The organism is Streptomyces sp. GESEQ-4 (assembly GCF_017948455.1).
Taxonomy (GTDB): domain Bacteria; phylum Actinomycetota; class Actinomycetes; order Streptomycetales; family Streptomycetaceae; genus Streptomyces.
On the sequence record NZ_JAFFSU010000014.1, the window covers coordinates 1 to 113639 of the forward strand.

At 69.7% G+C, this 113639-nt stretch carries 105 protein-coding genes and 1 pseudogene (1 of these 106 running past the window's edge); 64 read left to right on the plus strand and 42 right to left on the minus strand.

The features are described from left to right. The 3 genes from KCH48_RS25250 to hutH all read left to right on the plus strand — a co-directional run. A partial coding sequence (locus KCH48_RS25250; RefSeq protein ID WP_246885857.1) for an enoyl-CoA hydratase-related protein occupies window positions 1-404 on the plus strand: 404 nt, incomplete at its 5' end. A 490-nt stretch (window positions 405-894) separates the two neighbouring features. Further along, window positions 895-2037, plus strand: coding sequence for a GGDEF domain-containing protein (locus KCH48_RS25255; RefSeq protein WP_210577019.1), 1143 nt, complete (start codon window positions 895-897; stop codon window positions 2035-2037). A gap of 103 nt (window positions 2038-2140) precedes the next feature. Next, on the plus strand, window positions 2141-3679 hold the full coding sequence (gene hutH, locus KCH48_RS25260) for a histidine ammonia-lyase (protein WP_210577236.1): 1539 nt from the start codon (window positions 2141-2143) through the stop codon (window positions 3677-3679). 45 nt (window positions 3680-3724) lie between these two features. Here the strand turns inward: hutH and KCH48_RS25265 are convergent, their stop codons facing one another. Beyond that, a complete protein-coding gene (locus KCH48_RS25265) occupies window positions 3725-4513 on the minus strand; it encodes a hypothetical protein (RefSeq protein WP_210577020.1) in 789 nt (262 codons plus the stop codon). Between the two features lie 41 nt (window positions 4514-4554). Continuing rightward, complete coding sequence (locus KCH48_RS25270) at window positions 4555-4860, minus strand: LPXTG cell wall anchor domain-containing protein (RefSeq protein ID WP_307840942.1); 306 nt, start codon at window positions 4858-4860, stop codon at window positions 4555-4557. Between the two features lie 109 nt (window positions 4861-4969). Between KCH48_RS25270 and KCH48_RS25275 the strand changes: the two genes are divergently transcribed. Both KCH48_RS25275 and KCH48_RS25280 read left to right on the plus strand, forming a co-directional pair. Beyond that, window positions 4970-5335: a hypothetical protein gene (locus KCH48_RS25275; protein WP_210577021.1), complete on the plus strand. Its 366-nt coding sequence runs from the start codon at window positions 4970-4972 to the stop codon at window positions 5333-5335. Window positions 5336-5552: 217 nt separating this feature from the next. Continuing rightward, a complete protein-coding gene (locus KCH48_RS25280) occupies window positions 5553-6815 on the plus strand; it encodes an Ig-like domain-containing protein (protein WP_210577022.1) in 1263 nt (420 codons plus the stop codon). A gap of 585 nt (window positions 6816-7400) precedes the next feature. Here the strand turns inward: KCH48_RS25280 and KCH48_RS25285 are convergent. Further along, complete coding sequence (locus tag KCH48_RS25285; RefSeq protein ID WP_210577023.1) at window positions 7401-10694, minus strand: S8 family serine peptidase; 3294 nt, start codon at window positions 10692-10694, stop codon at window positions 7401-7403. Between the two features lie 225 nt (window positions 10695-10919). Between KCH48_RS25285 and KCH48_RS25290 the strand changes: the two genes are divergently transcribed. Then, complete coding sequence (locus KCH48_RS25290) at window positions 10920-11669, plus strand: SDR family NAD(P)-dependent oxidoreductase (protein WP_210577024.1); 750 nt, start codon at window positions 10920-10922, stop codon at window positions 11667-11669. A gap of 95 nt (window positions 11670-11764) precedes the next feature. Here the strand turns inward: KCH48_RS25290 and KCH48_RS25295 are convergent, their stop codons facing one another. Then, window positions 11765-12445: an ABC transporter ATP-binding protein gene (locus KCH48_RS25295; RefSeq protein WP_210577025.1), complete on the minus strand. Its 681-nt coding sequence runs from the start codon at window positions 12443-12445 to the stop codon at window positions 11765-11767. Window positions 12446-12784: 339 nt separating this feature from the next. Then, window positions 12785-14224, minus strand: coding sequence for an ABC transporter permease (locus KCH48_RS25300; RefSeq protein ID WP_210577026.1), 1440 nt, complete (start codon window positions 14222-14224; stop codon window positions 12785-12787). 161 nt (window positions 14225-14385) lie between these two features. Here KCH48_RS25300 and KCH48_RS25305 point away from each other — a divergent pair, with 161 nt between their 5' ends. Further along, window positions 14386-15156 carry a group II truncated hemoglobin gene (locus KCH48_RS25305; protein WP_210577027.1) on the plus strand — a complete coding sequence of 257 codons (771 nt, stop codon included), beginning with the start codon at window positions 14386-14388 and terminating at the stop codon, window positions 15154-15156. Between the two features lie 51 nt (window positions 15157-15207). Here the strand turns inward: KCH48_RS25305 and KCH48_RS25310 are convergent, their stop codons facing one another. After that, on the minus strand, window positions 15208-16125 hold the full coding sequence (locus KCH48_RS25310) for a helix-turn-helix domain-containing protein (protein ID WP_210577028.1): 918 nt from the start codon (window positions 16123-16125) through the stop codon (window positions 15208-15210). Window positions 16126-16295: 170 nt separating this feature from the next. Here KCH48_RS25310 and KCH48_RS25315 point away from each other — a divergent pair, with 170 nt between their 5' ends. Then, window positions 16296-17336 carry an NAD(P)-dependent alcohol dehydrogenase gene (locus KCH48_RS25315; protein ID WP_210577029.1) on the plus strand — a complete coding sequence of 347 codons (1041 nt, stop codon included), beginning with the start codon at window positions 16296-16298 and terminating at the stop codon, window positions 17334-17336. Between the two features lie 153 nt (window positions 17337-17489). Next, window positions 17490-17873, plus strand: a complete 384-nt coding sequence (locus tag KCH48_RS25320) for a VOC family protein (RefSeq protein WP_210577030.1) — start codon at window positions 17490-17492, stop codon at window positions 17871-17873. Between the two features lie 29 nt (window positions 17874-17902). Here KCH48_RS25320 and KCH48_RS25325 read toward each other — a convergent pair whose 3' ends face one another. Then, window positions 17903-18817: a DUF5829 family protein gene (locus KCH48_RS25325; protein WP_210577238.1), complete on the minus strand. Its 915-nt coding sequence runs from the start codon at window positions 18815-18817 to the stop codon at window positions 17903-17905. A gap of 93 nt (window positions 18818-18910) precedes the next feature. After that, on the minus strand, window positions 18911-19504 hold the full coding sequence (locus KCH48_RS25330; protein ID WP_210577031.1) for a DUF4291 domain-containing protein: 594 nt from the start codon (window positions 19502-19504) through the stop codon (window positions 18911-18913). Between the two features lie 187 nt (window positions 19505-19691). On the opposite strand from KCH48_RS25330, the gene msrA reads away from it, so the two are divergent. Continuing rightward, the gene (msrA, locus tag KCH48_RS25335; RefSeq protein ID WP_210577032.1) at window positions 19692-20204 is read left to right on the plus strand and encodes a peptide-methionine (S)-S-oxide reductase MsrA; all 513 of its coding nucleotides are present in this window, start codon (window positions 19692-19694) and stop codon (window positions 20202-20204) included. A gap of 40 nt (window positions 20205-20244) precedes the next feature. Here the strand turns inward: msrA and KCH48_RS25340 are convergent, their stop codons facing one another. Next, window positions 20245-21363: a hypothetical protein gene (locus tag KCH48_RS25340; protein WP_210577033.1), complete on the minus strand. Its 1119-nt coding sequence runs from the start codon at window positions 21361-21363 to the stop codon at window positions 20245-20247. 134 nt (window positions 21364-21497) lie between these two features. On the opposite strand from KCH48_RS25340, the gene KCH48_RS25345 reads away from it, so the two are divergent. Further along, window positions 21498-22655, plus strand: a complete 1158-nt coding sequence (locus KCH48_RS25345) for a cystathionine gamma-synthase (RefSeq protein WP_210577034.1) — start codon at window positions 21498-21500, stop codon at window positions 22653-22655. A 90-nt stretch (window positions 22656-22745) separates the two neighbouring features. On the opposite strand, the gene KCH48_RS42375 is transcribed toward KCH48_RS25345, so the two are convergent. The 3 genes from KCH48_RS42375 to KCH48_RS25355 all read right to left on the minus strand — a co-directional run bounded on the left by KCH48_RS42375 (window position 22746) and on the right by KCH48_RS25355 (window position 24116). After that, window positions 22746-22994, minus strand: a complete 249-nt coding sequence (locus KCH48_RS42375; RefSeq protein ID WP_246885859.1) for a hypothetical protein — start codon at window positions 22992-22994, stop codon at window positions 22746-22748. Beyond that, entirely contained in the window at window positions 22991-23494 is a 504-nt protein-coding gene (locus KCH48_RS42380) for a sigma factor-like helix-turn-helix DNA-binding protein (protein WP_307840943.1), read from the minus strand. Before KCH48_RS42380 ends, KCH48_RS42375 begins: the two co-directional genes overlap by 4 nt. A gap of 115 nt (window positions 23495-23609) precedes the next feature. After that, on the minus strand, window positions 23610-24116 hold the full coding sequence (locus tag KCH48_RS25355) for a MarR family winged helix-turn-helix transcriptional regulator (protein WP_210577035.1): 507 nt from the start codon (window positions 24114-24116) through the stop codon (window positions 23610-23612). Between the two features lie 163 nt (window positions 24117-24279). Here KCH48_RS25355 and ilvA point away from each other — a divergent pair, with 163 nt between their 5' ends. From ilvA to KCH48_RS25370, 3 genes are all read left to right on the plus strand, one after another. After that, a complete protein-coding gene (ilvA, locus tag KCH48_RS25360; protein ID WP_210577036.1) occupies window positions 24280-25509 on the plus strand; it encodes a threonine ammonia-lyase in 1230 nt (409 codons plus the stop codon). A 151-nt stretch (window positions 25510-25660) separates the two neighbouring features. Continuing rightward, on the plus strand, window positions 25661-26671 hold the full coding sequence (locus tag KCH48_RS25365; RefSeq protein WP_210577037.1) for an ATP-binding cassette domain-containing protein: 1011 nt from the start codon (window positions 25661-25663) through the stop codon (window positions 26669-26671). Then, window positions 26668-27513, plus strand: a complete 846-nt coding sequence (locus KCH48_RS25370; protein WP_210577038.1) for an ABC transporter permease — start codon at window positions 26668-26670, stop codon at window positions 27511-27513. Before KCH48_RS25365 ends, KCH48_RS25370 begins: the two co-directional genes overlap by 4 nt. Window positions 27514-27607: 94 nt before the next feature. Here KCH48_RS25370 and greA read toward each other — a convergent pair whose 3' ends face one another. Together greA and KCH48_RS25380 are read right to left on the minus strand one after the other, a co-directional pair. Beyond that, window positions 27608-28108 carry a transcription elongation factor GreA gene (gene greA / locus KCH48_RS25375; RefSeq protein ID WP_210577039.1) on the minus strand — a complete coding sequence of 167 codons (501 nt, stop codon included), beginning with the start codon at window positions 28106-28108 and terminating at the stop codon, window positions 27608-27610. 168 nt (window positions 28109-28276) lie between these two features. Continuing rightward, window positions 28277-28675, minus strand: a complete 399-nt coding sequence (locus KCH48_RS25380; protein ID WP_210577040.1) for a DUF4307 domain-containing protein — start codon at window positions 28673-28675, stop codon at window positions 28277-28279. A 197-nt stretch (window positions 28676-28872) separates the two neighbouring features. Between KCH48_RS25380 and mca the strand changes: the two genes are divergently transcribed. Together mca and KCH48_RS25390 are read left to right on the plus strand one after the other, a co-directional pair. Continuing rightward, window positions 28873-29733, plus strand: a complete 861-nt coding sequence (mca, locus tag KCH48_RS25385; RefSeq protein ID WP_210577240.1) for a mycothiol conjugate amidase Mca — start codon at window positions 28873-28875, stop codon at window positions 29731-29733. Beyond that, a complete protein-coding gene (locus KCH48_RS25390; protein WP_210577041.1) occupies window positions 29726-29965 on the plus strand; it encodes a hypothetical protein in 240 nt (79 codons plus the stop codon). The genes mca and KCH48_RS25390 overlap by 8 nt, the downstream gene beginning before the upstream one ends. Window positions 29966-29979: 14 nt before the next feature. Here KCH48_RS25390 and KCH48_RS25395 read toward each other — a convergent pair whose 3' ends face one another. Then, on the minus strand, window positions 29980-33180 hold the full coding sequence (locus tag KCH48_RS25395) for a tetratricopeptide repeat protein (protein ID WP_210577042.1): 3201 nt from the start codon (window positions 33178-33180) through the stop codon (window positions 29980-29982). Between the two features lie 202 nt (window positions 33181-33382). On the opposite strand from KCH48_RS25395, the gene KCH48_RS25400 reads away from it, so the two are divergent. The 6 genes from KCH48_RS25400 (at window position 33383) to KCH48_RS25425 (ending at window position 43445) form a co-directional block, all read left to right on the plus strand. Next, a complete protein-coding gene (locus KCH48_RS25400) occupies window positions 33383-34657 on the plus strand; it encodes a recombinase family protein (RefSeq protein ID WP_210577043.1) in 1275 nt (424 codons plus the stop codon). 50 nt (window positions 34658-34707) lie between these two features. Then, window positions 34708-36738, plus strand: a complete 2031-nt coding sequence (locus KCH48_RS25405) for a thioredoxin domain-containing protein (RefSeq protein ID WP_210577044.1) — start codon at window positions 34708-34710, stop codon at window positions 36736-36738. 200 nt (window positions 36739-36938) lie between these two features. Then, window positions 36939-38201 (plus strand): glycosyltransferase, encoded by a 1263-nt coding sequence (locus KCH48_RS25410; protein ID WP_210577045.1) that lies wholly within the window; start codon window positions 36939-36941, stop codon window positions 38199-38201. Then, entirely contained in the window at window positions 38198-39844 is a 1647-nt protein-coding gene (locus KCH48_RS25415) for a glycosyltransferase family 39 protein (RefSeq protein WP_210577046.1), read from the plus strand. Before KCH48_RS25410 ends, KCH48_RS25415 begins: the two co-directional genes overlap by 4 nt. Next, window positions 39841-41016 (plus strand): glycosyltransferase family 2 protein, encoded by a 1176-nt coding sequence (locus KCH48_RS25420; protein WP_210577047.1) that lies wholly within the window; start codon window positions 39841-39843, stop codon window positions 41014-41016. Before KCH48_RS25415 ends, KCH48_RS25420 begins: the two co-directional genes overlap by 4 nt. A 26-nt stretch (window positions 41017-41042) precedes the next feature. Then, window positions 41043-43445: a galactose oxidase-like domain-containing protein gene (locus KCH48_RS25425; RefSeq protein WP_210577048.1), complete on the plus strand. Its 2403-nt coding sequence runs from the start codon at window positions 41043-41045 to the stop codon at window positions 43443-43445. Here the strand turns inward: KCH48_RS25425 and KCH48_RS25430 are convergent. The 3 genes from KCH48_RS25430 to KCH48_RS25440 are packed head-to-tail and all read right to left on the minus strand — an operon-like array spanning window position 43432 to window position 45556. Beyond that, entirely contained in the window at window positions 43432-44163 is a 732-nt protein-coding gene (locus tag KCH48_RS25430) for a Mut7-C ubiquitin/RNAse domain-containing protein (protein ID WP_210577049.1), read from the minus strand. The two genes, KCH48_RS25425 and KCH48_RS25430, sit on opposite strands and share 14 nt — an antisense overlap. A 33-nt stretch (window positions 44164-44196) precedes the next feature. After that, window positions 44197-44826 (minus strand): TetR/AcrR family transcriptional regulator, encoded by a 630-nt coding sequence (locus tag KCH48_RS25435; RefSeq protein WP_210577050.1) that lies wholly within the window; start codon window positions 44824-44826, stop codon window positions 44197-44199. Between the two features lie 16 nt (window positions 44827-44842). Next, window positions 44843-45556, minus strand: a complete 714-nt coding sequence (locus KCH48_RS25440) for a hemolysin III family protein (protein WP_210577051.1) — start codon at window positions 45554-45556, stop codon at window positions 44843-44845. A 337-nt stretch (window positions 45557-45893) separates the two neighbouring features. Between KCH48_RS25440 and KCH48_RS25445 the strand changes: the two genes are divergently transcribed. Beyond that, a complete protein-coding gene (locus tag KCH48_RS25445; RefSeq protein WP_210577052.1) occupies window positions 45894-47717 on the plus strand; it encodes a phosphoenolpyruvate carboxykinase (GTP) in 1824 nt (607 codons plus the stop codon). A gap of 64 nt (window positions 47718-47781) precedes the next feature. Here KCH48_RS25445 and KCH48_RS25450 read toward each other — a convergent pair whose 3' ends face one another. The 6 genes from KCH48_RS25450 to KCH48_RS25475 all read right to left on the minus strand — a co-directional run bounded on the left by KCH48_RS25450 (window position 47782) and on the right by KCH48_RS25475 (window position 54207). Next, on the minus strand, window positions 47782-48393 hold the full coding sequence (locus tag KCH48_RS25450; RefSeq protein WP_210577053.1) for a hypothetical protein: 612 nt from the start codon (window positions 48391-48393) through the stop codon (window positions 47782-47784). Continuing rightward, entirely contained in the window at window positions 48380-49939 is a 1560-nt protein-coding gene (locus KCH48_RS25455) for a VWA domain-containing protein (RefSeq protein ID WP_210577054.1), read from the minus strand. The genes KCH48_RS25450 and KCH48_RS25455 overlap by 14 nt, the downstream gene beginning before the upstream one ends. Then, window positions 49936-51111 carry a toxic anion resistance protein gene (locus KCH48_RS25460; protein WP_210577055.1) on the minus strand — a complete coding sequence of 392 codons (1176 nt, stop codon included), beginning with the start codon at window positions 51109-51111 and terminating at the stop codon, window positions 49936-49938. Before KCH48_RS25460 ends, KCH48_RS25455 begins: the two co-directional genes overlap by 4 nt. 15 nt (window positions 51112-51126) lie before the next feature. Beyond that, complete coding sequence (locus KCH48_RS25465) at window positions 51127-52191, minus strand: substrate-binding domain-containing protein (RefSeq protein ID WP_210577056.1); 1065 nt, start codon at window positions 52189-52191, stop codon at window positions 51127-51129. Window positions 52192-52473: 282 nt separating this feature from the next. Beyond that, window positions 52474-52893, minus strand: a complete 420-nt coding sequence (locus KCH48_RS25470) for a hypothetical protein (protein WP_210577057.1) — start codon at window positions 52891-52893, stop codon at window positions 52474-52476. A gap of 102 nt (window positions 52894-52995) precedes the next feature. Then, a complete protein-coding gene (locus tag KCH48_RS25475; protein ID WP_210577058.1) occupies window positions 52996-54207 on the minus strand; it encodes a pyridoxal phosphate-dependent aminotransferase in 1212 nt (403 codons plus the stop codon). A gap of 125 nt (window positions 54208-54332) precedes the next feature. Here KCH48_RS25475 and KCH48_RS25480 point away from each other — a divergent pair, with 125 nt between their 5' ends. The 3 genes and pseudogenes from KCH48_RS25480 (at window position 54333) to KCH48_RS25490 (ending at window position 57373) form a co-directional block, all read left to right on the plus strand. Beyond that, window positions 54333-54977, plus strand: a complete 645-nt coding sequence (locus KCH48_RS25480) for a hypothetical protein (protein WP_210577059.1) — start codon at window positions 54333-54335, stop codon at window positions 54975-54977. A 182-nt stretch (window positions 54978-55159) separates the two neighbouring features. After that, window positions 55160-56224 (plus strand): annotated as a pseudogene (locus tag KCH48_RS25485) (exo-alpha-sialidase); the annotation flags it as partial. A 222-nt stretch (window positions 56225-56446) separates the two neighbouring features. Next, complete coding sequence (locus tag KCH48_RS25490) at window positions 56447-57373, plus strand: serine protease (RefSeq protein ID WP_210577061.1); 927 nt, start codon at window positions 56447-56449, stop codon at window positions 57371-57373. Between the two features lie 24 nt (window positions 57374-57397). On the opposite strand, the gene KCH48_RS25495 is transcribed toward KCH48_RS25490, so the two are convergent. Further along, a complete protein-coding gene (locus KCH48_RS25495; RefSeq protein ID WP_210577062.1) occupies window positions 57398-59017 on the minus strand; it encodes an amidohydrolase family protein in 1620 nt (539 codons plus the stop codon). Window positions 59018-59029: 12 nt separating this feature from the next. Next, on the minus strand, window positions 59030-60295 hold the full coding sequence (locus tag KCH48_RS25500; RefSeq protein WP_210577063.1) for an amino acid deaminase: 1266 nt from the start codon (window positions 60293-60295) through the stop codon (window positions 59030-59032). A 137-nt stretch (window positions 60296-60432) separates the two neighbouring features. Here KCH48_RS25500 and KCH48_RS25505 point away from each other — a divergent pair, with 137 nt between their 5' ends. The 6 genes from KCH48_RS25505 (at window position 60433) to KCH48_RS25530 (ending at window position 65231) form a co-directional block, all read left to right on the plus strand. Continuing rightward, window positions 60433-61629 (plus strand): PfkB family carbohydrate kinase, encoded by a 1197-nt coding sequence (locus KCH48_RS25505; RefSeq protein WP_307840944.1) that lies wholly within the window; start codon window positions 60433-60435, stop codon window positions 61627-61629. Further along, a complete protein-coding gene (locus KCH48_RS25510; RefSeq protein WP_210577065.1) occupies window positions 61626-62387 on the plus strand; it encodes an IclR family transcriptional regulator in 762 nt (253 codons plus the stop codon). Before KCH48_RS25505 ends, KCH48_RS25510 begins: the two co-directional genes overlap by 4 nt. After that, window positions 62384-62797, plus strand: coding sequence for a RidA family protein (locus KCH48_RS25515; RefSeq protein ID WP_210577066.1), 414 nt, complete (start codon window positions 62384-62386; stop codon window positions 62795-62797). The genes KCH48_RS25510 and KCH48_RS25515 overlap by 4 nt, the downstream gene beginning before the upstream one ends. Before the next feature lie 148 nt (window positions 62798-62945). Then, a complete protein-coding gene (locus tag KCH48_RS25520; protein WP_210577067.1) occupies window positions 62946-64424 on the plus strand; it encodes a GntP family permease in 1479 nt (492 codons plus the stop codon). A gap of 7 nt (window positions 64425-64431) precedes the next feature. Beyond that, complete coding sequence (locus tag KCH48_RS25525) at window positions 64432-64650, plus strand: hypothetical protein (protein WP_374104710.1); 219 nt, start codon at window positions 64432-64434, stop codon at window positions 64648-64650. Between the two features lie 65 nt (window positions 64651-64715). Next, entirely contained in the window at window positions 64716-65231 is a 516-nt protein-coding gene (locus KCH48_RS25530; RefSeq protein WP_210577068.1) for a hypothetical protein, read from the plus strand. Here the strand turns inward: KCH48_RS25530 and KCH48_RS25535 are convergent. Continuing rightward, the gene (locus KCH48_RS25535) at window positions 65228-66583 is read right to left on the minus strand and encodes a M14 family metallopeptidase (RefSeq protein ID WP_210577069.1); all 1356 of its coding nucleotides are present in this window, start codon (window positions 66581-66583) and stop codon (window positions 65228-65230) included. The two genes, KCH48_RS25530 and KCH48_RS25535, sit on opposite strands and share 4 nt — an antisense overlap. A 322-nt stretch (window positions 66584-66905) precedes the next feature. On the opposite strand from KCH48_RS25535, the gene KCH48_RS25540 reads away from it, so the two are divergent. The 5 genes from KCH48_RS25540 to KCH48_RS25560 all read left to right on the plus strand — a co-directional run bounded on the left by KCH48_RS25540 (window position 66906) and on the right by KCH48_RS25560 (window position 72572). Next, on the plus strand, window positions 66906-69224 hold the full coding sequence (locus KCH48_RS25540) for a LuxR C-terminal-related transcriptional regulator (protein WP_210577070.1): 2319 nt from the start codon (window positions 66906-66908) through the stop codon (window positions 69222-69224). A 40-nt stretch (window positions 69225-69264) separates the two neighbouring features. Beyond that, complete coding sequence (locus KCH48_RS25545; protein ID WP_307840945.1) at window positions 69265-70173, plus strand: MEDS domain-containing protein; 909 nt, start codon at window positions 69265-69267, stop codon at window positions 70171-70173. 160 nt (window positions 70174-70333) lie between these two features. Then, a complete protein-coding gene (locus tag KCH48_RS25550) occupies window positions 70334-70726 on the plus strand; it encodes an ATP-binding protein (protein WP_307840946.1) in 393 nt (130 codons plus the stop codon). A 73-nt stretch (window positions 70727-70799) separates the two neighbouring features. Then, window positions 70800-72110 (plus strand): Nramp family divalent metal transporter, encoded by a 1311-nt coding sequence (locus KCH48_RS25555; RefSeq protein ID WP_210577073.1) that lies wholly within the window; start codon window positions 70800-70802, stop codon window positions 72108-72110. A gap of 27 nt (window positions 72111-72137) precedes the next feature. Then, window positions 72138-72572 carry a hypothetical protein gene (locus KCH48_RS25560; protein ID WP_210577074.1) on the plus strand — a complete coding sequence of 145 codons (435 nt, stop codon included), beginning with the start codon at window positions 72138-72140 and terminating at the stop codon, window positions 72570-72572. Here KCH48_RS25560 and KCH48_RS25565 read toward each other — a convergent pair. From KCH48_RS25565 to KCH48_RS25575, 3 genes are all read right to left on the minus strand, one after another. After that, window positions 72554-73813 carry a hypothetical protein gene (locus KCH48_RS25565; RefSeq protein ID WP_210577075.1) on the minus strand — a complete coding sequence of 420 codons (1260 nt, stop codon included), beginning with the start codon at window positions 73811-73813 and terminating at the stop codon, window positions 72554-72556. The genes KCH48_RS25560 and KCH48_RS25565 overlap by 19 nt on opposite strands. Before the next feature lie 80 nt (window positions 73814-73893). Then, window positions 73894-74412 carry a SigE family RNA polymerase sigma factor gene (locus KCH48_RS25570; RefSeq protein ID WP_210577076.1) on the minus strand — a complete coding sequence of 173 codons (519 nt, stop codon included), beginning with the start codon at window positions 74410-74412 and terminating at the stop codon, window positions 73894-73896. 129 nt (window positions 74413-74541) lie between these two features. Beyond that, a complete protein-coding gene (locus KCH48_RS25575) occupies window positions 74542-76227 on the minus strand; it encodes a chitinase (RefSeq protein WP_210577077.1) in 1686 nt (561 codons plus the stop codon). 233 nt (window positions 76228-76460) lie between these two features. Between KCH48_RS25575 and KCH48_RS25580 the strand changes: the two genes are divergently transcribed. From KCH48_RS25580 to KCH48_RS25665, 18 genes are all read left to right on the plus strand, one after another. After that, window positions 76461-77363 (plus strand): hypothetical protein, encoded by a 903-nt coding sequence (locus KCH48_RS25580; protein ID WP_307840947.1) that lies wholly within the window; start codon window positions 76461-76463, stop codon window positions 77361-77363. 55 nt (window positions 77364-77418) lie between these two features. Further along, window positions 77419-78126: a Flp pilus assembly protein CpaB gene (gene cpaB, locus KCH48_RS25585; protein WP_210577078.1), complete on the plus strand. Its 708-nt coding sequence runs from the start codon at window positions 77419-77421 to the stop codon at window positions 78124-78126. 9 nt (window positions 78127-78135) lie between these two features. Next, the gene (locus KCH48_RS25590) at window positions 78136-79377 is read left to right on the plus strand and encodes an AAA family ATPase (protein ID WP_210577079.1); all 1242 of its coding nucleotides are present in this window, start codon (window positions 78136-78138) and stop codon (window positions 79375-79377) included. Beyond that, a complete protein-coding gene (locus KCH48_RS25595) occupies window positions 79374-79742 on the plus strand; it encodes a TadE/TadG family type IV pilus assembly protein (RefSeq protein ID WP_210577080.1) in 369 nt (122 codons plus the stop codon). The genes KCH48_RS25590 and KCH48_RS25595 overlap by 4 nt, the downstream gene beginning before the upstream one ends. A 1-nt stretch (window position 79743) precedes the next feature. Further along, the gene (locus tag KCH48_RS25600) at window positions 79744-80106 is read left to right on the plus strand and encodes a TadE/TadG family type IV pilus assembly protein (RefSeq protein WP_210577081.1); all 363 of its coding nucleotides are present in this window, start codon (window positions 79744-79746) and stop codon (window positions 80104-80106) included. A gap of 12 nt (window positions 80107-80118) precedes the next feature. After that, window positions 80119-81456, plus strand: a complete 1338-nt coding sequence (locus tag KCH48_RS25605) for a CpaF family protein (RefSeq protein WP_210577082.1) — start codon at window positions 80119-80121, stop codon at window positions 81454-81456. Between the two features lie 10 nt (window positions 81457-81466). Further along, window positions 81467-82408 carry a type II secretion system F family protein gene (locus tag KCH48_RS25610; protein WP_210577083.1) on the plus strand — a complete coding sequence of 314 codons (942 nt, stop codon included), beginning with the start codon at window positions 81467-81469 and terminating at the stop codon, window positions 82406-82408. Between the two features lie 16 nt (window positions 82409-82424). After that, complete coding sequence (locus KCH48_RS25615) at window positions 82425-83312, plus strand: DUF5936 domain-containing protein (protein WP_210577084.1); 888 nt, start codon at window positions 82425-82427, stop codon at window positions 83310-83312. A 16-nt stretch (window positions 83313-83328) separates the two neighbouring features. Beyond that, complete coding sequence (locus tag KCH48_RS25620) at window positions 83329-84711, plus strand: sensor histidine kinase (RefSeq protein WP_374104711.1); 1383 nt, start codon at window positions 83329-83331, stop codon at window positions 84709-84711. After that, complete coding sequence (locus tag KCH48_RS25625) at window positions 84711-85490, plus strand: response regulator transcription factor (protein ID WP_210577085.1); 780 nt, start codon at window positions 84711-84713, stop codon at window positions 85488-85490. Before KCH48_RS25620 ends, KCH48_RS25625 begins: the two co-directional genes overlap by 1 nt. A gap of 112 nt (window positions 85491-85602) precedes the next feature. Next, window positions 85603-85791, plus strand: coding sequence for a Flp family type IVb pilin (locus KCH48_RS25630; RefSeq protein ID WP_210577255.1), 189 nt, complete (start codon window positions 85603-85605; stop codon window positions 85789-85791). Continuing rightward, on the plus strand, window positions 85788-86411 hold the full coding sequence (locus KCH48_RS25635; protein WP_210577243.1) for a pilus assembly protein TadG-related protein: 624 nt from the start codon (window positions 85788-85790) through the stop codon (window positions 86409-86411). Before KCH48_RS25630 ends, KCH48_RS25635 begins: the two co-directional genes overlap by 4 nt. Before the next feature lie 16 nt (window positions 86412-86427). Further along, window positions 86428-87009: a hypothetical protein gene (locus KCH48_RS25640; RefSeq protein WP_210577086.1), complete on the plus strand. Its 582-nt coding sequence runs from the start codon at window positions 86428-86430 to the stop codon at window positions 87007-87009. Window positions 87010-87017: 8 nt separating this feature from the next. Next, complete coding sequence (locus KCH48_RS25645) at window positions 87018-87665, plus strand: OmpA family protein (RefSeq protein WP_210577087.1); 648 nt, start codon at window positions 87018-87020, stop codon at window positions 87663-87665. 100 nt (window positions 87666-87765) lie between these two features. Then, window positions 87766-88245 carry a hypothetical protein gene (locus tag KCH48_RS25650; RefSeq protein WP_210577088.1) on the plus strand — a complete coding sequence of 160 codons (480 nt, stop codon included), beginning with the start codon at window positions 87766-87768 and terminating at the stop codon, window positions 88243-88245. After that, a complete protein-coding gene (locus tag KCH48_RS25655) occupies window positions 88242-88601 on the plus strand; it encodes a hypothetical protein (RefSeq protein WP_210577089.1) in 360 nt (119 codons plus the stop codon). The genes KCH48_RS25650 and KCH48_RS25655 overlap by 4 nt, the downstream gene beginning before the upstream one ends. A 113-nt stretch (window positions 88602-88714) precedes the next feature. Continuing rightward, on the plus strand, window positions 88715-88996 hold the full coding sequence (locus tag KCH48_RS25660; protein ID WP_210577090.1) for an Arc family DNA-binding protein: 282 nt from the start codon (window positions 88715-88717) through the stop codon (window positions 88994-88996). Then, a complete protein-coding gene (locus tag KCH48_RS25665) occupies window positions 88993-89385 on the plus strand; it encodes a hypothetical protein (RefSeq protein ID WP_210577091.1) in 393 nt (130 codons plus the stop codon). Before KCH48_RS25660 ends, KCH48_RS25665 begins: the two co-directional genes overlap by 4 nt. Window positions 89386-89472: 87 nt before the next feature. Here the strand turns inward: KCH48_RS25665 and KCH48_RS25670 are convergent, their stop codons facing one another. Next, complete coding sequence (locus tag KCH48_RS25670; protein ID WP_210577092.1) at window positions 89473-89895, minus strand: helix-turn-helix domain-containing protein; 423 nt, start codon at window positions 89893-89895, stop codon at window positions 89473-89475. A gap of 88 nt (window positions 89896-89983) precedes the next feature. Between KCH48_RS25670 and KCH48_RS25675 the strand changes: the two genes are divergently transcribed. Further along, on the plus strand, window positions 89984-90802 hold the full coding sequence (locus KCH48_RS25675) for an NAD(P)H-binding protein (RefSeq protein ID WP_210577093.1): 819 nt from the start codon (window positions 89984-89986) through the stop codon (window positions 90800-90802). A gap of 91 nt (window positions 90803-90893) precedes the next feature. Next, complete coding sequence (locus KCH48_RS25680) at window positions 90894-91907, plus strand: alpha/beta fold hydrolase (protein WP_210577094.1); 1014 nt, start codon at window positions 90894-90896, stop codon at window positions 91905-91907. 26 nt (window positions 91908-91933) lie between these two features. Here KCH48_RS25680 and KCH48_RS25685 read toward each other — a convergent pair whose 3' ends face one another. Next, window positions 91934-92311, minus strand: a complete 378-nt coding sequence (locus KCH48_RS25685; protein WP_210577095.1) for a DUF192 domain-containing protein — start codon at window positions 92309-92311, stop codon at window positions 91934-91936. 79 nt (window positions 92312-92390) lie between these two features. On the opposite strand from KCH48_RS25685, the gene KCH48_RS25690 reads away from it, so the two are divergent. Next, the gene (locus KCH48_RS25690; RefSeq protein ID WP_210577096.1) at window positions 92391-93269 is read left to right on the plus strand and encodes an LLM class flavin-dependent oxidoreductase; all 879 of its coding nucleotides are present in this window, start codon (window positions 92391-92393) and stop codon (window positions 93267-93269) included. A 233-nt stretch (window positions 93270-93502) separates the two neighbouring features. Further along, window positions 93503-94246: a class I SAM-dependent methyltransferase gene (locus KCH48_RS25695; RefSeq protein ID WP_210577244.1), complete on the plus strand. Its 744-nt coding sequence runs from the start codon at window positions 93503-93505 to the stop codon at window positions 94244-94246. A 4-nt stretch (window positions 94247-94250) separates the two neighbouring features. Here the strand turns inward: KCH48_RS25695 and KCH48_RS25700 are convergent, their stop codons facing one another. Next, a complete protein-coding gene (locus KCH48_RS25700; RefSeq protein WP_210577097.1) occupies window positions 94251-95408 on the minus strand; it encodes a winged helix DNA-binding domain-containing protein in 1158 nt (385 codons plus the stop codon). Between the two features lie 687 nt (window positions 95409-96095). On the opposite strand from KCH48_RS25700, the gene KCH48_RS25705 reads away from it, so the two are divergent. From KCH48_RS25705 to KCH48_RS25720, 4 genes are all read left to right on the plus strand, one after another. Next, window positions 96096-96869 carry an isoprenyl transferase gene (locus KCH48_RS25705; RefSeq protein WP_210577098.1) on the plus strand — a complete coding sequence of 258 codons (774 nt, stop codon included), beginning with the start codon at window positions 96096-96098 and terminating at the stop codon, window positions 96867-96869. A gap of 324 nt (window positions 96870-97193) precedes the next feature. Then, window positions 97194-98519: a PhoH family protein gene (locus tag KCH48_RS25710; protein ID WP_210577099.1), complete on the plus strand. Its 1326-nt coding sequence runs from the start codon at window positions 97194-97196 to the stop codon at window positions 98517-98519. A gap of 428 nt (window positions 98520-98947) precedes the next feature. Beyond that, window positions 98948-99643 carry a transglycosylase SLT domain-containing protein gene (locus KCH48_RS25715; RefSeq protein ID WP_307840948.1) on the plus strand — a complete coding sequence of 232 codons (696 nt, stop codon included), beginning with the start codon at window positions 98948-98950 and terminating at the stop codon, window positions 99641-99643. Between the two features lie 141 nt (window positions 99644-99784). Continuing rightward, window positions 99785-101149 carry an AI-2E family transporter gene (locus tag KCH48_RS25720; protein ID WP_210577101.1) on the plus strand — a complete coding sequence of 455 codons (1365 nt, stop codon included), beginning with the start codon at window positions 99785-99787 and terminating at the stop codon, window positions 101147-101149. Between the two features lie 54 nt (window positions 101150-101203). Here KCH48_RS25720 and KCH48_RS25725 read toward each other — a convergent pair whose 3' ends face one another. The 6 genes from KCH48_RS25725 to KCH48_RS25750 form a co-directional block, all read right to left on the minus strand. Next, window positions 101204-101737, minus strand: coding sequence for an alkyl hydroperoxide reductase (locus tag KCH48_RS25725; protein ID WP_210577102.1), 534 nt, complete (start codon window positions 101735-101737; stop codon window positions 101204-101206). Between the two features lie 86 nt (window positions 101738-101823). Then, window positions 101824-104178, minus strand: a complete 2355-nt coding sequence (locus tag KCH48_RS25730) for an ABC transporter permease (protein ID WP_210577103.1) — start codon at window positions 104176-104178, stop codon at window positions 101824-101826. Next, window positions 104175-104861, minus strand: a complete 687-nt coding sequence (locus tag KCH48_RS25735) for an ABC transporter ATP-binding protein (protein WP_210577104.1) — start codon at window positions 104859-104861, stop codon at window positions 104175-104177. Before KCH48_RS25735 ends, KCH48_RS25730 begins: the two co-directional genes overlap by 4 nt. Then, window positions 104858-105382, minus strand: coding sequence for a PadR family transcriptional regulator (locus KCH48_RS25740; RefSeq protein ID WP_210577105.1), 525 nt, complete (start codon window positions 105380-105382; stop codon window positions 104858-104860). Before KCH48_RS25740 ends, KCH48_RS25735 begins: the two co-directional genes overlap by 4 nt. A 106-nt stretch (window positions 105383-105488) precedes the next feature. Continuing rightward, complete coding sequence (locus KCH48_RS25745; RefSeq protein ID WP_210577106.1) at window positions 105489-105743, minus strand: hypothetical protein; 255 nt, start codon at window positions 105741-105743, stop codon at window positions 105489-105491. Then, window positions 105740-106669, minus strand: coding sequence for an SPFH domain-containing protein (locus KCH48_RS25750; RefSeq protein ID WP_210577107.1), 930 nt, complete (start codon window positions 106667-106669; stop codon window positions 105740-105742). Before KCH48_RS25750 ends, KCH48_RS25745 begins: the two co-directional genes overlap by 4 nt. 264 nt (window positions 106670-106933) lie before the next feature. Between KCH48_RS25750 and KCH48_RS25755 the strand changes: the two genes are divergently transcribed. Further along, entirely contained in the window at window positions 106934-109261 is a 2328-nt protein-coding gene (locus KCH48_RS25755; protein WP_210577108.1) for a transglycosylase domain-containing protein, read from the plus strand. 120 nt (window positions 109262-109381) lie between these two features. Here the strand turns inward: KCH48_RS25755 and KCH48_RS25760 are convergent, their stop codons facing one another. The 3 genes from KCH48_RS25760 to KCH48_RS25770 form a co-directional block, all read right to left on the minus strand. Beyond that, window positions 109382-110845 carry a catalase gene (locus KCH48_RS25760; RefSeq protein ID WP_307840949.1) on the minus strand — a complete coding sequence of 488 codons (1464 nt, stop codon included), beginning with the start codon at window positions 110843-110845 and terminating at the stop codon, window positions 109382-109384. A 99-nt stretch (window positions 110846-110944) separates the two neighbouring features. Continuing rightward, entirely contained in the window at window positions 110945-112963 is a 2019-nt protein-coding gene (locus KCH48_RS25765) for an ATP-binding SpoIIE family protein phosphatase (RefSeq protein ID WP_210577110.1), read from the minus strand. Between the two features lie 302 nt (window positions 112964-113265). Next, a protein-coding gene (locus tag KCH48_RS25770; RefSeq protein ID WP_210577111.1) for a DUF402 domain-containing protein crosses the window boundary here: on the minus strand, window positions 113266-113639 show its 3' portion. Its footprint extends 319 nt past the window's final position; the window shows 374 of its 693 coding nt (coding positions 320-693); its start codon lies beyond the right edge, outside the window; its stop codon occupies window positions 113266-113268.

Here is a 113639-nt window from a genome sequence, read left to right on the forward strand (position 1 = left end):
GGGGGGGGGGGTGGGGGGAGGGGGGGGGGGGGGGGGGGCGGGGGGGGGGCGGGGGGACCCAGTTGCTGCCGCGGCGGGTGGGGGCGGCGCGGGCGGCCGAGCTGATCTTCTCCGCGCGACGGGTCGAGGCGGTCGAGGCGCGGGAGCTGGGGCTCGTGGATCAGCTGGTGGAGGCGGGGCGGGACCGGGGGGAAGCGCTGGCATTGGCGTCCCGGATCGCGGCGAACTCCCCCGTGGGGCTCCGGGCGGCCAAACGGGCGTTGCGAGTGGGGTTCGGACTGGACCTCCGGGCCGGCCTGGAGGTCGAGGACTCGGCGTGGCGGGCTGTGGCGTTCTCGGGGGACCGGGCGGAGGGGGTAGCAGCGTTCAACGAGAAGCGCCGCCCTGAGTGGCCGGGCGAGTAACTCGCCCCCGCCGCCCCTACCCATCCCATCCCCAGGGGCTCCGCCCCTTCGACCCCGCCAGGGGGCTCCGCCCCCTGAACCCCCCGCGGGGCTCCGCCCCTGCACCCCGCGGGGCTCCGCCCCTGCACCCCACCGGGGCTCCGCCCCTGCACCCCACCGGGGCTGCGCCCCGGACCCGTGCGGGCCTTCGCCCGCGCACCCCACCGGGGCTGCGCCCGCGCACCCCACCGGGGCTGCGCCCCTGCACCCCACCGGGCCTTCGCCCCTGGACCCGTGCGGGCCTTCGCCCGCGCACCCCACCGGGGCTGCGCCCCCGGACCCCACCGGGGCTCCGCCCCCGGACCCGGGAGGGCTGTGTCTCGGCGCCCCGGCAGGGCTGCGCCGTCGCACGCCGGCGGGCTGTGGCCGCCCCGCCCCCGCAGGGACCCCGTGCCCACCTGTTCGCCGCATCAATGTCCCGGTTCGCCCAGTTCCTCCCTAGCCTGGAGTGATGGGTGAGGACATCCGGCTCGCGGCGGTCGTGGCGTTGGCGCAGGGTATGGCGGCTGCGCATGGGTCGCGGGATGCGTGGCGGGCGGCGGCCGGTGGGGCGTGTCGGGCCTTGGGGGGGAGTTTCGCGGCGCTGTCGGTGTGGGAGCGGGATCGGGGGCGGCTGAGGGTGCTGGTGAATGTGGGGGAGCGGGCCGCCGGGGAGGTGGAGTTCCCTGAGGATGAGGCCTATCCGGTGCATCAGTTTCCCGAGATCACCGAGTTTCTCCACGAGCGGTGGGCCGGGGGTGGTGAGCCCGACGCGTGGGTCGAGACCGCTGATGGGCCTACTACAGGGCGGCCCGGTTATGTCCATCAGCGCGTTGCCGCCCTGCGCCGCCGTGGCCGCGGCTGCTGTGTCGTCGCCCCGATCGTGCTGCACGGGCGTGCCTGGGGCGAGCTGTATGTCGCCCGGGCCGTCGGGGAGCCCGTGTTCGACCGGGCCGACGCCGACTTCGCCACTGTCCTCGCCGCCGTCGTCGCCGCCGGGATCGCCCAGGCCGAGCGGCTGGAGGAGGCGAGGAGGCTGGCGTACACCGACGCGCTCACCGGACTCGCCAACCGCCGTGCCGTCGACGTACGGCTGGAGGAGGCCGTCGAGCGGCATCGCGCTCACGGGGTCGTCGTCAGTCTGGTCGTCTGTGATCTCAATGGGCTCAAGCGGGTCAACGACACCCGCGGGCATGCCGTCGGGGACCGGCTGCTCGAGCGGTTCGGGTCGGTGTTGTCCCTGTGCGGGGCCATGCTGCCCGGCACGCTCGCCGCCCGCCTCGGCGGTGACGAGTTCTGTCTGCTCGCCGTCGGGCCGCCCGCCGACGACGTCGTCCGGGCCGCCGACGAACTCTGCCGCCGGGCCGCCGAGTTGGAGCTGGGTGAGGGGGTCGCCTGCGGGGTCGCGTCGACGGGGGATCCGATCGGGCCCGTTCGCTCCGCCCGGCGGCTGTTCCGGCTTGCGGACGCCGCCCAGTACCGCGCCAAGGCCGTACGGGCCACCAAGCCGGTTGTCGCCGGTCGCGAGGGGCCGGACGATCCCGTCGTACGGCTCGCCGACGAACCCTCCCGCGACACCGGTGCCGAGCGGCGCCGGTTCCGGGGGCGGCGCTGACGTCCGCGTGGCGGCGGGACGGTGTGACCAAATCGGTAAGGGGTGAAAGCCGTACCCACTCGTGACATCTTCGAATTCACTCACTACTCTCCTGAATATGGATATGCACACTGTGGTGGTGGGGACGTCCGGGGTGACCGCGTCCGACGTTCTCGCCGTGGCGCGCGACGGCGCCCGGGTCGAGCTCTCCGCGGAGGCCGTGGCCGCGCTTGCCGCGGCTCGCGAGATCGTGGAGGCGCTGGCCGCCAAGCCCGACCCCGTCTACGGCGTGAGCACCGGCTTCGGCGCCCTCGCGACCCGGCACATCAGCCAGGAGATGCGGGCCCAGCTGCAGCGCAACATCGTCCGCTCGCACGCCGCCGGGATGGGGGCGAGGGTGGAGCGGGAGGTCGTACGAGGCCTGATGTTCCTGCGATTGAAGACCCTGTGCTCGGGGCACACCGGTGTCCGGCCCGAGGTCGCGCAGACCATGGCCGACCTGCTCAACGCCGGCATCACCCCCGTCGTGCACGAGTACGGCTCCCTCGGCTGCTCCGGCGACCTGGCCCCCCTGTCCCACTGCGCCCTGACGCTGATGGGTGAGGGGGACGCGGAGGGCCCGGACGGGACCCTGAAGCCCGCCGGCGAGCTTCTCGCCGAGCACGGGATCCGGCCCGTCGAACTCCGTGAGAAGGAAGGCCTCGCCCTCCTCAACGGCACCGACGGCATGCTCGGCATGCTGGTGATGGCCCTCGCCGACCTCGACACCCTCTACAAGTCCGCCGACGTCACCGCCGCCCTCAGCCTCGAAGCCCTCCTCGGGACGGACAAGGTCCTCGCGCCCGAGCTGCACGCCATCCGCCCGCACCCGGGCCAGAGCGCCTCCGCCGCCAACATGCTGGCCGTGCTCAAGGGTTCGGGCCTGACCGGGCATCACCAGGACGACGCACCCCGCGTCCAGGACGCGTATTCCGTACGGTGCGCTCCGCAGGTCGCCGGCGCCGGACGCGACACCATGGCCCACGCCCGGCTGGTCGCCGAACGCGAACTCGCCTCCGCCGTCGACAATCCCGTCGTACTGCCCGACGGACGCGTCGAGTCCAACGGCAACTTCCATGGCGCGCCCGTGGGCTACGTCCTCGACTTCCTCGCCATCGCCGCCGCCGACCTCGCGTCGATCGCCGAGCGCCGTACCGACCGGCTGCTCGACAAGAACCGCAGCCACGGGCTGCCGCCGTTCCTCGCGGACGACCCGGGGGTGGACAGCGGGCTGATGATCGCTCAGTACACGCAGGCCGCGCTGGTGAGCGAGATGAAGCGGCTGGCCGTACCAGCGTCGGCGGACTCGATTCCGTCCTCCGCGATGCAGGAGGACCATGTCTCCATGGGCTGGTCGGCGGCTCGCAAGCTGCGTACGGCCGTCGACAACCTCACCCGGGTCGTCGCCATCGAGCTGTACGCCGCCACGCGCGCCGTCGAGTTGCGCGAGGGGCTGAACCCGGCGCCCGCGTCACGGGCCGTCATCGAGGCCGCACGGGCGGCGGGTGTGGCGGGTCCTGGTCCTGACCGGTTCCTGGCGCCCGACCTCGCGGCGGCGGACGCGTTCGTGCGGGACGGGCGGCTGCTGGCGGCGGTGGAGGCCGTCACCGGGCCGCTCCAGTAGGACGGTTGAGGGGGCCCTGCCGTACGACCGGCAGGGCCCCGGCGGTCACTTGAGCTTGGCCGCCTGCGCGTCGACCACGGCCGACGGGACCTCGGCCGCCTTGCCGGTGCCCAGCTGCGCGAAGTCCACCGTGTAGTACGTCGAGACGGTGCCGCCGACGCGCACCACCCGCGTGTTGAAGGTGGCCGTGCCCTCGCCGTCCATGTCGGAGTCCACGGAGAACGCGACGGACTCGTCGGCGCCCTTGGCGGAGGCCTGCAGCGAAGCGACCTTGGTGATCTTCTGGTTCTCGCCCTGGGCGCTGATGGTGAACCCGCCGGAGCAGGCCGCGATGCCGTCGGAGACGGCCTTGACCGCCTGTGCGGCGCCGTCGCCCTCGTACGAGGAGAGGCCCACGAAGGTCATGTTGAGCTTGAAGGCGTTCTCGATGTCGGCCTCGGTGACGTCCTCGGGGGACTTGGAGGTGCCGTCCGATGCCGGCTCGGCGGTGACGGTGTTGCTCGCGCTCGCGTCCGTGTCGCCCGGCGCAAGACCGGACATGGCCCAGGCCAGCGGCCCGCACTCCGCCTTGTCGGTCTTCACGACGCTCTTGGACTTCGGCAGGGTGTCGTCGCCGGAGGCGACCTTGTAGCCCTTGACCTCGCCCTCGGCGAGCAGCAGCTTCTCCAACTCGCCCGCGCTGCGCGCCTTCGCGGCCTGGGCCGGCGCGGCGGACTCGGAGCCGAGCGACTTGGAGCCGCCCGACTCCTCGGTGGAACAACCGGTGACAAGGGCGAGCGACAGCGTGCTCACGGCGACCGCGGCGGCTGTGCGCGCGCCCGATGATCTCTTCATGGGCGGACTATGCGGCCCAAGTCAAAGACACGTCAAGCGGGTTAAAAACCCAGTCGCTCACGCCGTACCGAATACACCACGAACCCGGCACCGAGGGCGAGGAAGAACGTCCCGCCGACGACGTACGGCGTCGTGTCGAAGCTTCCGGTGTCGGCGAGTTGGGTGCCCTCGGCGGAAGTCTCCGTGGTGACCCGGGCCTGCGTGGTGACCTGCGAGGTCGGGGTCGCCGAAGGCTCCGTTCTGGCCGGGCTTTCCATCGTCGCGTTGGCGGACGGGACGAACCACAGGGCACCCAGCAGGGTGCCCGCGGCGGCGGCGGTCAGCAACGGACGGCGAGCGGATGACACGGAATATCGATCCCCTTGTGGCGCTGGCGAATTGGCCGTGTGAGGCGATGTTAGTGAAGGTGGCGGGTCACGGGAAAGTCACGGGGGCTGTGGGTCGTACGCTCCGGGCATGAGCACTGCAGAGACATCACGTTTTGTCCGGCTTCGCGTGGAGCTGGTGATCGAGGTCGACGATGCCGGCGACCTCACGAAAGCGGCACTTCAGCGCATCGCGGAAGACGGTGATATGCCGCAGCAGGAACGGGTACACGCACAGAGCGCTGTGACGGAAGACACGGCGGAGGCCCTCGCGTATCTCGTGGACCCGTTCGACCTGGTCAGCGAGGTGCCGGGAATCGAGCTCCAGCAGGCCTCCTGGAGCAGTGAGCAGATCGAATACGACCCGGAGTCGCCGGAGTGGGACCTCGACGAGGATGATGGCGACGACGGCGACGGCGACGGCGACGAGGAAGACGCCGAGAAGGCGGTCGGCTGACGCTGCTTGGGAAATTGATGACCCTGGGCGGCAACCACCGCCCGGGGTTTCGTCGTCTCAGGGGGCGCACTGACCGACATGAGCACCACTCGCCCCGCGAACGTGGTGTGCCCCACACATCCGACGGATGTGGAACGGGAGGCACCGGTCTGAGCGTTGAAGTTTCTTACGGATGCTTGTCAACGGGGACATTCGGGGTTTTGGGGATTCGGCGACGATGGAGAAGCGTGTGATGACGGACAGTAAGCGGCGCAAGGGTCTGATGGCCGCGTCCGCACTGCTCGGCGGTGTCCTGGTGCTCTCGGCCTGTTCCGGCGGCGGTGACGACGCCTCCGGCGGGGGCAACGACACCTCGCAGGCGAAGGTCGACGAGGCGGCGGCCAAGAAGACCTCCGAGGCCCAGATCAAGATCACGCCGAAGGACGGCTCGGACAACGCCTCCATCAACAAGGGCACCGCCGTCACCGTGAGCAAGGGCACGCTCACCGAGGTGAAGATGACCACGGAGGCCGGCGCCGCCGTCGAGGGCGAGATATCCGCCGACAAGACCAGCTGGAAGCCCAGCGTCCAGCTGGAGCGGTCCACCACCTACAAGGTGACGGCGGAGGCCAAGGACTCCGAAGGCCGCGTCGCCCACGAGAACGCCTCGTTCTCCACGGTCTCCCCGGACAACAGCTTCCTCGGCTACTTCACGCCGGAGGACGGCTCCACGGTCGGTGTGGGCATGCCGGTGTCGATCAACTTCGACAAGGCGATCACCAACAAGGCGGACGTCCAGAAGGGCGTCACCGTCACTTCCAGCAGCGGCCAGGAAGTCGTCTGCCACTGGTTCAACGAGACCCGCATGGACTGCCGGCCGGACGAGTACTGGAAGGGCGGCTCCACCGTCACGCTGAAGCTCGCGCTCGACGGCGTCCAGGGCTCCGAGGGTGTCTACGGCGTCCAGCAGAAGACGGTCACCTTCAAGATCGGCCGCAACCAGGTCTCCTACGTCGACGCCAACTCCAAGCAGATGAAGGTCACACAGGACGGCAAGACGATCAAGACCATCCCGATCTCCGCCGGTTCGCCCGAGAACAAGACGTACGAGGGCCAGATGGTGATCTCCGAGAAGTTCAAGGAGACTCGGATGAACGGCGCGACGGTCGGCTTCACCGACGACGACGGCAAGGGCGAGTACGACATCAAGGACGTCCCCCACGCCATGCGCCTGTCCAGCTCCGGCACCTTCATCCACGGCAACTACTGGGGCGCGGACTCGGTCTTCGGCAACACCAACACCAGCCACGGCTGCGTCGGCCTGAACGACACCAAGGGCGCCAACGACAAGGGCACGGCGGGCTACTGGTTCTACAACAACTCGATCGTCGGCGACGTCGTCGTCGTCCAGAACACCGGCGACAAGACCATCGCCCCGGACAACGGCCTCAACGGCTGGAACATGGACTGGGCACAGTGGAAGGCGGGTTCGGCGCTCTGACGCCGGCCCATGCGCTGACGCGCTGACGACAGTCGACTGAGGGCGGTCACCCGATCGGGTGACCGCCCTCAAGTTTCGCTTCACGTAAGGGAGTTGCCGGTAATATCCGGCATGTGACGCGCCTCGGGTGCGCCTCCCTTGTTCCGGGCCCCTCTCCTCGGGGCCCGGCCCGAAGCGAGGCGGTTCCGGGTAATGAAAAAGGCCGCCTCCCTATGGAAAGGGAGGCGCACCCTGTGGGACGTCACGCCAAGCCGAAACCGACTCTCATGTGTCGGCTCACCCGGCTACTGCCGGAGCAGTGGGCCAAACATGTGAGGAGGTGGTTGGCTCTGGTGGCTCGCCAGATAGTGGGAGACCCCTTACTCAGCTAGGGGCCTCCCTGAATGCTCCTGTCGAGCTGAAGCCCCTGTCGCGGTATCCGGCCGTGATGGGGGCTTCGTACGTCTAGGAAAGTACACCCCGGCCCCCCGCCGCAACCCCGACTCGGCCAGTCGGCGATCAGTTCGACTTGGGTGCCGCGATGATTCGGGCCCTTCGAGATTGACTCTCGAAGGGCCCGATCATGCGTTGTCCGATCTCAGCTGATCACTTGGCGTAGTACGCGTTGTAGATCGAGATCGTCGACTTGTTGTTCTTCTTGTCGGTGATCTTGGCGTGGAAGGAGATGGCCTTCCCCTTCGCCGGGTTCTTCACGGTGATCTTGCCGCCCGAGACCGTGACCTTCTTCCAGGTCTGGCCGTAGTCGTACGACACGTACACCGTCAGGGACTTGAGGTTGCTGCCCTTGGCCGCGCCCTGGACGGTGACCGGGATCTTGACCGTCTTGTCGGCCTCGACGCGGCTGTCCGGGCCCGTGGCCGCGGCGAAGCGGACCGTGGACGCCGGGAGCTTGGCGAGGTCGGTGGACGGCTTCTTGGAGCGGAAGGTCCAGCTCGCGTCGATCCGCGTGGACGCGGCCGCGACCTTGACGCTCCGCTTGACCGACGTCGTCAGCTTGTACTCGGCGTCGCCTGACGGGACCTTGAACGCCTTGCCGCCGAACAGCGGGTCGTCAATGGTGCCGACCTTGGTGCCGTTGCGGTAGAGCGAGGTGTTCACCGAGGTGAACAGCGACGAGCCCGCGTGTCCCACACTGTCCGCGAACAGCGGCAGGTACCCGTAGATCTGGTTGCCCTCGCGGAACAGCCCGAACTGGGAGTTCAGATGCGGGCCGAAGACCGCCCGGTTGAAGGTCTTCTTGTAGGTCTTGCCACCCTCGAACTTGAGGAAGTCGCCGAGCGTGTAGGACGCCTCCAGGATCGGGAAGCCGTCCGCGTCCGTGCCGCCGTACTGCTCGACGTCGTACGTCCACTCGATCTTGTCGGACGTCGACAGGTACAGCGTCCGCGTGCCGGGCAGCTTCTGCTCGACCGGGCTGCCGATGACGACGTCCTCGGGGAAGGCGCCGACCGTGATGATGCCGCCGGTCTTTCCGGAGGTGGCGGCACCGATGTCGTTCTTCACCTTGGCGAGTTCGCCCGCCTTGAAGTGGCGGACCTTGTCGCCCTGGATCTTCTTGACCTTGGCGCTGGTGGCGACGTCGTACTCGGTGTCGTCGCCCTTGGTCCACTGGCCGTTCCAGGTCTGCGTGAGACCGTTGGTCTCCCCGCCGAGCGGCGCCATGCGCACGTTGGCGAAGGAGTCGAGGCCGACGCCGATGCCGATGCCCGCCGGGTCGTAGAAGTAGCCGATCATGCCGAACGTCTGCTTCGCCGCGGCGTCCGGCACCGTGATGTCGGCCGCCTTGGTCTTACGGGCGTCGATCGTCACCGAGGTGTTCTTGGTGACGGTCAGCCTCGGCTGGACCAGCCAGTCGAGGCCGCCCTCGAAGTTCGCGAAGTCCTCGGCGATCCAGGCGTCCAGCAGGTACGTGCCCTTGGCCACGCGCATCGTGGTCGTGCCGGACTCGGCCGCCGGGACCTCGTAGAGGCGGTTCTCGCCCAGGCCCGAGTAGCCGAGCAGCACGGTGCTGTAGTCGGACGGCTGCCCGTCCTTGCCGATGTGCTTGACCTTGAGGTCGTACGACTCGACCTCACGCTGCACCGCCGCCGCCGTACGGACGCTCTGGCCGCCGCCCGTCGCCGTCACGTACGCCGAGTACGCACCGTCGACGGTGCCGCCCAGCTTGGTGTTGACGGTCATGTCGACGCTCGCCGTGCCGCCCGCCGGGACGGTCACCGTGGTGGCGCCCAGCTTGAAGAAGCCGGCCGGAGCGGCCTGCCCCTTCGGGTTGGTCGCCGTGGAGGTCAGCTTGAGCGTGACGGCCGCCGTACCGAGGTTGCGGTACGTCAGCTTCTTGGTGACCGGCGTGTCGTCGGTGTGCGGCCACTGCTGCGTACCGAAGCTCACCGACACCGGGTCGGCGATCACGGTCTGCTTGATGGCCTTGTCGACCTGGATGCGGCCGGAACCCTGCTGGAACGGCGTGTACTTGCCGCCCTTGGTGGAACCGGTCAGCGCGCCCTTGAGCTCGGCGTAGTTCCAGTCCGGGTGCTGCTGCTTCAGGATCGCCGCCGCGCCCGCGACATGCGGGGTCGCCATCGACGTACCGGAGATGGTCAGGTAGCCGGCCGGGTTCTCGCCGACTTCCTGCTCGATGATGCTGCCCTTGGCCGAGGCGGCCGTGGTGTCCACGCCCGGTGCGGTGACGTCCGGCTTGATGGCGCCGTCCCCGATGCGCGGGCCGGTGCTGGAGAACGGGGCGAGGACGTCCTTGTCGTCGACGGCGCCGACGGTGAGGGCGGCGTCCGCGGAGCCGGGCGAACCGACCGTCTCCGGGCCGGAGTTGCCCGCCGCGATGGCGAAGAGCGTGCCCGTCTCGGCGGAGATCTTGTTGACCGCCGCCTCCAGCGGGTCGATCTCCGGGGTGTCGCCGCCGCCCAGGCTCATGTTGATGACGTCGGCGCCCTGTGCGGCCGCCCACTCCATGCCGGCGAGGATGCCGGAGTCGTCACCGAAGCCGGTGTCGTCGAGGACCTTGCCGTTGAGGATCTTGGCGCCCGGAGCGACGCCCTTGTACTTGCCGCCCGACTTGGCGCCGGTGCCCGCCGCGATGGACGCGACGTGCGTGCCGTGGCCGTAGCGGTCGTGTGCGTCGGCGGCCGTGGTGAAGTTCTTGGACTCCACGACCTGGTTCTTCAGGTCGACGTGGGTGGCGTCCACGCCGGTGTCCAGGACGGCGATCTTGACGCCCTTGCCGTCGTAGCCGGCCGCCCATGCCTTGGGGGCGCCGATCTGCGGCACGGACTTGTCGAGGCTGGCCTTGCGGACCCCGTCGAGCCAGACGTGCGTGATGCCGGAGGCCGTCTTGTCGCCGTTGGTGACGGCGTCCCACAGCTCCGGCATGTCCTTCTGCGGCGTCTGTACGGCGTCCGCGTTCAGGGAGGTCAGGGTCCTGCGGAGCGTGCCCGCGTCCCGTACGTCGGACTTGGCGGCGGTGGCGGCGCCCTTGTAGCCGACGATGACCTTCAGGCCGTTCTTCTGGGACGAACGGGTCGCGGTCTTGTTCAGCTCGGTGATGTCGAACAGCCGCTGGTCGAGCTTGCCGGCGGTGACCAGACGGGCCGCGTCGGCGGGTATGACGAGGGTGTGCCCGTCGGATTCACGGACCTGCACGGGTATGTGCTTGCGCCCCTCCGCCCGCTCCAGGCCCACCACTTGGCCCTTCGCGTCCACGGCGACCCGGTCACCCGTGATGAGGGTGATGCGGTGGGGCGCGGCGAGCTTCGCGGAGCCGGTGGCCCCGCTCTGCTCCGGTTCCGCCGACGCCGGGCTGGTCATGCCCGCGGCGAGGGCGACGGCGGCCGCTGTGGCGACAGCGGACGCGCCTGCTCTTTTCACTTGTCTGCGCAAACTTCCCCCTACCTGAGGTACCGGGCGAATTCCCCTTCACCCGGCGGGGGTTCATCTCGCACGCATGTGCGCGCTCCCCCGGATGACGAAGTATGCCGGGGAGTGATCAGGCCCTCAATAGAGATCTCAAGAGTCTCAATAGTTGTGTCGAATTCCGGCCGCCTGTCTCGACGTACCCGAGGAAAGACACACCCAGGGAAAGGGGAACGGGACATGCTGCTGGAGAACAAGGTGGCCGTCGTGTACGGGGCCGGGGGGCCGATCGGAGGCGCGGTGGCGCGCGCCTTCGCCCGCGAGGGCGCGCGGGTCCATCTCGCCGGACGCACCGCGAAGAAGCTCGACGAACTGGCCGACGAGATCCGCGCGGAGAACGGCGTGGCGGAGCCGGCCGTCGTCGACGCGCTCGACGAGCGGGCGGTGGACACGTACGTCGACGGCGTCGCCGCGCGCGAGGGGCGGATCGACATCTCGTTCAACGTCATCGGCTACGGCGACGTACAGCAGCCGCTGACCGAGATCACCGTCGGTGACTTCCTCCAGCCGATCACCAACGCGATGCGCAGCCAGTTCCTCACCACCAGGGCCGCGGCACGCCATATGACCCGGCGCGGGTCGGGCGTGATCCTCGCCTTCGGCGGCGGCGGTCCGCAGACCCTGCCCGGGCTGGGCGGCTTCAAGATCGCCCTCGACGCGCTCGAAGGGCTGCGGAGGCAGTGGGCCGTCGAACTCGGTCCGCACGGCATTCGCGTCGTCACCCTCAAGACGGGCGGCGTGCCGGAGACGCTGCCGACGGAGTTCGACGGCGCGCAGGAGATCATCGCCTCCATCGAGCGGGACACGCTGCTCGGGCGTGCGGCGACGTTGAGGGACGTCGGGGACGTGGCGGCGTTCGTGGCGTCGGACAAGGCACGGACGCTGACGTCGACGGACGTGAACATCTCCTGCGGGGCGATGGTGGATTGAGGGCGCCGACGCCGTGAGCGGACCGCCGGGTCCCGCCCTGCGGGAAACGGCGGTCACACTCGGTCGTCCGTGCGCGGTGCGCGGTGCTCGGTGCGCTAGAGCGCGTTCTCCTTGACCGTGATGCGGCCCTTCTTGATGGTGGCCAGGCGGGGGGCCTTCTTCGCGATCGCGGAGTCGTGGGTGACCATGATGAAGGTGAGCCCGAGCTCCTTCCACATGGATTCGAGTACGTCCATGATCTCGTCGCGCATCGACTCGTCGAGGTTGCCGGTGGGTTCGTCGGCGAGCAGGACCTTCGGTTGCTTCACCAGCGCCCTTGCGATCGCCACGCGTTGCTGCTGGCCGCCGGACATCTCGCCGGGCAGATGCGTGAGGCGTTCGCCGAGGCCGACGGACTTCAGCGCGTCCGCCGCGAGGTCGCGCCGCTCGTTCGCCTTCACGCCGAGGGGGACGAGGGCGGTCTCGACGTTCTCCTGTGCGGTGAGGGTGGGGATCAGGTTGAACGCCTGGAAGACGAAGCCGATGTTCTCGCTGCGGACCTTTGTGAGGCGGGTCTCGGGGAGTTTGGTCAAGTCCGTGCCGTCCAGGACGACTTCACCTGCGGTGGGCCGGTCGAGGGCGCCGAGCATCTGGAGGAGGGTGGACTTGCCGCCGCCGGTGGGGCCCTGGATGACGAGACGGTCGCCGTCGGGGATGGTGAGGTCCACGGCGTCGAGGGCGTTGATGGATTCCTTGCCTCGGGTGTAGCGCTTGGTGACGCCTCTGAGTTCGTACATGGGGTGGCTCCTGGGTGGGTGGGGTTCGGGGTGGTGCGGATGGTTGTCGGCTGCGGGTGGGTGGGGGCTGGTCGCGCAGTTCCCCGCGCCCCTTAGCGGGTTGCAGTCCCGCCTGCTCAGCTGCGGGGAGAGAGCTGGTCCCGCGGTCGTCCGCCCCAGCCCTCCCGCCAAGCTGCGGGAAGTCGTGTCGCCTGGGGCGGCGCCCACCCAGCAGGCGGCAGCACCTCCCGCCAAGCTGCGGGCATGCGTGCCGCCTGGGGCGGCACGGGTGGGCGCAGGCGGCACCCCGTCAGCGCCGGGCTGCGCGACCCGCCCCGCCTCAGCCGCAACCGGCGTCGGCTACTCGACGCGGCGCAGTGCGTCTGCCGGGCGGAGGCGGGACGCTCGCCAGCCGCCGAACGCTCCGGCGATCAGACCGCCGGTCACCGCAAGGGCAACCGCGAGGGCAACGGTCGTAAGACTGACGGGCGCGGTCAGTGCGACGTCGAGCGTCGTGGACGATGCCTGCCGCGCCGGGCCGCCGCCCATAACGCCACCGCCACCGCCACCATCGCCCCCGCCCAACTGCGCCTGCAACGTGGGGCTGATGGCCGTCACCACATACGCCCCCGCCAAGCCCAGCGCGATCCCGAGCGCCCCGCCCAGCAGCCCGTTGACCATCGCCTCGCCGACGACCTGCCGGGTCACCCGCCCCGACTTCCACCCCAGCGCCTTGAGCGTGCCGAACTCCCGCACGCGCCGGGACACGGCCGACGACGTGAGCAGCCCGGCGACCAGGAACGCCGCCACCAGCACCACGATCGACAGCCACTTGCCGACGCTGGCCGCGAGGTCCGACGCGGTGGACAGGGAGCCGGACACCGTGTCCGCGAGATCCGCGGAGGTCGTCACCGTCGTACCGGAAATGTTCTTCTGGATCTCGGACTTGACGGAGTCGATCTGCTGGGAGTCGGTGGCCTGGACGTAGATCGTGGTGACCTTGTTCTTGGAGTCGCTGAGGGTCTGGGCCTGCTTCAGCGGGATGTAGAGGTTGGCCGCCGCGTCACCGCTGTCGGCCGTGGCGATGCCGATGACCTTGAACTTGGTGCCCTTGATGGTGACCGTGGAGCCGGTCTTCAGCGACTTCTCCTTGGCGTAGGCGGAGTCGGCGATGACGACCTTCGCGTTGGTCTCCGACGACGTGAACGTACGACCGCTGGTGATCTTCGAGGAGGTCAGCGGACCGAGCGCAGGCTCGGTGACGTCCGTGCCGTAGACCGAGTAGCTGTCGACGTCGAAGTCGGCGCCACCGCCGCGCACTTCGCCGCCCGGCGGCTGGCTGCCGCCACCGTCGTCGCCGCGACCACCGCCGTCGCCCTGCTGGAACTGGCCGGGGGTGAAGTTGCCGTTCACCTTGAGGACCTGGAGGCTGAGGCCGCCGACCGCGTCGGAGACGCCCTCCTGGTCGCCCACCTTGGCGATGGTGGAGTCGGCCAGGGTCTCGAAGCCCTGCACCAGGACGCGGTCGCTGCTCTGCTCCTCCTCGCCGTTCTGCGCGTCGAACCGGAAGCGAGGACGCTGTGGTGAACCATCCGATGATGCCGGGGCCGCCTTGGTGACGGTCATGTCCGTGCCGAGCCCGTACAGCGACTCGAGGACCTTGTCCTGCGCCTTCCCCATGCCGGACGACACGGAGTTGACCACGATGACCAGCGCGATACCCAGCGCGAGGCCGGAGGCGACGACGAGGGCCGCCTTTCTGCGGCGGCGCAGCTCGCGCCTCAGGTAGGTGAAGAACATGTGCCGCAAGCTAGGTACGCACCGTGATGAAGGGATAAGCCCGGGATAAGAGATGCATGAGAAGGCTGTACGTGACCCAGGAACCGGCTTTCGCTGAGCGCTGAGCCGACGCCCCGCCGGAGGAGCGGCGTCCGCCGTACCGGCGTGCTTGTGTGGGTTCCATGAGCGCACACAGCGTCGAATACATCCGGTACCGCATCCCCGAGCAGCAGTCGGCGGAGTTCCTCGCCGCCTACACCCGAGCCGCGGCCCAGCTGGCGGCGGCCCCGCAGTGCGTCGACTACGAGCTCGCGCGCTGCGAGGAGGATTTCGAGCACTTCGTCCTGCGCATCACCTGGACCTCGACCGAGGACCATCTGGAAGGCTTCCGGAAGTCGGAGCTGTTCGCCGACTTCCTCGCCGAGATCCGCCCGTACACCGGCAGCATCGAGGAGATGCGCCACTACAAGCCGACGACGGTACGCGGCACGGGCGCGGCCGTTCCCACGCTGTACGCCTGGGCGGGCGGCACGGAGGCCTTCGCCCGGCTGACCGAGGTCTTCTACGACAAGGTCCTGGGGGACGACCTCCTCGCCCCGGTCTTCGCCGGTCTCGCGCCCGAGCACGCCGAGCACGTCGCCCTCTGGCTCGGTGAGGTCTTCGGCGGCCCGCCCGCCTACTCCGAGACCCAGGGCGGCCACGGCCACATGGTCGCCAAGCACCTCGGCCGCAACATCACCGAGCCCCAGCGCCGCCGCTGGGTGAACCTCATCCAGGACGCCGCGGACGAGGCGGGCCTGCCGACGGACGCCGAGTTCCGCTCGGCGTTCCTGGCGTATGTGGAGTGGGGGACGCGCTTGGCCGTCTATTTCTCCGGCCCGGACGCCAAGCCGCCCGCCGAACAGCCGGTGCCGAGGTGGACCTGGGGAGCGGCGCCGCCGTATCAGGGGTGAGCCGTATCAGGGGTGAGCCGTATCAGGGCTGAGTCGTATCAGGGTGAGCGGTCAGCCGGTCGCCGGCCTGCCCGTACCGGCCTTCGTCGCGTCGGCTCCCCAGCTGGCCAGCAGCCGCAGCGCCTCCGCCGACGGTGAACCCGGCTCCGCGTGGTACGTGATCAGGGTCTGCTCCGTGCCGTCGATGAGGCGGAACGACTCGAAGTTCAAGGTCAGCTCGCCGACCAGGGGGTGCCGCAGGCGCTTGACGCCGTAGCTCTTCTCCTTGACGTCATGGGTGGCCCACAGCCGCCGGAACTCCTCGCTCTTGACGGAGAGTTCGCCGACCAGCGCGGACAGCCGCGGGTCGTCCGGGTGGCAGCCCGCGTCCATGCGCAGATAGGCGACGATGTCGAACGCCTTCTGGTCCCACTCCATGAACAGATCGCGGTACTCCGGCCGCAGGAACACCAGCCGCGCCCAGTTCCGCTCCTGCACCGGCAGCTCCGCCCAGTCGCCGAAGACCGCCGCCGCCATCCGGTTCCAGGCGAGGATGTCCGAACGCCGGCCCGTGATGTACGCGGGCACCCCGTCGATCGAGTCCAGCAGCTGCGCCAGCGCGGGCCGCACCTGCTCCGTCCGCGCGGTCTGCTTCTTCTTGTTCTGCTTGGGCTTCGCCAGGTGGGTCAGATGCGCGTGCTCGGCGTCGCTCAGCCGCAGCGCCCGCGCGATCGCGTCGAGCACCTCCGCCGACACGTTCCGCCCGTTGCCCTGCTCCAGGCGCGTGTAGTACGCCACGGACACCCCGGCCAGCTGCGCCAGCTCCTCGCGGCGCAACCCCGGCACCCGGCGGTGCCGCCCGAAGTCCGGCAGCCCGACGTCCTCCGGCTTCAGCCGGGCACGCCGGGTGCGCAGAAACTCACTGAGCTCGGCGCGCTGGTCCAGGGCCCCGCCGGCGGTCCCGTGCACGGGTTCGAGCTGTTCGTCCATGCCTCAAGTATTCACGGTCGTACGCACCGGAGCCTGACCCCAGCAGTAGTAGGACCAGTGAACGTACACAAGACGGTGGCCTGGGTGAATACCGCCGCGTTCGGCACGCTGGACGTCGTGCCCGGTCAGAAGGCAGCCGGGCGCACGTATCCCGCTAGGAGAACCCCGGCATGACCACTGTTGCTGCATACGCCGCACCCGGCGCCAAGGCTCCGCTCGAGCGCACGACGATCGAGCGGCGCGCGGTCCGCGAATTCGATGTGCTGATCGACATCAAGTTCGCCGGTATCTGCCACTCGGACATCCATCAGGCCCGCGAGGGCTGGGGCGAGGCCATCTTCCCGATGGTGCCCGGCCACGAGATCGCCGGCATCGTCTCCGAGGTGGGCCCCGGTGTCACCAAGTACGCCGTCGGGGACCGCGTGGGCGTCGGCTGCCTCGTCGACTCCTGCCGTGAGTGCGACAGCTGCCAGGCCGGTCAGGAGCAGTACTGCACCGGCGGCAGCGTCGGCACGTACAACGCCATCGGCAAGGACGGCGAGCCCACCTACGGCGGCTACTCGGAGAAGGTCGTCGTCGACGAGAACTTCGTCGTCCGCATCCCCGACGGGCTGCAGCTCGACGAGGCCGCGCCGCTGCTGTGCGCCGGCATCACCACGTACTCCCCGCTCAAGCGCTGGAACGTCGGCCCCGGCAAGAAGGTCGCCGTCCTCGGCTTCGGCGGTCTCGGCCACATGGGCGTGAAGATCGCCCACGCGCTCGGTGCCGAGGTGACCGTACTGTCCCAGTCGCTGCGTAAGCAGGAGGACGGCCTGAAGCTGGGCGCCGACCACTACTACGCCACCAGTGACCCGAAGACCTTCGAGGAGCTGAAGGGCACCTTCGACGTCATCCTGTCGACGGTCTCGGCCCCGCTGAACCTGGACGCGTACCTGTCCCTCCTGAAGTCCGAAGGCGCCTTCGTGAACGTCGGCGCACCCGAGGAGCCCGTCTCCCTCAACCTCTTCTCGGTGATCGGCGGCGGCAAGACCCTCGCCGGCTCCGCCATCGGCGGCATCCAGGAGACCCAGGAGATGCTGGACTTCTGCGCCGAGCACGGCTTCGGCGCCGAGATCGAGCTGATCGACGCGGACCAGATCAACGACGCGTACGAGCGGGTGCTGGCGAGCGACGTCCGGTACCGGTTCGTGATCGACACGGCGACCATCTGACGTCCGTCCGACGTCCATCCGCCCGGCTGAGGGCCCCGGAGCCGCATGGCTCCGGGGCCTTGGACGCACTCGGCCCCACCGTAAGTGACCGCGGAGTATCTTGAGGGTGAGGTTGCGTGACGCTGTCTGAGGCTGCGTGAGGAGGCCCCCACGATGACTGTCGAGCTGAACCACACCATCGTCGCCGCACACGACAAGAAGGCCTCGGCCCGGTTCCTCGCCGACATCCTGGGACTGGACGTCGGCCCGCAGTACGGCCCGTTCATCCCCGTCGAGATCCCCAACGGCGTGACGCTCGACTACATGGACACATCCGGCGAGATCACACCCCAGCACTACGCGTTCCTGGTCTCCGAGGACGACTTCGACACGATCTTCGCCCGCATCCAGAACGCCGGCCTGACCCACTGGGCGGACCCGCACCACACCCGCCCCGGCGAGATCAACCACAACGACGGCGGCCGCGGCACCTACTTCGACGACCCCAACGGCCACAACCTGGAGATCATCACGCGGCCGTACGGGAGCGCGGGCTGAGGCGTACGGCGGTGCCGACGCCGGTGCCGCTATGTGGCGTCGCCGAAGGTCCACACGGCGCGGACGCCCGGGCCGACGACGAGCGTCGACCGCCCGATCCGCTCTTCGTGCTGGTGCCCCACAGGCCGGTTGAGCGACATCTCGACCTGCCGCAGCCCTACGTGCTCGCGCGCGACGGCGTCGAACCGGATCGTGGTCCCGCCGCCCTTCGCCAGGACACCGCCGCCCGCCACCGGCCTGACCACGAAGCCGCCGGCCCGCAGCAGCGGCACCGTGGCGGCGAGATCGCGTGCGGTGACCGCGAGCCGGACCGAGGTCACATCGCGCATCAGACGGTCGCGGTAGCCGTCGGACAGATAGCGCTCACGGCCGACGTCTCCGGGGTGCCCGGCCGGCTCGGTGTTGCTGCGCGGGTCGGCGAAGTACTCGGGCAGGTACTCCATCCCCCAGGCGCCGAAGGCGTCGTACTCGGTCGTCGTGAAGACGGCGTCGAACCACGGCACCGGTACGCCGTCCCCGAAGTCACGCGTCTGCCGGAACTCGACCGGCTCCGCGACGCCCTGCTCCCGCAACCGCTCGGTCACCGTCGCCAGATCCCCGGCCCGCTCCGTCGACACACCCATCCCGGCGGAGCCGAAGCTGCCGTCCTGGCCGGGCAGATCGCCCACCCCGAACAGTTCGAGATAGGTCTCGCGCCCCATCAGATAGCGACCGGTCCAGGTGACCCCGTCGGCACCGGTCGTCGTACGGACCTGGAAGTTGGCGAAGTCCCGCAGATAGGCCGAGTGCTCGATGGCATCGGCGGTCTCCCGGTCGAGCACCCCGTAGGCGTGGTTGTAGAACAGCAACTGCCGCTCTGCCCCTGGCCGGTCGGCCTCGGCCTGCGCCATCCCCGTACTCCCCTGGACCGCCGTCACAAGCGCCACGGCAAGCACCATCACCATCCGCACCATCCGGCGAAGCAGCATGCGAGCGATCGTAGGCCGGAGCCTCGGCGTCCGCTGCGGCGCGGACGAAATCGCCGGGGGAGGGGGCCTTCAGCGCAGGTGCGCGATGAGGTCGTCTCCCGCCGGATACGACCGCTCCTCCGGCAGCCGTCGCGCCGCGGAGTCCAGGTCGCCGTTGCTGACAAGCGCGTGGATCTCGCGGGCGAGCGGAGTCACGTCGCGGATGGAGATCGTCCACTCGTCCGCGTAACGTCGTACGGCGTCACCGGAGAGCCCGAGTTGCAGTGAGCGGTGCGGCAGGGGCTGCAACTGCAGATCACGCTCGGGGTCCCACTGGACGCGGGCCGGCGCACCCTTCAACTGGCGTTGCCAGGCGCCGCGGTCGGCGTGCAGGCCACGTGTGTAACTCGACAGGCACGCATGGCGCAGGGCCCACTCGAAGCCATCGCGCGTGATCTCGACAGCGAGAACGGTTTCCTGCGCCGCCTTCGTGGCCCAGCCGCAGCGGTACATCATCCACAGGAACGACGGTTTGATCCACGTCATGCGGTCCCGCTTCCACGCGGTGGGGAAGCGGCCCTGGCGAACCGCGGGCATGCCGATCTCGGGGGAGTACGCCTGGTAGACGGTGATCGTGGTTGCCGTGTGGAGCGCGCGGATGCTGTGCTGCGGCGGTTCTTCCATGCAGCACAGGGTGAGGCGGATGGCCCCACGTCGGCCATTGATTTTCCGGCTGCCGCGGGGCCGGTCGGACCGGTGCGGAATCGCTGGGAACTCTGCCGCGTTGAGGCGGGTGGGTAGGGGATGCCGGTGGTGTGCGCGCCGGGCTGCCGCCCGAGTGACCGAGCTGACCGATATGAGAGGGGTCGCAATGGCTTCGCAGACGCAGAGGGCCGTGCTGGCGGGCGGATGCTTCTGGGGGATGCAGGACCTGATCCGCCGGCTCCCGGGCGTGACGGCGACCCGGGTCGGATACACCGGGGGAGACGTGCCGAACGCGACGTACCGCAACCATGGCACGCACGCGGAGGCCATCGAGATCCTTTTCGACCCCGAGAAGACCGACTTCCGCGCGCTCCTGGAGTTCTTCTTCCAGATCCACGACCCGAGCACCAAGAACCGCCAGGGCAACGACATCGGCCTCAGCTACCGCTCGGCGATCTACTACGTGGACGACGAGCAGAAGCGGATCGCCGAGGACACGATCGCGGACGTGGACGCCTCCGGGCTGTGGCCGGGCAAGGTCGTCACCGAGGTGGAGCCGGTCGGCCCCTTCTGGGAGGCCGAGCCCGAGCACCAGGACTACCTGGAGCGCTACCCCGACGGCTACACCTGCCACTTCCCGCGCCCGGGATGGCGGCTCCCGGCCCGCGCGGAGGGCTGACCGCGCGAGGCGGCCAGGCGGCGGGCGGCCGGCGGCGGCTTCAGTGCGGCAGCGTCGCCGGGCTGCCGCCGTTCGCCTCGTAGCCCGCGACCGCCAGCGCGCGGTACACCGCGAACTCGGCCGCCGGGTCGGGGGACAGGGTCCAGGGCAGGGCGCCGATGTGGCCGTCGACGTGTATCAGCTGGTTCATGGCCTCCGCCCAGCGCTCGGAGCGGACCAGGAAGAAGACCAGAAGGTGGCGGACGTGGGCCAGCATCGGGTCGTCGGGGCGGGCCGCGTGGACGGCGAAGAGCGCGCCGTGGACCGCCTTCGTCACGACCTCGCTCTGGTAGAAGCCGCTGACCAGGTTCACCTCGGGCAGGTGCTCGAAGACCGCGAAGAGCGGCATCGCGGCCAGCAGTGATCCCCGCGGCGCCCGGGCCGCTGCCGCCTCCGCGAAGGACGTCGCCAGCTCGCGCGAGCCGTGCCACTTCTCGCACCAGTAGTGCAGGGCGGCGAGATGTGCCCCCATGTGGGCCGGCGCGCGGTCCAGGATCTTCAGCCAGAGCTGCTCGAACTCCGCCCGGGGATAGGCCAGTCCACGGGCCACCGACAGCTCGATGATGTACGGGATCGGGTCACCCGGAGCCAGCAGCGCGGCCTCGCCGCACGCCGCCTTCGCCTCCTCCATGATGATCCGGAACTCGTCCGTGCCGGGCGCCGACGTCCGCCACGCCTGCTGCACCAGGAACTCCGCGTGTACCGCCGCGCCGCCCGCGTCCTTGGGGGCCTCGGTCCGCCACACCCGCAGCCACTGCCCGCCCGGCGTCTCGCTGACCCCGCCCGGTCGCCGGCTGAGCTCCAGTGACGCGGCGCCCGCGAAGGCCTGCACGCGCTGCCAGCGCCGCTCGCCCTCCGCCTCCGTGCCCGCGAGGAGCTGCGCCGCCGCCCGGTAGTGCTGCGTGTGCTGCACCACGTCCAGGACGTCCAGCAGGTCCTGGTCGGGGCCGGGCAGGCGGATGTCCAGCTCCTCCTGCAGTACGAACCCGTAGTTCGCGGGGTCCGCGGCGTCCGGGTGGCCCGGCGCGACCAGCTCGATCCCGCCGCGCCTGCGCCGCAGGAAGGGCAGCAGCACGAAGCCGAGCAGCACGATCGCCATCAGGACCCAGATAATCTCCATGCCTCCAGCGTTCCAGACGCCGCCGACAATTGGCCAACGCGCCCCTTTAGGGGCGCGGGGAACTGCGCGACCAGCCACAGACGGGCCCGCAGACAACACACGGCATTCCAGCGGAGCGCTTAGGCTCGGTGCCCATGAGCGACAGGCACATCAGTCAGCACTTCGAGACCCTCGCGATCCACGCGGGCAACACCGCCGATCCCCTCACCGGCGCGGTAGTCCCGCCGATCTACCAGGTCTCGACCTACAAGCAGGACGGCGTGGGCGGCCTGCGCGGCGGCTACGAGTACAGCCGCAGCGCCAACCCGACCAGGACCGCCCTGGAAGAGAACCTCGCCGCCCTGGAGGGCGGCCGCCGAGGCCTCGCGTTCGCGTCCGGACTGGCGGCCGAGGACTGCCTGTTGCGTACGCTGCTCAGCCCCGGCGATCACGTGGTCATCCCCAACGACGCGTACGGCGGCACGTTCCGCCTCTTCGCCAAGGTGGTCTCCCGGTGGGGCGTGGAGTGGTCGGTCGCCGACACCAGCGACCCGGCGGCCGTACGAGCCGCGATCACCCCGAAGACCAAGGCCGTGTGGGTGGAGACCCCCTCCAACCCGCTCCTCGGTGTCACCGACATCGCCGCCGTCGCGCAGATCGCCCATGACGCGGGCGCCCGGCTCGTCGTGGACAACACCTTCGCCACGCCCTATCTGCAGCAGCCGCTGTCGCTCGGCGCCGACGTCGTCGTGCACTCGCTGACCAAGTACATGGGCGGCCACTCGGATGTCGTCGGCGGCGCGCTGATCGTCGGCGACACCGACCTGGGCGACGAGCTGGCGTACCACCAGAACGCGATGGGCGCGGTCGCCGGCCCCTTCGACGCGTGGCTGGTGCTGCGCGGCGCGAAGACGCTCCCGGTGCGCATGGACCGGCACAGCGAGAACGCCACCAAGGTCGCCGAGATGCTGACCCGGCACGCGCGCGTGACGCGCGTCCTCTACCCGGGCCTGGAGGACCACCCCGGTCATGAGGTCGCCGCCAAGCAGATGCGGGCGTTCGGCGGCATGGTCTCCTTCCAGGTCGACGGCGGCGAGGAGGCGGCCGTAGAGGTCTGCAACCGCGCCAAGGTGTTCACGCTCGGCGAGTCGCTGGGCGGCGTCGAGTCGCTGATCGAGCACCCGGGCCGGATGACACACGCGTCCGTCGCCGGTTCGGCCCTGGAGGTGCCCGCCGACCTCGTACGCCTCTCCGTGGGCATCGAGAACGTCGACGACCTCCTGGAGGACCTCCAGCAGGCGCTGGGCCGCTGAGCGGGCTCGGTGCTGGTCCCGTGCGGTTCGGCAGCGCCCTGAAGGGGCGCGGGGCTGTATCAATGTGCGGCCCCACCCGCGGAGCGCCCCTCACCAGCCCGTGAGCGGTGGAGTCGTCTCAGACGGCGGCTCCACCCACGGGCGGGCGGTCAGAGACCACACCAGGAAGGCCACCGACGCCGCGAACAGCAGCAGCCACAGCAGCCGGCGGGCCGCTGTCCTGCGGCGCAGCATGCGGCCACCGCGGCGCACCGCCTCCGCATACAGGTCGGGCGGCACGGGCGGCGGGGTCTGCTCCAGGAGCTGCCGTACGAGGGCTTCGCGATCGGGCCGGTTCATGACGGCGCCACCCCCGCTTCCACGATGGCCGGTGCCGGTCCCCGCGGCGGATGCAGCAGGGTCGTCGTCGCGCGGTTGCAGATCGCGCGGACCCGCTCGACGGACAGGCCGAGCAGGGCCGCCGTCTGCTCCTCGGCGACCCCCTCGTACAGCCTCAGCACCAGGATCAGCCGCTCCTGCGGCGAGAGCCGGGCCAGCGGGCTGCCGGGGTGCGGACGGGCGCGGCCGAGTCCGCCGTACTGGTGCCAGGCCGCGTGGGCGAACCGGGTCGCCAGGTACTGGCGGGTGCGGTCGTACGGGTCCTCGCCGCGCAGCCGGTCCCAGGAGGCGTAGGTGTGGGCGAGGGCCAGGGTGAGCAGGCGTCGCGCGCGCGGGTTGTCGCCCGGGGTCTCCGCCGTGAGGAGTGTGGCGGCATGCAGGAGCCGCCCTGCCGCGCCCGCCACGAACGCCTCGAACTCCCGGGCCCGGCGGGCGCCCTGCGACGCCTGCCGACTGCGCACCACGCCTCCCACCCCTGAGGAATGACGGGGTCCGGGCCGCGTACGGCGGACGAAGCCGGGTACGACGACTGGCCCCGGTCTCATATGAGGCCAGGGGTGGCCCCACGGTCAAGACTCAGGAGGCCGTCGGGGGCTCCGCGCCCGGCAGGCCCTGGGCGGCCATCCGCTCGGAGAGCGCGGTGTTGAAGCGGGTGAGGAGCGTGCAGAACGCCTCCCGCTCCTCCGGCGCCCAGTCGGCCGTCAGCTCGGCCATCAACTGACGCCGTGACGAGCGCACTTCCTCCAGCCGCGACAGCCCGCGCGGGGAGAGCTGGAGCACGACAGCCCGCCCGTCCTCCGGATGCGAGGTGCGCTTGACCAGCCCGGTGTCGACGAGCGGGGCCACCTGCCGGGTGACCGTGGACGAGTCGATCCCCATGCTCGCGGCGAGCGCCTTGACGCCCATCGGGCCTTCCTTGTCGAGGCGGTTGAGCAGCAGGTATGCGGCTCGGTCCATGGAATTGCGCACCTGCCCGACGCCGCCGAGCCGGGTCTGTTCGGCACGGCGTGCGAACACCGCCACCTCGTGCTGCAGCGCGTCCAGGAGACCGCGGTCACCGACGGTCGTCATGTCCATCGACATTTCAGGTGTTGTGGGCATGGCCGGGGGCTCACTTCATGAAGGGGGTGCTGGATTGGGGGACAGGGTACGCGGCCGGGAGGCGGGCCGTACCGGCGCTGCGCAAACCGGTCTCGGAGGTTGGGCACAGCGGTGTCCGACGGATGTGAACTGCGATGCTTGAGTCATGAGCTACAGCACGGCTGACTCCTTGCGGCCCGTCACCCTCGACGACGTACGCGGCGCCCAGAAGATGCTCACGGGTGTGGCGCGGGTGACCGCGATGGAGGGCAGCAGGCATCTGACCCAGTTGGTCGGCGCTCCGGTGCACTTCAAGTGCGAGAACCTGCAGCGCACCGGGTCGTTCAAGCTGCGCGGCGCGTACGTCCGTATCGCCGGGCTGCTCCCGGAGGAGCGGGCCGCCGGTGTCGTCGCCGCGAGCGCGGGCAACCACGCCCAGGGGGTCGCCCTGGCGTCCGCGCTGCTCGGGGTGAGATCGACGGTGTTCATGCCGAAGGGCGCCCCGCTGCCGAAGATCAGCGCCACCCGGGAGTACGGCGCCGAGGTGCGGCTGCTCGGTCAGGTGGTCGACGAGACGCTGGCCGCCGCGCAGCGGCACGCGGCCGAGACGGGCGCGGTGTTCATCCACCCCTTCGACCACCCGGACATCATCGCGGGCCAGGGCACGGTCGGGCTGGAGATCCTGGAGCAGTGCCCCGAGGTGCGCACGATCGTCGTCGGTATCGGCGGCGGCGGGCTCGCGGCCGGTATCGCGGTCGCGGTGAAGGCGCTCCGTCCCGACGTGCGGATCGTGGGCGTGCAGGCGGCGGGCGCGGCGGCGTACCCGCCGTCGCTGGCGGCGGGGCGGCCGGTGGCGGTGGAGAACCCGGTGACGATGGCCGACGGCATCAAGGTCGGGCGGCCCGGCGACGTGCCGTTCGGGATCATCGGAAATCTGGTGGACGAAGTCCGCACGGTCACCGAGGATGAGATCGCCACCGCGCTGCTGCTGTGCCTGGAGCGGGCCAAGCTGGTCGTCGAGCCGGCCGGGGCCAGTCCGGTCGCGGCGCTGCTGAGCGATCCCGGGGCCTTCGAGGGCCCGGTCGTCGCGGTGCTGTCCGGGGGGAATGTGGACCCGCTGCTGCTGCAGCGCGTGCTGCGGCACGGCATGGCGGCGCAGGGCCGCTACCTGGCCGTACGGCTGCGGTTGACGGACCGGCCGGGGGCGCTGGCAACGCTTCTGGGGGTGTTGTCAGTGGTGGACGCTAACGTCCTCGATGTGAGCCACGCACGGACCGATCCACGGCTCGGGCTCACGGAGGCGGAGGTCGAACTGCATCTGGAGACGAAGGGCACGACGCACTGCGCCGAGGTCGGCCAGGCCCTGCGCGAGGCGGGCTACACGGTCATCGACTGAGGTCGGAGCGTTCGCTCACTCGTCCGAGTCGATCCTCTTGAGAGACGCGATACATCGCGTTATGGTGTGTCTCGGGTCACCCCCGTCTCCCCCGAAGAACCTCCTGAACTGACGATTTCCTGACCTGTCCCCAACGACGTGGAGAACTCACATGCCAGGCGCCATCTATGCCGAAGGCCTGGTGAAGACCTTCGGTGACGTAAAGGCACTGGACGGCGTCGACCTCGATGTCCCCGAGGGCACGGTGCTGGGCCTGCTCGGGCCGAACGGCGCGGGCAAGACGACGACCGTCCGCTGTCTGACGACCCTGCTGCGCCCCGACAGCGGTTCGGCGGTCGTCGCGGGCATCGACGTGCTCAAGCACCCCGACGCCGTGCGCCGCTCGATCGGCCTGTCCGGCCAGTTCGCGGCGGTCGACGAATACCTGACCGGCCGCGAGAACCTCCAGATGGTCGGCCAGCTCTACCAGATGAAGGCCAAGGCCGCGAAGGTCAGGGCCGCCGAGCTGCTCGAGCAGTTCAACCTCGCGGACGCCGCCGACCGGACCGCGAAGACCTACTCCGGAGGCATGCGCCGCCGCCTCGACCTCGCGGCCGCCCTGGTCGTCTCGCCGCCCGTGATGTTCATGGACGAGCCGACGACCGGCCTCGACCCGCGCAACCGCCAGCAGCTGTGGGAGGTCATCAAACAGCTCGTCTCCGGCGGTACGACGCTGCTGCTGACCACCCAGTATCTGGAGGAGGCCGACCACCTCGCGCACGAGATCGCGGTGGTCGACCACGGCCAAGTCATCGCCCGCGGCACCGCCGACCAGCTCAAGGCCCGCACCGGCGGCGAGCGCGTCGAGGTCGTGGTGCACGAGCGCGACGACATCGCGACCGCCGTCCAGGTGCTCACCGGCTTCGGCAAGGGCGAGACCACCGTCGAGGAGCACACCCGCCGGCTCACCGTGCCCGTCACCGGCGGCGCCAAGCTCCTCGCCGAGATCATCCGCGAACTGGACGTCCGCGGTGTCGAGATCGACGACATCGGCCTGCGCCGGCCCACCCTCGACGACGTGTTCCTGTCCCTCACCGGCCATGTGGCAGAGGTCAAGGACGAAGAAGACGACACGGCGGCCAGCCCCAAGGACCGCCGGCACAAGAAGGAGACAGCCAAGTGAGCGCCGTCACCGACGCCGCGCCCGTCGCGGCGCCCACTCACCCCATCGGCCAGTCCATCCGGGACTCGCTGGTCGTCGGCAAACGCAATCTGATCCGGATGTCCCGGATCCCCGAGATGGTGATCTTCGGGCTCATCCAGCCGATCATGTTCGTGGTCATGTTCAGCTATGTGTTCGGCGGCTCCATGAACATCGGTGGCACCACGGACCCCGGTGTCTACCGCGAGTTCCTGATGGCCGGCATCTTCGCCCAGACCGTCACGTTCGCCACCGCGGGCGCGGGAGCGGGCATCGCCGACGACATGCACAAAGGGCTCATCGACCGCTTCCGCTCCCTGCCCATGGCGCGGGGCGCGGTGCTGACCGGGCGGACCTTCGCCGACCTGGTGCAGACGGCGCTCACGCTGCTCGTGCTCGCGATCGTCGCCCTGCTGGTCGGCTGGCGCACGCACACCAACATCGGCGAGGTGCTCGGGGCCTTCGGGCTGCTGCTCCTGCTCGGCTACGCGTTCACCTGGATCGGCGCCCTGATCGGCCTCTCCGTGAGCACGCCCGAGGCAGCCACCTCCGGCGGACTGATCTGGCTCTTCCCGGTCACGTTCATCTCGAACGCGTTCGTGGACTCCAGCAGACTGACGCCCTGGCTGCAGCACGTGGCCGACTGGAACCCCTTCAGCGCCACGGTCCAGGCCTGCCGGGTGCTCTTCGGCAACCCCGGGGTCTCCACCTCGGACGCCTGGCCCATGCAGCACCCGGTGTGGGCGTCGCTGATCTACTCGGTCCTGATCATCGTCCTCTTCCGGACGCTGGCGGTGCGCAAGTACCGCTCGGCCACCGCCTGACGACAAGGCCCCCGGCGCCGCAGGGCAGCCGGGGGCTCGTCGAAAACGCGGTCCTGAGAAAATCATCCGGTCCTGAGGGGGCGATCCGGCCGGGTCAGCCGCTGTACGGCTCGGCCTTGAGGATCGTCACGGAGGCCTTCTTGCCGTTCGGCAGCTCGTACTCCGCGTCCTCGCCGACCTTGTGGCCGATCACGCCGGAACCCAGCGGGGACTGCGGGGAGTACGTCTCGATGTCGGAACTGGCGTACTCGCGCGAGGCGAGCAGGAAGGTCGTCGTGTCGTCCTCGTCGCCGTCGAAGGCGATCGTGACGACCATGCCGGGCGCCACCGCACCGTCCGCCGAGGTCGGTGCCTCGCCGACCTTGGCGTTCTCCAGGAGCTGGGTCAGCTGGCGCACACGGAGCTCCTGCTTGCCCTGCTCCTCCTTGGCCGCGTGGTACCCGCCGTTCTCACGCAGGTCGCCCTCCTCGCGCGCGGCGGCGATCTTGGCGGCGATCTCCGTGCGCGCAGGACCAGACAGGTACTCCAGCTCGGCCTTCAGCTGGTTGTACGCCTCCTGGGTCAGCCAGGTGACGTTCTCGCTGGTCTGGGTCACAGGTGCTCCTCGTCGGTACTGGGAATACAAAGCATCGCCCTACCCAGAAGAATGTTCCTCCAGGGGAGGGCGAAACCACGAGCCTAACAATTCAGCGGCCCAAGGGGGAGGACATAAGCCATCAGAGTCACATCAACGCAGGTCAGCCGCTACGTATTCCGGCTGACCTCAGTCGGCGTGGCAGCCCAGCAGCTCCGCCGTGGTGCCCGGCGAGGTGGTGCGGAGCGTGACGACCTTGTCGATGCGTGTGGCGTCCCCGTCGAAGTGGAAGTCCGCCCGGCCGACCTCGGCGCCGTTCTCCGCCTGGGAGCGCACCGTGCAGTAGCCGCTGGCACCGGCGTCCTTACGGACCTCCAGATGCACCTGCACCGAGTTCTTCGACTGCTCGAACTCGATCACTTCAGCACTGATCTTGTTCTGGCCGATGTAGTAGTAGGCGAAATACCCGATCAGGGCGGTCAGCGCCACCCCGAGCACAATGGCGGCGACCTTGAGCCTGCCGTCGGCACGCTCGTCCGAGGAACGGCCGTAACGGCCCTCGGGCAACCGCGTGCTCGCCGTACTCATGATCGTCCTCTCGGCAGGACCGGAGCGCCGGAATTTTTCGCCCCCGACGTCGGTCACTATAGAAGCCTCCCTCCCGCCACCCGACCGCCGCCCCTCACGGACGTCCCTGCGGGACGGCACCTGTTGAATGCGCCCTCCCACACGGGGCCGGGCGCCGACTGACGAGGATTTGAGTCTTGACTGACCAACTGCGACTGATGGCCGTCCACGCCCACCCCGACGACGAGTCGAGCAAGGGTGCGGCCACGATGGCGAAGTACGTGTCCGAGGGGGTGGACGTGCTGGTGGTGACCTGCACGGGCGGGGAGCGCGGCTCCATCCTCAATCCGAAGCTCCAGGGGGACAAGTACATCGAGGAGCACATCCACGAGGTACGCAAGAAGGAGATGGACGAGGCCCGGGAGATCCTCGGCGTGAAGCAGGAGTGGCTCGGCTTCGTCGACTCAGGCCTGCCCGAGGGCGACCCGCTGCCGCCCCTTCCCGAGGGCTGCTTCGCCCTGGAGGACGTCGACAAGGCGGCCGGCGAGCTGGTGAAACAGATCCGCTCGTTCCGCCCGCAGGTCATCACGACGTACGACGAGAACGGCGGCTATCCGCACCCCGACCACATCATGACCCACAAGATCTCGATGGTGGCGTTCGAGGGCGCGGGGGACGCCGAGAAGTACCCGGAGCAGGAGTTCGGCCCGGCGTACCAGCCGCAGAAGCTCTACTACAACCAGGGCTTCAACCGCCCCCGCACCGAGGCGCTGCACCAGGCCATGCTCGACCGCGGCATGGAATCGCCCTACGGCGACTGGCTCAAGCGCTGGGACGAGTCCGGCATCAAGCAGCGCACCCTCACCACACACATCCCCTGCGGTGACTTCTACGAGATCCGCGACAAGGCCCTGATCGCGCACGCCACGCAGATCGACCCCGACGGCGGCTGGTTCAAGGTGCCGCTGGAGCTCCAGAGGGAGGTCTGGCCGACGGAGGAGTACGAGCTCGCGAAGTCCCTCATCGATACCTCCCTCCCCGAGGACGACCTCTTCGCGGGCATCCGCGACAATGCCTGACATGAGCGCAAGCGCAAGCCTGGCAATGACACAGCTCGCCACCCTCGCGAAGGAGGTGGACGAGGACAAGGTGACCCCCGGCGTCCTCGGCTTCATCGTCTTCGCGGTGATGGCTCTGGCCGTGTGGGGTCTGATGAAGTCGATGAGCCGCCACATGGGCAAGATCGACTTCGACGAGGCCGAGAAGGCGGGGACCTCCTCGGCCGACCCCAAGGCCGAGCACCAGGGCTGACGTTCCCCGCGCCTCTACCGGGGCGCGGGCACAGCCACGCCCATCACCTCCCGCGCATGCCTCCCCGGCACCATCCCCAGCCGCCAGGCCTGCCAGCCGGCCTCGAGGTTCACGCCGCGCTCCAGTAGCAGCGCATACGCCTCGACATAGTCGTCCAGCTTCTCGTCCCGGGCCGGGTGACCCGAGCGGGACAGCTGCGCCAGCTCCTCCTGAGCCACGGCCGTCCCGACCTCCACCCCGCCCGCGGCGGCGTACGGCAGGAGCGTGCAGCGCAGGAAGCGGGCCCAGTCCTCGCCGCGCTGGTCGCCGTACGACGTGAACAGCCCGACCGCCTCGTCGCACAACGCCAGCGCCTGCGCCGTACGCGTGTTGCCCGCGTCCACCACCGCCAGCTCCAGACAGGTCCACGCCTCCCCGTGGGCCACCCCGATGCGCTGGAAGTCGGCGCGGGCGTCCACCAGGAGCTGACGGGCGAACCCCGAGTTCCTCAGCGACCCCGTCTGCGCGGCCCGCTGATCCCGGGTGGTCCGCGCCGAGTGGTGCCGGGCGCAGGCGAGCCCGTAGACGTCGCGCATCCGGGAGAACATCGTCCGGGAGCGCTCCAGCTCACGGACCGCGAGGTCCAGGTTGCCGGTCTCCTCCAGGGCCTGGCCGAGGTAGTACACCGACCACGCCTCACCCCGGGCGTCCTCGTTGTCCCGGTGCCGGGCCGCCGCCTGGCGGAGCCGGTCCACCGCCTGTGACGGGTCGCCGGCGACGAGACGGGCGCGGGCCAGCTGGGTCAGGGCCCAGGCCTCGCCGCGGGCGTCGCGGGTACGGCCGTAGAGATCGAGGGCCGTGGTCAGTTCCGACTCCGCGCGCGGTACGTCGCCCATGCGCAGCGCCAGCTGGCCGAGCTGGAAGTGGGCCCACGCCTCGCCGTGCACCGACTCGCCGGCGCGGTGCAGGACCAGGGACTCGTTCAGCAGCTCCAGGGCCTCGGACAGATGCGCCCGGTCCCGTTCCACCGCCGCCAGCGCGTGCATCGTCCAGGCCCGGTCCGTCGCCAGCTCGGCAGACGACTGGAGCTCCAGGGCCTCCTGGAGCTTCGCCGCCGCCTCGATCAGATTGCCCTGGTGGTGGAGCGTGATGCCGAGGGAGCACAGGGCGCGGGCCGCGCCCGCGTCGTGATGCGCCTCCATGTACAGGTCGACCACCGAGGCGAGGGTGGTGCGCGCCTTGTCCAGCTCGCCCAGCTGACGGGCCGCGATACCCGTACGCCACTGCACCGAGCGGACCAGCAGACCCTGGTCGACGGCCTGCGCCAGCTCGCTGATCTCGCCCAGGCGGTAGAGGTCGCCGCGCAGCAGGCAGTAGTCGCACAGCGCGCCCAGCAGATTGAGCACCGGCGCCTGGTTGACGCCCTCCGCGTGCCGCAGCGCCGCCGTGATGAAGCTCGACTCGTCGTCCAGCCAGCGCAGCGCGTCGTCGAGGGAGGTGAAACCGTGCGGGCTGAAACGGTCCGAGCGGGTCGACATATTGCCGTCGACCAGGCGCAGCACCGAGTCGGCGAGATCGGCGTAGTTCACGATCAACCGCTCCTGCGCCGCCGTACGCTCCGCAGGTTCCTCCTCGTCCAGGAGCCGGGCCTGGGCGAAGGCGCGGACCAGGTCGTGCAGGCGGTAGCGGTTGCCGCGTACATGGTCGATGAGACCCGCGTCGGCGAGGGTGACCAGGTGCCGGGTCGCCTCCGCCTCGTCCGTGGCCAGCAGCGCCGCTGCCGCCGCCGCGCCCAGCGAGGCCCGGCCCGCCAGCGCCAGGCGGCGCAGCAGTCGGCGTGCCGGCTCGGGCTGGTCGGTGTAGCGCAGCCACAGCACGCGCTCGACCGGTTCCACCGGGCCGTACGCCCCCAGGTCCGCCGCCAGCCGACGCGGTGAGCGCGGGCCGAGCGAGGAGCCCGCGATCCGCAGCGCGAGCGGCAGCCCACCGCACAACTCCCGCACCTGATCGGCGGATTCGGCGTCGTACGGACCCGAGGCGTCCTGCGCCGTCGCGCCCAGCAATTCCTCCGCGCCCGCCGCGTCCAGCGCCTGAACCGGCAGCTGATGCACCCAGGCCGGCAGATCCGCGGGCAGATCGAGGGCCGTGCGGGCGGTGACCAGGACCAGGCTGTCGGAGCGCTCCGGGATCAGCGTGCGGACCTGCTCGGGGTCCGAGGCGTCATCGAGTACGACGGTGACGGGCAGGCCCGTCAGATGCTGGTGGTACAGCTCGGTCAGCCGCTTGAGGTGCTGGTCCGGAGAGGAGCGCTCGCGGAACAGCAGCTGCTCGCGCGGGGCACCGAGACGATTCAGCAGATGCAGCAGGGCGTCCCGCGTCGACAGCGGCGACTCCTCCGGGCTGTCGCCCCGCAGATCCACCACGCACGCCCCGCGGAACTGGTCCTTCAGGTCATGCGCCGCACGGATCGCGAGCGCGCTGCGGCCACTGCCTGGCGCGCCGTGCAGCACGACCACCGTCGGCCGGGTCTGCGTACTCGCGCGGGCCGCCTGCACCCACTGCCGGATCCGCGCCATCTCCGCCCGCCGGCCCGCGAACGGACCGTCCGGCTCCGGCAGTTGCCCGAAGGACTGCTCCAGCACACTCCGCCCACGTGCCGCCGCGCTCTTGTCCGTGCCGCGCAGCTGCGGCCCCTTCTTCTTCGGTCCCGTGGACGCGGTGATCACCCGCTGCTGATCGAGCCACGGACGGATACCGCGCACCTCAAGCGCCGTCAGCCACTGCAGCCGCAGCTGCTCGGGCCCGCCCGGCTGACCGACCTCACCCGCGCGACGATGCGCGGCAGGCAGATGCGACCCGGCGACCTTCACGACGGTCGCCGCCGCGCCGACGACCCCCACGGCCACACCGGCACCCACCGCGGTCCCCGCGTCCGTGCCGAGCGCCAGGTCGGCCACCGCGGCGGCGACCGCGGCGACCCCGGCCACCATCAACGGCGTACCGGCACCCTCCCGCGCATACCGCTTCCCGAACCCGATCTGCCCGGCCTCTGCCTCGTCCAGCGCACGCGTATAGGCCTCGTACTCCTCCGCGGCCTTCTGCGCCATGGCATCCAGTTCCGCGCGCGCCCGCGACAACAGCACCTGACCGTCGGTACGGCCACCCGAACGCCGCACCTCTTCCTCCACGGCCCGCACCAACAGCCGCTCGGCATCCGCCCGGTGGCTGTCCCGCATGTCATGTCCCCCTCCGGCGGCAACTCCTTTGTCTAAGAGTGTCCTTCGCGGACGGCGTGAGTGCGAGGGGTCGACGATCACCGAATGCGGTTCTGTGACCTTGGGGGCTGTCGCTCGTTCATATGACTGTCGGTCGGATTGTCGAACGGGGGATCTTGTGAGCGGTCGTGGCGCACACCAGGGGGCTGAGGCGATTCCGGTTGTGTCCTATGCCCGAACATCCGAGGACTTTCGGCAGCGTGATGGGCACGGCGTACGCCATCAACTGCGGATCAATGAGCGGACCGCGCACGAGCATGGCTGCCGGGTCGTCGCCGTGTACACCGACAACGGCTGCAGTGCTTCCAAGGAGGGAGCATCGAGACCCGGATTCGACCGCCTGGTTGAGGATTTGGCGCGCGGGCGCACAGCCGACGGCCAGGCGGTCGAAGGAGTCGTCTGTGTCGCGGATGATCGGCTGTATCGGCGTGCGGAGGATCTGACGCGCTTCTTCGCCGCGCTGACCAGTCGGCAGGGACGCATCTACGTTGATCCGCAAGGCGTCCGAGACCCGTACTCGCAGGAAGGGCTGCTGCAGGCGGTGCGGTCACTCGAGACGGCAGTAACCGAGACACGGGTCAGAAGCCGGAGGCTGATGAACTGGCACTGGGCACGGGCCGTCGAAGGGGTGCCGCACAGCGGACCGGGCCCCTTCGGATGGCAGGAGGACAGGATCACCCTGCATGCCGTTGAAGCGACACTGGTCGAGAAGGCCATCGTGGATCGTGTGGGCGGGAAAGCGGTCCGGGCCATCGCGCAGGAGTGGTGCGGCCTCGGAGTGACGGGAACCCGAGGCGGTCGGCCCAACCCCGCAACGGTCACGCAGATCATCACTGCGCCCAGAGTGTGCGGTTACCGAGCCAACAGGGGTGAACTGCTGCTGGTGCCGGAAACAGGGGAGCCGGTGCTGGGGCAGTGGGAATCCATCGTGACACCGGACCAGTGGCAGGCGGTGTGCGCGACGTTCTCCCCAGGCAGCCTGTACATGCACAGGGGCAGTGGGGCTCCGAGGCTCCATGGGAAGAGGGCCGCTCCCCGTTACCTTGCCAGTGGGATCCTGCGGTGCGGTGCGAGGCGCCACGACGGCACGGTGTGCCACGGCCCGTTGTGCGGCCAGAAGGTCAAAAGCAGGAGGAGCCCGTACTTCTACACCTGTCGCGACTGTGGGCGGTGCAGCATCAGCGGGCCGTTGACTGACGAAGCCTTGGAACGGCTCCTGTTTCCCGAAGCTCCGGCGCACGCCCTGCTGCCGGACGCAACGCGTCTGCGCTGGATGTCCGGAGAGATCGACCTCGCAGAGAAACGCGAGATCATCAAGTCTGTCCTGGTCTGCTGCGTCGTCCGTCCGGGCGGGAAGGGCAATCGACCCTGGGACCCCTCTCGAGTGCAACCTGTATGGCGGTGCGATCGAGTGGAGCCGACAGGGGCGAGAGGCTGAGGGACGAGCCGTCCTGGGACTTGCCGGAGGCTGTGGGGCAGGATGGAGGAATGCCGAACCGACTGGCTCACGAAACGTCCCCGTACCTGCTCCAGCACGCCGACAACCCGGTCGACTGGTGGCCCTGGTCGGAAGAGGCATTCGACGAGGCACGGCAGCGGGAGGTCCCGGTACACCTGAGCGTCGGGTATTCCAGCTGCCATTGGTGTCATGTTCTAGCTCGCGAGAGCTTTGAGGACGAAGCCGTAGCCGCCTACATGAACACCCACTTCGTCAACATCAAGGTCGACCGCGAGGAACGCCCCGATGTCGACGCCGTCTACATGGAGGCCGTCCAGGCGGCCACCGGTCAGGGTGGTTGGCCCATGACCGTGTTTCTTACGGCGGATGCCGAGCCGTTCTACTTCGGGACCTACTTCCCGCCGGCGCCGCGGCACGGGATGCCGTCGTTCCGGCAGGTGCTGGAGGGGGTGCACAGTGCGTGGGCGGACCGGCGGGAGGAAGTGGCCGAGGTCGCGGGGAAGATCGTGCGGGATCTTGCCGGGCGGGAGATCTCCTACGGTGGCCCCGAGGCGCCGGGTGAGGAAGAGCTCGCGCGGGCTCTCCTCGGCCTGACCCGTGAGTACGACGCCCAGCGCGGCGGGTTCGGTGGCGCGCCGAAGTTTCCGCCGTCCATGGTGATCGAGTTCCTGCTCCGGCATCACGCACGCACCGGGTCGGAGGGCGCGCTGCAGATGGCCGCCGACACCTGCGAGCGGATGGCGCGCGGCGGCATCTACGACCAGCTCGGCGGCGGCTTCGCCCGGTACTCCGTCGACCGCGAGTGGGTCGTGCCCCACTTTGAAAAGATGTTGTACGATAACGCCCTTTTGTGCCGCGTCTACGCCCACCTCTGGCGCGCCACCGGCTCCGCCCTCGCCCGGCGCGTCGCCCTCGAGACCGCCGACTTCATGGTGCGTGAACTGCGGACCAACGAAGGCGGGTTCGCCTCCGCGCTCGATGCCGACAGTGACGACGGAAGTGGCAAGCATGTCGAGGGGGCCTACTACGTCTGGACGCCGGAGCAGTTGCGTGACGTTCTCGGTGATGACGCCGAACTCGCCGCCGACTACTTCGGCGTGACCGAGGAGGGCACCTTCGAGGAGGGCTCCTCCGTGCTGCAACTCCCGCAGCGCGAAGGCGTGTTCGACGCCGAGAAGGTGGCGTCCGTCAAGCGGCGGCTCCTGGACGCCCGTGCCGCCCGCCCCGCCCCCGGCCGCGACGACAAGGTGGTCGCCGCCTGGAACGGGCTCGCGATCGCCGCGCTCGCCGAGACCGGCGCCTATTTCGACCGCCCCGATCTGGTCGAGGCCGCGGTCGGGGCCGCCGATCTCCTCGTACGGCTGCATCTGGACGACCATGCGCAGATCGCCCGTACCAGCAAGGACGGGCAGGTCGGGGCGAACGCGGGGGTGCTGGAGGACTATGCGGACGTGGCCGAGGGGTTCCTCGCGCTCGCGTCCGTCACGGGGGAGGGGGTCTGGCTGGAGTTCGCCGGGTTCCTGCTCGACCATGTCCTCGCCCGGTTCGTCGACGCGGAGTCCGGCACGCTCTACGACACCGCCTCCGACGCCGAGCAGTTGATCCGCCGTCCGCAGGATCCGACCGACAACGCCGCTCCCTCCGGCTGGACCGCTGCCGCCGGCGCCCTGCTCAGCTATGCCGCGCAGACCGGTGCCGAGCCCCATCGCAAGGCCGCCGAGCGGGCTTTGGGGGTCGTCAAGGCGCTGGGGCCGAGGGTGCCGCGGTTCATCGGGTGGGGGCTGGCCGTCGCCGAGGCGCTGCTCGACGGGCCGAAGGAGGTCGCGGTCGTGGGGCCCTCCCTCGACGACAAAGCGACAAAAGCCCTGCATCGTACGGCGCTTCTGGGCACCGCCCCGGGCGCGGTCGTCGCCGTGGGGACTCCGGAGAGCGATGAACTTCCGCTGCTCGCCGGTCGGCCGCTCGTCCAAGGTGAACCGGCGGCGTACGTCTGCCGTAACTTCACGTGTGACGCCCCCACGACCGACCTGGAGCGGTTGCGCACCGCGCTGAACGGCTGAAACGCAGCGGTGAGGCCGGTTTTCGCCGTGCCAAAATTGCGCATGTGTCGGGATGTGTCTGGCAAGTAGTGCCCCGTTCTGAAACAAGCTATTTAACGGGACTGCTACCGCACTTCACACTTTCCCCCTAATCTCCCCACAGTGCCGCGACGGTGATCGGTCACCGTCGTGAGGGGGTTCTGGGGATCTGGGGGGATCTGTTGCTCACGTCTGTCTTCATCGCTGCCGTTTCACTGGCCTTGTTCTGGATGGCGGCCTTCACCTTGTGGTGGCAGATGCACGCGTGGCGTACGCCCGAAGTGCTCGCTTCCACCCGTTTCAGCAGTCCGGACGGCGGCGAACACCGCTCGTTCTCGCTGCTGCTGCCGGCACGGCATGAACAGGCCGTGCTGGACCACACGATCCAGCGACTGCTGGAATCCAGCCACACCGACTTCGAGATCATCGTCATCGTCGGGCACGACGACCCGGAGACCACCGAGGTGGCCCGGAAGGCGGAGGCGCGCGATCCGCGTGTCCGCGTGGTCGTCGACACCCATGAGAAGAAGAACAAACCGAAGGCCATGAACACGGCGCTGCCGCACTGCCGCGGCGACGTCGTCGGGGTCTTCGACGCGGAGGACCAGGTCCATCCGGAGCTGCTCGCCCACGTCGATCACGCCTTCCGGACGACCGGGGCGGATGTCGTCCAGGGGGGCGTCCAGCTCATCAACTTCCACTCCAGCTGGTACAGCCTGCGCAACTGTCTGGAGTACTTCTTCTGGTTCCGCTCCCGGCTGCATCTGCATGCGCAGAAAGGTTTCATCCCGCTCGGCGGCAACACCGTCTTCGTACGGACGGAGGTCCTGCGGGAGGCCGACGGCTGGGATCCCGACTGCCTCGCCGAGGACTGCGACCTGGGTGTGCGGCTGTCCAGCGTCGGCAAGAAGGTCGTCGTCGCCTACGACTCCGACATGGTGACCAAGGAGGAGACGCCCGGCAGTCTCGTGTCGCTGCTGAAGCAGCGCACCCGCTGGAACCAGGGCTTCCTCCAGGTGTACCGGAAGAAGGACTGGAAGCAACTCCCGGGCTTCGGGCAGCGGCTGCTCGCCCGCTACACCCTGATGACGCCGTTCATGCAGGCCTTCACCGGCGTCGTCATCCCGCTGAACGTGGCCATCGCGCTCTTCCTCGATGTCCCGGTCGCCATCGCGTTCATCACCTTCCTGCCGGCCGTGACGGCGATCGTCACCTTCGTCTTCGAGGTCGTCGGACTGCACGACTTCGGCAAGCAGTACGGGCTACGCGTCCGCTTCGTCCACTACGTGAAGCTCGTCGTGGGCGGCCCCTTCTACCAGGTCCTCCTCGCCGGGGCCGCCGTCCGCGCCGTATGGCGTGAGCAGCGCGGCCGGAACGACTGGGAGCTGACGACTCACGTCGGCGCGCATCTCACCGAAGTGATCCGAGAGGACGTTCCTGCGTGACCTCCACTCTTCCCGCGGTGACCAGCACCAAGGTCCCCGCGCAGCGGCAGCCTGTGCCTGTAGCCGGTTCGACCGGCCGAACGACGCCGCCGAAGAGGCTGCGTTCCTCCCGTCCCGACCTCCTCCTGTGCGGTGTGCTCCTGGTGGCGATCCTCGTCGTCCAGGGCTGGAACATCGCCGCCTACCCGACGCTCAGCGACGACGAGGGCACCTATCTCGCCCAGGCCTGGGCGGTCCAGCAGGGCGAGGGCCTCGCCCACTACACGTACTGGTACGACCACCCGCCGCTCGGCTGGATCCAGATGGCCCTGCTCACCTGGATACCGGCCGCGCTCAGCCCGGAGTCGATGACGGTCGGTTCGATGCGCGTGATGATGCTGGTGATCAGCGGCATCAGCGCGGTCCTGTTGTACGTGCTGGGCCGCCGTCTCTCCCTGCCGCGCTGGGCCGCCGGGCTCGGCATGGTCCTCTTCGGGCTCTCACCGCTGTCCGTCGTCCTCCAGCGGGAGATCTTCCTCGACAACCTCGCGGTGATGTGGACGCTGCTGGCGTTCTGCCTCGCCGCGTCCCCGAGCCGTCACCTGTGGCACCACTTCGGCGCGGGCATGGCCGCCGCGACGGCCGTGCTCACCAAGGAGACGATGCTCGTCATCCTGCCCGCCCTGTTCATCACCATGTGGCGGCACAGCCACCGCGACACCCGTAAGTTCGCCCTCACCGGAGCCGTGACGGCCTGCGCCCTGATCGGCTTCGCGTATCCGCTCTTCGCCCTGCTCAAGGGCGAGTTGCTGTCGGGCAGCGGGCATGTCTCCCTCTGGGACGGCATCAAGTACCAGATGACCAGGCCGGGTTCGGGCTTCATCCTGGACCGGGGCACCGGCTCGTACGGCGTCCTGCAGTCCTGGCTCTACTACGACCGTGTCCTGCCCCTCGGCGGCCTCGCGGGCGCGCTGCTCCTGCTGGTCACCTGGCGCTGGTCGGTCACCGCCCGCGCCCTCGCCGGACCGGCGCTCACCGTGGCGATCCTCGCGCTGCTCGCCCTGCGCCCCAACGGCTATCTGCCCGCGATGTACGTCATCCAGGCCCTGCCCTTCCTCGCCCTGGTCCTCGCCGGAGGCACCGCGTCCGTCGCCCACGCCGTCCTGCGCCGATGGCGCCTGCCGGACGAGCAGCGGTATCTGACCAGGGGCCGGTACACACTCGCCGTCGTCCTCGCGCTCGCCGCCGGCGCCTACGTCGTACCGCGCTGGTACGACGGTGCCCGCACCGCCGTCACCGCCGACGCCAACGCGCCCTACCGGGCCGCCTCGAAGTGGCTCGGCAGTGAGGTGGCGGACCCCGGGGACACCCGGGTTCTCGTCGACGACGCGCTCTGGCTGGACCTGGTGCACTCCGGGTACGAGCCCGGGCTCGGCGTCATCTGGTTCTACAAGGCCGACCTCGACCCGGCGGTGACGAAGACGCTGCCGCGCGGCTGGCGCGACCTCGACTACGTGGTCGCCTCGCCGACGGTCCGGCGTGACGCGGTCGACCTGCCCAACGTCAAGGCGGCCATCGAGCACTCGACCCCGGTCGCCGTCTTCGGCAAGGGCGAGGACCGCATAGAGATCCGGCAGATCCAGTCCGCGGGAGGCGTCCGATGAGCCAGGAATACACCGCACCCGTGCCCGTGCCGGGCCTGGAGGCATCCGAGGTCGCTGAGCCCGGTGCCGTCACCATCGTCGTACCCACCTTCAACGAGTCGCAGAACATACGGGAGTTGCTGCACCTGATCACCGAGTCGGTGCCGTCCCGGCTGCCCTGCGAGGTCCTCTTCGTGGACGACTCCACCGACGACACCCCCGAGGTGATCAGGGAGGCCGCGCGGGACTGTCCGTTCCCGGTGGCGGTCCTGCACCGGGACGAGCCGGTCGGCGGGCTCGGCGGCGCGGTCGTCGAGGGGATGAAGGCCGCCACGTCGGACTGGATCGTCGTGATGGACGGCGACTGTCAGCATCCGCCGTCCCTGGTACCGGATCTGGTGGCCACCGGCGAACGGTCGAACGCCGGTCTCGTCGTCGCCTCCCGGTACATCAAGGGCGGCAGCAGAGCGGGACTGGCGGGCAGTTACCGCGTGGCCGTGTCGCGGGCGGCGACCTGGCTGACCAAGTCCCTCTTCCCGCGCAAGCTGCACGGCATCAGCGACCCGATGAGCGGCTTCTTCGCCATCCGCCGCAGCCACATCACCGACGGGACGCTGAAGCCGCTCGGCTACAAGATCCTGCTGGAGCTGGCGGTCCGGAGCCGTCCGCGCACGGTCACCGAGGTGCCGTTCGTCTTCCAGGAGCGCTTCGCCGGGGAGTCCAAGTCCACGGCGACGGAGGGGCGGCGCTTTCTGCGGCACCTCGCCGGGCTGCGTACGGCCGGTCCGCTGGCCCGGATGGTGGTGTTCGGGCTGATCGGACTGACGGGCTTCGTACCGAACCTGCTCGCGCTGTGGGCGCTGACCGGAGCGGGGATGCACTACCTGCCCGCGGAGATCGTCGCCAACCAGTTCGGCGTGGCCTGGAACTTCCTGCTCATCGAGAAGCTGCTGTTCCGCGACCGGCGCGGGCACCGCCACGTGGCCGACCGCACCATCCGGTTCGCGCTGCTCGCCAACGCCGACCTGGTGCTGCGCATACCCCTGATCGCCCTGCTCGTGGGGCAGTTCGGCCTGGCCGTCCTGCCCGCCACGGCGCTGGCCCTGGTCATCACCTTCGTCCTGCGCTTCGTCGGAACCGAAGCGCTGGTCTATCTGCCTCGCAGGAGCCGCACAGCAAGGAGTGCCGCATGAGATCCAGCCGCATGAGATTCAGCCGCATGCGATCGCGACGGAGACCGGCCCTGTTGGCCGTCATGGGCCTCACCGCAGGCCTGCTCCTCAGCACGCCCCAGCCCGCATCCGCCGCCAACCTCATCAAGAACCCCGGCTTCGAGACCGCCGGCACCGGCGACATGCCGTACTGCTGGTCGAAGTCGGGCTGGGGCGACAACGACTTCAGCTTCACCACGACGGCCGACGCCCACTCCGGCACCAAGGCCATGAAGGTCGAGCTGACCCGCCGGGTCTCCGGCGACCGCAAGGCCCTGGTCACCGAGTCGACGGCGTGCGCGCCGGTCGTGACGGTGGGCAAGCAGTACGACCTGGGGCTCTGGTACAAGTCGACCACCCCGGACACGTCCCTCACCCTCTTCCGGCACGACACCACGGCGGGCTGGCAGTACTGGACGGACCTCAAGACGCTGGAGCCGGCGGGCGCCTGGACCCAGGCGTCGGTCCGCACCCCCGCGGTCCCGGCCGGCACCGACCGCATCTCCTGGGGCGTCTCGGTCTACGGCACCGGCTCGGCCACCACCGACGACTACACGATGGACCAGGTCGCCGACCCGGTCCCGGACCCGGTGTGCACGGGCACGCCCGCGGAGTGCGCCAACGGCAGGTGGGACGTGCTGCCCACGAAGAACCCGGTGCGCTCCATGCACTCCGTCGTCCTCAACAACGGCAAGGTGCTGCTGATCGCGGGCTCCGGCAACAGCCAGGAGCAGTTCGACGCCGGGACCTTCACGAGCGCCGTCTACAACCCGGCCACCGGCACCTACAAGGTCATCCCCACGCCGAAGGACATGTTCTGCTCCGGGCACGTGCAGCTCCAGGACGGGCGCGTGCTGGTGATGAGCGGCAACAAGGGCTATCCGACGGCGGACGGCACGATCGGCTACCAGGGCTACAAGGACTCGTACATCTTCGACCCGGTCAGCGAGACGTACAGCAAGACCAATAACATGAACGACGGCCACTGGTACCCGTCGGCGACCGCCCTCGGCAACGGTGACGTCATCTCCTTCGGCGGACTGAAGGAGGACTCGACCGGCTCGGTGACGGCGGAGCTGTGGTCGGACGCGCAGCAGAAGTGGCTGCCGACCTGGCAGGTCAACCAGACCTGGTCGTACTGGGGTCTGTACCCGTCGATGATCCTGATGCAGGACGGCCGCCTCTTCTACTCGGGCAGCCACACCTTCGGCAACAACATCCCGGGCACCGGATCGGCGATCTACGACTACGACGCCAACACGATCACCCAGACGCCGGGCCTGCAGAACAAGGACCAGCGCGACCAGTCGGCGAGCGTGCTGCTGCCCCCGGCGCAGGACCAGAAGGTCCTCACCCTCGGCGGCGGCAACATCGACTCCAACCCGGACGCCAACCGGCTGACCGACGTCATCGACCTCAAGACCGCCAACCCGGCCTACGTGGCGGGCCCGCCGATCCCGCAGGGAACGGTCGACCTCGGCAACGGCCCGGTACCGCAGACCGGCAACCAGGGCAAGATGTACGTCTCCGCCGTCCTCCTGCCCGACGGCAAGGTCCTCGAGACGGGCGGCGCGCTGCACAACCGGGCCGACCCGGTCTACGAGACGTCGATCTACGACCCGGCGACCAACACCTTCGACCCGGTCGCCGTCGATCCCGAGGCTCGCGGCTACCACTCCTCCGCGTTCCTGCTGCCCGACGGCCGGGTGATGACCACCGGCGACAACCCGGGCAACGGCAGCTGGAACCACGACGTGTCGATCTACACCCCGCCCTATCTCCTCAAGGGCGCGCGTCCGGCGATCACTTCGGTGATCGACACCGAGTGGACCTACGGCGACACCCAGCGGATCACCGTCGACCGTCCCATCGCCAAGGCCGAGCTGATCCGTCCGGCCGCGGTGACCCACTCCTCCGACCCGAACCAGCGGTTCGTGGACCTGCCGCTGTCGGTGGACGGCAACAACGTCGACCTGAACGTGACGAGCAACCCCAACATGGCCCCGCCCGGCTGGTACATGCTCTTCGCGGTCGACGCGAACGGAGTTCCGTCGGTGGCGAAGTGGGTGCACCTCCAGGGTCCGCAGGCCCTCAGCGCCACCGACGCCTCGGCCCACGTCCACTCCTTCGCCGACGACCTCCAAGGCAAGGTCACGGAGCCCGGCAAGAAGCGGACCTCGCAGAAGGTCAGCCCCACCGTCTCCGGCTGCGACCGGCACTACGGCTCGATCAACGTGTGCGTGCCGACCGTGTTCCCGGAGAAGGTGAAGAAGACGACGGCCGCACGCTGTGCCTGGCTCAAGGCGAACGACTACGGCCGCCTCAAGGTCAACGGCAAGGACGACCCACTCAGGCTGGACCGCAACAAGGACGGAGTGGCCTGCGGAAAGGCCGACGTCAGGAAGAGCTAGGGAACTCCGCGAGGGCGCGCTCCACGATGGCTTCCAGCTGCTCGTGGTGCGCGCCCTTCCAGTACGCACGTCCGCATTCCTCGCATCGGGCGAAGACGTCGTACGTCCGGTGCGTCCCGTGCTGCAGTTGGTCCGCGACCTCGGCCTTGGTCGCCTCCTTCAGTACGCCGTTGCACGCGACGCACCGGGTCCAGGGCCGCAGCTCAGGGCGGAACCGGTCGAGGATGTCGGGGAGCTGTTCGTCGGGGCGGGTGCTGTAGACATAGCCGCCGGCCCACAGCTCGCGGCGCCGCAGCAGACCCCGGTCACGGCTGAGCATGACCCGCCGCTCCCTCGCCGAGCGCGCCGCCAGCGCCCCGTCGCCGATGTCCGTCGACTCGTACGCCGTGTCCACGCCGAGCAGCCGGAGCCGGCGGGCGAGGGTGCCGAGATGGACGTCGAGGAGGAAACGCAGGGGAGCGCCGGGAACCTGCTGGGGGCGCTCGACGGGCAGGACCCGCACCGAGTCGCCGGCCTGAGGGACGTACGACACCGGCACCTCGCGGCCGTCCACGACGAGCGCGCCGACCTCGGTCAGCGGGACACCGAGGGACTCGACGACATGGCCGAGGGTGGAGACGCCGTCGGTGGCCACCGGGGTGGCGCCGCGGCGTCGGGTCTGCGGCACGAACAGGGCCAGACCGGGGTCGAACCCGACGTGGATCTCGGGACCGTTCACCTGGCCAGGATGGCACGTGGGAGGGGGGTGGCTTCAGGCCTTTTCCGGGGGGAGGCCGTGCGCGAAGACGTCGATCGCGCGGTCGGCCAGGTCTTCGAAGTCGTCCTCGAAGTCGTTCTCCGCCCAGTACAGCGAGACCTCCATCAGACCGCCGATCAGGGACATCGCGTAGACGCGCACCTCCAGATCGTCGGCGGCGCGGCCGGTGCGCTCCGCGATCACCCGGCGCAGCAGCGAGGAGGTGACGGACATGCTCTCGATCATGCGGGCGCGCACGGCCGGCACCCGGGCCACCAGATGTGACCGGAGCCGGGTCACCTCGGGTTCCTCGGTCATCCCGAGCACGATGCTCTTCTTGAGCGCGTACCGCAGAGAGTCCAGCCAGGGCTCGTCCGCGGGCCGCCGCAGCAGCTCCTCCTCGATCAGCGGGTCGTACTCGTCCGTGAGGACGATGTCCTCCTTGGTCGGGAAGTAGCGGAAGACGGTCGACGGCGACACCTCGGCGCGGTCGGCGATCTGCTCGATCGTGGTGGCGTCGTACCCCTGCTCCTGGATCAGCTCGTACGTCGCCGTACGGATCGCCATCCGGGTCTTGATCTTCTTCCGCTCGCGCAGCCCCGGCCGGGGGCGGTCGTCGGAGGTGGGGGTACGTGCGGCCGTCATGGAGGTCATTGTCGGGCTATCCGTGCTGGTACGCCACCATCGAGATGCCCACGTAGTGCACGACGAACGCCGCCAGCGTGAAGGAGTGGAAGACCTCGTGGAAGCCGAACCACCGCGGTGACGGGTTGGGGCGCTTGATGCCGTAGATCACGCCGCCCGCGCTGTAGAGGAGGCCGCCCACGATCACCAGGACCAGCACGGCGATACCGCCGGCGCGCATGAAGTCCGGGAGGAAGAAGACCGCTGCCCAGCCCATCGCGATGTAACACGGGGTGTAGAGCCAGCGTGGGGCGCCGACCCAGAACACCCGGAAGAGGATGCCCGCGACCGCGGCTCCCCAGATGCCCCACAGCAGCACCTCGCCCTTGGCTCCGGGCAGCAGGAGCATCGTCAGCGGCGTGTAGGTGCCGGCGATGATCAGGAAGATGTTGGCGTGATCCAGCCTCCGCAGGATGCCGTCCATCCGGGGGCTCCAGTCGCCCCGGTGGTACAGCGCGCTGACTCCGAACAGCAGGCAGGCCGTCAGGGCGAAGATGCCGCAGGCGATGCGGCCTCGCGGCGAGTCGGCGAGGGCGGTGAGTGCGAGACCCGCGATGAGCACGGCCGGAAACATGCCGAGATGCAGCCAGCCCCGGAGCTTGGGCTTAATGGGATGCGGCAGTGCGAGCGCGTGAGGACGGAGGCCGTCGGCCGGCGTGTCCAGCGGCGCGTCGGAGGCGGACGCAGTCATGCGGCCATCGTACCTACGTAACCGTAAGTTACGTATCAGTCTGCCTGGAAGACCGGAGCAGAGTGGCCATCGTCTCACGGGAGTTGGCGCCTCCCGCGTGCATGGTCACGCAAAGAGACGGTCTGCTGAACCCAACGTGCACGCAAAGCGTCGGGTTCAAGCGTGGCGATGCTCACTCCGCTCACCTGTGATGCCCTCTGGACAGATGGGCACTCGCATCGGATGATCAAATGAGTGCGGTCGGCACCGGATGAGCGCCAGCCAAGCCGCTGGGATGCATCCGGGTCGCAGCCCCCACGGGGCCTCCAACCAAAAAATCCCTCATCTAGGAGCAATCGTGGCGCGCGACATCGCGGCTCCCCCCGTCGTTCCCACCCACCACAAAGAACTGGTCTCGTGGGTGAACGAGATCGCTGAACTGACGCAGCCGGACAGCGTGGTCTGGTGTGACGGATCCGAAGCCGAGTACGAGCGACTGTGCGAGGAGCTCGTGGCCAAGGGCACCTTCAAGAGGCTCGACCCGATCAAGCGCCCGAACTCGTACTACGCGGCCTCCGACCCGACCGATGTCGCCCGGGTCGAGGACCGCACCTTCATCTGCTCCGAGAAGGAAGAGGACGCGGGCCCGACCAACCACTGGAAGGCGCCCGCCGAGATGCGGGACATCTTCGCCGGCGAGAAGGGCCTGTTCCGCGGCTCCATGCGCGGCCGGACCATGTACGTCGTGCCCTTCTGCATGGGCCCGCTGGGCTCCCCGCTGTCCGCGATCGGCGTCGAGATCACCGATTCGGCGTATGTCGCCGTCTCCATGCGCACGATGACCCGGATGGGCCAGCCGGTCCTCGACGAGCTGGGCACCGAGGGCTTCTTCGTGAAGGCCGTCCACTCACTGGGCGCCCCGCTGGCCGAGGGGGAGGCGGACGTGGCCTGGCCGTGCAACCAGACCAAGTACATCTCCCACTTCCCGGAGTCCCGCGAGATCTGGTCCTACGGCTCCGGCTACGGCGGCAACGCCCTGCTCGGCAAGAAGTGCTACGCCCTGCGCATCGCCTCCGTCATGGCCCGCGACGAGGGCTGGCTCGCCGAGCACATGCTGATCCTCAAGCTCACGCCACCGCAGGGTGAGTCCAAGTACGTCGCCGCCGCCTTCCCGAGCGCCTGCGGCAAGACCAACCTCGCCATGCTGGAGCCGACGATCTCCGGCTGGACGGTCGAGACGATCGGCGACGACATCGCGTGGATGCGGTTCGGCGAGGACGGCCGGCTGTACGCCATCAACCCTGAGGCCGGCTTCTTCGGCGTCGCGCCCGGCACCGGTGAGCACACCAACGCCAACGCGATGAAGACGCTGTGGGGCAACTCCGTCTTCACCAACGTCGCGCTGACGGACGACGGTGACATCTGGTGGGAGGGGATGACCGAGGAGACCCCCGCCCACCTCACGGACTGGAAGGGCCGGGACTGGACGCCTCAGTCCTCGGAGCCCGCCGCCCACCCCAACGCCCGCTTCACCGTCCCCGCCTCGCAGTGCCCGATCATCGCGCCCGAGTGGGAGGACCCCAAGGGCGTGCCGATCTCCGCGATCCTCTTCGGCGGGCGACGCGCGACGGCCGTACCGCTGGTGACGGAGTCCTTCGACTGGAACCACGGTGTCTTCCTCGGCGCGAACGTCGCCAGCGAGAAGACCGCCGCCGCCGAGGGCAAGGTCGGCGAGCTGCGCCGCGACCCCTTCGCCATGCTGCCGTTCTGCGGCTACAACATGGGCGACTACATGGGGCACTGGGTCGAGGTCGCCAAGGACAAGGACCCGGCCAAGCTGCCGAAGATCTACTACGTCAACTGGTTCCGCAAGAACGACGAGGGCAAGTTCGTCTGGCCCGGCTTCGGCGAGAACAGCCGCGTCCTGAAGTGGATCGTGGAGCGGCTGGAGGGCAAGGCGGAGGGTGTGGAGACGCCGATCGGGATCCTTCCGGCGAAGGGTGCGCTGGACACGGAGGGGCTTGAACTGGGCGAGGAGGAACTGGACTTCCTGCTCACCGTGGACAAGGAGGTCTGGCGTGAGGAGGCGGCGCTGGTGCCCGAGCATCTGAATACGTTCGGTGAGCACACGCCGAAGGAGTTGTGGGATGAGTACCGGGCGTTGGTGGAGCGCCTGGGGTAAGGGTCCCCCTTCGCCGTTGGCGGGTGCGGGTGTGTGGGGGCTGGTCGCGCAGTTCCCCGCGCCCCTAAGGGGGTTGCTCTGAACGCCCCTCCAAGTAGCGGGTGTGGGTTTCCTGGCGCCTTGCCTCCGCCTCCCGCAGTGTTGCCGCCAAGCTCTGGGCTTCCTTCTTCAGGAGGCCCAGTTGGCGTTCCAGGTGGAGTTCGGGGGAGTCGGTGCCGGGGGACATCCGGGTCCACCAGCGGGTTCGGGCGAAGGTGTCCACGGCCTCGGGGAGGTCGCGGCGGACCATGCGGGAGAGGGCGTGGACGGCCTCCGGGTCGTGGGCGAGCAGCTCCTTGCCCCAGCCGTGGTCCAGCAGGGCGGTGAGCAGCTCGGTCAGTTCACGGAGGCGCGCCGCGGCCGTGACCGAGAGGTCGATGTCCGTGAGGTAGCCGCGGAGTGTGTCGAAGTCCTGGCGCAGTTCGTCCAGTTGGGCCGACGGGTCCGGGAAGTCCGGCAGGGGCGGGCGCTCCGGCGGGGCGATCAGCGCGCCCGCGCCGTACAGGCCGGCGACGACCACTGGCCAGTACGGGCCCGCCACTCCCGTGAAGGTCAGCACCACGCCGAGCAGCCCGCATGCGCTGCCCGCGATGTTCTTGCGGGACTCCAGGTAGCCGAGGAATCTACTGGTAGCCACGGATCTCCTCGAAGGCGCCGTCCAGTGAGCCCTGCTGGGCGTCGAAGAGGCGGCCGCCGGTGAGTTCGGCGATGTGTTCCAGTTCCGATCGGTCGGAGTCGCCGAAGAGGATGGGGAAGACGGGGATCTTCTTGCTGTCCCGGTCGAGCCCGGCGTAGAAGGCGTCGAACTCGGAGGCCTTCGCGCCGGTCGTGTTCTCGCCGTCCGTCATCAGCACGATCGACGTGAACGTGTCGCGGTCGGTGCCGAGATGGTCGTACGCCTTCTGAAGTGATGTGAAGATCGCGGTGTCGCCCTCGGCCGTGAGTGTCGCGGTGTCCTGGCGGATCGCGTTGAGCCCGGTCTCCGGGGCGGCCGGTTCGACGACATGCGTGCGCACGCTCTTCACGTCCGAGCCGAAGGGCATGAGGGTGACTTCTTCGCGGTCCCGGAAGTCGGCGGTGAGGGCGGTGAGGGCCCGCTTGAGGTCGGCGAGCCGGTCGCCCTCCATGGAGCCGGAGGTGTCGAGGACGTAGACGGTCCGGGACGGGCGGCGCAGGTCGTTCTCGTACGAGTCGAGGAGGCCGTCGGCGACGGACCGGCTGCCGGGGAAGGGCAGTTCGCGGCGGCGGTCGGTGTCGAGTCCGGCCGCGGGCCGTACGTCGGCGACGACGGGCCGGCGGTGGGTGCGCTCGGTGATCGCGCGCTGGGTCTCCGGTGTGCGCAGGGCCTCGGTGAGGCGGCGGACGTCGTCGCGGGTCTCGGCGTTCGTGGCGGCGAGGGAGGAGAGCGGGTAGTCGGCGGTGACGACGCCGTCGCGCGGGCGGATCACGGTCAGGCCCGGGATGCCCTTGAGGACGGACTCGTAGTTGAGGAGCGCGTCGATGTCCCCGCGCCGGTCGTAGGCCGCCGCGAGCCAGCCCGACGAACCCGACGTCAGCTTCTGCCCCTTGAAGAACTCCTTCAGCCGCCCGGTCGCCTTGGTGACGTCCGCGTCCGTGAGGGCGGACTGGGCGCCGGAGAGCGCGGAGGCGACGGAGACGAGCGTCGAGAAGCCGGAGTTGGAGCGGGCCGGGTCGGTCATGCCGTACGTCAGTTTCCCGTCCCGCACGGCCTCCTCGACCTGGGACCAGGTGACGTCCTCGGGCTTCCAGCCGAGTTCCTCGACGGTCGCCGCCTTGACGCCTATGGCGACCGGGCTGGACATGACGGGCGTCTCCGACACGACCTTCTTCGCCGCGTCGGGCCGTAGCCGCAGATAGTCGTTGGAGGACAGCCACAGCGCGTCGAACTGGCCGTCCGCCTGCCCCTTCGCCAGCAGATCCACGGCGTCCAGGGTGCCCATGTACGTCGGCCGGACCTTGATGCCGGTGTCCTTCTCGACCTGGGCGAGGACCTCGGTCATGTCGCTCAGCTCACTGGAGGCGAGGACACGGAGGGTGCCCGGCTTCGCGGGCCCGGGGACGCCGGGCGTCGGGAAGTCCGTCGGGTCTCCTCCCTGTCCCGTGCAGGCGGTGAGCAGGGCGGCAGCCGCGGCGAGGACACCTATAGCTGTACGACGTCTCATGTGAGCCCTCCTTCGAGCGCGCCCTGTGAGCGGCTGCGCTCCAAGTAGGCGCTGGCGTGCTGGAGTTCGGAGGTGAGGGACTCCACGGTCGACGCCATCGCCTCGGTGGCCTGCACCTTGTAGGAGTCGATGGCGTCCAGGGTGCGGTAGATCTGCTGGAACGCGGTGCGCAGCGTCTCCGCGCCGACGGCCGGGTCGGCGGCGATGCGCTGGATCTCGCCGCTCTGTGTGGCCAGCATCTCCGCGTTGCCCCGGATGAGGTCCTCGGTGGTGCCGCGCAACGCGTTGACCTGGTCGACGACCTTCTTCTGGTTGTCGAGCGCGGAGGCGAGCATCACCGAGATGCGCAGCGCCGAGACGGTGGTCGTGGCGGCCCGGTCGACGCCCTTGATCAGCTCCTCGTTGTTGCGTCGTACGACGTCCATGGCGAGGTAGCCCTGAGCGCACACCGCGAGCTGGGTGAGCAGGTCCTGGTGCTTCTGCCGGACGGGGAAGAGCACATCGGCACGGAGACTGTCGGCCGCTTGCGGATCGGTGGCTTCCACCCCGCCGATGTGCTGCTCGACGGCCGTGTCCAGGGCCTCGGTGAGGACGACGTACTCCTGGAGCTTGCCCATGGTCTCCCAGAGGCGGACGCGCTCGGTCTGCAGCGCGGCGTTGTCGCGGCGCAGTTCGTCCTGGCCGCCGCGCAGCGAGCCGACGATCTTGTTGAGGGTGTTCTGCGAGGAGGCGTACTTGGCGACGTGGTCGCGCAGCTTGTTGCCGCCGGGCAGCTTGGACAGGAACTTGCGGCCCTTGCTCGCGGGCAGGTCACGCGGGTCCAGGTCCTCCACCACCCGCCGCAGCTCGACGAGCGAGCCGGCCACCTTCGACTGGGCGTCACCGCCCTTGTCGGGGAGGCTGCGCACCGTGCGCTCCAGCATCCGGTTGGACTGGGCGGCGGCGCTGCGCATCTCGCCCGCGCCGAGGCTGGTGATCTCGCCGACCTTGCCGGCGAACTCGGGCGAGCGTGCGTCGAGGGAGGCGAGCCCCTCGATGTAGGCGGAAGCCTTGTTCGCCATGTCGTCGCGGACGCTGTCGTCGACGGGCACGAGCCCGCCGGCCTTCTCCCGCGGCACGGCGGCGACGGGCTCGGGCGGAGTGAGGACGAACGTCTCGTCGTTGCTGGTCATGTACTGCTTCCCCCCTTATCCGCGCGCCCGTCGCGCCAGCTCGTGCAGCACCTTGGAGGTGGGCACGGGCGCCTGGCGGACGCCGGTCAGTTCGTGCTTGAGGTAGGTGGTGTCCGCGGCGAACTCGGTGGCCTCGCCCTGCGGGCGGAACCCGTGCCGGACCTCCAGCTTGCGCAACCGCGGGTCCGTGGAGAGGAGTTCGGCGAGGGCCTTGCCGTCGTCGGTGAGCGGTACGACGGTGTGGTCGCTGTTGACCGTGGTGTCCGGGTAGAGGACGACCAGGTCATCGGGGGTTTGTCCCTCCGTCAGCAGGGACGCGACCTGGGACTCGTAGACCACCACGAGCGGGTTGCCGGCGCCGCTGACGAAGTCCCGGAAGACGGCGTCACTGCTGGACTGCTGGGCGCCCTGCACGCTGACGAGCTTGTGCAGCAGCGGGGCGGTGCGGTCGATCTCGGTGCCGGAGGCGACGACCTTTCCGCCGTTCTCGACGTAGGAGGCGGCGGCGAGGTAGAGGGCGCCGGAGTTGGAGCTCTCGGGGTCGGTGCTGGACAGATACAGCGTGCCCGTCAGCTCTCCGTACTTGTCGGCGCCCTTGAGCTGCTGCCAGGTGCGGTCCGCGCGGGCGGCGTCCAGGTAGGCGCTCATCTTGAGCGTGCCCCGGTGCGACTCGTCCAGCGTGGCGAGCCCGTTCGCCTTGAGCACCTCGGCGGCGTTCTTGTGCGCCACGACGACGAGGGGGGAGTAGAAGGGGCGCGGGAGGGTTCCCGACACCTTGTACTTCGCGGCCAGTTCGACGGCCGGTGCCTGGCTCGACGGCAGTGCGAGGTCGTACCCCTCGAGGTTGAGCCCTTCCATGGCCCAGGACCCGGAGGTCTCGGCCTTCACTGTGTAGCCCTTGGCGGCAAGGGCGTCCACCACCTCGGGATCGGCGAAGAACTCTGCCTTCTCCGACCCGATCACCGCGCGCACGGTCTTCGTTGCCGTGCCCTTGTCCTCGCCTTGTCGGCCTGCCACGACGGCTGCCACCACTCCGCCGATCAGCAGCACCGCGAGGAAGATCCCTGCGATACGTCTCACGTCCGGAGCGTGCTCGCGGAATCCAACGTTCCCCGTTGCCCCGGGTGAACGGAAGGTGACACGACCGTCCCGGTACACAACGGGAACCAGCGCATCTTAAAAGGCGGCACTGCAACGCCCTAAAGGGGCGCGGGGAACTGCGCGAACGACCCCCACGCACCCGCAGCCGCGCAACAACCGCAAGCCCTACGGCGAACCGCCCCGGCCCAAGCCAACGCAGTGCTATGGCTCCCGGTCCGCGCGTCGCTGCGGGTGCACGCGGACCGGGGCCGTTCGGGGGGATCAGCCGACGCCGGTCAGTTTCTGCGGCTCGGCCAGCGCGGCGGCATGCGCGTCCATGCGCTCGGCGGCCAGAATCGCCGCCGCCGTATCGGCACGGGCCGCGGCGACGACGAGCGCGCGTCCCGCGAGGGCGTGCGCGCGCCGGTGCAGGGACGTGGCCTGCGGTCGGCCGGCAGCAGGCAGTGCCCGCACCGTCGCCCCACCTCGCAGTCGGCTCACCTGCTCCACGAGCCGCTCCGCAGCCGTGTCCAGATCGCCGGACGGCGCATGCGCGCGCAGTTCGTCGGTGATCGCGAGGAGCGCGGCGAGATGGCCCGCGAGCTGGATGTCCAGCTCCTCCTCACGGGACCGGTGGGGGAAGTCCGAGGACGTGCCGGCCATCGAGCTGTGGACCGACTTGGTGCGGATCGGTTCGTACATGGGGATGGCCTCCTGTGCTCTGACAGAAGTCATCCTAGCTTAGATTTCGTCTAAAGTTGAGCGCTTCACAGAACCGGATCACGTGTCCACACTGCGTGAGCGTCAGGTCTGGCTGTAGCCGTCCAGGAAGTTCCCGATCCGCCCCACCGCGTCCCGCAGATCCCCGACCGTCGGCAGCGTCACCACCCGGAAGTGGTCCTGCTCGGGCCAGTTGAAGCCGGTGCCCTGGACGACCATGATCTTCTCGCGCCGGAGCAGGTCCAGGACCATCCGCCGGTCGTCCCTGATCTTGAAGACCTTGGGATCGAGCCGCGGGAACAGATACAGCGCCCCCTTCGGCTTCACGCACGTCACACCCGGGATCTGCGTCAGCAGCTCGTACGCCACATCCCGCTGCTCGCGCAGCCGTCCGCCCGGCAGCACCAGGTCGTTGATGGTCTGGCGTCCGCTCAGTGCGGCGACCACGCCGTGCTGCCCCGGCATGTTCGCGCACAGCCGCATGTTCGCGAGGATCGTCAGACCCTCGATATAGGAGTCGGCGTGCGCGCGCGGACCCGAGATCGACATCCAGCCGACCCGGTAGCCGGCCACCCGGTACGCCTTCGACATGCCGTTGAAGGTGAGCGTCAGCAGATCCGGGGCCACGGCCGCGGTCGGCGTGTGCGTGGCACCGTCGTAGAGGATCTTGTCGTAGATCTCGTCGGAGCAGACCAGCAGATTGTGGCGGCGGGCGATGTCGGTCAGGCCCTTGAGCACGGCCTCGTCGTAGACCGCGCCGGTCGGGTTGTTCGGGTTGATGATCACGATCGCCTTGGTGCGGTCGGTGACCTTCCGTTCGATGTCCGCGAGGTCGGGCATCCAGTCGGACTGCTCGTCGCAGCGGTAGTGCACGGCCGTACCGCCGGAGAGCGAGACGGCCGCCGTCCAGAGCGGGTAGTCAGGGGCCGGGACCAGCACCTCGTCCCCGTCGTCCAGCAGTCCCTGCATCGCCATCACGATCAGCTCGGAGACGCCGTTGCCGATGAAGACGTGCTCGACGTCCGTCTCGATGCCGAGGGTCTGGTTGTGCATGACGACGGCCCGGCGTGCGGCCAGCAGGCCCTTCGCGTCGCCGTAGCCATGGGCCGACGACACATTGCGGAGGATGTCCTCGAGGATCTCGGGCGGGCACTCGAAGCCGAACGCCGCCGGGTTGCCCGTGTTCAGCTTGAGGATCCGATGCCCGGCCGCCTCAAGCCGCATCGCCTCCTCGAGCACCGGGCCCCGGATCTCGTAACAGACGTTGGCGAGCTTGGTCGACTGGATCACCTGCATGTCTGGGAGCTTACGGCCCGGTAACGCGGTCGCGGCCGTGTTTTCCGCCACGTGAGACGCACGGGTTTGGACTGTTATCGCCGGTAGCTGTCCCAGGAGTCACCTGCGTCCCTAGAATCCCGGTCATGTCCAGGCCATCGGAACAGGGAAGCGCGCCCCCGGAGGACGGCGACCCTCACAGACCGCCGAACGTGTACCTCCCGCAGCCTCCGCAGTCCCCGGCCTACGACGCATACGCCGACCCGGCCGCCGCGCACGGCTGGCAGGACACCGCCTACGACGACACGGCCCAGCTCCCTCCGGTCGCGGCCGACGCGCCCGCGCAACGGTCGGGCCACCGCGGCCGCCACCGCCCCCTCGGCCTCCGCTCGCGCCGCGTGCTGGTCGCCGCGGGTGCGGTGGGTGCCGTGTCTCTGACCGCCGTGATCGCCGCGTTCTCCTTCTCCGGGTCGCCCTCGGGCGGGGCACGGGGCGGGCCGGAACGGACCGGCGCCACGGCCGGGGATTCCGTGTCGCCCACGGGTGCGGAGTCGTCCCCGGGGACGCTCGCCGACCGGCCGGGGTCCTCCGGTGCGGCGTCCCCGCGTAAGAGCGCTTCGCCGAGCGCCACTTCGACCGCGGACGTCACCGACAGCACGCGGGAACCCTCGACCGCCACCACGAGTACGGCCCCATCGAGTTCAGCCGCCACGAACACCTCGGCTGCCGCCCCCAGTTACTCCCGAGACCACCCGGGAAAGGGGCAGGGGAACACCAAGAAGCCTGATTGAGGGCACGGTGCGTCCGATGCCGACGTCCCTGAGGAGAGTCTTGAGCCGTCCTGTCCTGAGCCGCCGCTTATCCGTGCTCGGCGCTGTAGCGATCGTCGTCGCGCTGGTGGTCGTCGCCTGGCCCAGGGCGGATCAGGCCGACAGTGCGGATGGCGAGGGGGAGCGAAGATGCGCATCCTCGGTGCCGTATACCCGCAGTCGTCCGGACCGAGGCCGGGACCTTGCTCGCCTTTGCTGAAGGGCGGTCAGTCGGCAAGGAGGACCACGGCGACATCGACGTCGTGGTCAGGCGGTCGCGCGACGGCGGATGTACATGGGGGCAACTGCGGGTCGTCGCGGCGGGCGAGGGGGACACGCGGGGCAATCCGGCGCCGGTCGTCGATCCCCGGACCGGGAACATCGTGCTGGTCACCTCGTACCACAGCGGTGATGTCACCGAAGCGCGGATCCTGCGCGGTGAGGCCACGGAAGAGCAGGGCCGCCGGGTCTTCGTGCAGACGAGCACGGACGACGGGCGGTCCTTCTCCGAACCGCGGGAGATCACGTCGGCGGTGAAGCGGCCCGGGTGGCGCTGGTACGCCACGGGGCCGGGCCATGCCATCGCGCTGACACGGGGGGACCACGCGGGGCGCCTGGTCGTACCCGCCAACCACTCCTCCGCGCCGCCCCCGGAGTCGCCGGACACCGGCCAGGAGCCCAAGTACTACGGGGCGCACACGATCTACAGCGACGACGGAGGGCAGTCCTGGCGCCTCGGTTTCGTCGAGGACGCCTACGAAGGTGTGCATAACGCCAATGAGTCGACGGCGGCCCAACTGCCGGACGGACGGCTGTACTTCAACGCCCGGAACCAGAAGGGGACGAGCCCGGGGAACCGCCTGGACGCCTATTCCGGTGATGGGGGCGCGAGCCTCGACCGAGGCTACGCGGAGCAGAGTTCGCTGAACGACGTGCCCTTGGTGGAGGGCAGCGTGCTGCAACTGGCCGGGGAAGGGGAGGAGTTGTTGTTCTCCGGGCCCTCCGTGCCTACCGACCGTGCGGCGATGGCGCTGTGGAGCAGTGCGGACGGGGGACGGTCCTTCGGCAAGGTGCTGACCCTGTCCTCGCGGAAGGCCGCGTACTCGGACCTCGTGCAGGCCGATGCCGAGACGGTGGGGGTCCTGTACGAAACGGGCGTCGAGACGGCGTACGAAGTGATCGAGTTCCGGCGCGTCCCGTTGCGGGAGTTGCCGACGGACCGCGGGTAGCGGCAGGTGTGCCGGATGTGGTGACCTGACCGCCCTACCGTGAACGTCCTGCGCCGGCGGCCCGACACCCCCGCCCCACCGTGATAGGGAAAGCCCTACGGACTGAACTCGCCAGTAGGCAAGTCCTTGTCCGCACCCCCCTCGTGCGTGAGTATGTGCATGACAACAACGTGGGTGACCGGAGATTCTTCGGTCACCTTCTCCGTATGAGGGGACCCCCACATGAGAAAACCTCTGGTCGTCGGGCTCTTCGCCCTGGCGCTTGCCGGAGTGGGCGCCAGCCCCGCCGTCGCGGTCGAGCCAACCCCCACGGGCTCGGTCACGGGCGGGGAGCCGGACACGCTCTCGGGCGCGGTCCACGACGTGGTCACGTCCGCCACGTCGAGCGTCTCCCGGCTCACGGCGCCGAAGGCGCAGGCGGTCACCTTCGCCGGCACCGTCGCGCTGAGCAACTGCTCCGGCTCGGTCGTCCGTTTCCCGGACTCGGAGGACAACGACCCGGCGCTGGTGATGTCCAACGGCCACTGCCTGGAGTCCGGCTTCCCCGGGCCCGGCGAGGTCATCGTCGACAAGGCCTCCAGCCGCACCTTCGGCCTGCTGAACTCCGCCGGTTCCCGCGTCGGGACGCTGCGGGCCAGCAAGATCGCGTACGCGACGATGACCGACACGGACGTCTCGATGTACCAGCTCACCACCACCTACGGTGCGATCAAGAGCTCGTACGGCATAGACCCGCTGACGATCAGCGAAGCGCGCCCCGCCGCCGGCACCGCCATCACCGTCGTCTCCGGCTACTGGAAGCAGACGTACGCCTGCGACATCGACGGCTTCGCCCACCAGTTGAAGGAGGGCGACTGGACCTGGAAGGACTCGGTCCGTTACACCGACTCCTGCGACACCATCGGGGGCACCTCGGGCTCGCCGGTGGTCGACAACGCGACCGGTCAGGTCGTCGCCGTCAACAACACCCTCAACGAGGACGGCGCGCGCTGCACCGTGAACAACCCCTGCGAGGTCGCCGAGAACGGCACGGTCACCGTCCACACGGGCATCGGCTACGGCCAGCAGACCTACCAGATGGCGCCCTGCTTCGGCGTCGACAACAAGCTCGACCTGAGCGCGAGCGGCTGCACCCTGCCCAAGCCGTAGGGGAAGTAGCCCAAGCGACGTGACTCAAGCGAGGGCGGGCGGAGTTCCACGGACCGCCCGCCCCGCGAGTACGTCCGTCCGCCGCCCGTCCTCGATCACGAACCGGCCGTCGATCAGGACGTACGGAATGCCCGTCGGGAGGGCCCGGGGCCGCTCGAAGGTCGAACCCGCCGCCACCGTCGCCGGGTCGAACAGCACCAGGTCCGCCCGGTAGCCCTCGCGGACCAGGCCCCGGTCCGGCAGCCGCAGCCGCGCGGCCGGGCGCGAGGTGAGATGGGCGACGCACTCCTCCAGGGACAGCACACCCAACTCCCGTACGTACCGGCCGAGATACTGCGGGAACGTCCCGTACGCCCGCGGATGCGGCTTCGTCCCCTGGAGGATGCCGTCCGAGCCGCCCGTGTGGACCGGGTGCCGCATGATCGCGCGGACGTTCTCCTCGTGGCCCACGTGCTGAAGGATCGTCGAACCGAGCCGGTCCTCCAGCAGCAGCCGCCGGGCGGTCACCCAGGGCGCCTCGCCGCGCAGGTCCGCCGACTCCTGGACCGTACGGCCGACATAGTCGTCGAGGCCGGTCCCGCTGACGCCGGAGATCTCGATCGTGTCCCACTCGATGGGCACGCCATGGCACCCGTCCGCGCCCACGACCTCCATGTGATGGCGGATCCGTTCGGCCGTCTCCTCGTCCGCGAGCCGCTCGAGGATCGCCTCCGGGCCGCCCTCGCTCGCCCAGCTCGGCAGCATGGCGGCCAGGGTGGTGCAGCCGGGTGTGTAGGGGTACGTGTCGAGGCTGATGTCGGCTCCGGCGGCCAGCGCGTCGTCCAGCAGCGTCAGCAGCTCCGGTGCGCGGCCCTTGTTCACGCCGAAGTTCATGGTGGCGTGGGCGAGATGGAGCGCGCAGCCCGCCTCCCGGGTCAGGGCGACCATCTCCTCGTACGCCTGAAGGGCGCCCGCGCCGTACGAGCGGTGGTGCGGGCAGTAGTAGCCGCCGTACTCCGCCACCACCCGGCACAGCTCGGTGAGTTCGGCGTCCTTGGCGTACATGCCGGGCGTGTAGGTGAGCCCCGACGACATACCGACCGCGCCCTGCCGCATGCCCTCCGCGACCAACTGCCGCATCCGGTCCAGCTCTTCGGGCGTCGCCTCCCGGTCCTCCCAGCCGACGGCGAGCATCCGGACCGTGCCCTGCGGGATGAGATAGGCGGCGTTCACCGCGATCCCGCGGTCCAGCCGGTCGAGATACTCGCCCACCGACCGCCAGTCGAAGTCGATGTCGTCACCGTTGCCGTTCCAGCCGGTGATCGCACGGCGCACCTCCGCGAGCGTGCGGTCGTCGACCGGTGCGTACGACAGCCCGTCCTGGCCGATGACTTCGAGGGTGACCCCCTGTGCGGCCTTGGCGCTGTGGTCCGGGTCGCGGAGCAGGGCGAGGTCGCTGTGGGCGTGCATGTCGATGAAGCCGGGGGAGAGGACCAGCCCCTCGGCATCCAACTCCCTCATCGCCTTGGGCCGTTGGCAGCCGGCCGCCGCGGCCTCCTTGACGATCGACACGATCCTGCCGTCGTCGACGACCACATCGGCGCGGTACGCGGGCGCGCCCGAGCCGTCGACCACGTCCGCGTCACGGATGACGAGATCTGCCATGACCTGGGCCTCCTAGAAGAACGTACGGATGTAGTCGACGACCGTCCCGTCCGCCTCCGCGACCGGGATCAGCTGCCACTTGTCGAAGGACGTGCACGGGTGCGACAGGCCCATGCCCAGCCAGTCGCCCACTTCGAGGTCGGCCTCCGGGGCCGTGCGGATCCAGGCGTGCTGGTCGGAGAGGCTCGTGACCTCGATGCCCGTCGCCGGGCGCTCGGTGCCGTCCCGGCGTACGACCTGCGCGAAGGGCAGATCCAGGTCGTACGCCGCGTCCCGCTTGCCCGCGTTGGCGAAGGCCTGGTCGGGCGAGGGGCGGGAGACGATCTGCGTCCACAGGCGGAACGCGGGCTCCAGCGCGCCCTCCTCGGGGACCCGGGTGAAGGGGGTCAGCTTGCGGTAGTGGCCGTCGTCGTGCGAGACGTAGGCGCCCGAGCGCAGCAACCTCCGTACGGGGCCGCCGAGTTCCGGGATCTGGGCGAAGACGTCGGCCACCGCGTCGAACCAGGCGCTGCCGCCGGCGCTGACGAGGATCTCGTCCGTGCCCGTGAACCGCCCCGCCTTGTCGAAGTCGCCGGCCAGCGCGACGAGCCGCCTCAGCCACGCGCGCACCCGCTCCGGATCGGCCTGCGGGACCTCACCCTCGTACCCCGCGACACCGACGAGACGCAGGGTCCGCGTGGCCGCCACGGCGTCCGCGACCGCCGCGCACTCCGCCTCGGAGCGGGCTCCGGTGCGGGAGCCGTCACCGGCGGCGAGTTCGACGACGACATCCAGCGGACGCGATGCGCCCCGCAGCACGGCGTCCATCTGCTCGACGCCGCGCAGGGAGTCGACGTAGCAGATGAAGCGGAAGTCCGGGTCCGAGTCCAGCTCGGCGGCGATCCACCGCAGAGCCGCCGGATCGACCACCTCATTGGCCAGGAAGATCCGCTGAATGCCGAACGCCCGCGCCACGCGCACCTGGTGCGGCACGGCGAGGGTGATGCCCCAGGCGCCGTGCTCGATCTGGCGGTGGAAGAGCTGCGGGGCCATGGAGGTCTTGCCGTGCGGGGCGAAGGCGAGACCGTGGCGGGTCGTGTACGACTCCATGAGCGCGAGATTGTGTTCCAGCCGCTCGGCGGAGAGGGCGAGCACGGGCGTGGCGAAGCCGCCGGTGAAGAGGTTGCGGCGCTGGGCCGTCAGCTCGGCGACGGTCAGGCCGTCGGCGTCCGGCGGGAGGCCCTTGAAGCGGTGGTCGACGCGTTCCTCGGCCAGGCGGGCGAGCGCTTCAACGGCCATCGGGCCTCCCTGATCGGCGGCGTTGCATGCACTGCAACGTTCATTGCGTATATCGCTTACCGCTGTCTAACATCTCGGCCAACGCGGGGTCAACGAAGCCGCCGTCTTCCCGCATCACCCGAGGAGCTACGACCATCGTGACCGTCACCGGACCCTGCAATGCCCCCGACGTCGTGGACGTCGTCGCGCTCGGCGAGTCCATGGTCACGTTCCTGCCCACCCGCCCGGGCCGCCTCGCCGACGTCCCGTCCTTCGACCGCGGCATCGGCGGCGCGGAATCCAACGTCGCGTGCGTGCTGGCCGCCGCCGGGCATTCCGCCCGCTGGGTGAGCCGCGTCGGCACGGACGGCTTCGGCGACCACCTGACCGAGGCGATCGGGGGGTACGGCGTCGACGTGTCGGCGGTGCGGAGGGACCCGGAGCGTCCGACAGGCGTGTACTTCCGTACGGCGGGGGACCGGGCGACCGACGCGCACGAGGTGGCGTACTACCGGGCCGGCTCGGCGGCGTCGGCGATGGCCGTGGAGAACGTGGACATGGAGGCGGTGCGGGCGGGGAGGGTGCTGCACTTGTCGGGGATCACGGCGGCGCTGTCCGACGAGTGCTTCGGCCTGCTCTGGCAGCTCACGGCCCCCCGCCCTGACCGACCGCTCATCTCCTTCGACGTCAACTTCCGCCCCGGCCTCTGGCACGACGCCGACGGCCCCCGCGTCCTCCTCGACCTCGCCCGCCGCGCCGACATCGTCTTCGTCGGCACGGACGAGGCGAGGGTGGCCTGGGGCATCACCGACGGCCCGGAAAAGATCCGCGAACTGCTGCCGGAGCCGGGGGTGCTGGTGGTGAAGGAGGGCGCGCGGGGGGCGACGGCGTTCTCAGAGGCGCAAGCTGCGGGCAGCGCGCACCCAGCGCACCCAGCCGCCCAGCTGCGGGCAGTCGTGCCGCCTGGGGCGGCACGGGTGGGCGCAGGCGGCACCCCGTCAGCGCCGGGCAGCGCGACCCACCCCCGGCCGGCACCAACCCCGGGCACCGAGCAGCCGACGACCACCTTCGTCCCCGCCCTCAATGTCACCCCCGTAGCCGCGGTCGGCGCCGGTGACGCCTTCGCCGCCGGGTTCCTCTCCGGCACCCTCCGCGAACTCCCCGTCCGGGACCGCCTCCGCCACGGTCACCTCATGGCCGCCGCCACCCTTACCGCCCCCGGCGACCTCGCCCCACCTCCCGCCCGCGACACCGCCGACCGCCTCGCCGCCCTCGACGACGAAGCGTGGGGGACACTTCGACTCGGCCCCGGCTGGACTACCCAGCAGGCCGAAGAGGAGGCACGCACCCCATGAGCCAGACCGTCGACCGCGCACTGAGCATCCTGCCGCTGCTCGCCGAGGGCCCCGCCGACCTCGGCCAGGTCGCCGACCGCCTGGGCGTCCACAAGTCCACGGCACTGCGCCTCCTCCGCACGCTCCACGAACACGGCATGGTCTACCGCCAGTCCGACCAGCGCTACCGCCTCGGCGCCCGCCTCATCGCCCTCGCCCAGGAGGCGATGGAGAACCTCGACATCCGCGCGATCGCCCACCCTCACCTCGTACGCCTCAACGAGCAGTGCGGACACACCGTCCACCTCGCCGTGTACGAGGAGAACGAGGTCCTCTACATCGACAAGGTGGAGAGCCGCTACCCGGTGCGCATGTACTCCCGGATCGGGAAACCCGTGGCCATCACCGTCGCCGCCGTCGCCAAGCTGCTGCTCGCCGACCTCCCCGAGCACGAGCGCCGCGCCCTCGCGGAGAAGCTCGACTACCCCATGTACACGGCCCGTTCGACGCCGAATCCGGACGCCTTCCTCAGGGAACTGGCCAAGGTGCGCGAACAGGGCTGGGCCACCGACCTCGGCGGCCACGAGGAGTCCATCAACTGCGTCGCCGCACCGATCCGCGGCGCCGACGGCCGGGTCGCCGCCGCGATGTCGGTGTCCGCGCCCAACGTCGTCGTCACCGCCGACGAACTCCTCACCCTGCTCCCGCTGGTCCGCCGTACCGCGGACGCGATCAGCGGCGAGTACTCCGGCAGGACCCCCACGAAGGATGTCGTATGACCGACAAGATCGCCCTCACCCCCAAGACCCACACCACGCCCCCCGCGAAGTTCTCGCACGGCGTGAAGAAGGGCAATATCCTCCAGGTCGCCGGCCAGGTCGGCTTCCTGCCCGCGGTCGAGGGACAACCCCCGACACCGGCCGGCCCGACCCTGCGGGAGCAGACCCTCCAGACGCTCGCCAACGTCAAGGCGATCCTGGAGGAGGGCGGGGCCTCCTGGGACGACGTGATGATGATCCGCGTCTACCTCACCGACGTCGCCCACTTCGCAGAGATGAACGAGATCTACAACGCGTACTTCGAGGAGCAGGGCCTGACCCAGCCGCCCGCCGCGCGCACGACGGTCTACGTCGGCCTCCCCGCCGGACTCCTCGTAGAGATCGACGCATTGGCCGTACTGAACGACTAACGGCACACCCGCGCCCCCAGAGGGGCGCGGGGAACTGCGCGACAAGCCACAACGCACCCGCACCCGGCATGGCGCCCCACCCCCGCAGACGCCAAGCCGCGATACCCCACGCCCCGACACCGCATGCATTTACGAAGAGGACCCCCGAATGTCCTATCCGCTCGCCGCCAGCGCCCCCGCCGAAACCCCACCCCACACCGGAGGCCTGCTCCTCCTCATCGACGGCACCGCCGGACTCCTCACCGTCGCCGCCCTCGGCATCGCCCTGCTCCTCTTTCTGATCATCAAGGCGAGACTCCAACCCTTCGTCGCCCTCCTCGCCGTCTCCATAGCCGTCGGCCTGCTCGCAGGACTGTCCGTCACCGAACTCTTCGGCACCGTCCAGCGCAGCGACGCCGTGTCCACCATCGAGTCCGGCATGGGCGGCATCCTCGGCCATGTCGCAATCATCATCGGCCTGGGCACCATGCTCGGCGCGATCCTCGAAGTCAGCGGCGGCGCCGAGGTGCTGGCCTCCCGGCTGCTGAACCTCTTCGGCGAGAAGCGCGCGCCGCTCGCCATGGGCGTCACCGGCGTGATCTTCGGTATCCCGGTCTTCTTCGACGTGGGCATCTTCGTCCTGGCGCCGATCGTGTACGCGGCGGCGAAGCGGAGCGGCAAGTCGATCCTGCTCTACTGTCTGCCCCTGCTGGCGGGCCTGTCGATGACCCACGCGTTCCTGCCCCCGCACCCCGGCCCGGTGGCGGCGGCGGGTCTGCTCCACGTCGATCTCGGCTGGGTCATCCTCATGGGCGTCGTCTGCGGTGTCCCCGCCGTGCTGGCCGCCTGGGTGTTCTCGGACTGGATCGGCAAGCGGATCTTCGTCGCCGTACCGCAGGACATGGTGGAGGCGGCGGCCGAGGCGAAGCTGGCGGTCGTCAACGAGCAGCGCGAGGCGGGCGTCGAGCCCCCGGAGAAGCCGGTCCCGCTCGGTACGGTCCTCGCCATCATCGGTACGCCCCTGGTGCTGATCCTCGCCGCGACCTTCTCCTCCATCGCCCTGGACCCCTCCACGGCCCGCTCGGTGATCGAGTTCTTCGGCAGCCCCTTCGTCGCCCTCACCATCGCCCTGCTGCTCGCGTACTACCTGCTCGGCCTCCGGCGCGGCTGGTCCCGCAAGTCCCTGGAGCGGGTCTCCACGTCGTCCCTCAAGCCCGTCGGCAACATCCTGCTCGTCGTCGGCGCGGGCGGGATCTTCGGCGCCGTCCTCAAGGCCAGCGGCGTCGCCCAGGCCCTCTCCGACACCTTCAACGACGTCGGCCTCCCCGTGATCGTCCTCTCCTACCTGATCTCGGTCGTCCTGCGCGTCGCCCAGGGCTCGGCCACCGTGGCGATCGTCACGACGGCCGGCATCGTCGCCCCCCTCCTCTCCGAGGGCGACCACTCCCAGGCCTTCATCGCCCTCGTCATCATGGCCATCTCCGCGGGCTCCATCTTCGCCTCCCACGTCAACGACGGGGGCTTCTGGATGGTCGCCAAGTACTTCGGCATCAGCGAGCGAGACACCCTCAAGACGTGGACCGTGCTTGAGACGGTGCTGTCGGTGGTGGGATTCGTGGTGGCGTCGGTGTTGAGTTTCGTGGTGTAGGCGTCGTTTGGGGTGGATCGGGTCGGTGTGTGTCTGTGCCGGCTCGATCTTCGCCTCGCACGTCAACGACGGCGCCCGCGCGGAGCGCGCTGATGGATGCAGCTGGATGGTCGCCAAGTACTTCGGCATCAGCGAGCGAGACACCCTCAAGACCTGGACCGTCCTTGAGACGGTGCTGTCGGTCGGGGGCTTCGTCATGGCGGCCGTACTGAGCCTGTTCATGTAGGCGTCTCATAACGAAGTCGGGGCTGGCTGTGTACGACACAGGATCGTCGACCATACTGCTGCGCTGTGGAGCAGCGCATAGGTTCGAGCAGCCAGCCCCTGGACGGCGCCGGGGTCGACCCGGCCTTCATCCCCGGGATCACCCCACCCGTGTCCGAAGAGCCGGAGGACGTGGAGCCTCAGGACACGGAGGCGGAGGAGCCGGTCGAGGAGGAGACTCCTGAGGAGCCCGCCGCCTCCGAAGAGGAGGAGCGGGAGCCTGAAGAGGAGGCCGAGGAGGCCCCCGACGGGCCCGTCTTCGAGGCCTCCGACCGCCGCGCCAAGATAGTCGCCGACCACCGCGGCGTACGACTCTCCCTGGACGACCAGGCATGTGAGTTCCGCTGGGACGAGATCGGCGCGGTCGAGACGGAGACCCCCCGCTTCGGCAAGCGTTTCACCATCACGGTGCACACTCCTGACCGCCGCTGGTACCCGATCGAGATCGAGGCGCCGGCCAGGAGCAGCTTCAGCGAGTGGGAGTCACAGCTGGACGCGGTGCTGGACGCCTACTTCGAGGAGTCCGAAGAGGAGTCCGACTAGCTGCAGTACTGGGCCTCCTTACCAATGGACCTGTACATACAGTCCGCGTTCTCCAGCAACTGCAAAACCGCATCCCGGTTCCGCGAAGTCTCCCGCTCGATCACCTCGTCGGGCGGGTAGAACCCACCCCCGGAGCTCGACCGCGGATACATCTCGAAGGTGTACCCGAAGATCTTCTGGTTGCCCCACAGCCAGTCGTCGATCGACCCGTCGGTGATGTACAGGTCACTGGACTGCTCGGGCGTGTAGCCGTTGCTGGCGGCCATCTTCCCGCCCACCGTGGCGAAGGCGTTGCGGTCGTCGGCCGTCATGCCGGTCGTCGTGTCGGCGGAGGTGTACCCGAAGGGCCACAGCACCAGCTCGCTGTACGTGTGGAAGTCGACCCCCGCCTTGATCTGCTGCACACCGCCGACGACCCGGCTGCGCACGAAGTTGGCGACGACCTTGACCTCCGGTGCCGACTCAGCGGACGCGCCCCGGTACGTGTCCGAGGACGTCGACCCCGACGACCCGCCACAGCAGCCCCACCGGTAGTTCCAGTTCCGGTTGAGGTCGGTGCCGACGTACGACGAACCGGAGTTGGGCTGCCGGTTCTTCCGCCAGGAGCGGTAGGAGCCGCTCGCGATGTCGTACTCGCCGCCGTCGGGGTTGAGGTCGGGGACGATCCAGATCTCGCGGTTGTTCACCATGCTGGTGACACGGGAGTCGGTGCCGTAGTCGGACGTCAACTCCCGCAGCAGATACAGCGCCATCTCGACGGTGAGGTGCTCACGCGCGTGCTGGTGGTGCGTGAACAGCACCTCCGGCTCGGACTCGTCCGTGGAGACGTTGTCGCTGATCTTGATGGCGACGATGTTCCGGCCCTGGTACGACGTGCCGATGGTCCGCTGGCTCGCGATGCTCGGGTTGGCCGAGACGAGGGAGTTGATCTCGCTCGTCATCTCCGCGTAGTTGTGGTACTTGGAGTCGGCCGACGGGAAGTCGAGCAGCCGTACGTCGTCCTCGCCGGCCGAGCGGTCCGGGACCGCGCCCAACGGCGTGACCTCGTAGCCGAGTTGGCGCAGCTTCTTGATCTGGTCGGCGCGGCCCGAGACGACCACGCCGTGGTCGTCGGCGTCGTCGACCGTCACGCCGGCCTGCTGGATCGCCGTACGGTCCTTGGCCGTCGAGTGCATATGGACCTCGTACTGGCGGATGTCGTCCGCCGAGGCCGTGGGGCGGGAGCCGCCGTCCGCGGTGGCGTTCGTGGCCGTCGCGGCGAGGGGGGCCGCGAGCGCGAAGGCGGCGAGGGCGGCCAGCGCGGCGGTTCGTCTGCCGCCTCGTGCGCCTGAGCCGCGTATGCGAAGTCGCATGAAATCTCCTTGTTTCTCCAGTAGTTCCGGGGTCTCCGGAGTGGGGAGTGGAGCTGGGGGGTGTCTCTCTGCGACGTACGTGTGCGGGGTGTGGCGCTCATGGTGGAGGTATGGCATGGCCCGGTCAAGAGTTGGCCGGGAGTCAGTGGCTGAAAAGCGGCCGCGCAGTGTACGCCCGCCCGTCCCGGCAGACCCGGACCCCGGCGAAGTGCACCCGACGGTGTGACCGCGGCGTGCAAATATGCAATCCGCCGCGGGAGAGTGGGGATCTCACCCCCCGGCTTTCCTCGGACCCCCACACCCTCCCAAGGACTGGCTGATCATGGGCGGATCAGCGCCACGACGGGACCGTCACCTGCCGGCCGAGACGACCAGCTTCGTCGACCGCCGGGACGAACTGGCCGAAGGCCGCGAGCTGTTGGCCCGCGCCCGGCTGGTCACACTCACCGGTCCCGGCGGCGTCGGCAAGACCCGGCTCGCCGCGCGCCTCGCGGCCCGGGTGGCCCGCGCCTTCCCGGACGGCGTGCGCTTCGTGCACCTGGCGGGTCTGCACGACCCGGCGCTCGTCCCGCTCGCCGCCGCCGACGCGCTCGGCCTGCACGACCACTCCTCGCAGCCCCCACTGGACGCCCTCGTGGAGCAGGTACGGGACCGGCGGCTGCTCCTCGTCGTCGACAACTGCGAGCATCTGCTGCCCGCGTGCGCCGAACTCGCCGCCGCCCTGCTGCACGGCACCGCAGGCGTCCGCGTCCTCGCGACCAGCCGTCACCGCCTGGGCCTCACCGAGGAACATCTGCTGGACGTACGGCCGTTGCCGGTCCCCGACCCGGACGGTGACCTCTCCGCCGCCGACGGCTACCCCGCCCTCGCCCTCTTCGCCGACCGCGCCGCCGCCGTCGTCCCCGGCTTCCGCCTCACCGCCGCCAACCGGGCCGCCGTCGCCCGGCTGTGCCGCCGCCTCGACGGCCTCCCGCTCGCCATCGAACTCGCCGCCGTCCGGATGCGCGTCCTCGGCGTCGAGCAGCTCCTCGACCGCCTCGACGACCGCTACCGCCTGCTCAACGCCGGCAGCCCGGCCGCCCTGCCCCGGCACCAGACCCTGTGCGCCGCCATCGACTGGAGCCACGAACTGTGCACCGAGCGCGAGCAGTTGGTGTGGGCGCGCGCCTCCGTGCTGGCCGGCAGCTTCGACCTGGACACGGCGGAAGCCGTGTGCGCGGACGGCGAGAAGGTCGGCGCGCACGACGTCCTCGAAGCCGTCGCCGGACTTGTCGACAAGTCGGTGCTGTGCCGGGAGCCGGGCCCTGACGGGGTGCGCTACCGGCTGCTGTTCACCCTGCGCCACTACGGCCTGGAGCGGCTGCGCCGGCTGCCCGGCGAGGAGACCGCCGCCCGGCGCCGCCAGCGCGACTGGACGCAGGCGTGCGCCGCCGCCCACGAACGCGCCTGGTTCGGTCCCGGACAGCGCGAGACCGTCGCCCGGCTCCGCGCCGACCAGGACAACCTGCGCGCCGCCCTCGACTTCTGCCTCACCGCCCCCGGCGAACGCCTCGCCGGACTACGGCTCGCGGGCACCCTCTGGTTCTACTGGCACGCCTGCGGCGCACCCCGCGAAGGCCGCTACTGGGTCGACCGCGCCCTCGACGCCAACCCCGAACCGACCCCCGAACGCGCCCGCGGCCTATGGGTCGCCGGACTCCTCGCCGCCGCCACCCAGGACCTCGCCCGAGGCCTGGACCTCGCCAAGGACGCCCGCCGCCTCGCCCGTCACCTCGGCGACCCGGCCGAGACCGCCCACGCCGAGTACGTCATCGGCGTCCTCCAGCTCTTCGGCAACGACCTCCAGATCGCCCTCGCCCACTTCGAGACCGCCGTCGCCCGCGGCCGCGCCCCCGGCCAGCACCTCAGCATGCACGGCCTCGACAAGGTCGAACTCGCCTGCGCGCTCGCCCTGCTGGGCCAGGCCGACCGTGCCGTCGCCGTCTGCGAGGCCGCGCTGCCCGAATGCGCCGAGCACGACGAGGAATGGGTGCGCTCCTACCTGCTGCGGATCCTGGCCCTCGCCCACGCCGTCCGCCAGGACTGGCCACGCGCCGAACGGCACGCCCTCGACGCGCTGCGCCGCAAGCTCGACGTCTACGACGTCATCGGCATCGGCCTCACCCTCGACCTGCTCGCCGTGATCGCCGCCGAACGCGGCAACCCGGAACGCGCCGCCGTCCTGCTCGGCGCAGCCGACCGCGTCTGGGCCGACATCGACAAAGACCGCTGGGGCTCGGACGCCCTCAACTCCGCACGAAGACAGTGCGAGAAACGGGCGCGCGAGACGCTGGACGGGCCCGCCTTCCAGCGGTCGTACGAACGCGGCAGTGCGCTCGGCGTCACAGAGGCCGCCGCCTACGCCCTCAGCGACGAACAGCCACCGGACGACACCAGCGAGCGGCCCACCAACGGCGTCCGCCTCACCCGCCGTGAGACGGAGGTCGCCGCGCTCGTCGCCGAAGGGCTCGCCAACCAGCAGATCGCCGACCGACTGGTGATCGCCCGCCGAACCGCCGAAGGCCATGTGGAACGCATCCTCAGCAAGCTCGGCTTCAGCAACCGCAGCCAGATCGCCGCCTGGGTGGCCGCCCAGCGCTGAACCCGTCAGGCACCTCCCTCCCCGACCTCGAAGGGAACCCGTGACCAACCAACCCGCCCCAGCCCACGGGGCGTTCGACCACCGTATGGCCGTCTTCGGCACGGACGACGCATTCGTCGCCGCCGCCCTCCCGTTCCTCACCGAAGGACTCGGCGCCCCCGGCGAACCCCCGCCCGTCGCCATCGCCGCCCCCGGCAAGCTGGACCTGCTGCGGGACGCACTCGGCGCGGACGCCAAGAGCGTCGGCCTGATCCCGCAGACCGACTGGTACACCGGCAATGCCGCCAACGCCGTCGCCCAGGGCGCCGGTTACCTCGCCGCGCACGCCGGACCCGGCGGCCGTATCCACCTCCTCATGGAACCCGTCTGGGACGGCCGCGCCGGACGCTCACCCCGCGAGACCGCCGAGTGGATCCGCTACGAGGCCCTCGCCAACCTCCTCTTCGCGCCGCTCGCGACCACCGCCCTGTGCGCGTACGACACCCGCACCGCCGGAGCCGCCATCGTCGCCGCCGCCCGCCGCGCCCACCCCGGCACGGGCACCTACGTGGACCCGGTCACGCTCGCCGCCGAACTGGACGCCGTACCGCTGCCCGAGCCTCCGGCGGACGCGCAGCACCTCCACCACCCGGACCCGGACGAGCTGTGCGCCGTCGCGGTCGCCCGTGGACTGTCCGCCGCGGACGCCGAGTTGTTCGCCGGCTCCGTCCTCGCGGCGGCGGCCTCCCTCGGACCGGTCACCGGCGCGCTGCTGTGGGGCGCCGCCCCCGCCTGCGTCTGCGAACTGCGCACCACACGCCGCGTCGCCGACCCGCTCGCCGGGTTCATCCCGCCGCCCGACGCCGAGCTCGAGCCGGAACAGGGGCTGTGGTTCGCCCGGCAGGTCTGCGCGTACGTCGATGTGCGCGACGACGCGGAGGGGGCGACCGTACGTCTGCAGTACGGGTAGGCGTACGTCGACGCAGGTACGGAAACAGGTAGTCCTCCCCGTGTGCGGTATACGCGGGGAGGACACCGTAGGAACCATGCTGCAACTCTCCGGGGGACGCCTCCCGGAACCCGGTCCCAGGTACGGCGCCTACCCCCAACCGCCCTTGGGGGCAGGCCACGTGAGCGTCGACTACGAGCCTCGCCCCACCTCGGTCCGCGAGGCCCGCGCGGAGGTCCGCCGGCAGTTGGAGATATGGGGACTGGGCGAGCGGGAGGACGTGGCCGACACCGCCGAGCTGCTCGTCAGCGAGCTGGCGACCAATGCGTTACTGCACTCCGAGAGCAGGTTCACGCTCACCATGACCGCCGCGCACGGTGTTCTGCGGTGTGAGGTCGCGGACGCGGGTGGTGGACAGCCGCGAGTGCTGGACGCGGGGACGGCGGAGAGCGGTCGGGGGATGTTCTTAGTAGATGCCCTTGCCCGGCGCTGGGGCTGCCACCAGGACGGACCGGGCACGACAGTCTGGTTCGAGCTCGATACGTGCGGCTGCAACGGCTGTGGTGGGCGATAGCCGTGTGCGCATCGGGTGCTGATCGGCGCACGCCCCCTTGTGCCCTCGTACGCTTTGCGCTTTCTTGATCGGCATGGCTGAGACCACGGGAAACCAGGCGACCGGCGACGTCACTAGCACCCCCCGCAAGTCCAGTTGGAAATACATCGGCCCCGGCATCGTCGTCGCGGCGACCGGTGTCGGGGCCGGTGACCTGGTGGCGACGCTGATCGCGGGCAGCAACTTCGGGTACACGCTCCTGTGGGCCGCCGTCATCGGCTGCCTCGTCAAGATCTCGTTGGCCGAGGCGGCGGGGCGCTGGCATCTGTCGACGGGACGGACCCTGTTCGACGGGTGGGCGAGTCTGGGGCGCTGGACGACGTGGTTCTTCGTCGTCTACGTCGTGATCTGGGGCTTCGTCTATGGCGCGGCGGCGATGTCGTCGAGTGCGCTGCCGTTGCAGGCGCTGTTCCCGGATGTGATGGACCTCAAGTGGTGGGGCATCGCGTGCGGGCTGGTCGGGCTGGTCTTCGTCTGGTTCAACAAGTACGCGGTGTTCGAGAAGGTCATGACGGTCCTGGTCGGCGTCATGTTCGTGGTGACGGTGTATCTGGCGATCCGGGTCACGCCGAACCTCGGGGACGCCTTCGCCGGTCTGCTGCCGGTGCTGCCCGACGAGAAGGACTCGATCCTCAACACGCTGGGCCTGATCGGTGGCGTCGGCGGCACCATCACGCTGGCCGCGTACGGGTACTGGGTCAACGCCAAGGGGTGGACGAACACCGGGTGGATGAAGGTGATGCGCCTGGACAACCGGGTCGCCTATGCCACGACCGGCATCTTCGTCGTCGCCATGCTCTTCGTCGGCGCGGAGATGCTGCACTCCGCGAACATCGCCATCGCCAGCGGCGACAAGGGCCTCATCCAGCTGAGCGACATCCTGGAGGACGAGTACGGCTCGGCGACGGCCAAGTTCTTCCTGATCGGCTTCTTCGCCACCTCGTTCACCTCCCTCATCGGCGTCTGGCACGGCGTGAGCCTGATGTTCGCGGACTTCGTGGCCCGGCAGCAGAAGCGCGAGAAGGCGACGGGCGAGGAGGTGGCGTCCGGCGAGCGCGAGCGGTCCTGGCCGTTCCGCGCCTACCTGCTGTGGCTCACCTTCCCGCCCATGGTCCTGCTCTTCGAGGGCCAGCCCTTCCGACTGATCATCATCTACGGCGTCCTGGGCGCGGCCTTCCTCCCCTTCCTCGCCGGCACCCTGATCTGGCTCCTCAACAGCTCACGCACCCCGCGCGAATGGCGCAACGGCCATGTGAGCAACGCGATGCTCGCGATCGCCGGGCTGCTGTTCCTGGTGCTGTGCGTGAAGCAGGTCTGGGACCAGCCCTGGTCCGAGTTCTTCTAGCTCCTCGGGCCGCGTTACCGTGCGCTCATGCAGCAGCCCGATCCCGGCCCACCGCCGTCATCGCCGCCCGGCTTCGGCCCGCCCCCGCAGCCGTACGTCCCCCAGCAGCCCTACGTCCCCGCGCCGCCGCCCGGCCCACCGTCGTACGCACCCCACCCCGCGCCGATGCCGCCCCACCCGGCTCCCGCGGGCCCGGAGTTCCTGGCCGTGGACCGGCGCAACGCCGTCGTCGTGGACGCCTCCGGGGTCTCCTTCGAGAACCACGGCATGAACCTCGACCTGACCTGGCCCGAGATCCGCGGCGTCCACTACAAGGCGAACGGCAACGTCCTCGTCGTCGGGGTCGCCCACGTCGACGGGCGGTTCTTCGAGTGCGCGGTGGACGCCAAGCGCGGCGATCGGCTGGGGGAGTGGTTCGGTCAGCTGGCGGGCGTGCTGGGGTACTACCGGCCCATGGGCTGAACCCACTGCGGGCTGAGGGCGATCTCCCGCAGCTCGGCGATGGTCAGCGCGGGGGTGTCACGGGTCGCGGCGGTGTGCTGGGCACCGGAGTTGAAGGCGCTCACCACGACGCGCCGGCCGTCGGTACGGATGGTGTCGACGGTCCACATGACGACCCCCTCGCCGCCCTTCTCGCCGGGGCCCTGCCGCACGGCGACCTTCGTGCCGTCGCCGAGGACCTCGGCGTCCGCACCGAAGAGCTGGTCCGCGACGTCGCGCATGTCGGGCTGCACATTGATCTCGACGAGGCTCCGGCCGCTGCCGTCGTCGGCCACGACATAGCCGTACTCGCCCTCACCGCCCTGGGAGACGACCTCGGTGTCCTTGGGGAGCAGGGCCGCGAGCGTCTTCTGCACGTCGGTGCCGGTGGGCGCGGCGGGACGGTCGGTGGACGCGTCCGAGGTGTCGGGTGACTTGTCCGCCGGGGCGTTCCTGGCGGCGGCGTCGATGGCGATCATCCAGAAGTCCTTGGTGGCGATGCTCTTCAACTGCCCGGGCGACAAGGGCGGTTGGTCGCGGGTGAGCGGAGCGTCCTTCTCGGCCTCCGCGTTCCACTCGTTCACCATGACGTGATGGCCGTACGGCGTGACGAGCGAGGCGTACCAGTGCTTCGTCTCCACGCGGCGGTCCGGGTACTCGTACCCCTGGTAGATCATGAGCGTGCCGTCGGGCACCTTGCTCGTGGTGCAGGCGTCGTACGCGACGAGGGCCTTGTCCGGGCAGGTGGTCAGCTGCTCGGCCGCCTCGCCGCCCGCCTCCACCTTGCCCAGGGAGACGCTGACGAGCGCGCCGCCCTTTCCGTCGTCGTACACCAGTGAGGCGTACGGCGATCCCGTGCTGGTGCCCGCGCCCTGCTGCCTGCTGTACGTCCCCTTGGGGAGCATCTCCTCGAGCGCGCGGACGACGGTGTCGCCCGGCAACTGGCCGTCGGCGGAGGGGCTCGGTGTCGAGCTGTCGGCGGCCACGGACGCCCGCCCGTCGGCGTCGTCGGCCGGCAGGAGCAGCGCGCTGCCGACGCCGACGAGCGCGATCCCGGCGACGCCGCCGACGAGGGCCGCCCGGCGGCGGTACCGCAGTCGGCGGCCGCGTGCCTCGCCGGCGACGACGAGAGCGTGACGGTCGGTCTCGAAGTGGTCGCCGGCCTCGGTCAGGGCGTTGCCGAGCCGGTGTGCGAAGAGGTCTTCCTGGGGTTCGGAGGGCATGGCAAACCACCGTTTCTGCAGAGGTGTCGGTCTGGGCTCGATGGCGAATGAGGGGTGGCGTAGATCAGGGATGGCGTGGATCAGGGGGCGGCGTACTCGTCCATGTCCTCGCCGAGGAATTCGCGCAGCCGGGACAGCGCGCGGGTGCACCGGGTGCGGACCGCGGCCGAGCTGGTGTTCATCGCGTCGGCGGTCTCCTCGATGGAGCGGTCCTCCCAGTAGCGCAGGACGACCACCGCCCGGTCCTTGGCGGGCAGCTGGGCGAGCGCCTCCAGCAGGGTGAGCCGCAGGGAGGTGTCGCCGTCGGCGGCGTACGGGAGTTCGGGCAGCACGTCCGTGGCGCGCTCGGTGCTGCTGCGGCGGCGCTGATGGGCGAGGAAGGTGCGGGTGAGGACGGTCTGCGCGTACCCCGCGGGGTTGCCGACCCGGGAGACGCGTCCCCATTTGACGTACAGCCGCCCGAGGGTCTCCTGCACCAGGTCCTCGGCCAGATGCGTGTCCCCGGCGGTCAGCAGGCACGCGGACCGGTAGAGATGCCCCGCTCGCGCCGCCGCGAACCCCGCATACGTCTCGGCACCGCTCCCGCGGACCTGTCTCATGTACTTCCCCCTCGTCGGCCTTCACCTCATTGATGCGGTGGGCCCGGGGAAATGTTTCACAGCGACAGGACCAACGCGACGAAGGGGCACCCGGCGGATTCGCCGGGTGCCCCGTTCGATCGTCATCGCCTACGGCAGCCCGTGCACATGCGGCCCCACCGCGTTGGACCACGCGTTCCCGGCCGCCGCGTCCCAGTTGGTGGACCAGGTCATCGCGCCCCGCAGGTCGGGATAGGTCCTGGACGGCTTGAAGGAGCCGCAGTTCGTGCCCCTCGCCAGGCAGTCCAGCGCGTTGTTCACCACGGAGGGCGAGACATACCCGCTGCCCGCGCCGCGCGTCGAGGCCGGAAGGCCCAGTCCCACCTGCGACGGTGCCAGACCGCCCTCCAGCTGGATGCAGGCCAGCGCCGTCAGGAAGTCCACCGAGCCCTGGCTGTAGACCTTGCCGTCGCAGCCCAGCATCGAACCGCTGTTGTAGTACTGCATGTTGACGACCGTGAGGATGTCCTTGATGTTCAGCGCCGTCTGGAAGTAGGAGTTCGACGTCGACTGCATGTCGATCGTCTGCGGCGCCATCGTGATGACGAGCGACGAGCCCGCCTTCGAAGACAGGGACCGCAGCGCCTGTGTCATATAGGTGGCGTTGAGGCCGTTCTCCAGGTCGATGTCGACGCCGTCGAAGCCGTACGTCTGCATCAGCGAGTACACCGAGTTCGCGAAGTTGGCCGCCGACGCCGAGTCGTTCACGGCCACCGTGCCGCGCTCACCGCCGACCGAGACGATGACCTTCTTCCCGGCCGCCTGCTTCGCCTTCACGTCCGCCTTGAACTGGTCGACCGTGTAACCGCCGAGCCCCGCCGAGTCCAGGTTGAAGGTCACCGCGCCCGGCGTCGACGTCGCGTCCGCGAACGCCACCGCGATGATGTCGTACTGGGACTGGACGTCCGCGAGCTTCTGCACCGTGGCGCCGTTGTTGAAGTTCTGCCAGTAACCGGTCACCGCGTGCTTCGGCAGGGCGGGGCCCACCGGGGTCGCCGTGGTCCGCCCGGTCACCGCGGCCGACTTCACCGACTCACCGGCCGCGTTGACCGCCGTGACCTGGAAGGAGTACGAGGTGGAGGCGGCGAGGCCGGTGACGGTGGCCGACGTTCCGGTCACCGCCGTCACCTTCGTACCATCCCGGTAGACGTGGTAGCCCGTTGCTCCCGCGACCGTGTTCCAGGCGAGGGACACGGACGAGGACGTGGTGCCCGACACCGACAGACCGGCCGGCGCACCGGGGATCGTCGGCGCCGGATCGGTCCCGCCGCCCCCGTCGGGGCCGTACACGGAGAGGTCGTCGGCGTAGTACGCGGGCTGTCCGTACCAGCCGTGCGTGTACACCGTGACGGATGTCGTCGAGGCGCCCGTAGTGAACGACGTCGTCAGCTGCTTCCAGCTCGTCGAGTCGGGGGTCCAGGTCGACACGTCCGTGGTGCCGGTGCCGGTCACGCCCAGATAGGCGTACCCGCCCTGCACCCAGGCGCTCAGCGCGTACGTCGAGTTGGGCTTGACCGCGACCGTCTGGGTGCAGCGGGCGTTGTCCTGCCCGGCCGGGGTCGCCTTCAGCGCGGTCGTGCCGGTGCGCACGGGGGAGGTGACCGTCGTGCCGCTGTTCCCGGAACAGGTCCAGTTGCTCAGGCCGGACTCGAAACCGGCGTTCTTGGCGTTGTTGACGTCGGCGGCGGACGCCTGGCCGGCACCGGTGAGGGAGAGCGCCAGGGCGGCGGTGAGGGCGCCCGCCCAGAGTCGTATCGATCTTTTCTGTGGGGACATGACAACACGTTGGTCCAGACCAATTCTGTTGTCAAGAGGTGCTGCCGAGATGCTCAACCTGCCCCGTTTTGGCAGCTCTTGTGCATCGCCGGATGCTTCACAGCTACAGAAACGCTGTTCTCCGGTCATTGAGGCGTGGTTACAGTGCTTTGGTAGTCACGCTGTGAAGTCGACTCGGTGCGTCGGGGTATCACCGGCGGGCCGACAGGGGCGGGTGAACCGGGGAGCTGCACGTGCCAACTGCCATTGCCGTGACCAGTGCCGACCTGGCGCTGCCGCCGCACGACGAACGCACCGTGCCCGCGGTGGTGCTCCCGGACCTGGACCGGCAGCCGCTCGACCAGTCGCTCGCCGCCGTGCAGTCGCTGATCGACCAGCACGGTCATGTCATCGTCGTGTGCTCACAGGCGGTTCCCGCGGCCGTGACACAGCGGCTGCACACCGTACGGTCCCTGCTGGAGAGCGACCGGATCGCCCTGTTCCGTCCGTCGCTGCCCCCGCTCGGACTCGCCGTCCTGGCCCGCCAGTTGAGACAGCTCGCCTCCTGCGACCTCAGCCCCGGCGTGCTCGCCTCCGCCGGCCGGCTGCTCACGCACTACATCCACGCCGGCGCGCTGCTCGGCTCGGTCGCCCGCCTCGACCGCGTCCCCGTCGGGCTGAAGTCGCACGCCAAGTCCTGGGTGCCCGGCACGCACTTCGGGGTGGTCGCACATCCCGAGCCGCAGCTGGTGAAGCTCCAGCCCGGAGCCGCGCTGACCGGCCCGGAGTTCGCGACCTGGATGCTGTTCGCCAAGGGCCAGCTGCAGTCGGACTGGGTCACGGAGAGCCTGGCCAACTCCTGGCGGGTGCACGGGCTGCGGGAGGCCCCGCTGCCCGCGGAGTCCCCGCACTGGTGGGGGACCGGCAAGCTGATCGAGTTCTGTTCCTACCTGCCCGACCTCTCGGTCCTCTACCAACTGGTCACCTCGGTGCGGCAGAACGTCTGCCACTGGTGCGGCATCGACGTCATCGGCGACCGCTGCGTCTTCTGCTCCGCCACCCCGCCCGTCCTCGAGGAACAGCACAAGAGCCTGCAAACGCCTCGGCAGCACAGGCAGATTCAGCACCAGAACCGGAAACAGATAACAGCCGGATGAGCCCGCACCACCCGACACCGCTCGACCCCCACCCCCCGATGAGGTTCCACGGTTCATGAACTCCCGTCAGCGCCGCGGCGTGATACTCCTGCTCCTGTCGGTCCTGTGCGCCCTCGGCGCGTTCGCCGGCGTCCTCTCCGTCGTCAACGACGTGGAGTCCAAGGTCGGTCCCGAGGTGACCGCCTACCGGGTCAAGTCGAACGTGGAGCCCTACGAGGCCCTCGGCGCGGGCCAGTTCGAGAAGGTCGAGATGCCGGAGCGCTGGCTGTCCGACACCGCCGTCACCGATCTGCGGCAGATCGAGGGCAAGATCGCCGTGACGACCCTGAAGAAGGGCTCCCTGCTGCAGAGCGACATGATCGTCGACCAGCCCGCCCTGCAGGCCGGGCAGCAGGAGGTCGCCATCATGATCGATTCGGCGACCGGTGTGGCGGGCAAGATCACGCCGGGTTCCACGGTCAACGTGTACGCCACTTTCGAGGGCGAGCGTGAGGGCGACCCCGATCAGTCCAAGATCATCGTGACCAACGCCAGGGTCCTCGACGTCGGCGATCTCACCCCGCTCGAGCCCGACGCCGACGACCGCACCCGGGAGGCCACCAAGGCCGTCCCCATCACCTTCGCGCTCTCCGCGCTCGACGCCCAGCGCATCACGTACGCCGAGTCCTTCGCCCAGCGGGTCCGGCTCGCGCTGGTCGCGCCGGGGGAGACGGGCACCATTCCCGAGCAGGACCGGACGTACGAACTCGCCAAGGACAAGTGAGAGGCCCGCATGCCCACGAGGATCCTCCCGGCGGTCGGCGATCCGGACGCGGTCCGGTCCCTCACCACCCTGCTCAGCCAGCTCCCGGACGCCGAGCCGGTCGCCCCGGTGGTCGACTCCACCCAGCTCGTCGACACCCTCTCCCGGCTCGCCGCCGAGTCGGTCGACGAACTGCCCGAGGTCGTCGTCGTCCACGAACGCATCGGCCCGGTCCCCGCCCTGGAACTGATCCGCGACGTCGCCCTGCGCTTCCCGGCCGTCGGCGTCATCCTGGTCACCTCCGACGCCAGCCCCGGCCTCTTCCAGGCCGCCATGGACTACGGCGCCCGCGGCCTGGTGGCGCTCCCGCTGAACTACGAGGAACTGGCCAGCCGCGTCCAGGCGGTCGCCCAGTGGTCCACGGGCGTACGGCGCCATCTGGGCGGCGCGGTCGACGTGTTCACCGGCGTGGGCGGCACCGTGATCACGGTGAGCGGCGCCAAGGGCGGAGTGGGCGCGACCCTGACCGCGATCCAACTCGCCCTCGCCGCCCAGGCGTCGGGCCGGTCGGCCGCCCTCGTGGACATGGACCTCCAGGCCGGCGACATCGCCTCCTACCTGGACATCCAGTTCCGCCGCTCGGTCGTCGACCTCGCCACCATCACCGACATATCCCCGCGCGTCCTCGCCGACGCGGTCTTCCGCCACGACACCGGCGTCGCGCTGCTGCTCGCCCCCGGCGAGGGCGAACGCGGCGAGGAGGTTACCGACCGCGCCGCCCGGCAGATCGTCGGCGCCCTGCGCTCCCGCTACGAGGTCGTCGTCATCGACTGCGGCGCCCAGGTGAGCGGCGCGAGCGCGGCGGCGGTCGAGATGGCGGACCGGGCCCTGCTGGTCACCACCCCGGACGTGGTCTCCGTCCGCGGCGCCAAGCGCACCGTCCGCATGTGGGACCGGCTCCAGATCCGCAAGGCCGAGGAGACGACGATCGTCGTCAACCGCCACACCCGCGGTACGGAGATCCAGCCCTCGCTGATCCAGAAGATCACCGGCACGGCGGTGGCCGCCACGGCCGTCCCCGCCAACTTCAAGGAACTCCACGCCGCGGTCGACGCCGGCCGCGTCCACGAACTCGACGGCAGAAGCACGGTCAAGCAGGCCCTGTGGGCGCTCGCGGCCGAACTCGGCCTGGTGAACGCCCCCGAGGGCGACGTCCGGCGGGGCGGACGGGGGGCGGTCGGCTTCCGGCGGCGGAGGGACGGTGGGGGATGAGAGCCCGCACGCGCGACGAAGGCCAAGTCACCATCGAGTTCCTCGGGATGACCCCGCTGATCATCCTCACGCTGGTGCTGGTGTGGCAGTTCGTGCTGCTGGGGTACACGTTCACGCTCGCGGGGAATGCTGCGGACGAGGCGGTGCGGGCGGCGACGGCTTCGGAGGGGCAGGCGGCCTGCGAGGAGGCGGGGCGCCGGAACCTCCCGAGCGCGTGGCAGGGAGGTGCGACCGTGGCATGCAGCGCGAGCGGCGGCTATGTCACGGCCGACGTGCACCTTGAGGTGCCCGTCCTCTTCCCGGGCTCGATCGGCTTCCCGTTCACGGTGGATGGCCATGCGGGTGCCGTGCAGGAGGAGGACTGAGATGTCGTACCGACTCTTCTACGGCCGTAGAGACCGCGACCGCGGCCAAGTAGCCATCGAATACCTCGGGTTCATCCCGATCCTGCTCCTCGTCGCACTGGCCGGCGTACAGGTCGGGCTGATCGCCTACGCCGCCCAGCAGGCCGGGACGGCGGCGCGGGCGGGGGCGCGGGCGGCCTCGCTCGACGACAGCGCCCAGAACGGCTGCGTGAACGCGATCAGCGACTGGCTGTCCGTCTCCTGTTCCGAAGCGGGTGGTGGCGACGAGGTCACCGTCACCGCCACCGTCCAGATCCCGTCGATCGTCCCCGGCTGGAACTTCGACCCGGCCACCAAGACCGCCACCATGCCGGTCGACCACTGAACGAGGTATGCCATGAGCCTGCGGTCCCGCATCAACACCCCGGAGGAGAACGGCAGCCGGGGCGAGGACGGGCACCTCGTCGCCTCGTACCGGGCCAAGCTCCTGGAGGAGATCGACCTTGCGGAGATGAGTTCGCTGGCGGCGGCCGAGCGACGGGCCCGCCTGGAACGCGTCCTCGGGCACATCATCAGCCGCGAGGGCCCGGTGCTGTCGACGGTGGAGCGTTCGCAGCTGATCCGCCGTGTCGTGGACGAGGCACTCGGGCTCGGCATCCTGGAACCCCTGCTGGAGGACGCGTCGATCACCGAGATCATGGTGAACGGCCCGGACGCGATCTTCGTGGAACGCGGTGGCAGGGTCGAGCAGTTGCCGTTGCGCTTCCCCTCCCACGACCAGCTGATGCAGACGATCGAGCGGATCGTGTCCACGGTCAACCGGCGCGTGGACGAGTCGAATCCGATGGTCGACGCACGCCTGCCCTCCGGCGAGCGCGTCAACGTGATCATCCCGCCGCTGTCGCTGACCGGCGCCACGCTCACCATCCGCCGCTTCCCGCGCTCCTTCACGCTCCAGGAACTGGTCGGCTTCAGCTCGCTGGACGAGCACATGGTGTACCTGCTGGCGGGGCTGGTGCAGGCCAGGTTCAACATCATCGTGTCGGGCGCGACGGGCACCGGAAAGACGACCCTCCTGAACGCCCTGTCGGGGCTCATCCCCGAGAGCGAGCGCATCATCACCATCGAGGACTCGGCGGAGCTCCAGCTCCAGCAGTCGCATGTGATCCGCCTGGAGTCCCGCCCGCCGAACGTGGAGGGCCAGGGCCAGGTCACCATCCGCGATCTGGTGCGCAACTCCCTCCGGATGCGCCCGGACCGCATCGTCGTCGGTGAGGTCCGCGGCGGTGAGTCCCTGGACATGCTCCAGGCGATGTCGACGGGCCACGACGGCTCGCTCGCCACCGTCCACGCCAACAGCGCGGAGGACGCGCTGATGCGCCTGCAGACCCTCGCCTCCATGTCGGACGTGGAGGTCCCCTTCGTGGCGCTGCACGACCAGATCAACAGCGCCGTCGACGTCATCATCCAGCTCACCCGCTTCGCGGACGGCGCCCGCCGCGTCACCGAGATCGCGGTCCTCGACAGCCACGGGGGCGAGCCGTACCGCATCGTGACCGTGGCCCGCTTCGACGCCCAGCCGATGACCCACGACGGCCGGGTGCACGGCAGCTACGTCCACTTCCCGCTCCCGCGCCGCACCGCCGACCGCCTCTACATGGCGAGCCAGCCCATCCCGCAGGCCTACGGCGTCGCCCACACCCCAGCCCAGCTGTCGACCCGAGAAGCCAGGTAGGACCACCCCGATGGAACTCGACAACCTCGTCACGCTCACCACCGGCATCACCCTGCTGACCTGCGTCCTCTTCGTGGTGGGCCTGCACTCCTACGCGGCGGGCAGGGCGCAGCGGGCGGCCCTTGTGGAGCGTCTGTCGGCCGCCGGCCAGGTCCCCTTGGGCCGTCGGCGCCGCTTCCGCAACCTGGACCGCCGGGTGCGCCGTACGAAGCTGGGCAAGGATCTGGAGCTCCGGCTGGCGGCGACGGGCCTGGACGTCACGCCGGGCGAGTTCTTCGCCTACATGTTCGCGACGGTCGCGGGCCTGTGGCTGATCGGCCAGGCCACCCTGGCGCCCTTCTTCGGCCCGCTCGCCGGTGCGCTGGGCATCTGGGTGGCGATCCAGTTCCTCAACTGGCAGCGGCAGAAGCGGATCGAGAAGTTCATCAACCAACTGCCCGAGCTGGCCCGCATCCTGGCGAACGCGACACACGCGGGACTCGCCCTGCGTACGGCCATCGGGATGGCGGCGGAGGAACTGGAGGCCCCGGCAGGGGAGGAACTGGCCAAGGTGGCGAACCAGTTGGCGGTGGGCGCGTCGATGGACGACGCGCTGGGCGAGCTGGCGGACCGGTTGCCGTCGCGGGAGCTGGTGGTGCTGGTGACGACCCTGGTGCTGTCGAACCGGGCGGGCGGACAGGTGGTGACCGCGTTGCGGAATCTGACGGAGACGCTGGAGGAGCGGAAGGAGACCCGCCGCGAGATCCGCACCCAGCTGTCCCAGGTCACCATGACCTCGTACGCCGTCCCCGTGCTCGGCGTGGGCTCGCTGCTCCTGATGAACGGGGTGCAGGAAGGCTCCCTGGACCGCATGACGGGCTCGCCGGTGGGACAAGGGGCGGTGATCCTCGCCTTCGCGCTGTACGCGATCGGCTTCATCATGATCCGCCGGTTGTCCCGGATCGACGTCTGAGGCGGGGGAGACGGACATGGCACTCCTCCTGGCCCTGGTGATGGGCATCGGCGTCTGGGGCATCTTCGCCGGCATCCGCATGTACCGCGCTGACGCCAAACTCCCCAGCGACCTCGCGCTGGCCCTGGAGGTCGGCGCGACCCGGACCGGCGCGGTCGACTCCCTGATCGACCGCATGGGCATGCGGTACGCGCCCGCGGTCCTCCGGCTGATGGGCCCGAAGCAGGTCGCCAAGTACCGCCGCAAGATAGACCTGGCGGGCAACCCCGGCGGCCTCACGATCGACCGCTACGCCGCACGCCGGGCCGTGTACGGCGCGCTGGGCGGCGTGGGCTGCCTGGTGTTCGTCCTGCGCGGCCAGTACCTGGTGGCGCTGCTGCTGCTCGCCTTCGGGGCGTTCTGGACGGAGGTGGGCATCTGGTCGGCGATCCGCATCCGCAAGGACGTGATCGAGCGGACCCTGCCCGACTTCCTCGACGTACTGGCGGTGGTGGTCAGCGCGGGCCTGGGCTTCCGGCAGGCCCTGGACCGGGTCGCCACGAAATACGAGGGCCCCTGGGCGGACGAACTGCGCATCACCCTCCGCCAGATGGACCTCGGCATGAGCCGCCGCCAGGCCTTCGCGGAACTGCGCCGACGCAACGACTCCGAGCAGGTCGCGATGTTCGTGACCGCCTTGCAGCAGGGCGAGGAGCTGGGAGCCCCCATCGTCGACACGCTGGTCGCCCTGGCCAAGGACATGCGCCGGACCGACGCGCAGAACGCCCGCCGCAAGGCCGCGCGGGCCGTCCCCAAGGCCACGCTGATGATCACCACCTTCATGGTGCCGGCCACGATGATCCTGCTCGTCGCCGGGCTGCTGCTGGGGTCGGGGACGGACTTCGGGACTCTGACGGGGGAGTAGGGGGGAGGGATCGGGGATGGCGATGACGAGGGCGGGCAGGGCGGGCGGCCTGACGTACAGGCTGCGGCGACGTTCGGTTGGTGAAGCCGGTGAGCTGCGTCCGCAGGGGCGTCGACCCGCGGCCCCCGCCCTCCCGCTCCAGGTGAACGCCCTTCAGGCGATGTGCCGCCAGGTCTTCGGCTTCCGTCTCGCCATGATCGCCCTGGCCGCCCCCTCGGCACTCCTCAACGCCAACCCGGGCTGGGGCACCCGCCTAGTCGGCAGCGCCGTGGTCGTCACGTTCATGGTCTCGTACGTCCTCTTCCGGGACTGGGAACGCTTCGGCCCTCTCCTCCTGCGCCACCCCACCCTCCTCGCCCTGGACACCCTCTTCGGCTCGCTCCTCCTGATCTCCGCGGGCCCGGACACCACCCTCGCCTACGTCAGCGTCTGCACGCCCCTGCTCGCGGGCATCGTCTACGGCTGGCGCGGCGCCGCCGTCTTCGCCTCGCTCCAGTCCCTGATCCTCCTGCTGGCCCACGCGACGCTGCGGAAGGGCCAGGTGGACCTCGCGGAGTCCCTGCTCCTACCAGGGTTTTGCGTCATCAACGGTGCGCTCGGCTCGGCCCTGCGCAACCTGATGCTCCGCTTCGGCACCGCCACCCAGGCCCTGACCACGGTGAAGGCCCGCCTCGCCGTCACGGAGGCGGTCGACGCGGAACGCGCCCGGCTGGCACGGGAGATGCACGACTCGGTGGCCAAAACCCTGCACGGCGTGGCCCTGGCGGCGGACGGCCTGGCCAACTCGGCGAGCGCACCGGACACGGACCCCGCCCTGATCAAACAACAGGCGGAACTGATCGCCCGAGCAGCACGCAGGGCAGCCGCCGAGTCCCGCGAACTCCTGGAGGACCTGCGCCAGGAATCCGACCCACGCGCCACGACCGAGATCCTCACGGAACTGGCCTCCTACACAAGCGACTTCACGAGGCGTACGGGGCTGCCGGCGACGTTCCATCCGCCGGCCGACGCCGACGATCAGCCACTCTTGACAGCGCACGCAGTGGCCCGCCAACTCCTCACGATCGTCGGCGAGGCCATGGAGAACGCCCACCGCCACGCGTCCGCGACCCAAGTCAACGTACGCGCAGGCGTCCAGGACGGCGTGCTGCGCATCAGCGTGTACGACGACGGACGCGGCCTGCCTCCCGGCTTCACCGTCGAACAGCTCCGCGACTCCGGCCACTTCGGCCTGCTCGGCATGGTCGAACGGGCGGAGTCGATGGGAGCGCGCCTGCACTTCGGCCGAGGCGACGACGCACGAGGCACGGAGGTCCGCCTCGAACTCCCCCTGGCGGCCCTGAAGCCACACGGCAGCAAGAGCAGCAGCACCAGCAGCGAACGAAAGGAGGCCGCGTGATGCCCCAAGCCCTCCCGCAGGTACGGGTATTGGTCGCGGACGACAACCCGGTGGTCCGAGCAGGCCTCACCGCGCTGCTGTCCGGCCGCGAGGACATCACCGTGGTCGCGCAGGCCGCCGACGGCCGCGAGGCCTGCGAGGCAGCGTCTCGGCACCGCCCCGACGTGATCCTCCTGGACGTCCGCATGCCCGAACTGGACGGCATCTCGGCATTGCCGCACCTGGCCTCCATCGCCCCGGTCATGATGCTGACGTACAGCACGGAACCGGCGACCGTCCGGGAGGCATTGCGTCAAGGGGCGGTCGGCTATCTGGTCCACGGCGAGTTCACGGCGGACGAGCTGGTCACCGCGGTGCGGGACGTCCGGGAGGGCCGACGGCACTTCACGCGCACGGCGGTGAATGCGACTGCATACGGTGAGAGTTCACCTGCCCGTCGCCCGAAGCTACCGGAACAACTCGCTCCACCAGGCCAGTTGGCCACTGTAGGTAGCGCGCCCTCGTCCACTTTCGGGAAAGGGCTTTCGCAACTGCAATCGTATATGGGACAGTCGTTGGACCGGTCGCGGTTCCGACTGAGCATGAGGGAGGCGGAGATCATGGACCTCATCGCAACTGGCCTGAACAACCAGCAGATCGCCGCCGCCTGCTTCATCAGCGAGAAGACCGTCAAGAACCACATCAACCGCATTTTCGCCAAACTCCACAGCACCAGCCGCGCCGAAGCCGCCGCGAAGTGGCTGGGCACGGCACCGAGTTCCGCGACAGGGCTGGGGTGACCTGCGGTGACGTCTGGGCGGAACGAGAAGCCGAGCGGCCGGCTCCCCAGCCAGGTCCGGATTTGGGCCCTGGGGCCCTCGGCAACCCGGGGTGTTCCTGCATACACTCCGCGTGCCGAAGGCGACGACACCGGAGGGGTGCGGCATGCGGATGCGCGACAACGACAAGGGGCAGACTGCGGTCGAGTACCTGGGGATCATCGCGGTGGTTGTGGCGATTGTGTTGGCGATCACCGGGACGGACATCGGGCAGACGATCTACGACGCCATCACCACGCAGATCGCGAAGCTCACCGGCTGACGTCAGCCCGTAGATTCGGCGACGCAGGGCAGGCTTTCCCCATCTACATCACGGTGGTCGGGGGCCTGCTCTTTCTCGCGTTCGTTTACCTGGCGGTAGGCCAGGCGGCCGCGAACCGGAACGGCGCCCAGACGGCAGCGGACGCGGCGGCGCTCGCGGCTGCCCTAGACACCCGCGACAAGCTCACGGACGAGTGGGTGGAGAACGTTCTCGACCCGACGAAGTGGCAGGACATCTTCAACGGCGAGGTCGAGGTCTTCGGCGGGTGCGAGCGGGCGAACCAGTTGGCAGCCCAGAACGACGCAACGGTGACGGGTTGTGCGGGACCGGGCGGGTTCCCCCCGGGCTACGAAGTCACTGTCCGGACCACGGAGTCCGTCGGCGACTCCCTCGTGCCCGGTACAGAGGACACATACTCAGAAGCCTCCGCCACCGCCGTGATCGATCGGCTGTGTGAGTTCGAGCTCCCGGGTGAGGATGCCGGGGACGACATGCTGCCGGAACTCACTTGCGAGGACGGCATCAGCTGGCCCCTGGACCCGGACAATCTCGACGATCTCCCGGGTCCCGAGGATCTCTTCGACGTCCATCTGGCCGACGGGCAAGCGAATGACGAGTGACGAAGGAAGCAGAGCGATGAGCATTCGGTTCACTGCGAAGGCCCGCAGGGGGATGGTCGCGTTGACGCTTGCGGCCGGTCTGGCCGTCGGTGTGTCCGGCTGCGGCGGTGGTGGTGGCGACGACGAGAAGCCGGAGGCGTCCGCGTCGGCTTCCAAGGACGGCGGATCCGACCCGAGTACTCAGGAGGGCCAGTCGGACACGCCGATGGCTGAGTTGAAGGGCTCGAACGGACTGCTCCTCCAGATCGCCTCTGCTCAGCGTGATGCCGGCGGCTTCGTCACGGTGAACGCCGAACTGAAGAACGACGGTGCCGAGAGCGTCACGGTGCCCGCGGGGCTGAGCGGAAACGAGACCGAGATCGTCCGAAACGGCAGGTCGCTCGGGGGCGCCACGCTTGTCGACTCAAAGGGCAAGAAGCGGTACTACGTACTGCGCGACACCGACGGCCGCCCGCTCACGACCACAGGCTTCTCGATCCTCAAGGCCGGCGACAGCCTCGCCGTGTTCATGCAGTTCCCGGCACCCCCTGCGGACACGACCGAAGTGGCGTTCCAGTTGCCGACGTTCGCCTCCGCCACCATCCAGATCTCCGGGTGAGGCCGACGATGACCGCCACCTCGACCTGGAGCGTGCGTCCCCGTCTCGCCCTGACCCTCGGCGCCACGTCCGTCATGGTCGCCGCGACCTTGCTGGCCCCGACCCACGCCCGTGCCGACGACGGCCCCAGCGTCCCTCCGGGCACCGAACCCTCCGCTTCCGCCCCCGTCGAGGTCGACCCCAACGACCCCGACCTCAAGCTCCCCGAAGGGGCCACGCTCGCCGCACCCAAGGTGCTGGACATCAAGCAGGTCGTCGAGGACCAGAGCGGCGACGAACGCCGGGAGGACACCAATGCGGACGTGAAGTTCGCGCTCCAGGCGGAGGTCCTGTTCCCGAAGGACAGCGCGAGACTGACGGGCGAGGCAAGGTCCCGCCTCTCGGCGATCGCGGACGAGATCAAGACCCAGAACGCGACACGGATCCGCGTCTTCGGCTTCACGGACAACCTCGGTTCCTCCGCCCACGGCGACGTCCTCTCCAAACAGCGCGCCAACGCCGTACAGAAAGTCCTGGACGAGGAACTGAACGACCCCAACATCACCTTCGAGGTCCGCGGCTACGGCGAGCAGTACCCGATCGCCTCGAACGCCACGGAGGAGAGCCGCAGGAAGAACCGACGGGTGGAGGTGACCTTCCCGCGCGCCGAGAACTGACCGTCGGGCCGCCCGCTTCTTGGCCAGTGGGTCCGAGCTGGCCATCCGCCCCTCTTTTGGGTGATGGTGCCAGGGCTAGTTTCGAAGTACTTTCAAAGTTATGGGTACCGAGAATGCAGCCGTGAACTTCTCCGAGCTGGTGAACAAGAACAAGCAGACGCTTGCCCGGCTCCAGGAATCGCCGAGACTGCTCCTGCACCGCAGAGATGGTGAGGACCTGGTCCTCACCACGGCGGCGCGGGCCGAGCAGGACCAGACCGTGGTGTCGGCAGCCACCCGAATGCTCGCCGCGATGGCGCGCCGGGAGCCAGGCAGCATGGAACTGCTCCTCGACATACTGCCGGACGCCTTCCCGTGGGTCCGTTTCCTGCCCGAGCCGGATCTCCACGCCTTCGCTGTCGAACTGGTCGACACCATGCGTGCCGCCGACTCGCTCGGCAACAGCGCGTCCGTCGCCCAACTGCTCATCGCCTGGCAGCACACCGCCGAGGTCTACTCCGACCCGGAACTGCTGGCCGCGCTGACCAGGGACCACGGCGACGACTACGGCCCGGTACCGGACCCGCGGGGCGCCGCATGACCGCGGGCCGTGGCGACCGCGCCGCACCACCGGCACCAGAGGGCCACTGGGAAGTCCGCTTCGCGGACGCGGCCGCCGCCAAGGGATGGGAAAGCCTCGCCCAACAGGCCCGAGAGAACACCTACCGCGCCTGGGTCACTATGCGCACGAACCCCAGGCCTGCCACCGAGACGCCCCGGCACCACCGGCTCAAGGGTGGTCTGGCGCATGGCACCCACCGCGGGCAGACCTGCGAGCAGTGGCAGATCGAGGTGACCGGCGGCGGTCGCATCTGGTACCTCGTGGACACATCCCGCGACACCTGCTGGATCACCTTCGCAGGCACCGGGCACCCGCGAGCCACAGACCGACGCTGAGCCAGTACTGCCAGGTCGAGTGCCGAACGTCAGGCCCGAGGTGCCCGGATACGGCGAGCAGCACCCGATCTCATCGAACGCGTGAGACGTATACGGCACGTATACTTGCGCCCATGCCTGACGTCATGATCCGCGTGCCCGCCGAAGTCCGTGACCAGCTTGCCGCGGTGGCGGAGGCGCGTGGGACCAGTCTCCGTGCCCTGATGCAGGAGATAGCGGCTCAGACCCTGACCCCCGAGCAGATCAGTGAGCGGGCCGATCGCACCCGGGCCCTGATCGCTGAGCGGTTCGGCCATTACGTGACGGACGAGGAATCCGCGGACATGCGGCGCAAGATGCGGGAAGCCACGGCCGCACACCGGGCCGCTCTCGCCGGAGCGGAGTCGGCTCGTTGAACCAGATCGAGCACTATGTCCTCGACAGCCCCACACTGCTGGCGACGGGGGGCAACAAGCAGGTATCCGGCCTCATTCACGCTGCGGCATCCAGCGACGATGTGCGCCTGTGGCTGCCTGTCCTGAGCCTCGTGGAGGCTGAGCGCGAGCGTGCGGGGATCGTGGCCCACGCGGGCGTACTGCTGGATGTGTTCCGCGTCATTGACGACGACTACGCGATGGCCATGACCGTCGCCGAACTGCTGAGCGACGGTGTCACCTGCGGTGTCGCCGCCGCCGTACACGTGGCGCGGCCGAACCCGATGCTTCCCGACGGAGCACTGGTTGCCACGGTCGCACCGGAAGCCTACGCAGGGCTGGGAGTCGGGGTCATGGACCTGAACCGATGATGCGCCACCGGAGAAGATCGACGAGCGTTTCGAAGAGAGCGCTGCGTAGCAGAGCACTGCCGCACCGGACGGCATCAGCAGCATCCGTTACCGGATGTCGTGGTCGGGGTGGGTCTCGTCGTACTGGTGCCGTGCCTCGGCGATGACGGCGCGATGGCTGAGGGACCAGTCGGCGAGTGCCTTGACCAGGTGGGTCAGGCCGGTCCCGGTCTCGGTCAGGCGGTAGTCCACGTGGGCCGGGACGGTGGGGTAGACGGTGCGCAGGACGAGTCCGTCGCGTTCCAGCCTGCGCACGGTGAGGGTGAGCATGCGCTGGGAGATGCCGTCGATGGCGCGCTGCAGTTCGCGGAAGCGGCGTGGCCCGCCGGCGAGTTCGACGATCACGAGTACCGACCACTTGTCGCCGATCCGGTCCAGGACATCGCGGATCCCGCAGTCCGGGTGGTCTTCGCGCCCGCAGGGATCGAGTTCGGCGGGTGCGGTGGTTACCTCGGTGTGCGTGGGTGACATCAAACTGCCTTCTTGTGGCCGGTATACGGGCGGTTCAGGATCAAGCGTAGTTACCGAAGAGAACCACCGACGGAAGACTACGACTGACATGATTCTGGTGACCGGAGCGAACGGGGGCCTCGGCTCCGCCACTCTCGCGGCGCTGCATGCCCGCGACGCGACAGCGACAGGCGGCAGCCGCACTCCGAACGGCGAGTTGCGGCGGCTCGATTTCGACGATCCCTCCGGCATGGACCTCGCCGGTGTGTCCACTCTGGTGGTGATCTCCGCCGGGTATGCCGAAGACGACCAGGTCATCGGGCGGCACGCGGCCGTCCTCGACGCTGCCGTCCGCGACGGCGTCCGGCATGTCGTCTACACGAGCCTGACCGGTGCCGGTGAGCACCTCGGTTTCGCGCTGGCGCACCGCGCGACCGAACGGCTCGTGCGCGCCTGCGGCCTGCCGTGGACGATCCTGCGCAACGGCCTCTACGCCGAACTCTTCGGCGGCCTCCTGATGTGGGCCGACGGCGGGGTGGAATCCGCGTTCGGCGACGGCGCCCTGGCCGCGGTCGCCCGTGCCGACCTGGCCGAGGCCGCGGCGGTCATCGCGGCGGATCCAGCCCCGCACAGCGGACGCACCTACGATCTCGTCGGCACGCCCATCACGGCAGCGCACGTGGCCGACCGCCTCGGCGTCCCGCACCGCACCATCGGTCTCGCCGAGTACCGGCGCAGGCTCCTCAGCCAGGTGCCGGGACTCCTGCCGTTCCAGCCACCCATGCTCGCCTCGATCGCGACCGGCATCCGGCACGGCTTTCTGGACAGCACCGGCCCTGACCTGGCCGACATCCTTGGCCGTCCAGCCTCCGACCCACTGACCACGGCTGTCGCAACCGCCGTGGCCACGAGACCGTCGGCAGGTTGATGGCCGCGGTGTGTAGGTGTCGGTAGGTGCACCCTCAGCCGGGTGGGCAGAGCCATGTTGGGGAACAGCGGGCGTTCATAGCCTCTTAGCCATGGCTGACAAAGAGAGCAAAGAGAGCACTGAGAAGGCAGCGACCTCACGGCGACAAGCATTGCGACGTCTCGCCGCAGGCGCCGGCGGGGCAGCGCTCGCCGTCGGTGTGGGTGCGGGTACCGCGCACGCGACCGACACCGACCGGGCCACGGCACGGACCCGCCACCGCATCCGCACGTACGTCCTGGTCCACGGCACCCATAGCGCGGGTGTCTTCTGGACGGCGATCGGCAGAGAACTGGCGCTGCGCGGGCACCGCGTCGTCACGGTGGACCAACCGCTGCACGGCGCCGAGAAGTTCATCCCGAAGGCGTATCAGACGCAGGACTTCAACGCCCTCGCGACGGAGCCCTCGCCGGTCGCCGCGCTCACCCTGGACGACTTCGAGCGGCGGGTCACCGGCGTCGTACGACGCGCCGCGCGGCTCGGCGGGCCCGTGGTGCTGGTCGGGCACAGCATGGGCGGGCTCTCGGTGAGCAGGGTGGCGAATGCCGTGCCCGAACTCCTGGCGCATATCTGCTACATGGCCGCGTTCTGCCCGAGCCGCAGCATGCCGTCCCTGAACGACTGCGCGGGCTCGCCTGAAGGGCAGTTCGCCATCAGCCCGTTGGAGCAGATCGTCGGCGACCCGGGGAAGCTGGGGGTGCTGCGCCTCAACTGGCGTACCTCCAGCAGCCGTGACCTCGCCGTCTTCAAGGAGATGACCTGCGCGGAGTACACGGACGCCGAGTTCCTGCGGGTGCTGGAGGGATTGCAGGCGGACGAGTCGATGACGGCGTACGCGGGCCGGGCCGTCGGGCGTGCGGAGACGTGGGGGCGGATTCCGCGCACGTATCTGCGGTTCGGCAAGGACAGGACCGTCGCCACGGAGCTCCAGGACCGCATGATCGCCGAAGCCGATGAACTCACCCCGCACAACCGCTTCATGGTCCACAACTTCCCCGGCACCGGCCACATGGGCCCCTCGGACCCGACTCGCGTGACGGACCTCCTGCACGGGCTGCGGCTGTGACAGCGTTGCCGACGTCCGCTTCGCCCTCACCCCATCCCCTCGATCTCCACGCGAACCCCGGCCCGCAACCCCCACCCCCTCATGACCCCCGCCTCCGCCTCCACCACATGCCGCGCACGAAGCCGGGGCATACCGAGTCGCCCCGGCTTCATGGTCGTCACGGCGATGACCTCGAGGTGGCGGTCGAGGTAGGCGACGTCGATGGGGATCCGCATCCGGAAGGTGTGCACGCTGTTGGCGGGGGAGAGCAACATCGCCCCGTCAATGGCGTCCCGCCCCAACAGCCCTTTGGTACGGGCGCGATACGAGGCGGCGATCTCCAGAGGTACGGAGACGGCGTCCGCACGGCCGCCGCCTCCGGACACGACCAACGTCCCCTGTCCGTCCCGCCAACGACGCCGCATTCCAGCAGGGTGACACAACACCGCAGACTCGCGGGAAAAGGTGTTGTCCATGGCGTCGCGGCACAGGTAGGAAGGCCGTATGACGACTGGACTCGGTGCCGTGTTCCGCCCTCAGCTGCCGCCCGAGCGACTGCGGGAGGTCGCCCGGCTCGCGGACGCGACGGGACTTGAAGAGCTCTGGCTGTGGGAGGACTGCTTCCGGGAGGGCGGGTTGTCGACGGCGGCCGCCGCTCTCGCCTGGACCGAGCGGGTGCGCATCGGGGTGGGGCTGCTGCCCGTGCCGCTGCGGAACGTGGCCATCACCGCGATGGAGGTCGCGTCGCTGCACCGGATGTTCCCCGGGCGCCCGATCGTCGGCGTCGGGCACGGCGTGCAGGACTGGATGGGGCAGGTGGGCGCCCGGGTCGAGTCACCCGTGACCCTGCTGCGTGAGCACCTGCTCGCCCTGCGGACCCTGTTGCGCGGCGAGCGGATCACGACCGAGGGGCGGTACGTCAAGCTCGATGACGTCGCGCTCGACTGGCCCCCCGCCGATCCCGCGCCGCCCGTCCTCGCCGGCGCCACCGGGCCCCGCTCGCTGCGGCTGGCCGGTGAGGCGGCCGACGGGACCATCCTCACCGCGAGTACGCCCCCCGAGGGTGTCCGGCGTGCCCGGCAACTCATCGACGAGGGACGGGAGTCGGCGGGTCGTACCGAACCGCACAAGGTCGTCGTCTATCTGCTCACCGCCACCGGTCCCGGCGCCGCCGCACGGCTCCGCGCCGAGCTCGACGCCGAAGGCGACGCATCCGTCCCGGACCTCGGCGTCGCGGGAGACGCCGGAGCCGTCGCCAAGGCCGTCCAGCGCCTCGCCGACGCCGGCGCCGACACGGTCGTCCTGCAGCCGACCGGCGACGAACCCGACCCGGAGGGGTTCGTACGGTTCGCGGCGGAAGAAGTACGACCCCTGGTCCCGTGAGCCACCCGACGCCGGGTGCCGCCCGCACCGATGAAGGCGGCACCGACGAAGGCCGCGCTCACGAGGGCGGCACCCACGAGGGCGGCACCCACGAGGGCGGCACCCACGAGGGCGGCACCCACGAGGGCGGCACCCACGAGGGCGGCACCCACGAGGGCCGCACCCACAAGGGCCCCACCGACGAGGGCCGCGCCCACGAAAGCCGCACCTACGAAGACCTCGTCGAAGAAGCCGTGGCCCACCCCACCGACGGCTGGGACTTCTCCTGGTTCGAGGGCAGGGCCACGGAGGCGCGGCCCTCGTGGGGTTACGCGGAGTCCATGGCCGAACGCCTCCGCGGGACCACCGCCGTGCTCGACATCCAGACCGGCGGGGGAGAGGTCCTCGACTTCGCCCTGGAGCGCGCGCAGCCGGATCCACCTCTCCTCACCGTCGCCACCGAAGGCTGGCCCCCCAACGTCGCCAAGGCCACCGCCCTCCTCCGCCCCCGTGGCGTCGCCGTCGTCGCCGCGCCCGAGGACGCCGCGCTCCCCTTCGCGGACGCGACGTTCGACCTCGTCGTCAGCCGGCACCCCGTACGCCCCGACTGGCCGGAGATCGCCCGCGTCCTCCGCCCCGGCGGCACCTACTTCGCCCAGCACGTCGGCCCCAGCAGCGTCTTCGAGCTCGTCGAGTACTTCCTCGGCCCGTTGTCCGACGAGCAGCGGGGCGGCCGCCACCCCGACCGCGAGCGCGCCGACGCCCAGGCCGCCGGGCTCGAAGTCGTCGACGTACGGGCGGAGCGGCTCCGTATGGCGTTCTACGACATCGGAGCCGTCGTCCATTTCCTGCGCAAGGTGATCTGGATGGTCCCCGACTTCACCGTCGAGGCCTACGAACCCCGACTCCGCGCCCTGCACGCCGAGATCGAGGCACACGGCCCCTTCGTCGCCCACAGCACCCGCCACCTCTTCGAGCTGCGCAGGCCGCCGGGATGAGTCCCTACGCGTGCGGGCCCGTCGTCACCGTCCCGATCACCAACTCCGGCCGCGCCTCCAGCACTTCCCCGACCCGCTCCACCTGCCGCCCCAACTCCCGTTCCTGCCGCGCCGTCAGCCGCCCCAGCGGCTCCACCGTGACGGTCGTACGACGTCCCTGGCGCCGTTGGTGCCACACGCCCGCCACCACGCCGTCGACCAGCAGCAGGGGGTAGTTGCCGGCCTGACCGCCGGCCAGCGCCCTCTCGTACGCCGGTCCCCGGAACAGTCGCTCACGCGGCTGGGCGGCGATGCCGTACGCGTCGAAGTACGGCAGCAGCCGGACGCCACCGGCCCGTCGGCCACCCTCAGGAAACCCGGTGTCCCCCGCCGCCACCCACGCCGGTACGCCCTCGAAGTCCACCTCCTCGATCTCCCCGGCCTCCGCGAGCGTGCCGAACAGCCCGCCCGCCCAACCCCCCGGAGCCGCAAGCCATTTCGCGAAGTGCCGCGGGGTCGCGGGACCGTACGCGCGCAGATACCGGCGTACGAGCATCCCCACCGCCTGCTCCGGCGGCAGCGGATCGAAGGCCGGCGGGCGGGTGTACGTCACCTTGCGACCGCGGTTCTGGCCGAAGCACAGGGCACCCGACTGCCCCGCCCGGTGCATCACCTGACGCCAGCGCGGCCACATGTCCTGGAACGCGGGCATCACCCGGTCCCCGGCCCAGGGCCCCGTGCGCGCCACGACCTCCTCGCTCAGCTCGTCCACCGTCAGGCATACGCCGTCCAGCGCGTCGCCGATCGCGGCCATGACCTGCGCCACCTGCTCGTCCGTCATACGGGCGCCGGGCGCGAAAGGGCTCGGGCCCGACGGGATCGCGCTCAACGCGGCGCTCCAGAGGGGAAGTTCGTCCGCCGGGAGCAGATGCACCGTTCCGCGCGGGCCGTGCGTCTTCACGAGCGAGCGGTCCTCCCAGAGCGCGGCCCGCACGTCCGCCCGGGTCACACCGACCGTCCGCACCCCCACCGACAGCTCCGCCGCGGACAGCACCTGCGCATGCGCGCCCAGCATGGCGGAGACCACGGCGGCCACGTCCCCACCCGCCTGAGCAGGGTTGGCCAGGAATTGCCGTTCCAGTCGACGTGCGCTCGCCTCGTCCCAACCGATTCTCAGGGTCATGGGACGACGGTAGGACGGAAGTAGGCCGGAAGCTGTCCGCGATGCCGAGGAGATAGGGCAGGCAAGTATGCGCAAACCGGGCTTTTGGTGCCCCGCTGGAGATTCACCCTTCGTATTGGTGGATCATGCACAGTTTCCACATTGTTATCGCAGGCGGCTCGCACCCGGCCGACACCTCACGTAAGTTCAGACCAAGGCAATTCGCGCCAGCAAAGTTGCGCGGCCGGTACCGCGCAGAGGAGGGGGCTGCGCGGTACCGCGACCCGTCAAGCGAACGTTCACTGACGGGGTCACCCGCCCGGGGGATGCGCACCGACTCGCCGAGCCGTCCACATCGCTGCAATCCGGCCACGAGCCCGCCCGGAACAGGGCTATTTGCCGCCATCGCGCCGTCGCCACCCGACTCCGGAGAGTAGTTGTGGCACGCCGATGCACCCACCATCACTTACAAAGGGTTATGGTGGAAACCCCCCCTCGGGCCGGTCCGTCTCCCCCCCACGGACCGGCCCGTTTTTTTGGCCCGAGAGTGGGGCGCCTTCCAAACGCGGGTCACCGCAACGTCCGCAAGGGGCGCGGGGAACGGCGCGAGCAACCACCCCCAACCCGCACCCGGAATACGCCCCTCACCCCCACGGCGGTACCCTCGCTCCGCGGGGACCGCATCCGCACGGAGGGGCTGACAATCACGTGAACCTGCGCGACAAGCTGCGCAGCCTGCTCGTCAGGCTGTACGCACGCCGGGTGGAAGGCCACCTGGACCACGCTCAGGTGCCCAAGCACATCGGCGTCATCATGGACGGCAACCGACGCTGGGCAAAGGCAGCGGGCTCCACCACCGTGCACGGTCACCGCGCCGGCGCGGAGAAGATCGAGGAATTCCTCGGCTGGTGCTCCGAGACGGACGTCGAGGTCGTCACCCTCTGGCTGCTGTCGACGGACAACTTCGACCGCCCGCAGGAGGAACTCGTCCCGCTCCTCGGCATCATCGAGGACGTCGTACGGACCCTCGCCACCGACGGCCGCTGGCGCGTCCACCACGTCGGCACGCTCGACCTGCTGCCGCAGCAGATGCAGACCGCCCTCAAGGAAGCCGAGGAGGCCACGGCAGGCATCGACGGCATAGTCGTCAACGTCGCCATCGGCTACGGCGGTCGCCAGGAGATCGCCGACGCGGTGCGCTCGATGCTGCTGGAGGCCTCCGACAAGGGCATCTCGCTGGAGAAGCTGGCCGACACCGTCGACGTCGAGACCATCGGCCGGCACCTCTACACCGGTGCCCAGCCCGACCCGGACCTCGTCATCCGCACCAGCGGCGAGCAGCGGCTGTCCGGATTCATGCTCTGGCAGACGGCCCACTCGGAGTACTACTTCTGTGAGGTCTTCTGGCCGGCCTTCCGCAAGGTCGACTTCCTGCGTGCGCTGCGCGACTACGCCGCGCGCCACCGGCGTTACGGCGGCTGAACCGCCGTACCCGAGGAAGTAGAAGTCACCCGCTCTGGGGCGGAAGTAACAAAGAGTTCACCAGCGCGCCGTCATATGCCGTGGCATGGCATCGCACGTTCGAGGGCATAAGCCAGTCAGGTCGACACCCGAACCACGGGTGTCGGATCTCAGCGGACGGCACGGGGCCGTCCGCCCGGGAGGCCCTTTGCACCAGCCCGATCGTGCGTTCACCGCGCGGACGAAGCAGCGGAGGGCCGGTTCTCGGCCCGTGCAATGCGGCCGTCGACCGGTCCAGCTCCTCTCCGTCGCTCCCCGACCTCTTCCGAGGGGGTACGTCCTTCCGTGGTGACCAGCACAAAGCGCCGCAAGCCCGACCGGCGCACTTATGTTCTCGACACCAGCGTCCTGCTGGCCGACCCGAACGCCCTGAACCGCTTCGACGAGCACGAAGTCGTGCTGCCGATCGTCGTGGTGACGGAGTTGGAGGCCAAACGGCACCATCCCGAACTCGGGTACTTCGCCCGGCAGGCGCTGCGCCTGCTGGACGACTTCCGGGTGCGGCATGGCCGTCTCGATGCTCCCATCCCGATCGGGGACCTCGGCGGCACCGTCCGTGTCGAGCTCAACCACTCGGACCCCAGCGTTCTGCCGTCCGGCTACCGCCTGGGGGACAACGACTCCCGCATCCTCGCGGTCGCCCGCAATCTGCAGGCCGAGGGGTTCGACGTCACCGTCGTGTCCAAGGACCTCCCGCTCAGGATCAAGGCGTCCTCGGTCGGTCTCCTCGCCGAGGAGTACCGCGCCGAGCTCGCCATCACGGACGCCTCCGGCTGGACCGGAATGTCCGAACTGACCCTGCCCGGCGAGCAGGTGGACATCCTCTTCGAGGAGGGGACGGTCTATGTCCCCGAGGCGTCCGAGCTGCCCGTGCACACCGGTCTGACCATCCAGTCCGAGCGCGGCAAGGCGCTGGGGCGGGTGACGCCCGAGGGCAACATCCGGCTGGTGCGCGGGGATCGTGAGGCGTTCGGCGTCAAGGGCAGGAGCGCGGAGCAGCGGATCGCGCTGGATCTGCTCCTCGACCCGGACGTCGGGATCGTCTCGATGGGCGGCCGGGCCGGCACCGGTAAGTCGGCGCTGGCGCTGTGCGCGGGCCTGGAGGCGGTTCTGGAGCGCCGTCAGCACGAGAAGATCATGGTCTTCCGTCCGCTGTACGCGGTGGGCGGGCAGGAGCTCGGCTATCTGCCGGGCTCCGAGTCCGAGAAGATGAGCCCCTGGGCTCAGGCGGTCTTCGACACGCTGTCCGCGGTCACCAGCCGTGAGGTCATCGAGGAGGTCAGCGCGCGCGGGATGCTGGAGATCCTGCCGCTCACCCACATCCGCGGACGCTCGCTGCACGACGCGTTCGTGATCGTGGACGAGGCGCAGTCCCTCGAGCGGAACGTACTGCTGACCGTTCTGTCCCGAATCGGCGCCAATTCGCGGGTGATTCTCACTCATGACGTGGCCCAGCGGGACAATCTGCGTGTCGGCCGGTACGACGGTGTCGTCGCCGTCGTCGAGAAGTTGAAGGGGCATCCGCTCTTCGCGCATGTCACGCTCACGCGATCCGAGAGGTCCCAGATCGCCGCGCTTGTGACCGAAATGCTCGAAGACGGGGTGGTCTGAGAGGTCTGCCGACCGATGCCCAATTAGGGCCGGTTACCTGGCAGTTGGCGCCGTCCAACAAAGGCTCAGAGCCTAGTTGGGCGGCGCCTTCGCGTGTTGCGGTTTCTCAGAATCCCCTGGGTCAAACGGGATGTGAGCTTTCACACGCAACTCAGAATTGCCACCCGGCGTCCGGTTACGGCAGAGTCTCAGTCCTGTCAGGCCCCGCATACGACACACCTGTACCCCCAGCGGTACGGCACCACAGCTACACCAGCCAACTGCATAGTCGACGTCGTATGCCGCCCGCGCACCAAGCGGCGCTCCCCTCGCGGGAGTTGCCCACCGGGCCCGTGCCTCCCGTGACCCCGCAGTTGGGAGGCCAGCGTTCAGGGGCACGATTGCGTCCGCGAGGGTCACCTAAGCGGGCGATGCTGGAAGGAAACCGTGTGAGCCGGATCTCGGTCCGGGGATTCGCAGTGGCTTCGGCCACCGCGGTCACCGCTGTCGGAAGTGTCGTCGGCGTTGCCTCGGGCAGCACCGCACAGAACAACGACGCCGAAGCCGCGGCAGCCGACCTGACGCTGCTCGCGGACATACCCGCGGGCCAGCAGGCCCAGGTCCAGACCGCATCCCTCACTCAGCAGGCCGAGACTCAGGCCATCGCCGCGGACGCGACCGCCAAGAAGGACGCCGAGGAGGCTGCCCGCAAGGCCGCCGCCCAGTCCGCGGTCGAGAAGAAGGAAGCCGCCGAGAAGGCGGCGCAGGCGGCCAAGGAACGCGCGGAGGCGGAAGAGGCCGCGAGCCGCAGCGCCTCGCGTGACGCCTCCGACTTCGCTCCCCAGGGCTCGTACTCCATCGCGGAGATCCAGTCGATGGCGCAGTCGATGGTGTCGAGCGACCAGTACCAGTGCTTCAGCAACATCGTGGACCACGAGTCCGACTGGAACTACAAGGCCGTCAACCCCTCCTCCGGTGCCTACGGCCTCTTCCAGGCGCTGCCCGGCACCAAGATGTCGTCCGCCGGCTCCGACTGGCAGACCAACCCGGCCACGCAGATCAAGTGGGGCCTCAGCTACATGAACGACCGCTACGGCAGCCCGTGCGGCGCCTGGGACTTCTGGCAGGCCAACAACTGGTACTGAGCCGCACTCCTCGCTCAACCTTTCCGAGCCCCTCACCGTCCTTCGGTGAGGGGCTTTCGGCTCTCGGCAGCAGGCCATGTACGGTCGGACCGGACGACTCCGGGGGGAGCGGTGGGGACAGACGGGGGCAAGGGACGGATCATGTCGCGAGTACCAGGGTGGCTCAGTCGGCTGGGTGCCGGACTGACCGAGATCGGGGAGCGGCTGGACCAGCGCCGCGCCGAGGTGGAGCGGGCCGACGTCGGGCCGGTCGCTGCCGACAGCCCGTCCGAGAAGACCCCGGAGAAGGCCTCGGAGAAGACCCCGGAGAAGGTCCCGCCACCGCCCGACTACGCCCCCGAGGTCGCCACCCGCCCGGACCGTCCCGAGCCCGCGCTCGCCGTGCCCTGGGGAGTGCGGGTCGCTGCCGAGGCCGGCTGGCGGCTGCTGGTCCTCGCGGGCACGCTCTGGGTGCTGATGCGGGTCATCAGCGCCGTCCAGCTCGTCGTGCTGTCCTTCGTGGCCGCGTTGCTGATCACCGCGCTGCTGGAGCCCGCCGTGACGCGGCTGCGGCGGTTCGGCGTACCGCGCGGCATCGCCACCGCGCTCACCGCGATCCTCGGCTTCGTCGTGATCGGGCTCATCGGCTGGTTCGTGACCTGGCAGGTCATGGAGAACATCGACAACCTCTCCGACCAGATCCAGGACGGCATCGACGAGCTGCGCAACTGGCTGCTCAACAGCCCGTTCCACGTCACCGACAAGCAGATCAACGACATCGCCGAGAACCTGCGCGAGGCGGTCGGCGCCAACACCGACGAGATCACCTCCGCGGGCCTGGAGGGCGTGACGGTCATCGTCGAGGCGCTCACCGGCATACTGCTGGCGGCCTTCTCGACGCTGTTCCTCCTCTACGACGGCAAGCGCATCTGGGAGTGGACGCTGAAGCTCGTGCCGGCGGCCGCCCGTCCCGGTGTCGCCGGGGCCGGCCCGCGCGCATGGCGGACGCTCACGGCGTACGTCCGCGGCACGGTACTGGTGGCCCTGATCGACGCCGTCTTCATCGGCATCGGCATATATTTCCTGGACGTGCCGATGGCCGTCCCCCTGGCCGTCTTCATCTTCCTGTTCTCCTTCATCCCGCTGGTGGGCGCGGTGGCCTCGGGCGCCCTGGCGGTCGTGGTGGCACTGGTGACCCAGGGCGTCTTCACCGCGGTGATGACCCTGGCGGTCGTGCTCGCGGTCCAGCAGATCGAGGGGCACATCCTGCAGCCGTTCATCCTCGGGCGGGCGGTCCGCGTCCATCCGCTGGCCGTGGTGCTGGCGGTGGCGGCGGGTGGCCTGGTCGCGGGCATCGGCGGCGCGATCGTCGCGGTGCCGCTGGTGGCGGTGACGAACACGGTCGGCAGCTATCTGAAGGCGTACTCCCAGGAGGCCGCTCTACGGCACTCTCCGCGGCCCCGGGGTGCCACCGCGATGGACGTGGCGCCGGTGCAGCCCAAGGACACGCCGCCGCAGCAGTCGTAGAACCGAAAGGGCCCCGCTCACCACTGAGGTGAACGGGGCCCCGACAGCCGGGTGTCACTCGGAGAGCACCGCTTCCGCGTCCAGCGTCACGCCGAGCGCCTGGATCACCGAGGCGATCTTGAAGGCCTCCTGGACCACCTCGCGGTCCACGCCCGCCTTGCGCAGGACCTGCTCGTGGGAGTCGAGACACACGCCGCAGCCGTTGATGGCGGAGACGGCGAAGGACCACAGCTCGAAGTCGACCTTGTCGACACCGGGGTTGCCGATGACGTTCATCCGGAGGCCGGCGCGCAGGGTGCCGTACTCGTGGTCGGAGAGCAGATGGCGGGTGCGGTAGAAGACGTTGTTCATCGCCATGACCGCGGCGGCGGACCTGGCCGCCGTGTACGCCTGAGGCGAGAGGTTCGCCTTCGCCTCGGGGCCCAGCTCGCGCAGGACGATCGGGGAGCGCGAGGCGATGGCGGTCGCCAGGACGGTGCCCCAGAGCTGCTGCGCCGGGAGGTCCGAATTGTCGATGACCGAGCCCAGGTTGAGCTTCAGGTCCTTGGCGTAGTCCGGGATGGCGGACTTGAGGGAGTCGAGGGACATGTCACTCACTCTCCGCCAAGCAGCTTGACCGGGTCCAGGGTGTCCTTGGCCGCAGCGCTCCGTGAGGCGCTGCGGCCGCTTCTGAGCTACTCCGTGCGGAGGCCGTCCGGTCGCATCAGTCGCAGCAGCGGTGGCAGGCTGAGCAGGGTGACGGCGACGACGACTGCCGTGCCGGCGCCGATCATCACCAGTACGCTCGACCAGTCGACGGTGATCGCGGTGTCCGTCATCTTGAGCAGCACCGCGCCGAGCGTGAGGCCGACCACCGAGGCCAGTACCAGGCCGAGGGCGATCGGGATCGCCGTCTGCCACAGCACCGACAGGCTCAGCGTGCGCCGCCGGGTGCCGAAGGCGACCAGCGCCGACAGCAGCTTCTTGCGCTCCCGCAACTGCTCCAGCTGCGACACCAGCAGGCTCGCGCCGATCAGCGCCAGGACACAGGCGGCGCCGACGAACAGGCCGGTGCGGATGGAGTCGTAGCGGTCGGCGGTCTCGGTGGAGGACCACATCATCGGCTCGTTGATCGGGTCGAACGTGGCCGTCGTGTTCCGGACATGGTCGTACACGTCCGGTACGGACTCGTCGAGGTTGAGGTAGATCTGGCCGCTCATGCCGGGCACGGCGCCCGCGGGCAGTGCCTTGGGGGTGACCATGAGGCCGTCCCGCTCCGAGCCGGTCATGTCGACGCGGGCCTGAGCCTTCTTCAGCGTCGACGGCAGGGTCCAGGCGAGCGGCTCGGTCTTGGGCCCGCCCTCGTACCCCGAGTCGAAGTACACCGTGCGGCCGGGCTTCGCCAGCTCCTCCGTGTTCACGCCGTTGTCGACCGTGTTCTCGCCGTTCTCGGCGCCCTGCACGGCGAAGATGTCCCCGTCACGGCACGACGGCAGGCTCGCCACCTCGCGCAGCGAGGCGCAGTCGCCCACGGTGACCCGGGAGTTGAGCTCGCCGTCCATGGCCTTGTCGGCGACGTATCCCTCGGTGTACGCGTAGACCTTCCGCACCCCGTCGGTGTCCCGGAACTTCGCCGCGGACTGCGCGAGAGGCACCCCGTCCGGCAGGTTCACCTGCATCTGTACCCGGTCGACGTCCTGGCCCGTCGGCTTGGTGTAGTCGCTCTCGACCCCGGCGAACAGCATCTGCAGCGCGATCGCCCCGGCCACCGCGACCGCGATGCCGTTGACCATGCGGGCCGCCGTGCCGCTGCTCAACTGGAGCCTGCGCACGGCCAGTTGCCAGGCGATGCCGCCCGCGCCGAGCTTGCCGACGACCGTCTCGACGATCCACGGCAGCAGCGCGGTCACGCCGACGAGCAGCAGCATCACACCGCCGATGACGAGGTACTGGTTGAAGTCCCCGTCGTCGCGGCCCTGGCCGATCATCGGGTAGAGCATCGCAAGCCCGGCCAGCGGCAGCAGCAGCCGCCACCACAGCCGGCGCCGCGCGGGCTTCGCCGTACGGACGACACCCAGCGGCTCGATGACGACACCCCGCAGCGCGAGCAGCGTGACCAGCACCGCGGCCGCCGGCACGAGGATCGCGACCAGCAGGGCCAGCGCGGGCGAGGGGTTGAGGTAGCTCGGGAAGACGCTGACGTCGAACACCTCCATGGAGCCCGCGATCTCACGGCCGACCAGGAAGAAGCCCGTGCCCAGGACCAGCCCGAGGGCGGCCCCCGCGAGCGCCTCGCCCGCCGCCACCCGCTTGGTCATCCGGCTGTCGGAACCGACCAGCCGTAGTGCCGCGAGCCGCCGGTCCCGCCGCTCGCCGCCGAACCGCACGGCCGCGGCGATGAACACCCCGACCGGCATCAGCAGCACCACGAAGACGACGAGGACCAGCAGGAGCAGGACGGGGTCCAGCGGCTCCGAGCCCTGGCTCTGCCGCCCGTACTCGTCGATCCGCACCACCCCACCGCTGGTCAGCTGCGCCGCGAGGCCCTCGCCGCCCCGGTAGAAGGAGAGGTCGGTGGGGCCGATCAGCCCGCTGTCCCCGATGGTCCCGACGATCTTCTGCGGCAGCCGCTCCCGCAGCAGCTTCCCCTCGTCGGAGCCGAGCAGCTTCTTCAGCGCGGGGGAGACCACCATCTCGCCGGCCGCCGGGAGCTTCTCGACGCCCGGCGGCACCGGCGCCTTCGGACCCTCGGGCTGCACGTCCCGCCCGCGGATGGTCTTGTCGCGGAAGGTCGTACCGCTGGCCGCGACCAGCAGAGTGTTGTCCGCCTTCGGCATTTCATCGCTGCCGTAGTTGATGTCCGACCGGGCGGCCTCCCGGGCGTCCCGGGCGTCCAGCGCGCTCGGCAGCGCCGTCGTCAGCAGCAACAGCGCCACCCCGAGCCCGACACCGACCCCCGTCAGCAGGACCCGGACCCAGCCCTCGCGCCCCCCGGCGAACGCGAACCGGACCCCCATGCCCAGGTCCCTAGTCCACTGCCGCCCGTTCATACGACCCGCTCCATGTCCCGGGACTTGCCGTCCCGTACGACGATCTCGCGGTCCGAGTACGCGGCCACCCGGGCCTCGTGCGTGACCAGCACGACGGCGGCGTTGGTGGACCGGGCGGCGTCCGTGAGCAGGTCCATCACGCGCTCGCCGTTGAGCGAGTCCAGCGCGCCGGTCGGCTCGTCGGCGAACAGCACGCGCGGGTTGGTCACCAGCGCGCGGGCGACGGCGACCCGCTGCCCCTGACCGCCGGACACCTCGCCGGGCCGCTTCTTGCGCAGATCGTCGACCTCCAGCCGCTCCATCCAGGACAGGGCGGCCTTCTCGGCCTCCTTGCGGCTCGTTCCGTTGAGCCGCAGCGGCAGGGCCACGTTCTCCACGCAGGTGAGTTCGGGCACCAACTGGCCGAACTGGAACACGAACCCGAACTCGCTCCGCCGCAGCGCACTGCGCTCGGCGTCGCCCATGGTGGCCATCTCGCGGCCGTTGTAGGTGATCGACCCGGAGTCGGGCGGCACGATGCCCGCGAGGCAGTGCAGCAGGGTCGACTTCCCGGAGCCCGAGGGGCCCATGACGGCGACGACCTCGCCGGGGTGGATGGAGAACTCGGCGCCGTCGAGCGCCGTGGTCGGACCGTACGTCTTACGCAGTTCGGTCGCGACGAGCAGGGAGCCTGCGGGGGTCATCGGGTCACCACCTCGGCGAGCTTGCCCAGACGCGCGGCCGTCAGCTCCAGCCAGCGCAGATCCGCTTCGAGATGGAACAGGGCGTGGTCGCAGATCAGCTGGTCCGCGAGATCGCCCTTGCGCTTGCGGTCGGTGAGGATCCGCATCATCCGCAGATGCTCCGAACGCTGGGTGTCAAGGATGTCGGCGGCGTTCCGGTGCGTCAGCAGCGCGAGAACGACCTTGGTGTAGAGGGTCGACTGCAGATACGGCTCCGGCTTCTCCGGCGTCGCCAGCCATTGCTGTACGTCGGTGATGCCGGCCTCGGTGATCGCGTACCGCTTGCGTTCCGGACCGCCGCCGGGCTCGATCCCGTCGACTTCGACGAGCCCGTTCTTCAGCAGCCGGGACATCGTCGAGTAGACCTGGCCGTAGTGGAGCGGCCGGTCGTGACCGAACTTCTCGTCGAAGGCCCGCTTCAGGTCGTAACCGTGACGCGGGCCGGACTCCAGGAGCCCCAGGAGGGTGTGACCGATGGACATGAGGAGGACTGTACACAGTGCGTATACCCCGCGTGTATACGTCGAGTGTGTAGGGCGATACGGGGCGTACGGCGGTGCAGGTGGGGGCCCCATTGTCACGGTTCTGCTACTGCTCCGAGGGAGGCCGACCGCGACGCGGGATCGGACGTGCCTCACCCGGCAGCCGGCCCGCCTCCGCCAGCGCCTTCCGCAGCAGGAACTCGATCTGCGCATTGGCCGACCGCAGTTCGTCCCCGGCCCACCGCGCCAGCGCCTCGTACACCGACGGGTCCAGCCGCAGCAGCACCTGCTTGCGCTGCTGCGGCCGCCGCTTCTCCGAGGAGGCCTCGTTCTTCGAGGAAGCCTCAGAAGGATCCGTCACTGGTAAAGGGTCCCTGTGTTGAGCACCGGCTGCACCGAGCGGTCCCCGCACAGCACGACCATCAGGTTGGAGACCATCGCCGCCTTCCGCTCCGAGTCCAGCTCCACGATGTCCTGCTCGGTGATCCGGGCGAGCGCCGCCTCGACCATCCCGACCGCCCCGTCCACGATCTGCCGCCGCGCGGCGACGACCGCGCCCGCCTGCTGCCGCTGGAGCATCGCCGAGGCGATCTCCGGCGCGTAGGCGAGGTGCGTGAAGCGGGACTCGACGATCTGGACGCCGGCCGCCTCCACGCGCGCGTGCAGCTCGACCGCGAGCTTCTCGGTGATCTCCTCGGCGTTGCCGCGCAGCGACAGCCCTTCCTCGTCATGGGCGTCGTACGGGTACTCGATGGCGATGTGCCGGACGGCCGCCTCGGTCTGCGTGGAGACGAACTCGAAGTAGTCGTCGACCTCGAAGGTGGCCTGGGCGGTGTCCTGCACCTTCCATACGACGACCGCGGCGAGCTCGATCGGGTTGCCGTAGGCGTCGTTGACCTTCAGGACCGCGGTCTCGTGATTGCGTACCCGGGTCGAGATCTTGGTGCGTGAGGTCAGCGGGTTGACCCAACGCAGCCCGTCCTGCCGGATCGTCCCCCGGTACCGCCCGAAGAGCTGGACCACCCGGGCCTCGCCGGGCGCCACCATGTTCAGCCCGCACATCGCGAGGAACGCGGCGATGGCGACGACTATGCCACCGACGATCAGCGCGGCCTTGCCGCCGGCCCCGGAGACCGCCGTAGCGGCCACGATCATCCCGATCCCGCCCAGCAGCCCGATCAGACCGAGCAGCAGCGCGAGCCCGCCGCCGATGCTGTGCGCGGCGAATTCACGGACGCGCGGTTCGGGCATGTCGGGGAGGTCGGGTGCGGTGTCGTGCGTGGTCATGGGTGTTCCCCCGGTTCTCGATGGAGCTGTTGCTTGCTCGTTGCTCGTTTAGCTTCGTTCTATCTAAGTGATATCAGATTACCCCACGACAGCAACCCTAACCGCCTCTCAGTCGTCGGTTCTGTTGGGACAGGTGCTGATTCTCACGTCCGTAAAAGCCCGGATCGCACGCCCTTTGTCACATACGGCGGTGTTAGCTTTCTGAGCTGACCTGAGCGTGCAACCTGTGTGACAGCCGACGACGGAAGCGGAGCAGACGGAGCCATGGGACGAGCGGAAGAGAGACGAGCGCGGCAGCGCGGTGGCCACCGCGCCGCGCCCAGGCGCCGCTCGCGTCGAGCGCCGGGGAAGAACGACGGCAAGAGCTTCATACGCCGGCTGTTCACATGGAAGAAGCTCCTCGGCACGTTCCTCGGCGTCTGCCTGCTCGGCATCGGCGGCTTCATCGTGCTGTACCTGGTCGTCGACGTCCCCGACGGCAACGCGGCGGCGCAGGCCGCGAAGTTGCAGAGCAACGTCTACAAGTACAGCAACGGCGATGTCATGGCCCGCGACGGCAAGGTCAACCGGGAGATCGTGGACCTGTCCAAGGTGCCCAAGGACGTCCGGAACACCTTCGTCGCCGCCGAGAACAAGACCTTCTACAAGGACGCCGGCATCGACCTCAAGGGCACGGCCCGCGGTGTGTTCAACACGCTGTCCGGCAAGGGCGCCCAGGGTGGTTCGACGATCACCCAGCAGTACGTCAAGAACTACTACCTCAGCCAGGAACAGACGGTCTCCCGCAAGCTGAAGGAGATCGTCATCTCCTTGAAGGTGGACCGCCAGTTGTCCAAGGACGACATCCTCGCGGGCTACCTCAACACCAGCTACTTCGGCCGCAACGCCTACGGCATCCAGGCCGCCGCGCAGGCGTACTACCGGGTCGATGCCGAGGATCTCTCGGTCGAGCAGGGCGCCTACCTCTCCGCCCTGCTCCAGGCCCCGAGCACCTACGACTGGGCCGTCGCCTCCGAAACCGGTAAGACACTGGTGAAGGAGCGCTGGAACTACGTCCTGGACAACATGGTCGAGATGGACTGGCTGGACTCCAGCAAGCGGCAGGCCATGGAGTTCCCGGTGCCGGAGCCACCGAAGGCCGCCGCCGGGCTCGAGGGGCAGAAGGGCTATCTGGTCGAGCTCGCCAACACACAGCTCGAGAACCAGCTGATGAAGGAAGGTCTCTCCCGCTCCGAGGCGGAGTCCCAGGTGAAGGGACAGGGCTGGACCATCACCCTGAACATCGACAAGAAGAAGCAGGCTCAGCTGGAGAAGGCGGCCAAGACCCAGCTGATCAGCAAGCTGGACCCCAAAAAGCGGCCCGTCGACGCGGACATCCAGGCGGGTGCCGTCTCCGTCGATCCCAAGACCGGCAAGATCGTCGCCCTCTACGGCGGTGCGGACTACTTCAAGCACTACAGCTCCAACGCGACGAGGACGGACTACCAGCCCGCGTCAACGTTCAAGCCGGTGATCCTCGCCGCCGCCCTGGAGAACAAGGCCAAGACGCAGGACGGCAGGACGATCGGCGCGCGCACGGTCTACGACGGCACGAGCAAGCGGCCCGTCGTGGCCGACGGCAAGAAGATCGGTTTCGCCCCGCCCAACGAGGACGACGTCGACTACGGCGACGTCACCGTCCAGACGGCGACGAACAAGTCCATCAACTCGGTGTTCGCGCAGATGGGCATCGACGTCGGCTTGGACAAGATGATGGAGACGGCCACCAAGCTCGGCATGGACACCGGGGATCTGACACCGCGGGCCTCACACACCCTCGGCACCATGGGCGCCAGCCCACTGCAGATGGCCGCGGTCTACGCCACCCTCGACAACCACGGCAAGAAGGTCACCCCGACCCTCGTCGCGTCGGCCGAGCAGAACGACCGGACCATCAAGATGCCGGACCCGATCGGCGAGCAGGTGATCAGCCGGGAGGCCGCCGACACCGTGACCTCGGTACTGACCGGCGTGGTCGACGACGGTACGGCCCGCAAGTCGGTGCGCGACAACCCGGCTCGCGACGGTCAGGAGGTCGCCGGCAAGACCGGTACCTCCGACTTCGGCAGGTCGGCCTGGTTCACCGGCTACACGCCGGACCTGGTGACCTCGGTCGGATTGTTCGGCGAGGCTGCCAAGACCAAGGGCAAGATCGAGGAGGGCGACCAGGTCGACATGAAGGGCGCGACCGGCACCCTGCCGGGCAAGGGCAGGGTCAACGGCGGCGGGATCCCGGCCCAGATCTGGGCGGCGTACATGTTCGGCGTGACGAAGACGGACGCCGAGTTCGACCTGGACACCACCCAGGGCGCGGGCGTCGAGCCCTCCGTGTCCCCGACGCCATCGCAGTCGCCGATCGAGACGCCGAGCAACGAGCCGACATCCGAGGAGCCGACCAGCGAGTCCCCGACGACCTCGCAGCCGCCGAGCCAGACGCCCTCACAGACCCCGTCCCAAACCCCGAGCCAAACCCCGAGCCAGTCGCCGACGACATCACCACCACCGGAGGACGGCGACCCGGAGGACCCGATCGACCCAGGTCTGGGGCAATAGGAAAGTGGGGCGCCCGTGAAACACCGGGCGCCCGGTCCCACCTAGGGGCGCGGGGAACTGCGCGACCAGCCCCCACGACCCGCAGCCGCGCAACAACACTGGGCCCCCCGAACGGAGCGCCTACCGCCCATTCACCTCGTGGGCGATCCGATCCCCGATCTCCTTGTCGATGTTGCGCCAGTACTGCACAGCACGCTCCACCACCGGCCGCGTAACCCCCTGCTTCAGGTGCCCGCTGACATTGGAGACCAGCCGCCCGCGGGCAGCGTCATCAAGGACCTGCCGAACCATCGTCCCCGGCTGCCCGAAATCGTCGTCCTCGCGATGCAACTTGTACGCCTCCCGCACCATCTCCCCCGCCGCCTGCCACCCCGCGACATCCCCGAACTGCTGAACCGCCGCGGCCGGACCGCCGTACGAGTTGGGCGCGTACGGCGCACCCGTGCGGGCGGGCTCGTACCGCATGGGGCCGTCCTTCGCGTACGAGTTGACCGCCGACCGGGGTCGATTCGGCGGCAGCTGCGCATAGTTGGGACCGATGCGATAACGGTGCGTGTCCGGGTACGAGAAGAGCCGGCCGAGCAGCATCTTGTCCGGGGACGGGCCGATGCCCGGCACCAGGTTGGACGGCTCAAACGCGGCCTGCTCGATGTGGATGAAGTAGTCCTCGGGGTTCTCGTTGAGGGTCATCCGGCCGACCTCGATCAGCGGGTAGTCGCCGTGCGGCCACACCTTGGTCAGGTCGAACGGGTTGAACCGGTAGTCGGGGGCGTCCTCGAACGGCATCACCTGCACATGGACCGTCCAGGACGGGTGCTCGCCGCGCTGGATCGCCTCGAACAGATCCCGGCGGTGGCAGTCCGCGTCCTCGCCCGCGAGCCGGTCGGCGTCCGCCTGGGTGAGGAAGTCGATGCCCTGGTCGGTCTTGATGTGGTACTTGACCCAGAACTTCTCGCCGCCGCCGTTGACCCACATATAGGTGTGGGAGGAGTACCCGTTCATGTTGCGGTACGTCTTCGGGATGCCCCGGTCGCCCATCAGCCACGTCACCATGTGCGCGCTTTCGGGGGAGAGGGTCCAGAAGTCCCACTGCATGTTGTTGTCGCGCAGCCCGTTGTCCGGGCGGCGCTTCTGGGAGCGGATGAAGTCCTGGAACTTCTGTGGATCACGGACGAAGAAGACCGGCGTGTTGTTGCCGACCAGGTCGTAGTTGCCGTGCTCCGTGTAGAACTTCAGCGCGAAGCCGCGGGGGTCGCGCCAGGTGTCGGGGGAGCCGTGCTCACCCGCGACGGTCGAGAAGCGCGCCAGCATCTCGGTGCGCTTGCCGGGCTGGAACAGGTCGGCCTTGGTGAACTGGCTGACGTCATTGGTCACTTCGAAGATTCCGTATGCGCCACTGCCCTTGGCGTGCACCACACGCTCCGGGACCCGCTCCCGGTTGAACTGGGCCATCTTCTCGATGAGGTAGTGGTCCTGGAGCAGGATGGGACCGTTGGACCCGATGGTCAGCGAGTGCTCGTCGCTCTCCACCGGGATCCCGTGGTTGTCCGTGGTGTACGGAACCTGCTGGGGTGTCTGCGTCACGAGCGTCCTCCCGTCTTGCATGGGGGATCGGTCAGGTCGCTTCGCTCACGCCAGCCAGTCAACTCCGTCGTCGGGACAACGGCAACATTTGGATCTGGTCTAAGTCCGGTTCAGCTCGAACCAGACCACCTTCCCCGTGCTCAGCCGCGTCGCTCCCCAGCGCCGGGCCAGCCGGTTCACCAGATACAGCCCGCGTCCGCCCTCGTCCGTGGCCCGTGCCTGCCGCAGCCGCGGCAGCTGCGGCACATCGTCACCGACCTCGCAGCGCAGTACGTCGGTGCGCAGCAGCCGGAGCGTGATCGGCCGGGTCGCATAGCGCACGGCATTGGTCACGACCTCGCTGACCAGCAGCTCCACCGAGTCGGTGAGCTCCTCCATGTCCCAGCGGGCGAGCGCGCGCCGGGCCAGCCGCCGGGCCTTGCCGGGCGCCATCTCCTCCGGCTCCAGGAACCAGTACGCCACGTCGTTGGGCGCGATCCCGTCGAAGCGGGCGGCGAGCAGCGCGATGTCGTCGTCCCGGTCGCCGGGGCCGAGCATGTCGAGCACCTCGTCGCAGAGCGCCTCCAGCGGCGGCGGATGGTCGGGCCCGGTCAGCTGCGCGGTCGCGGCGAGCTTCTCGCGCAGCTGCTCTATGCCGGTCCACACGTCCCGCAGCCGGGACTCGACCAGCCCGTCCGTATAGAGGAGCAGGGTCCCTCCGGCGGGCGCGTCCAGCTCTACGGCCTCGAAGTCGACGCCGCCGACACCGATGGGCGCGCCGGGCGGCACCCGCAGCACCTCGGCCCGACCGCCGAGATGCAGCAGCACGGGCGGCGGATGGCCGGCGTTGGCGATGGTGATGCGGTGCGACACCGGGTCGTAGACGGCGTACAGGCAGGTCGCCATGCGGTCGGTGCCCAGGCGCTGGGCCTGTTCGTCGAGGTGGTGCAGGACCTCCTGCGGCGGCAGGTCGAGCCCGGCGAGGGTCTGCGCCGTGGTGCGCAGCTGGCCCATGATCGCGGCGGAGGTCATGGAGTGCCCCATGACGTCGCCCACCACGAGCGCCACGCGGCTGCCCGGCAGTGGGATGGCGTCGTACCAGTCGCCGCCGACGCGCGCGGTCTCGGCGGCCGGGAGATAGCGGGACGCCAGCCGTACGCCGGTGGCCTTGGGCAAGTTTTCGGGCAGCATGGTGCGCTGCAGCTCGTCGGCGATGTACGCCTCACGGCCGTACAGCACCGCCTTGTCGATGCCCAGCGCGCTGTGCGTGGCCAGCTGGGCGGCGACGAGGAGGTCGTCGGGCTCGAAGGCCATGCGTTCCGGGCGGCGCAGGAAGAGCGCGGCGCCGATGACCCGGCGCCGGCCGCGGAGCGGGGCGAGGATGGCGCGCTGGCCGCCGGGGACGGCCACGTCCTCGCCGAGGAGTTCGGGCAGCGCGGCGCGGGCCGCGGGGGCGTCGGCGAAGACCGGGCGCACTCCGCGCAGCACCTCGTTCAGCGCGCCGCCGGGCAGTACCTCGCACAGGTCCGCGCCGGCCGGCGTCAGATCCGTCGGCTCGGCCTGCGGCACGGGCCCGAAACCGCCCTCGGTGTCCCGCTCCTCCGGGATCCGGTCGGTACGGCGCAGCCGCAGCACCACCGGGCCGGTGGGCCGCTCGTCGCCGACCGGCAGCGGGTCGCGCAGATAGACCAGGATCGCGTCCGAGAACGTCGGTACGGTCGCCCGGCACAGCCCCATCACGATCTCGTCGAGGTCGATGCCGCGGGCGATCCGCCGGGTCGCGGCGCCGACGAAGCGCAGCCGGTCCCCGTCCCGCCGCATCGGCGTGGGCCGGCCGGGCGCCACCCCCTGGCCGGTACGGCGGTCCTGGCGGGACATGTCGTCTTCGGTGCCGTGCTGAACAGCGACCCCCTCGGGAACGGGCCGCGGACGGTGGTGATCCGGCTCGACGGCTGCGGGCTGGGAGTGCTCCGTGTCACCGGCAGGCGTGCCCGCGGGCGGCGTCTCGCCGGTGCGGGCCTGTGCCGGTAAGGCGGAGGCGCGCGCCCCCGCACCGGGGGTACGCAGGAGCGCCCCGCGGGGGTCCGTGGGGCCGGCGCCGGTCTCAGGGCGCTCGAAGGAGGTCGGCTGCTCCGTCACGCGTGTCGAATCCGTCCGTCCGGGGCCATGACTGCGCGCCAGGCGCGCAATGCGTCCCGCCGAAATGCCGATACCCGGAATACGTGCCCCAGGAACGGAATTCCCGCGTGATGAAAGGCTGTTCCTGTGCCACCGGCGGACGGACCGTGGTCCGTACCGGTGTTGCCCTCGTACCCCTCGCTCACGTCCTGCCGCCCCTCGGTGACGTATGGTCAGGCCCGGCGCATGTGCCGGAAGTTACTGCTGTAAATCACTTGTGGAGGACGATCCTACGGTTGTGGCCCGGGGGCGCATCAAGGGTCTCATGTGGACACGTGCGCGGGCGTGCAGTGCCAGTCCTCCGGCAGTGACGGTACAGCCCAGGACGGATCCGGGCGCCAGTGCTGCCAGCCGTCCGAGAACGGCGGCCCCCAGGCGCGGATCGTCTCCACCGCCGACCGGCCCGCTGCCCGTACCCGCTCGGCGCCTTCGGCGTCCATCAGTCCGTCCCGCTGGGCCTGCGCGAACTCGTCCTCGTCCCGCCAGTGCCAACTGCGGTCCGGGTGGACGGAGATGTCCAGAAAGTGGTCCTCGGAGTCCACGCCGCCGTCCCAACGCGCCAGCGGCTCTTCGAGGTTGACGTACCAGTTCTTGAACCGCCAGCCCGGCTCCCAGAACAGCCACACCGACCAGGGCT

Bases quoted from the DNA above. Each gene is read 5' to 3' on its own strand.
- KCH48_RS25255 (WP_210577019.1), top strand. From the start codon at position 895: ATGGGTGAGGACATCCGGCTCGCGGCGGTCGTGGCGTTGGCGCAGGGT.
- hutH (WP_210577236.1), top strand. From the start codon at position 2,141: ATGCACACTGTGGTGGTGGGGACGTCCGGGGTGACCGCGTCCGACGTT.
- KCH48_RS25265 (WP_210577020.1), bottom strand. From the start codon at position 4,513: ATGAAGAGATCATCGGGCGCGCGCACAGCCGCCGCGGTCGCCGTGAGC.
- KCH48_RS25275 (WP_210577021.1), top strand. From the start codon at position 4,970: ATGAGCACTGCAGAGACATCACGTTTTGTCCGGCTTCGCGTGGAGCTG.
- KCH48_RS25280 (WP_210577022.1), top strand. From the start codon at position 5,553: ATGGAGAAGCGTGTGATGACGGACAGTAAGCGGCGCAAGGGTCTGATG.
- KCH48_RS25290 (WP_210577024.1), top strand. From the start codon at position 10,920: ATGCTGCTGGAGAACAAGGTGGCCGTCGTGTACGGGGCCGGGGGGCCG.
- KCH48_RS25295 (WP_210577025.1), bottom strand. From the start codon at position 12,445: ATGTACGAACTCAGAGGCGTCACCAAGCGCTACACCCGAGGCAAGGAA.
- KCH48_RS25300 (WP_210577026.1), bottom strand. From the start codon at position 14,224: ATGTTCTTCACCTACCTGAGGCGCGAGCTGCGCCGCCGCAGAAAGGCG.
- KCH48_RS25305 (WP_210577027.1), top strand. From the start codon at position 14,386: ATGAGCGCACACAGCGTCGAATACATCCGGTACCGCATCCCCGAGCAG.
- KCH48_RS25310 (WP_210577028.1), bottom strand. From the start codon at position 16,125: ATGGACGAACAGCTCGAACCCGTGCACGGGACCGCCGGCGGGGCCCTG.
- KCH48_RS25315 (WP_210577029.1), top strand. From the start codon at position 16,296: ATGACCACTGTTGCTGCATACGCCGCACCCGGCGCCAAGGCTCCGCTC.
- KCH48_RS25320 (WP_210577030.1), top strand. From the start codon at position 17,490: ATGACTGTCGAGCTGAACCACACCATCGTCGCCGCACACGACAAGAAG.
- KCH48_RS25325 (WP_210577238.1), bottom strand. From the start codon at position 18,817: ATGGTGATGGTGCTTGCCGTGGCGCTTGTGACGGCGGTCCAGGGGAGT.
- KCH48_RS25330 (WP_210577031.1), bottom strand. From the start codon at position 19,504: ATGGAAGAACCGCCGCAGCACAGCATCCGCGCGCTCCACACGGCAACC.
- msrA (WP_210577032.1), top strand. From the start codon at position 19,692: ATGGCTTCGCAGACGCAGAGGGCCGTGCTGGCGGGCGGATGCTTCTGG.
- KCH48_RS25340 (WP_210577033.1), bottom strand. From the start codon at position 21,363: ATGGAGATTATCTGGGTCCTGATGGCGATCGTGCTGCTCGGCTTCGTG.
- KCH48_RS25345 (WP_210577034.1), top strand. From the start codon at position 21,498: ATGAGCGACAGGCACATCAGTCAGCACTTCGAGACCCTCGCGATCCAC.
- KCH48_RS42375 (WP_246885859.1), bottom strand. From the start codon at position 22,994: ATGAACCGGCCCGATCGCGAAGCCCTCGTACGGCAGCTCCTGGAGCAG.
- KCH48_RS25355 (WP_210577035.1), bottom strand. From the start codon at position 24,116: ATGTCGATGGACATGACGACCGTCGGTGACCGCGGTCTCCTGGACGCG.
- ilvA (WP_210577036.1), top strand. From the start codon at position 24,280: ATGAGCTACAGCACGGCTGACTCCTTGCGGCCCGTCACCCTCGACGAC.
- KCH48_RS25365 (WP_210577037.1), top strand. From the start codon at position 25,661: ATGCCAGGCGCCATCTATGCCGAAGGCCTGGTGAAGACCTTCGGTGAC.
- KCH48_RS25380 (WP_210577040.1), bottom strand. From the start codon at position 28,675: ATGAGTACGGCGAGCACGCGGTTGCCCGAGGGCCGTTACGGCCGTTCC.
- mca (WP_210577240.1), top strand. From the start codon at position 28,873: ATGGCCGTCCACGCCCACCCCGACGACGAGTCGAGCAAGGGTGCGGCC.
- KCH48_RS25390 (WP_210577041.1), top strand. From the start codon at position 29,726: ATGCCTGACATGAGCGCAAGCGCAAGCCTGGCAATGACACAGCTCGCC.
- KCH48_RS25395 (WP_210577042.1), bottom strand. From the start codon at position 33,180: ATGCGGGACAGCCACCGGGCGGATGCCGAGCGGCTGTTGGTGCGGGCC.
- KCH48_RS25405 (WP_210577044.1), top strand. From the start codon at position 34,708: ATGCCGAACCGACTGGCTCACGAAACGTCCCCGTACCTGCTCCAGCAC.
- KCH48_RS25420 (WP_210577047.1), top strand. From the start codon at position 39,841: ATGAGCCAGGAATACACCGCACCCGTGCCCGTGCCGGGCCTGGAGGCA.
- KCH48_RS25425 (WP_210577048.1), top strand. From the start codon at position 41,043: ATGCGATCGCGACGGAGACCGGCCCTGTTGGCCGTCATGGGCCTCACC.
- KCH48_RS25435 (WP_210577050.1), bottom strand. From the start codon at position 44,826: ATGACGGCCGCACGTACCCCCACCTCCGACGACCGCCCCCGGCCGGGG.
- KCH48_RS25440 (WP_210577051.1), bottom strand. From the start codon at position 45,556: ATGACTGCGTCCGCCTCCGACGCGCCGCTGGACACGCCGGCCGACGGC.
- KCH48_RS25455 (WP_210577054.1), bottom strand. From the start codon at position 49,939: ATGAGACGTCGTACAGCTATAGGTGTCCTCGCCGCGGCTGCCGCCCTG.
- KCH48_RS25460 (WP_210577055.1), bottom strand. From the start codon at position 51,111: ATGACCAGCAACGACGAGACGTTCGTCCTCACTCCGCCCGAGCCCGTC.
- KCH48_RS25470 (WP_210577057.1), bottom strand. From the start codon at position 52,893: ATGTACGAACCGATCCGCACCAAGTCGGTCCACAGCTCGATGGCCGGC.
- KCH48_RS25475 (WP_210577058.1), bottom strand. From the start codon at position 54,207: ATGCAGGTGATCCAGTCGACCAAGCTCGCCAACGTCTGTTACGAGATC.
- KCH48_RS25480 (WP_210577059.1), top strand. From the start codon at position 54,333: ATGTCCAGGCCATCGGAACAGGGAAGCGCGCCCCCGGAGGACGGCGAC.
- KCH48_RS25490 (WP_210577061.1), top strand. From the start codon at position 56,447: ATGAGAAAACCTCTGGTCGTCGGGCTCTTCGCCCTGGCGCTTGCCGGA.
- KCH48_RS25495 (WP_210577062.1), bottom strand. From the start codon at position 59,017: ATGGCAGATCTCGTCATCCGTGACGCGGACGTGGTCGACGGCTCGGGC.
- KCH48_RS25500 (WP_210577063.1), bottom strand. From the start codon at position 60,295: ATGGCCGTTGAAGCGCTCGCCCGCCTGGCCGAGGAACGCGTCGACCAC.
- KCH48_RS25510 (WP_210577065.1), top strand. From the start codon at position 61,626: ATGAGCCAGACCGTCGACCGCGCACTGAGCATCCTGCCGCTGCTCGCC.
- KCH48_RS25515 (WP_210577066.1), top strand. From the start codon at position 62,384: ATGACCGACAAGATCGCCCTCACCCCCAAGACCCACACCACGCCCCCC.
- KCH48_RS25520 (WP_210577067.1), top strand. From the start codon at position 62,946: ATGTCCTATCCGCTCGCCGCCAGCGCCCCCGCCGAAACCCCACCCCAC.
- KCH48_RS25535 (WP_210577069.1), bottom strand. From the start codon at position 66,583: ATGCGACTTCGCATACGCGGCTCAGGCGCACGAGGCGGCAGACGAACC.
- KCH48_RS25540 (WP_210577070.1), top strand. From the start codon at position 66,906: ATGGGCGGATCAGCGCCACGACGGGACCGTCACCTGCCGGCCGAGACG.
- KCH48_RS25555 (WP_210577073.1), top strand. From the start codon at position 70,800: ATGGCTGAGACCACGGGAAACCAGGCGACCGGCGACGTCACTAGCACC.
- KCH48_RS25560 (WP_210577074.1), top strand. From the start codon at position 72,138: ATGCAGCAGCCCGATCCCGGCCCACCGCCGTCATCGCCGCCCGGCTTC.
- KCH48_RS25565 (WP_210577075.1), bottom strand. From the start codon at position 73,813: ATGCCCTCCGAACCCCAGGAAGACCTCTTCGCACACCGGCTCGGCAAC.
- KCH48_RS25570 (WP_210577076.1), bottom strand. From the start codon at position 74,412: ATGAGACAGGTCCGCGGGAGCGGTGCCGAGACGTATGCGGGGTTCGCG.
- KCH48_RS25575 (WP_210577077.1), bottom strand. From the start codon at position 76,227: ATGTCCCCACAGAAAAGATCGATACGACTCTGGGCGGGCGCCCTCACC.
- cpaB (WP_210577078.1), top strand. From the start codon at position 77,419: ATGAACTCCCGTCAGCGCCGCGGCGTGATACTCCTGCTCCTGTCGGTC.
- KCH48_RS25590 (WP_210577079.1), top strand. From the start codon at position 78,136: ATGCCCACGAGGATCCTCCCGGCGGTCGGCGATCCGGACGCGGTCCGG.
- KCH48_RS25595 (WP_210577080.1), top strand. From the start codon at position 79,374: ATGAGAGCCCGCACGCGCGACGAAGGCCAAGTCACCATCGAGTTCCTC.
- KCH48_RS25600 (WP_210577081.1), top strand. From the start codon at position 79,744: ATGTCGTACCGACTCTTCTACGGCCGTAGAGACCGCGACCGCGGCCAA.
- KCH48_RS25605 (WP_210577082.1), top strand. From the start codon at position 80,119: ATGAGCCTGCGGTCCCGCATCAACACCCCGGAGGAGAACGGCAGCCGG.
- KCH48_RS25610 (WP_210577083.1), top strand. From the start codon at position 81,467: ATGGAACTCGACAACCTCGTCACGCTCACCACCGGCATCACCCTGCTG.
- KCH48_RS25615 (WP_210577084.1), top strand. From the start codon at position 82,425: ATGGCACTCCTCCTGGCCCTGGTGATGGGCATCGGCGTCTGGGGCATC.
- KCH48_RS25620 (WP_374104711.1), top strand. From the start codon at position 83,329: ATGGCGATGACGAGGGCGGGCAGGGCGGGCGGCCTGACGTACAGGCTG.
- KCH48_RS25625 (WP_210577085.1), top strand. From the start codon at position 84,711: ATGCCCCAAGCCCTCCCGCAGGTACGGGTATTGGTCGCGGACGACAAC.
- KCH48_RS25640 (WP_210577086.1), top strand. From the start codon at position 86,428: ATGAGCATTCGGTTCACTGCGAAGGCCCGCAGGGGGATGGTCGCGTTG.
- KCH48_RS25645 (WP_210577087.1), top strand. From the start codon at position 87,018: ATGACCGCCACCTCGACCTGGAGCGTGCGTCCCCGTCTCGCCCTGACC.
- KCH48_RS25650 (WP_210577088.1), top strand. From the start codon at position 87,766: ATGGGTACCGAGAATGCAGCCGTGAACTTCTCCGAGCTGGTGAACAAG.
- KCH48_RS25655 (WP_210577089.1), top strand. From the start codon at position 88,242: ATGACCGCGGGCCGTGGCGACCGCGCCGCACCACCGGCACCAGAGGGC.
- KCH48_RS25660 (WP_210577090.1), top strand. From the start codon at position 88,715: ATGCCTGACGTCATGATCCGCGTGCCCGCCGAAGTCCGTGACCAGCTT.
- KCH48_RS25670 (WP_210577092.1), bottom strand. From the start codon at position 89,895: ATGTCACCCACGCACACCGAGGTAACCACCGCACCCGCCGAACTCGAT.
- KCH48_RS25675 (WP_210577093.1), top strand. From the start codon at position 89,984: ATGATTCTGGTGACCGGAGCGAACGGGGGCCTCGGCTCCGCCACTCTC.
- KCH48_RS25680 (WP_210577094.1), top strand. From the start codon at position 90,894: ATGGCTGACAAAGAGAGCAAAGAGAGCACTGAGAAGGCAGCGACCTCA.
- KCH48_RS25685 (WP_210577095.1), bottom strand. From the start codon at position 92,311: ATGCGGCGTCGTTGGCGGGACGGACAGGGGACGTTGGTCGTGTCCGGA.
- KCH48_RS25690 (WP_210577096.1), top strand. From the start codon at position 92,391: ATGACGACTGGACTCGGTGCCGTGTTCCGCCCTCAGCTGCCGCCCGAG.
- KCH48_RS25700 (WP_210577097.1), bottom strand. From the start codon at position 95,408: ATGACCCTGAGAATCGGTTGGGACGAGGCGAGCGCACGTCGACTGGAA.
- KCH48_RS25720 (WP_210577101.1), top strand. From the start codon at position 99,785: ATGTCGCGAGTACCAGGGTGGCTCAGTCGGCTGGGTGCCGGACTGACC.
- KCH48_RS25725 (WP_210577102.1), bottom strand. From the start codon at position 101,737: ATGTCCCTCGACTCCCTCAAGTCCGCCATCCCGGACTACGCCAAGGAC.
- KCH48_RS25730 (WP_210577103.1), bottom strand. From the start codon at position 104,178: ATGAACGGGCGGCAGTGGACTAGGGACCTGGGCATGGGGGTCCGGTTC.
- KCH48_RS25735 (WP_210577104.1), bottom strand. From the start codon at position 104,861: ATGACCCCCGCAGGCTCCCTGCTCGTCGCGACCGAACTGCGTAAGACG.
- KCH48_RS25740 (WP_210577105.1), bottom strand. From the start codon at position 105,382: ATGTCCATCGGTCACACCCTCCTGGGGCTCCTGGAGTCCGGCCCGCGT.
- KCH48_RS25750 (WP_210577107.1), bottom strand. From the start codon at position 106,669: ATGACCACGCACGACACCGCACCCGACCTCCCCGACATGCCCGAACCG.
- KCH48_RS25755 (WP_210577108.1), top strand. From the start codon at position 106,934: ATGGGACGAGCGGAAGAGAGACGAGCGCGGCAGCGCGGTGGCCACCGC.